Here is an 88,895-nt window from a genome sequence, read left to right on the forward strand (position 1 = left end):
TGTGCCGATCGGCGATGACCTGGGGAGTCAGGCCGGGGTCGCCAAGGTTGTTCTCGATGAAACGGTGGATCCGCTGCAGTGTCTCCTGCGCACGGGCCTCCGCGGGCGCTTCGCCGGGGTCACCGAGCTGCCGCGCGAGAAACGCGATGGCCAGGTCGAGGGCGACTGACCCGACCCCGCGCAGCTCCTCGGGGCGACAGCGCGGGCCGCGCGTGAGCAGCGACTTCAGGAAGTCGGCGAAGATCGCCCCAGACCCCACGTCTGCGGCCAAGCCCCGTGCGAGGAGGCGGTCCACCCGGTCTGAGCTCAGCGCCAGGGCCGTACGGGGAATTTGCAGGACCACCGACTCGACCTGTCCGCCGATGCATGCCCCCTCACTCGGTCGCGACGTGTCCGTGAGCACGAGTCCCCCCGCGACCACCGAATCGTTGCCACTCTGGGAGATTCTGACAGCACCTTGTGTGATGAGCGCCAGCTGCAAATGCTCGGGATCTCCACGTCGGACATGAGCCAGGGTGCGGCGCGAGAGCACTGGTGAGCAAGCCAAGGCGGACAGCCGCACCACGCCGAGGTCCAGGTCCGTGATGTTTGCCTGGAAGTCGGCCGTATGCCGGGTGCTGAGCATGACGGGCATGACATCGGTGGACACTGTCTCGCAGAACCAGTCGAACCTGTCCTCGCGCGCTCTGACAGCCTCCGACGCAACCAGCAATCCCATGCGATCCCCTACGCCTCGACATGGCAGCGAACCAGCCCCTTGCCGGTTGTCGCACAGCCGTGCTTCCCCCACCGCCACGTGATCAATTATCAGACACGTGATTCCGGACAGGACATGTGCTCGTGCCGCTGCGGTGAACCGACCACTGGGAGACTCCCACGTGGGCTTCTGGTTCCTCGCGTTGGATGCGGCCCGGGAGGGCCCCCGAGCAATGGGGAACAGGCCGCGGCACGGTTCGCCAGCTCATCCAGGCGATGCACTGCCGGCGCCGACCGCGCGCTTCCGGCGGACCGGCTCGCGCTCGCCCGGCTTCGGCGGCGTCCCTTCTGACGCGGCCTCACTGCGGCACCTCTTCGCGTGGTGCAACGCCATTGGCTCTGGCTACTTCCGCGCCTCGGTGGCCGGGCCGCACGACGTCGCCGTCGGCGAGATCGTCCGCCGGCTGCCAGTATGTACCCCCTGGAAGTGTCCGACTTGCGATGCGGCACGATGGCCGGATGAACGCACAACGGGGAAGCACGGCAGAGGAATCCATCGGGGAGCTCGCCCGGCGACTCGTCGCGGCAGACGCCGACGGCTGGACGCCGGAGGGGGTGAGGGCTGTGGCGGCCGAGCTCGGCTGGGCATGGGGCGGCGCGCCGGACGCCCCTGTTTTGATCACCGGTCGGTCCTCGGGCGATGCTCGCCTGCGCCCGGTCGGAGAGTACGAGAAGCGCTATGCCGACGGCGAGTCGTACGTGGAGATCGCGGTCCCGGTGGCGGCTCCCGCGCCGGACGCCGCAGCGCAGGCAGTCGCCTTCCGCGCCGCGAAGGAGGAAGTGACCGCGGCACTGGGCAAGCCGTCCATCATGGGCTCGCACGGCGACATGGGCCCTTTCTACGACAGCGAACCGCACTGGGGCGCACCCTTTCTGCGCTGGCGTGGCAGGCCGGACACTCTCGAACTGCGCGCCGGGAAGGCGGGGCCGGAGCTCGTCCTGCAGCCCACTGACCCGGCGGAGAACTGGTTCTGGCGTCAAGGTGTCGGCGAGGAGCACTCGATCAGCGGCTTCTTCGGCAGCAACCGTGACCAGGCCAACGTTGGTCTCGGCTTCCCAGGCGGTTGGACTGCCCGCAGCTGGGAGACGGTCACTCGGTCGCTGGGTGACTTCCTGGGCGCGCTGCCCGCCGAGACCACAGCCCTGGGCATCCGGCTCGGGATGCCGTTCTACGGGCGCAACGGCCACAGCGCGCCCCTCCTTTTCCATGTGGCGTGCGGCGACCGGCTCTCGATCGGCTGCTTCGCCCCGGACGACATCGATCTGGCCGCTCTCGGCTGGGGCACCGTCGCCGAGCACCCGTGCACGGCGTCGGTCTTCGGCGACGACGATCCCGTATGGCGCGTGGACGCGGGTGGCCCCGGCGAGCCGAAGGGCCGGGTACTCGCGGAGATGCTCGTGGCGACGGCCAGGGCGGCGGGGGCGAGCGATCCCACCGACCTGATCGTCGGCGGCGAGGCGGGGTATGTGGACGACTACCACGTCACCTACTACGGGCTGGGCCTGCCGACCGGCTGACCATCGCCCGATGCGGGCACCGTACGGGCGCCCGTCTCATCTTCAGGCGCTCGCCTGGATCGCGGTCGGGCTGGGCCTGCCCAGCCCGACCGCCCAGGCGGCCGGCGACGGCCCTGGCGCGTGACCTTCGCCGACGGTGGGATCAGCCGGCGGAACCGAGCAGAATCGCCGCTGCCCGGAGCCTGCGCGCGAAGACCAACTCTCCTCCCCTGCAGCGAAACCAGCTCGCCCTGCTCCGGATCCACCCGGCTCGAAGATTCGTCGAACCAACACCCGTATCGACATGAGCCCGGTCCACGTCACGCACATGGCCGATGGTCAGGTGTGGGACGGCCCGGGGGCGGGGTCGCCGAGCACGAACGCGGCCGGCCAGCTCTGGCGCAGGATCCGGGCCAGCAGCGGGTGTTCGGAGTCGAGAACCTCGCTGAGCCGGATCGAGCCGTCCGCCTCGACCCGCTGCCCGCCGAGTAGGACGCGTGCCCTGAGCAGCTCCTCCCCCCACGGCTCGATGGCGTTGCAGAACAGGCCCTCGAAGCGGTGACCGGCCAGGGTGCCGTCGTGCACCCGACGGGTGTAGTCCTCGATCACCTCGGCAGGCAGGCACGCCCAGGCCAGGTGGACCACAGTGCGGCCGTCGTCGAGGCGGATCGGCAGCCGGACCTTGAGGAAGTTGCCGACACCTCGGGCGACCATCACCGCGCCGGTATCGGCGGTGACCCGCTCCGCCCGCTCAGCCGGGGAGAGTTCGGCGATCAGGTGGGGGAGAGTGTGGGCGAAGCCGGGATGCTCCGGGTCCAAGGTGCCGCCGCAGTCGCACCCGCACCCGCCGGTCGCGTGGTCGTGCCGCTCCTGGCCGGAGCCGACGGGCAGCACCAGGGTGAAGGACCGGGCGACGGTGAAGACCGTCGGCTCGGGCAAGCCGAGCGCGGCCAGCGCTGCGGAAGCGGCCTCGTGCCGCTCACCGTTGACCCGCACCTCGGCCTCCACGGAGCCTGGGGCACCGCCGTAGAAGACCCGGACGCCATTGAACCAGGGCGACTCCAGGTCGGCAGTGAAGGTATGCGCGATCTCGCGGAGCACGTCCGCCTCCAGCAGTGCGTTCTGGAGACGGAGGTTCTCCCGGTCGGAGATCCCGTACGCAAGCACGCCCGAGGTGATGGACCGCCACCCCGGTACGCCGCGCCCCTCGTCGGGGCCCCAGTGCTGGGCGAGCTGCTCGTGCCCGTCGAGCAGTTCGAGCATGCAGGCACCGGCGGAACGGGCCCAGAGGCCGGCCGCGTCGCGTGGTGTGGTGACCACCACGACGCAGTCGACGAAGCAGGGCACGTCGGGCTGGATGCTCACGTTCGGGAAGGCGATCAGGTCGTAGTGCCGGTCGTCCCCGTGCCCCGCCGGCCCGACACCGACGGCCCAACCCTGAGGGCTGAGCAGTGAGTTGCCCTTGAGTTCGGCATCCGCCGTACAGCCGGGGGCGACCTCCTCCAGGGCGTCGCGGACCAGGGAGAGGAAGTCGAGATCGGGCAGTCGGCCCTCGGGCGGCTCGGTGGCGCGCGAACGGCGGCGTATCCAGGACATGCGGGGATCATACGGAGGCGGTGCCGGTGAACCACCTGCATCTCCGTGCCAGGGCGTGCGCGGCGCCGGCGCGGCCGGCCTTCTCCCCGCCCGCCGGCCGTGATCGCGAGTGTAGGCGTCCAGCGCTCGCCGGGGCGGACCGTGCGTGTGCAGGAAGCGCTGATCCAGGATGTCGGCCAGATCCTCCAGCGCTGTGCGCAGGACCGTTCCGCGGCGCGAACGTCGGGCTGCCGGGCATCTGCGGCCTGATCCGCGGTGCGCACGGCCCATCCGACGTGGCGGGCGAGGGAGGTGCGGTCGTCTCCGTCAGAGAAGTAGTAGGACTCCGGGTACTGGAGGAAGTCCACGGACACGACCGAGACCCCGGGCGGCCAGGTCGAGGAGCAGCGCCGCCCCTGCGGGGGAGTCGATCCGCTGCGACGAATAGGCGCGCAGGAGGTGGGAGAGGCGCAGGGCGAAGGCACGGCGGCGGGCCAGTGCGGGATAGATGCCGAGAATCCACGAGACGGTGGCGGTCAGGAGAGCGAAACCGACCAGACCCTCCAGGGGAGCAACGACGCGCAGCCATCCCTCGGTGGGCGCGATATCACCCAGACCGAGAGTGGAGAGCGTGACCAGCGAGACATACACGGCGTCGAGCAGGCCCACGCGATCAGCGGGGTGCAGGACGTCGGCGTACACGAACCCCTCGGGCAGGTGCGGCCAGTAGATCAGAGTCCAGCCGGCGACCACTGTCATCACCCAGAGGACGACGACCGACACCAGTCCGAGTGGTCCGGTGAGCCCTGACGCGCCCAGGCGCGGACCGAGTGCGACCGACAACCGCCAGATCACCGTCATGACCAGGCGGCTCAGACCCCCGTGACTCGTCGGATGCCACAGGGTGTGGAAGACATCCCGCAGGATCAGCAGCACCATGGCAGCGCCCGCGCCTGTCACCAACCACTGCATCGGATACTCCTCTCCCGCCGCGGACGCACCCGGACGTTTCACGCCGACATGGGGATGACTGCGCCATGGATCCGTCGGAAGCCGAGTGGGTGGTGGACACCACGATGGGTAGCCCGACTCTTGCGGCGCCGAGTCGACGGTCGTCATCCGGCTCAGCAGCCTGGGTTCCAGGCCGATGAATAGGGAGAAGGCGCCGCCGTCGCTCAGTGGTCTCCAAGCGGCGCCGGGCGGAGAGCGGCGGAGAGTGGCGGAGGTCGGCGAGCGCGGCACGGACAGCCACTGACCCTGGTTCAGGCCGAAGCCATGTGGCTGCCACGATCACGCTGCTACATGTGCGGCTGCCTGTAGTAGCGGGCGAACCGCTCCAGGTAGCTGGATTCGTCGGCATGCTTGGCCGCGTCGAACTCGGGGGCGTCCTTGATCTGGTCCTTCGTCCGGTCGACGTGGACCGTCTCCTTGACGGTGTCGATCAGCTTGATCGTTCCGGCAGGGAGCAGAACGTGCTTGCCGAAGATCCACGCCCCGGTGTCGACGACGAGGTAGGAGGCTCCGACCTCCTCGGAATGCTTGCTGACCTTCCCGATGCTGCCGTCGGTGGCCTCGACCTTGTAGCCGACGAGGTCGGTCCCTTGCTGGTATCCCGCTGCCGGGTGGTAGACCCAGATGTCGAATTCGCTCACAGCCATGCCTTTCCGCGTAAGAAGTGGCAGATCGTTGAGAATCTGCCGGGCCTCACCAGCGGTGAAACGGAAGTGCGGAACTCCCACCCGGCTGCCTGCCCCTCCATCGAGTCCCCGGGTCGAGACCCATGGGTCCCTATCGGCGTGGACGGTGCTCCGTCGAGGCCCATGGCTCAGCGGTGACGCAGGGGTGACTCGGCAGACTTCCTGGAGCTACCCCCGGTGGTCGAGGCCGCACGCGATGAGTGGGCGGCGGCCATCGTGTTGAGGGTTGAGACAGATCCGCGTACGAGGCGTCCCAGCCGTACCCATGGGGCAGCCTGGCCGACGGACAGGCTGATCTTGCAACTATGGCGGACCTCCACCCGCGCCTCATGCTGCCGGGGCGCGTCGACACCACTCGGCCTGCGCCGACGTTCCTGTGCATCGAAGGCCCCCGCACCCGGCATCCGAGTCTCGGCAACGCGCAGCGAGACGCAGAGCGGCCCCGCGAACACCCGCAGCCTGCTGAGCTTTGTGATCTCCCTCGCGCGCCCTGCAGGCTTGGCCTTCCGCTGCTTCGCGTGGACGGACGGGAGATTGCGGCGCCGCCCTGGACTCGGGCGAGGCCCTCTCCTTCGTACGCTCCTGGTGCGTGACCCACGTTCCGCCCGAGGAGGCGGATCGTGATGCCCGACTCGATCGGGCGAGGAATGCGGCCATTCGGGCGTGAGCCCCGCGCACCGGCGGCCTACGGGGGCATGAGTGGATCGCGATGCCCCTCTGCCCCGTGACCGTTTGCCGTCGAGATTGAGGAAGTTCCTTGGATGCGATCGTGCTCCTGCGTGAGGACCACACGACGGTGGAGGGGCTGTTCAAGCGGTTCGAGAAGACCGGGGACGACGATCACCGCAGCCAGGCGAAGATGACGGTGCGGATGGAGAACGTCAGGCACTACGTCGAGGAAGAGGAGGACGACTGGTCTCCCGACGTGCGAAAGGCCATGGGTCGCAACCGGTTGCGCGAACTCGGCGGGCAGTTGCAGGCCGCGCAGGGCGACGCACCCCGCGATCCGTTCTCCGTGCCGAGTGCGTAATGATCTGGGCCCCAAGGCGGATGCCGGGTGACCTGCCGCTGCTCGGAGTCGCCATGGCTGTGCTGCTGCTGTGTGGGTGCGGCGCGCCGGCTGCCCGACAGGACGGGGCCGCCCAGGCGGGCCGGGAGTTCGTGAACGCCGTCGCCTCCGGTGACTATGCCCTGGCCTGCGTGCTACTGGCGCCGGAGAGCCGTCAGCAGTTGGAGGAGGGCGAGAAACAGCCGTGCGAGCGGGCGTTGCGATCGCAGGACCTGCCGCGAGGTGCGCGCGTTCGTGGCGTGGATGTCTACGGCAGGCAAGCTCTTGTCCGCCTCGGCGACGAGGCGTTGTTCCTGTCGCAGTTCGGGGGCGGGTGGCGGATCACCGCCGCGGGATGTGTCCGGGAGCCGGGTGACATGCCATACCGGTGCGCAGTGAAGGGGGCCTGAGGGTGAGAACGCTGCTCGCGGTTGCTGTCCTGACCATCGTGGGCGGCCTCGGTCGCCTCACGTCGGGCACCACGGGCGTCGGGCACCACGGGCGTCGGGCACCACGGGCGTCGGGCACCACGAGCGTCGGGCACCACGGGCCGAAGGCGCCGCCGGCCAGGCTGAACAGTCCTTGTGCGCGGGCCACCGCCGACGGCGCGACCACGTCCGCTCGTGTCCTGGGACGGGCGGTTCGGGCGGGCTCCCCTCACGAACCGCCTGAGTTCCGGAAGGCGTCCTTCGCGCGGTCCATCAGGGCGACGAAAGGCCCGATCGTCCACTGTGCCGCAGTCGAACCGGCGGTGGTGGGGTGGGGGTGCGTGGGGGCGATGCGTTCGACCATTCGCAGGCGGCGTCCCATGGACCGGCGGTCCTCGATGTCACAGCGGGCGCGGATGGCAGGGAACTCCTCCTTTTCCTCCTGCTGTGCGTGGTTCTCGACCGCCTGCTGAAAGGCGATGAGGCGGGCGTTGAACTCGTCGCTGTGCACGTCGAGTCCCTCCAGCTCGGCGAGTGCCTCGTTGGCCCGGGACTCCTCTTCGTTGCGAGCGTCCGCCTCGTCCTTGCCGGCGACACGCTTGGCCACGGGCCGCAGGATCATCTCTTCGGCGGCCTCATGGACGGCGAGCAGGCCACGCAGTTCGTCGAAGCGCTCCTGCTTCGCCTCGCCGTCCGAGTCGAGAGTCTCGGCGAAGAGCTGCCGAATCCGGTCGTGCTGCTGGAGCAGCTGCGCGAGGATGTCGTCCTCGGACTCCGGCCTGCTCGGCGCGCCGTTGGTACGGATGCGGGCACGGAGACGCACTTCGAGGCGACCCTCGACGACGCGGGCGTCGAACGCGGGCTGCGGCGCGGTGGCGGGACCGGTCACGTTCCAGCCGTCGGAGAGGCGGAAGGTGCTGCCGTGCCAGGGGCAGCGGACGCAACCGTCGACGATCGCGCCCTCGGCGAGCGGTCCGCCCATGTGGCTGCACCGCGCGGCCAGGACGTGGACCTCCCCGCCCGTCTCGCGGACGATCACGACGGGAACCTCACCGATGTGACCCTGCTGAGGCCGGCCTTCGGGCAGAGCCGCTACCTCGCCGAGGTCGTGCCAGCCCGGTGCGACCAGAGCGGTGACCTCCTCGGCGTGGTTCGCTCCCGCGGCCTGTCGGTACGCCAGGTGCCCGCCGATCGCCCCACCGGTGCCGACTGCGGCCAAGCCGCAGAACGCCCACGCCCTCCCGCGCTGGTGCCGGCCGCGGCACCGGGCGACGAAGGAGGCCGCGTAGAAGGCGACGCCGGTGACGTTCGCCGCCGCGTGGACGAGCCCCACGCGCATCTGCGGGCGGCGCAACTCGGCCCAGTCGGTCCAGCCCGTCACCGCTGACGGCACCGCCCCCACCAACCCGGCACCGACGAGGACGCGCGCCGCGCGGCGTTCACCGGGCAGCATGTCGAGTACGGCGGCCGACAGCCAGGCACCGATGGGGAGCTGCACCAGGAGCGGGTGGACCGGATGTCCGAGCCATCGCCCGTGGAGCGCGTCCCTGGCGCTGCCGAGCGGTAGGCCCCGGACGGCCCGCTGCAGGGCGTCGACGGCCCAGTCGGCCCGAGGGGAGGTTTCGACGCGCTCCATCGCCGACAAGACGCGGCCGGGCCCCCTGCTCGAAGGCAGCGCCGCGCGGGCGAGCGCGAGAGTGTGGCGGCGTGTTTCGTGTGTGGCCATGACTGGCGTGTTACCCGTGGCGCCCGCAGGAAACGGCCATTCGTCGAGCGGAACGGTCCGGCGGGGGTACTTTCTCGATCAGTTGGAGTTCGCCGCCATCCGGCCCCGCGGTGGTGCCCGACCGGCCCCGCGGTGGTGCCCGAGGACAGCTGACTTCGCTCAGTAGCGGATTGTTCGCGGTCGCTGACTTCCTGTAGCGGAGCTGGTCGTGCCCGGCGAGTTCCGCTGTGGCGGGGGCATACTGACCGCATGGGATGGCTGCCTCCCACTGTGGATGACCTGAGGGTTCGGCTCGGCAGCGAGCTCTTTCGGCGTGTCGCCGGCCCTTCGGGTGAGAGGACGCGTGCCCGCATCCATGAGATGCCGGGGCCTCGGTGGTTCGGCCCCGACCGTCCGATCCGGACGGTCCACGGTGACGCGGCGATGTTCGCGGGGGGTCTGTCGGCGCTGCTGCTGCAGTCGCTGCACCCGCTGGCCATGGCGGCCGTGTTGGCGCATTCGGGGTTCCGGGGCGACCCGTGGGGGAGGTTGCAGCGGACCAGTACGTTTCTCGCGGTCACGACGTTCGGTACGGCTGATGACGCGCGGTGTGCGGTGGAGCGCGTTCGTGCGGTCCATGAGCGGGTGCGAGGGACGACGCCGGACGGCCGGGCGTATCACGCGGCCGATCCGTATCTGCTGGGCTGGGTGCATGTGGCCGAGGTCGACAGTTTCCTGCGGGCGCACCGGTGTTATGGGGTGTCCCCGCTCGATCCCGAGGGTTACGACGGGTATGTGGCGGACATGGCCCGGATCGCGGAGGAGCTGGGCGTGGAGCGGCCGCCCCGGAGCCGCTCCGAGTTGGCGCGGCGGCTGGAGGCGTACCGTGGCGAGCTCGAGGGAACGCCTGAAGCCCGGGAGACTGCCCGGTTCTTGTTGTTGAGTCCCCCGATTCCCTGGCAGGCCCGGGCGCCGTATGCGCTGCTCGCGGGGGGTGCGGTGGAGCTGCTGCCGTCGTGGGCGCGCGAGCAGCTGGGTCTTCCCTTGCTCACCCGGCCGGCAAGGGCGGCCGCGCGGGTGGGCGGGCGGCTGGCGACCGCGGGGATCCGCTGGGCGATGTCACCGGCCCCGCCGGACGCGGTCGACGGTGGTCGCAGCGGCGTGATCAAGACATCTGTCGGGTAGCGGTGGCGAGCGCGGTGAGGGCGGGGCTGGGGAGGCGTTCCGTGCGTGGAGCGGTGGCCGCCCCGCCGGCGAGCCGGGCGGCGAGAGGGCGAAGTGTGAGTGTTGACGCCGACCTCACCCAGAGCCCGGACGCGGAACTGCTGGGCAAGCTCACCCGCGTTCGCGCCCACGCGCCTCCTCCTGCCACGAGCTCGGGATACTGGCTTTGCAGGTGAGTCCCGCGAACGTTTGTTGCTGATCGGTGAGGGCGCCCCGTTCCGCAGGAAATGATGCTGCCGAGTTCTGGGAGCGCTTGGGTGCTTGATTCGGAGGGGTCGCTGCGCAGCGCATGACAGAAGCTGGTTGCAGAGCTGTCGGCCCCCATGGATCAGGACTGGGCGACCATCGTGTCGGATTCCTGCCGGACAGGAAGCTCGGATCGATGGTTGGCTGATCGCATGATCACAGCGCACACGGACAAAGCCCTGCTCTTCCGCTCTCTCCACAGCTCCGCGCGGCCCCTCGCGCTCGCCAACGCCTGGGACGTAGGCAGTGCCCGTGTCATCGAGGCCGCAGGGGCACCCGCAATCGCCACCACCAGCGCCGGGATCGCCTGGTCACTCGGCCATCCGGACGGGGAATTCCTCTCTCCCGACCAGGTGGTGGAACTGATCGCCCGCATCGTCGCGGCAGTCGACGTACCGGTCACCGCCGACATCGAGGGCGGGTACGGACAGGACGCGGCCGGCGTCGCCGAGACCGTCACACGGGTGCTGGAAGCAGGTGCCGTGGGCGTCAACATCGAGGACGGCACCCGCCCTCCTGCCGAACTCAGGGCACGGCTGACGGCGGCCCGGACCGCGGCGGAACAAGCGGGCGTGCCCCACTTCCTCAACGCCCGCATCGACACCTACCTGTTCGCCCTCGGCGACCCCGCCACCCGGCTGAAGGACACCCTGGAGCGGGCACGTGGGTACGTGGACGCCGGTGCCGACGGCATCTTCGTCCCGGGCGTCACCGACCCCGCCACCATCGGGGAACTGGCCACGGGCATCTCCGTACCGCTGAACATCATGGCCGGCCCAGGGGCACCGGACGTCGCCGCGCTGGGCGCCCTCGGCGTCGCCCGCGTCAGCCTCGGCTCGGGCATCGCCCAGACCGCCTACACCGCCACCCGCCACGCCGCGCAGCAGCTGTACGACACAGGTGACTACCACCCGCTCGCCGACGCCATCACCTTTCCCGAGCTCAACGACCTGTTCATCGACCCGCGCTGACCGCGAGGCTCGACACACCGAAACGGCGCTTCCAGTAGTCGCCGACACGTGCTGAACCCGAGACGAGGCAGTGCTCTCCGCATCGGGCTGCAAACGCTCTCCGTTCTCGCGCACGCAGCCAGGATGCTGCCGGAGTCGCACGTGACCACGCCGGCCCGGGTGCGCTGTGCGACACCCAGAGCGAGATGGCTCCTGTACTCGGGATCCAAGCATCGTGGACCGCCGATCACTCCGTGCTTGCCTACTGAGGGGGTCGTTCGCGGGTCCGGGCCTCGAGCGAAAGTCGGGCGACGCGGTCGGCGCGCCCTGTCCCGCGTCGACGAGAATCGGCATCGGACTTGCCCTCGCTGACTCGGGGCGCTTCGCCGGCGGGTTCGAGGCGGTGGCGGAGCCACCTGCCGCTGCCGGGACGACAGCCACAGTGCCATGTGTGAGCCCCCGATGACTTCACGAGCGCCTGGCAGCTTAGTGTTCCCCGGGGGCTCAGACGGAGGTGTGAGGCATGGAGTTCGGGGTGGGGTTGCCGCGGTACGGGCGACGGCCAGGTGTGCGGCGCTTGCCGCCGCGGTCGCGTCGGGAGAGGTGGGGGTCCTTGAGATCGCTCTTCCTCATCCGGTTCCTCGTCTCTCTGCCCGAAGACCCCATCGCGGCGTTCTCCGCGCTGTTCGAGCCCGTACGGAAAGCTTCGCGGCTTCTGGTGCGGTTGTGGGCCGGGCCGAGCATGCAGGGCGGGTGGGGGAGTGATGCGGGACGCCTCGTCCTCGCGGTGCATACGGCGTACTGGGTGAGGGACGCGCTACGCGCGGAGGAGGCAGACTGTCTACTCGTCGTGGCAGACGGCCGGATGGCCGTACGGGCCTCGTGGCAGGAGGCGTCGGAGGCAGTCTCCTGCGCGCACGCGGGTGTGCGGGACACCCCCTGGCCGCGACGGATGCGGCGGCGTGTGGACATTCGTTGTGTGGACGGCTCCTGGCTGACCGTCCGCGTGTCCCAGGCCGCGTCCGCCGACCGGATCCGCACACTTCTGTTGGCCCAGGAGGCGTCCTGACGATCCGACGTGGGCCGAATCAGGCCGCTGTTGCGGGCCGATGCGGTCCGCGGTCGGCGGCGCCATGTACGTACTGCGGACTGGTGTCGCGTGACGCGAGTTCCCTGCAGGGCCGTGGCTCCGGTGTGACGGCCTGGCGCCCGGCTGCGGGACTGGACCGAGGCCGGCGTCCGGTCACGCCTGCACGCCGCCCTGCTGGCCGAGCTGCGCCGCGCCGCCTTGTTGGACCTGGAGCTCCGGCGTCTGCACGCGAACCGAGGCTATTCGACAACTACCGCCGCCTGCTGTGGAAGTGCGGTAGCAAGCCGCTGATCGCGCGACGCTGCTTTCGCCCACGGTTCCGGGCTGGGCAAGGCGCGCTGGGTGGTCGAGCGCGCCCTCGCCGGTCTGTACCAGTTCAATCGGCTCCGCATCCGATACGGACGACGCGCCGATCTCCATCAGTGCCTGTTCGAACTCTCCAACGATCAGATAAGACCACCCACCCGGACGTGTGAGGTCCCTGGCAGCGGCCACGGGCTGACTGGCCCGTGGCCGCATGAAGACATGACAGAGGTCGATGCGCCTCATGTGGGCGCGTCTTAGGGCAGGCTGTCGAACTTGCCGAGGAAGGCGCCGACCACCGCCGCGATGGCGCCGCCGGCGAAGAGGAGGCCGATGCCGAGGGTGAAGGCAACCAGGATGGCGTTCCGGATCCGCCGGCCCCGTGACTGCAGCGGAAGTACGCGGCCGGGGTCGCGTGGGTCGTATGCCGCCTCGATGCTCCAGGTCGGGATGGAGTGCCGCACGGTGCGGACCACGCCGCCCGGATCCGTGTACGCGTATCGGCCGGGCTCGTTCTGGAGCCGGATGGCGGCCGTCCGGACGCCGTGCTTGCGCAGGTACCACTCCTCGACCGGTGGGTAGGCGAGGAACGCGCCGAACGTGAGGATCAGTATCCCGAAGAAGCTGCACGGGATGATGATGATCATGGCGGCCGGACTTCCCACGAAGCCCACGAGCACGCACGAGCCGATGGCCACCAGGGTCGCGACGAGCGCGCCGCGCTTCATTCCGCGAAGCCAGTTCCGGTAGCTCGGCTGGTACAGGCGCTCGCCCGAGACGAGGTCCGCGCCGTCGATCGCCTCCGTTTCCCCGGTCCGCTCCGGCAGGGCCGCGTTCACGGCGTCGGCGAAGGCGACGGCGTCGTCGTCCACCACGTCCCAGACCCGGTGAACGTGCGTCTTGTCCGTGGTCGGCGCGGCGGTCAGCTCGATCGTGACGGACTGCCCCTCGGTGAGTACACGGCTGATGGCCTTCAGCGGGATGTGCATCTGCTCGTGCGGACGGCGCACGATCAGCGCATCGTTCTCCACGAGCACGACGGTTTCACCGCCGGCGTGGAGAACGGGTATGTGAGAAGTGATCGACATGTGCGTGATGGTAAGGGTGGAGGGCCTCCACCAGCAGCACCCAGCCCAGCCCGGCGGTGGCCAGCGGCGCGGACGGTGGGCCTCGTAGTCGTGGGCGGGACAAAACGGCTTCGCGTCGTGCTGATCTCGCTATGGGGCCGAGCGGGTCATTCGGACGAACAGTGGTCCGTGCTGGAGCTGTTGCTGCGGTTTCGCCGTGCTGGGGAGACTGCCGGTTGATCGGTGGAGGCTGGTCGATGGGATCCGTGGCGGGTGCGGATCGGTGTTCGATGGCGGAATCTGCCGTCGGAACACGGACCGCGGTGATCGGTCTACCTACCCTTCCGTTGCTCGGACCGGCAAGGTTTCGCGGGCGCGGCCGGCTTGACCGGCCGGGCCGCCGCCTGCAGAGTCGGGATGTGGCACCGCAGCAGCGCCGCCTCCCTCTGCCGGCCCGTCCCTCGTTCACAGGTGGCGAGCGGCCCTGACACCCAGGAGCGACTGACCCCAATGGTCCTCGACCTGGTGCTGATCGGTACCGCCATCACCCTGGGGCCTTTGCACAACAGCGCCTTCATCCTGCTGCTCTCCTCGCGGCGTGGCGTTCGTCAGGGTCTGGCGTTCCTGCTGTCGTGGCTGGCCAACCTGATCACGGTGATCGCCCTCGTGGTGCTGCTGACCGGCGGTCAGCCCCCGGCCCGTCACAGCGCGCCCTCGACCGGCGCGATCGCCGCGAAACTCGCCATCGGCCTGGCTCTGGTGCTCTACGGCGCGTATCGGCACCGTCGGCCGCCCCGCCCGCACGGCCCGCCACGCTGGACCGCCCGGATCGACAACGCATCCCCGGTCACGGCAGCCGGTCTGGCATGGCTGTTGCAGCCCTGGGGACTGGTGGGCGCCGGCGCCGCGACCGCCGTCGACGCGGACCTCTCCACCCTCACCGACTGGCTCGTACTGGCCGGCTACTGCCTGCTGGCCACACTCAGCCTCATCGTCATGGAGATGTACGCGGTCTGGGCGCCCGCGGTCGCGAACGCCCGCTTGAACGCGCTGCGGAGCTGGCTGGAGCAGCACCAGGAGCAGCTGGTGGTCACGCTCTCCCTGTTGATCGGCGTGTGGCTGACGGCCAGGAGCATCTACGAGCTGGTTGCCTGACGCAGGCAGCCCGAGTGGCGATCATCGCCCTCATCCGGCGCGATGGTGATCGACGAGAAACCCTTCCGGACGGAACCAAGGCCTGCAGGGCTCAGCTGGTGCGTTGCCGTGGCGACGGGGTCCAGTTTCCGATGAGGGCGGGCCGCTGGGGCCTCACCGCCGACCAGGCCGAAGTCGACCGCTGCCGAGGCTTGCGGGACCACCGTTGCCCGCTACACGCCCGCCCTGTAGCCGAGCAGAGTTCAGGGTCAGACCGCCACTGCCGCCCTGCGGGGTGGCGGTGTTCAGCGCCGGGCTGCTGCGGCCGCGGCCAGGATGCGGTGCAGGACGGGGACCGGGATCGCCGGATTGGTGACCGCCGCGCATGCCGTGTCGCGGTCGTGCAGCAGCCCGGCGAGGACGCGGGCCGGCAGCCGTGGATTGCGCATCGCGGTCTCGCGGACGTGGGCGGCTGGGTCGTTGAGCAGCCGCACCGCGTCGGCCGGTGACAGCCGGGTGTCCTCGGCCGCGCGGCGGCGTACCTCGGCTTCCGGGTCGCGGGCGAGACGCGCGACGTCGGCAGGCGTGGACTGCGGATCGTCCAGGGCCAAGCGTCGCATCCGCCCACTCGGGTCGCCGGCGTAGCGCAGCAGGCCCGCACGGGGGAAGTTGGGGTGGCTGCGGGGGCGGTCGGGGTGAGTGAAGCTGCCGTCCCACCAGCGCCAGACCTCCAGCAGCATCTCGGCCGGCGCGTCATCGCACGATTCGGCGAGGAACAGACGGACCGTCCGGTCCTCGTCCCGCGCCAGATCCTCCACGACGTCCGGTGGAAGATGCCGGGCACGGGCCACGCTTCGGCGGATGAGCGGGTGGGACGATACTGCGAGGCGGCGCATCGCATCGGCGTCACCGTGCAGACCCTCGACCCAGGGCAGAGTGTGCGACCTCGACGTCGGGTCGAAAACGTAGCGCACCGCGGCACGCTGCTCCTCGTCGAGGTCGGGTCGCAGTGCCACCACCGAGCGGATGTCGTCGTACGGGTCCTCCGCCAGGACGGCGACGCTTTCTGCACTGAGCTGCAGGTTGGCGGCCAGCGCTCGACGTACCTCCGCGTCCCCGTCCCGGACCAGCTCCGCCTCCAGCTCGGGCGAGAGACAGCACTGTTCGAGAGCGCGCCGGGGCTGGGGCAGCGCGGCAAAGACCTCGCGCGGCATGGGGACCCCGGTGTGGTGGGCGAGCAGCGCCACCGTACGCACTGCGTCGTCGGTGTCGGCCAACAGCCGAGCCCGCAGCGGCGCGGCGAGGTCTCCCCACCGGGCGGAGGCAGTCGCCCGCACCCGGGGATCGGCGTCGGCCGCGAGGTGGGGGAGGTGGTGTGCGGGGAGCCCCGGGAGTTCGGCCGCCTGAGCGCGGGACGGGCCGGCGAGGAGGTCGTCGTACAGGTCCCCGGGGAGTGCGACGCCCCAGGCGCAGGCATGCTCGGCCCAGAGCACGCGCCGGCTCGGCGACGGTTCGGCGCGGACCAGGCGTACCCACTGATCGGACGTGAGCTTGGGCCGGAAGGTGTCCGCGGGCCTTGAGCGCACCTGCGGATCGGGATGCGCCACGGCGGCGTCGAGTACGGTGGACCGGTCGCAGCCGTGCAGGAAGCCCACCTCCACATCCAGCAGCCGGATCAGCAGCTCGTCCGGCGCGGCCGGATTGGACCCGATCCCCTCCGCCCAGTGCAAAGGCCATGCCGGCCGGCCGGGCACCGCCGCCCACACCTCGGCGCGCTCGACCTCCGTCTCGCGCCCGGCGGCCGCGGCGGCCTCCTCCAGCCGCTCCGGCAGTCGGTCGAGGGCCGTCACCCGAGGCCCGTCCGCGCCGGGCACCTCCGCCAGCAGCACCTGCCCGTCGAGGGAGAGCGCCACGAACCCCGGGCCGCCGGTCAGCCCCGGCACGCCGTCGCCGGCGTAGCTGACCCGGGTCCACCAGGAGTCGTTGCCGCCGATCCGATATCCGAGAACGGCCACCAGGAACTCGCCGGTGGCACCTGCAAGGCGGCGCCACCACGCGGCGTCGAGTGCTTCGCGGACCGCGCCGTCCGGCGCTGCGATTCCCCGCGCGATCCGCCAGCCGGCCTCTGGCGGGAACAGGCTGCCCGGGCGCATGTCCTCGACGACCGTGAGTCCGGCGCATGGGAGTAGTTCGTGGAGTTTCTCTCGGTGTTGCACTCGGTCATGATCCCCGCCGACTTGCGGTGGGACAAGGCTCTCCGCCCAGGCGCAACTGGTCCTCACCCGCGTACACGTCATGGGCTGCGATGTCGTTCGGCCCCGCCCGGGTCTTCGTTTTGAGGGCGTCAAGCCTGTTCGCCGAGTTGGGCCGGACTCTCGCCACCTTCACGCGGAGCGGCATGGTCAACCGTCGGGCGGAGGCTACCGCGACCCCCGCCCGATGCGTCGTACCCACGATGGGACGCCGGCGATCCGTCGGCCGGCCTTGCTTCGGAGCGGGAGGGGCCCGGACACCTACTGGCCAGTGGTGTTCTTCGTGCGGGTCACGAAGGTGGCGCCGAGTAGCCCTTGACCGCGTCCGCGACCGCGACGGCGTGCTCGGACCGGGGCCGGGGCTGGGACCTCCCCCCCGGCCCGGCCCGGCGACGCGGATGAGACAGATGACGGTCTCGGCCTGGGTGCAGTCGTTGCAGTTGCCGGCGGTGACCCTCCTGAAGAACGTCAAGGCTGCGGGCTGGCGAGACGTGAAACGGCCGTGCGCGGTGCGGAGGCGACTGCTACGGTCGTCCGCATGTGTTCCGTCATCCACAACTGGCAGGCCCTGCGCACCCGGTCGACGCGCTGACCGTGGTGTCGGCCGTCGCCGACACCGGGTCCCACGTCCACCGTTCACCTCAGGATGACGAGGATCTTTACCATGCGCGCAGACTTGCGCCCCACTTTCGTACTGGTTCACGGCGGCTCCAGCAACGCCCGGGCCTGGGGCCCGTTGCAGAACGAGCTGGCCTTGCTCGGGTACCGTTCGCACGCCGTCGACCTGCCCGGTCACGGCGACCTCTCCGATACCCCTGCCGCCTACTACCGGCAACCCCAGGACGTCACGGCGCTCGCCGCCGCGCCTTCCGCGCTCCGCGGTGTCACGTTGAAGGACAACGTGTGCCACGTGCTGGACACTCTGCGGCGGCTCGCCGCGTCGGGGCCGATCGTCCTGGTCGGCAACAGCCTGGGTGGTCTGACGATCAGCGCCGTCGCCAACGCCGCACCGGAGCTGCTCGACCGGGTGGTCTACCTCTCCGCGCTCTGCCTCAGCGATCCGGCCATGCTCACCGAGGCGTGGGACGTGGTCGACGACAACCTGCTGGACGCCGCAGTGGCCCGGATCGCCGTGCCGGGCGTACCCGATCCGGGCGTGGTCCGGCTGAACTGGCGGGCCGCCCACGCCGATCCGGATCTGTTCGCCGCGTTGAAGGCCGCCGTCATGGCCGACTCGACGGACCACCAGTTCCGGCTGCTGCTCGACTCCCTTGACCCGGACGAGACCTACTCGGCGATGGAGCCGGGTGCGGTGGTCCGGGCCGACGCGTGGGGGCAGGTGCCGCACACGTACGTCCGGCTCTCCGCCGACCGAAGCCTTCCCCTGGCGGTCCAGGACCACATGATCCGCACGGCGGACGAGCTGACCCCGCACCATCCCTTCGACGTGCGCACCCTCGCGGCCTCGCACGTCGGCTACTTCAGCCGGCCGCGGGTCTTCGCGGAGCTCCTGATGAGCCTCGTCTGAGACGCCCCCGCACCCCGGGCGACCGGGGTGCGGGGCACACTCCCTCGCAGGCCCTCGGCCAGACGTCGCCGCAGGTAGTCCCGGGATCGGCCGCCCCATCGCAGACGGCTGAGGACGATGCGATAGAGGGCAGTCTTGGCGTGCGGTCATCGCCGCGATTCAGCCTGCGCCGCTGGGTCTTTCCGGAACACGCCTCGACCGGACGGTGCCGCAAAGCGCCAAGGAGCAGCACTGCATTGGCCCGAAAGTGCTTGGGCTGCTGAATGCGCCACTGCCAGCAGGGCCGTAACGCCTGCGCCCGCAGGCCGTAGCAGGGGGCGACCACGGCTGATCAAGGACATGCAGGCTTCGGGCGCGGCGGCGACCCGCCGCGCCGCGAAGCGGACGCGGAGCCGGACTCACCCGGCCACGCCTCGGCCGGTGACGCCCCGCGGGCACGACGAGGGACGCAGCGCGCGTCGCTCGCTCTGACGGTGGTGACGAGGAAGGCCAACGGCCGGCCTCGCCCGTCGCAGGCCAGGTGGATCTTGCTGGTCAGCCCGACGCGGAGCATGCGTGCCCACTTTCCTCGAGCCCCTTTTGGCGGCCGTGTGCTGGGCCTGCACGCCGGTCACACTCTGGATGGTCACGGGAAAGGGCGACAGCGTCTTGGTCGTCCCGCTCGTCGGCCTGCCTTGCAGATCGGCGTGATCGTTCAGCGAAAAAGGAGCCGTACTGTCGGCGGCAGAGGTGACACCATGCGGTGTCATGGCAGATGACAACACCGGTACGTTTCAGGCGGGCCAGACGGGGCTCATCGTCCGGATCCCCGAGGCGGAGCCGGCCGTCCGCGGGTGGCGTGAAAGGCTCGACCCCTCGGCCCAGGCCGAGGTTCCAGCCCACGTCACCGTGCTCTTCCCGTTCCTCGACGAGAGCCGCATCGATGCGCTCGTCCACTCCGCTCTCGCGGACGTGCTGGGCGGCCACCAGGCCTTCGACCTGCAGTTCGAGAGGTGTGGACGGCTCCCGGAGGTGCTGTATCTCGTTCCCGAGCCTGACACGCAGTTGCGGAAGCTCACGGAGGCGATCGCTGATCGTTGGCCTGAGGCTCCGCCGTATGGCGGCCGGTTTGCCGAGATCGTGCCGCACCTGACCATCGCTCAAGGCCAGGAAGGCGCCGTCCTGGAGGAGATCGAGGCCGACCTCGCAGGCAGGCTCCCGTTCACGTCTCGCGTCACGTCGGTTGAACTCATCGTGCACGACGGTGTGAAGTGGCAAGAACGAGCGTCGTTCGCACTCGGAGAATTCGGCAGGTCATGAGGCTTGGGCGACTTGGGAGAGTGGACCAGCATGGGCTCCGGTCAGCAGGCTTCAGCGTGCTCGGGTGCTGACAAGTCGGTGGGAGTCGGTGCCGGTCTCGATGATGGTGCCGTCGACGGTGAGCCGGTCGACAATGGCCGCCGCCGCCCTGGAGGCATGCGCGGGCCCGTCACCCGTGTACGGCACCTGACAGGTCATCGCGCCAGCAGATGGTGTTCTCGCCGGTGAGGCGGCGGGCCATGAGGTCGGTCATGGCAATGTGGAGCAGGGCCTCGGAGCAGGCGGGGAGAGTCTCGTAGTCGCGGGCGAGGCGGCGGTGGCGCATGAGCCAGCACCAGTAAGGCCCCTCATGCAGCTCGTCCTCGATCCGCCGCGCGGCGTGGCTCCCGTCCGGCTGGGAATGACGCTCGACGAAGCGGTCGCCGCGGTGTCGGCCTGGGGCGCGCCGCAGGTGTACCCGGCCGACGCGGTACGCGACTTCGACCTGGTATCCACCGAGTACGACGGCATCGCCTTCCAGGCGGCCCTCGAACGCGACCACCGGGTCACCGCCGTCACCGTCTGGGGACCCGATGAGGACGAAGACCCCGACGTCCAGATCCTGCTGGACGGCCTCGACGTCTTCCGCACCCCTGCCGTCGAGATCCTCGCCCACGCCGCTCGGAAGGGCCGGCACGACAACAACGACGACCCGCGGGCCCCGTACATCCCCGGCGTCACCCTGGCCTTCACCCGGGACACCTCCCAGGAGGTATCGCGGGACGAGAACGGCCTGCCGATCTACTTCACCTCGGTGCTCGTGGCCGACGAGACGTATCGGGAGAAGTGACGAAGGCCAGATGTCGACAAGGCTCGTCAGCGGTGCTCGCGTCACCATCCAGGCCGGCCGACATAGGCCCTTCCGGGTTCTACCAACATAAAGGGGAATCGACGGCCTCCGCTGAGTGAGCGGGCTTGCCGGTTGGTGCCGGCGGGCCGGGCGAGGCGGCGGCCGGACTTCGCGTTGATCCGGTCAATGGACGCGCCAACTGTCCTGGACGCCGGCGCCATCACGGCGTAGCCCCGGGAGGCAAAGCAGCTGCCCGGGGCCGGCCCTGAGGTCTGGTCACTTTCGCCAGAACAGGTGGTGCGTCACCCCGCTCGGGCTGGGCACGACCTCCAGGTGGAACCGGTCGAGCAGCTCATCGGGTGACTCCCAGAGTCGTACTCCGGACCCGAGCTTCACCGGCGAGACCGCCACGTGCATGGTGTCGACGAGGTCGGCGTCGAGGAACTGCCGGATGGTGGTAGCCCCGCCGCCGAGTCGGACGTCCTTGCCCTGCGCCGCCTTCCGGGCCTGCTTGAGGATCGTGGCAGGGTCGCCGTCGACGAAGTGGAACGTGGTGTCGGAAAGCGTGAGCGAAGGACGCTTGTGGTGGGTCATGACGAATACCGGGGTGCGGAACGGGGGCTCGTCACCCCACCAGCCCTGCCACTCGTGGTTGTGCCAGGGCCCGCGCTGGGGACCGAACTTGTTGCGGCCCATGATCTCGGCGCCGATGTTGCGTGCGTAGTCCCGTGTGAGGTAGTCGTCCAGGCCCCGGCTCCCCCCGGGGGCGGTGCGCATGGGCCAGCTCGCCGTGGCACCGGCCCAGGCGAACAGCCTCTCGGGTTCGACATGACCGAACGGCCTCTCAAGGGTCTGGTCCTCACCGGCACCGATTCCGTCACTCGAGACGTTGAAGTTCTGGACTCTCAGTAGCTGAGCCACGTGCTCCTCCTGTGTTGTCGACAACGGTGGTGAGACTTGCCGGGCCGGGAAAACTCATCGCTGCGTCCGTGAGCGGTCAGAAACTCGGCTACCCAATATTCTGATCTGTGAGGTTTGCGCGGTTTGGGAAGGCTGCTGTGGTGAGGGAGGTGGTCAGGCATTGGACGACGGCGTCCCAGTCCTTCTCCAAGCCGCTGGCGAACGTGTGGAGTCCGGGCAGATGCTCGGCGCGGCTCGCGGCGACCCAGTCTTTGAGGTGCTGGCCAGAGCGTGTTGTGAGAATCTCGGCGAACGTGCGGGCGTGCCTGTGGAGGCGGTGCGTTCGAGGCACTGGGCGTGGACGGTGGCGAACCTCCGGCGTTCTTCGTCGCCCAGGTGATCGGGGTGGCGCATCATCCAGCCGGTAATCTGTCGGACGCCCGGTGGAGCCGAGGCAACAACACCTACGCCGGCGGCGTCTCGATCGCTGGTAGTCGCTGATCGTCTGGCTCCTGCCGCGGTGGCCGAACTTCTGGAGCTCGGGGTGGAGATGGATCGCGTTGGCGAATCCTGCTGCCCAGCGTATGTCCAGGTGGGGATTGCAGGGTCGCGCCGGCTGGGCCTGGGCCGGTGACGCCCGCTGAGTGATTCCTCGGGGACTGCAGCTTGTGCGTTGCGGCGGACGGTGTTGCCGCCCATGTGCAGTTCTCGGGCAATCTCGCGGATGCCATGTCCCTGGGCCGGCCCAGGGCCGGCACACAACACCTCCCACCGCGAGGTCCGCGCCCGCGTCGAGCGGGTCTTCGCGCGGATGAAGAACTGGGAGATCCTTCGCGACCGCCGTCTGAAGGGCGACGGCATTCACACCGCGATTTCGGCAAGCCCCGACTGCACAACCTTGCCCTCACGGGATAACTCCCGCCCACACTCGACCGCCTTCAAGCGAGGCCCGAGGAAGACGGCTCCCCACCTCGCCGGCTCGGAGGATGCTCAGTCGAGACAGAACTCGTTGCCCTCGATGTCCTGCATCACGATGCACGACTCGTTGGTGCCATCGGCAAGCAGCGTTTGCACGTGTACCGCGCCGAGCGCGACCAGTCGTGTGCACTCGGCCTGGAGCGTGGCGAGGCGCTCCTCACCCACGAGCCCGGTGCCGGCCCGCACGCAGAGATGCACCCGATTCTTGACGACCTTGCCTTCGGGAACGCGCTGGAAGAGCAGCCGCGGGCCCACGCCTGAGGGATCAATGCAGGAGAACCATTGCACCTGATGCTCAGGCGGCAGCGAGCGATGGTAGTCGTCCCACGTGTCAAACCCCTTCGGCACCGGCGATACGGCGTACCCCAACACCTCGCACCAGAAGCGAGCAAGGCGCTCAGGTTCTGCGCAGTCAAAGGTGACTTGGAACTGCTTGATCGATGACATCGGCGCACCATAACAGGGGGACTCTCTTGCTCATTCATCGGTGTGGATCCGCATGTTGTCGGGAGGTTGGCCCCTGCTAGCCGCTGCCTCGTCGTGCGGTCGCAGGGGGTGAACCGACGTCGATGCCTCCATGGGGTTGCCCGCCGTTCCGGACCAGACCGCGGCCCTCGCCGCGTTTCCCGACGGCAGCTGCCGACCCGGGGTCGCACCTACGGAGACGACTCATCCCGAGTGAGGACCCCGGATGCGCACCCACCCGAGCCGTGCACGCCCGCAATCCCGCCAGGCCCTTGGCCACCTTGGGCATCAGGTGATCAAACAGGACAGCCCGAGAGAACGACGCATCCCGCGCGGCGTAGCCCACTCGAAGTCACCTCTCGCCTCGGCCGGTTGGACCCGGGCGGCTGAGCCGCGCGCCCAGGCGGCGGGCCGCGTGGTCCAGTTCCCGCAGGGTGCCGAAGGGGACCACCGCCGCGCGGGTGGGGATGCGGACGCCGCCGGTCAGGGCGATCCGGGTGGCGGCGCCGTCCGGGGTCGGTGCGGCCGCCATGCCTGCGATCAGGAACCGGCTCTGCAGCCAGCACCAGCCGGGCCGCCGGTAACCTCGCAGGTGCGCGCGGAACCCGTACTTGCTATAGGCCAGCGCCTCCAGCCGGTCGCCGTCGGCGTGGAGGATCCGGATCCGCTCCAGGTCGGGGAGGAAGTCCAGGGCGGACATGGCTTGCCACGCCTCCTCGAAGGGCGCGGGGAGGACATGCTCGGCGACGCGGGCGCCGCGCACCCCGGCCGCCATTACGTGCAGCCGCTGGATCGGGTCTAGATCGTGCGTCATGCGGACCATGCCTTTCTGAAGCTCATCCGGGCCCGGTGCAGCCGGGACTTGGCTGTGCCGGGCGGGATACGGAGGGCCGCCGCCGCGGCCTCCTCGTCCAGTCCCTCCACGTCCCGCAGGACGAGTACGGCCCGGTGTTCGGGGGAGAGCCGGGCGAGGACGTCGTCGATGTCGGCGGCCAGCTGCGGATCCCCGCGCTCCGGTACATCGGCCAATTCGGCCGGCCGGGCCCGCGCGGCCCGCTGGGCGATCCGGACGGCCTCCCGGACCGCGATGGCCCGCACCCACCCGTAGAGCGCTTGCGGGTCCTTCAGCGACCGCAGTGACCGGAACACGGCCAGCAGGGCCTCCTGGGTGGCGTCCGGGCCGTCGGCAAGGGCGATGGGGGTGCAGATGCGGGCGATGTACGGGTTGAGGTGGTCAAGGAGTTCGTGCAGCGCGAGGGTGTCGCCGGCCCGGGCCGCCCGGGCCAGCGCCACCCCCTTGTCCCGCCTGTCACTGGTCGCTTCAGTCACTTCAGGAACTCTTCCATGGCCGCGTTCACCCGATCCGGGCAGTCCAGGGTGAGCGCGTGCCCGCACCCGTCGAGCACCGACACCCGTGCGTCCGGGAGCAGCCGGCCGAATCGGTCCGCCTGCCAGGAAGGGAGGACGGAGTCCTGGCGGCCCCAGAGGACGAGAACCGGCTGCCGGGTGGACGGAAGCGCCGCCTGCGTCTCCCGCCAGTCCAGGCCGCGCTCCAGCCGGTATATGGCGCGCCGGTTGGTGTCGAGCGTGCCTGGCGCCCAGGCCGCGTCCACGACCTCCTCGGTGACCCGGTCCTGGTTCACGAACAGCCCGCGTACGGCCGATTCGGTGGCCCCGCGGCCCGCCCCGAGTCCGGTCAGCAGCTCGCCGGCGACGGGCAGTTTGAGGGCCTCCCAGAGCGCAGGGTCCCGCTCGTGCAGCCCGGAGGAGGCGAGCAGGACCAGCCGGGACACCCGCTCCGGGTGCCGCTGGGCGTAGGCCAGGGCCCAGCCGCCGCTCCACGAGTTCCCGGCGAGCGCGGCCCGCTGGATGCCGGTGGCGTCCAGGAAGCTGCCGATGGCCTTGGTCATGCCGTCCAGGTTCCAGGTCAGGGAGCGGTCGCGTAGCTCCGTGAAGCCCTGCCCGGGCAGGTCGACCACGTACACCGTGTGGGTACGGGACAGGGCGGCGATCTGCTCGCGCCACGCGAACGTCCAGGAGGCGCCGGGGGAGAGCAGCACGACGGGCGAGCCGCCGGACCCCTGCTGCACGTAGTGGAAGCGGGCCACCGGCGTCTCCACCCACCGCGAGTCCGCCGGGGCGGCGTAACCGCGCTGCTCAGCCGGCTGGTAGGCGTACGCCGTGCCCGCGAGCAGCGCCACAACGGCGAGGGGCAGCGCGAGGAGCTTCCGGGGCAGCGGGCCGAGCAGGCGGGTCGCTGCCACCCAGCCGAAGCCCAGGCAGAGTGGGGTGTAGAGCACCAGGTTCAGCCAGTGGAAGGCGGGCCCGGCCCCGTCGCCGACGCCGAACGCCCACACCAGGCCGAGCAGTCCGCGTGCGAGCAGCCCGGCGGTGACCGTCCAGGCCGCGGCGGCGGCGAACCACCCGCCTCTCCCGTTGCCGCGGGCGAACAGGAGGGCGGCGGTGGTCAGCCCGAGCAGGGCCAGCGGTAGCACCACGCGCGGCGCGAAGGACACGACCCCGCCGAGGACGGCGAGGGACAGCGCCCGTTCGTCGTGCGCGGGCCAGGTCAGGCCGGTGGCCCAGTACAGGTGGGCGAGGCCGTCGACGGCGAACAGGGCGGCCAGCGCCCGCCCGGCCCGTTGTCTGCTGATGTCAACCACGAGTGACCCCCAGGGTGTTGGTGGAAGGACCGACACCCCGAGGAGGAGGCGCACAGGGAGAACGTTCCCTGTGGCCCTGGTCACATCGGGTCGGGCTGCTGGGGTTCGTACGTCGGTTTGATGACGGGGAAGGTCCCGCCCTGCGGGTCCGCGAGCGCCATCCGCTCGACGGGATGTCAATGGCCGGGGCCCGACACCGAGCCGCCGGCCCGCACCGCGACCGCCTGCACGCTGTCCACGTCCTCCACGGTGAAGTACGCCATCCAGTGCGGTGGCGTCCGCTCCGGGTGCTCGTCCAGTCCCATCACCTCCGCCACCGCACGGTCGTTGACCTTGATTTCGGCGTAGCCCTCGGCGCCGGGGATCTCCGAGGGGGACCGGCGGCACCGCGTCGTAGTAGGGGGCCGCGAGAAGTCGACCGCCTCGACCGCCTCGGCTGCTCGCTGGAGAACCTGATCGAGCTCATGAGGAATCCGAGGCACGTTCTACGAGTGTCTGACCGCTCGGCCCGCCGAGTCGTGCGAGCTGTTGGCCGCGGTGCTGTGTGCGGACGGTGCGGTGAAGTCCGTGGGTGATCTGACGCTGCTGCCGAGCCCCGTCGTGCCACGGAGCGATGCATGACGGTCAGAAGGGCCCAAGGGCGCCACGCCGAAATCCACCTGGTCAAGTCCTTGCTTGTGCAAGCAGATAGCTTGTCCTCTATGGATGCGCCCCAGGAGCACACGGTGCCGGACTCCGCGCCCGCCACCGACGCCGAGGACGAACGCTGGTGCATGGCGGTGCGATTGCTGGGCCGGATGGAGCGCCGGCTCGACGAAGCGCTGCGCCGGCGGCACGCCCTGCCGCTGTCCGAGTACCGGGCCATGTGCGCGCTGAGCCGGCCCGAGAGCGGCGGCGCGCTGCGGATGGGTGAACTGGCCGACCGCATCGGGATGAAGGACAGCTCGGTGACCCGGCTGATCGCCCGCCTTGAGGCGCAGGGGCTGGCCGAGCGGACCTCCTGGACCGGCGACGGGCGCGCCGTGACCGCCGCCATCACCGAGGCGGGCCGCCGGCGGTACACGGCGGCCACCTTCACCTATCGGTCTGCGCTCGGCACCGAACTCGACGCAGCCCGGGCCAACGTCCATCTCGCCGATCTCGCCGACTGGGTCCGGACCGCGGAGGCCGACGAAGCGGCGTGCTGACGCTCCGACCACCATTTCCCCTCCACCCAGGGAGTTCGCATGGCAACAGCGACCGAGCACTACGAAGACCTCCTCGCAGACCGGTACACCTGGATGCTCGGCGGCGACATCGTCGCGCTGGCCGAGGAGCAGTCCGCGCTGCTCCGTGGTCTCGGCGTCTCGCCCGCCGAGTTCGACGACGCCGTGGCCGTCGACCTCGGCTGCGGGTCCGGCGCCCAGTCCCTGGCGCTGGCCGACCTCGGCTTCCGGTCCGTCGCGGCCGTCGACACGAGCCGGAAACTCCTCGACGAACTCGCCCGCCACGCCGGCGATCGGTCACCGGTCAGGCCGGTCCTCGCCGACATCCGCACGGCGCTGCCGCACGTCACCGCCCCGGGGACGGCGGGCGTCGTCGTCTGCATGGGAGACACGCTCCCCCATCTCCCCGCCGCGTCCGACGTGGTGGCGCTGCTGGGCGACGCCCGGGAAGCCCTCGCGCCCGGCGGCCACCTGGTCATCACATACCGAGACCTCACCCGGCCGCTCCAGGGAACCGACCGCTTCCTTCCCGTGCGAAGCGACGAGAACCACCTGCTGACCTGCTTCCTCGAGTACCGCGACGAGGAGACCGTCGTGGTACACGACCTGCTCCACACCCGCACGGACGGCCAGTGGTCGATGCGGGCGAGCAGTTACCCCAAGCTGCGCATCGGCGCGGAGTGGCTCTCCGCCCGATGCCGTGCCGTGGGGCTGGAGATCGCCCACGACGCCGCGGGCCCCCGGGGCATGCACGTGCTGCACGCCCGCCGACCGTGAACAGAACAACCCGCCCACCGTCTCATGAGGAGAGCACATGGAGAGCCCGAGCCGTACCGCGCTGCTGGAGGACCTGATGGGGCGCTTCCCCCACGTCCCGCGGGAAGCCGTGATCAAGGAGGACCTACTGCGCGGCGGCATCGCCTTCGACGAGTCCGCGCTCAGCGGTACGGCCGACGGGGCTTCCGGTGACGTGAAGCCGAAGTCGTACTTCATCTTCTCCTTCGACCACCGGACCCTGCCGGAGCTCGGCGCCGCCGCGCTGAACCGCCCGCCCGAGGAGATCGTGCTCACCGGCGGCCCCTACGAACTGCGCCGCACCGTCGTGTCCGTCCGGGTAAACCCCGACTCCCCGTACACCGTGCGGAGCGGCGAGGACGGTGCGCTCGGTCTGTACCTGGACAGTGTGCGGATCGCGGACGTGGGCCTGCCTCCGATGCCGGAGTATTACCGACACGAGCTGTCGAACGGCAAGTCGGTGATGGAGGTCGCCCCGACGATCCAGTGGGGCTACCTCATCTATCTGACGGTCTTTCGGGTGTGCCAGTACTTCGGCGCCAAGGAGGAGTGCCAGTTCTGCGACATCAACCACAACTGGCGCCAGCACAAGGCGGCGGGCCGCCCGTACACCGGTGTGAAACCAGTGGAGGAGGTGCTGGAGGCCCTGGAGATCATCGATCGGTACGACACGGCGGGGACCTCTCAGGCGTACACCCTCACGGGCGGATCGATCACCTCGCAGGTCGGCGGCCGCGACGAGGCCGATTTCTACGGCCACTACGCGAAGGCCATCGAGGAGCGGTTCCCCGGCCGCTGGACCGGCAAGGTGGTCGCCCAGGCGCTGCCCCGCGACGCCGTGCAGCGTTTCCACGACTACGGCATCCGGATCTACCACCCCAACTTCGAGGTGTGGGACCGCCGGCTGTTCCAGCTGCACTGCCCAGGAAAGGAACGCTACGTGGGCCGCGACGAGTGGCACCGCAGGATCCTGGACTCGACCGAGGTGTTCGGGCCCCGCAACGTGATCCCCAACTTCGTGGCGGGTATCGAGATGGCCGAGCCGTTCGGCTTCTCCAAGGTGAGCGAGGCGATCGAGTCGACCGCTGAGGGTCTGCGGTTCTTCATGTCGCACGGCGTCGTACCGCGCTTCACCACCTGGTGTCCCGAGCCGACGACCCCGCTGGGCAGGGCCAACCCCCTGGGTGCACCGCTCGAATACCACATCCGCCTGCTGGAGACCTACCGGGCGACGCTGGAGGAGTTCGAGCTGAGCTCCCCGCCTGGTTACGGCCCGGCCGGTCCCGGGCGCGCGGTGTTCTCCGTCAGCTCGTTCATGGACAGCCTGGAGGGACTCGAGGATCCGTCGTCCTGACACCGCCCGCTTCCGCTTTCCGAGGACATGGAAGCGTACGCGATCAAGCATGACACCGAACTCCGATGCGGCCCCAGAGGCGACCTGTCTGTAAACGGCTTCGAGATGGAGCTGGGCGCACAGCGAGCCGGCGACACTGTGGTGACCTGGGCCCTGTTCTTCAACACCGGGGCGATCGCGGGCACCTCCTGGGACATCGCCCCCGCAGAGGTCTGGCACCACTGGTAGGCGCCCCCACCTCCAAGCAGATGACCGGGCCGCCCCCTTCGGTCATCTCGCCGACCAGATGACGATGCCTGCGAGGTGGGGGGCGGCGAAGGAGATGCTTGCGGTCTTGTCGTATCGGGTGGATCTCCCCGATTTCCACCCCACGATTGCCCTGCACGACCCAGCCCGCATCGTGCGTGACATCGAAGTCATGCGGCGCATCGTGGCCGGTCACGCCCGGGGCCCCTGGCCGTTACACCAGCCACCCCGACTGCCCCGCGCAAGCCTGAAGCAGCACAGCACACGAGCAGCCCCGACGGGCTGCAGCCTGGACCGGTCTAACCCACTGAAGATCGTTTACAGGACAGTCCTCAGACGGTTCGTCGAGGCATTCACGCTGAGGTTCAGGTGGCGCTTTCAAGGGTTGCCGACCATGGTCGGCAACCCTTGAAAGCCTTCTACGGTGCGAGCCGCTCCGCTTGCAGCTGCGGTGCCAGCCGATGCGTTGTGTTGAAGGCCGGAATCGAGGCACCGATGCCCGTGGGGCCGGTTGCCTGAGCGGCCTTGAGCCCGATCCTGTCGCCGACGTTCAGCGGCAGGATCGTGGACACTTCCTGCGAGTTCTCGCGGCCGCTCGCCAAGTCCGCGGTGTCCGAGAGGTCGTAGGCGGCATCGGTGCCGTTGACGGTGATCCACAACTGGCGGCTCCCACCGGCGGCCAGGTTGCTGAATTCCCACAGGATCCTCCCCTTGAGGAGGTACCGTCCGGGGGTCCTGACCACCAAGGTCGAGGTCGTCGGATCGAACATGGAGTCCGTGTCGTAGACGGCGCCATCGAAGGTGACCGCAGTAGCAGGGCCGAGGGCCGGGAAGGTCTGTCTGGTCGTGGAGAAGATGCTCGCGCCGACATTGACCGTGGGACCGGCAGGCCCGGTCGTGCCGGTTGCACCTGTGGGGCCGGCAGGCCCGGTCGGGCCGGTTGCACCCGTGGGACCCGCAGGCCCGGTCGCTCCGGTGGGGCCGGTTGCGCCGTCCGTTCCCGGCGGCCCGGTTGGGCCCGTCGCGCCTGTGGTTCGCGCCGGTCCCGTCGGACCGGTGACGCCGGCCCCGTTCTCGCACTCGTCGTCGTGCCAGTTGTCTCGGCAATGATGAGGGTCTAGGCCTGCCTGGCTGAATGCGCCAGCCGGCTCGTGTGCGATGGTCGCGAGTGCGGGGCTGCTGAAGCCCAGAATCGCGAGGGAAAGCGAAGCCAACGCGCCACCGGCAATCCACTTGCCTCTTCGGGGGAGTGGGCCGAGGACCGGCCGATGGACAGGACGCATGCGAGGCTCCTTCGAGAACCCAAAGAAATGCTTTCGGAATGATCTTCACCCTCTTAGCGACATCGGTCTTCGGATCATGCGACTTAAGGGCCTCCAGGAAGGTTCAACCTCTCGGCGCACCAATCAACAGATCCACTGGGTAATCGAGCCGCTACGGGACCCCTCGCGCGGAGATCAGGCACGCTCACTGACGCGGCCTGGCTACCTCCCGCTCCCCCCCCAGCAAGGGCCTCCGAGAGCGTCGCGCGCTTCCCGAGCCCGATCGGACCGACCGGATCGCCGAGGCCTGGGACGGTCTGGAGGAGCGGGTCACTCCAACAATGGGCGACGCGGTGCGGCACACGCTCGCCGAGGCGGCGGCCAGGTCGGCCGCGGACCACCTTGCCACGGCGTGGCAGGCGGCCTACGGGCGGAGCCCGGCGCCGGTGCGCGCGTACAGCGAGTCCATCAGGGCCGTCGAGGCGGCGGCGCACGCTGTCGTCCAGCCGAACAACGCCAGGGTCACGCTCGGCACAATGTTCGGCGCGATCAGGAACGCCCGGCACAAGCTCGGCGCCGCGATCCCTTCGCCTGGCGGCGATCCGGGCGCCCCGGTGGAGGCGATGATGCGCGGGACGGGCAGACGTCCCATCACGGGGCCAGACTCCCATCTCGCCCGAGAAGCCGGAGGCTGCCCGAGATCTCGGGAGCGGTGCTTGTGGCGGGGCGGGGCGACGGGCCGGGCGTCGGCGGGCAGCTTGATGACCGCACCGACGGGGAGGTACTGGTCGCCGGCCACCAGCTGTGGAATCTCCGGATTGAGGGCGGCGACGTCCTTCCACCGTCTGCCGGCACCGAGGTACTCCTCGGCCAGGTCCCACGGCAGCTCGGTCGTGCAAGTCATCGTGTGCTTGGGCCGGTCGGCGGTCGGCGCGTGGGCCGCCGGTGTGACGCTGGAGGATGCCGCCGTCGTGGTGCTGCCGCTCGCGGTGGGGGTCGCGGCGGCGGCCTTGGGGAGGGTGACGACTGACGCGGCGGTGGGGGCGAGCGGGACGGTGCCGCCGACGGGGCACGAGGCGAGCGACTGCGGTCCGCCCAGTGCCTTGATCCGAGGTGCCGAACGCTGCCGGAGTACGGCCACGATCTCCAGGGGGACCGAGAGGTTGAACGCCGCCGATGCCGTCCAGCCGATGCGGGTCAGGGTGACCAGGAACAGCGTGCCGTCGTCCTGCTCCAGCAGGCTGAAGCCGCCCGCGAGTTCAGTGGGCTGGTGGCCAAGCTTCAGCAGCAGGTACGGGACACCCGCGACCAGGGCCGCGGAAGGCGATGTCCTCCACGACCCCGCAGCCGGTCTTCACCTTCGAGGCTGCCTGGCAGGGTGTTCAGCGGCGTGCGGTCCGGGGCTGGATGACGACGAGCTGAGCGACGGGACGACCTCGCGCCCCGGACCGGTCGCGCTGACCGCCGACGGCAGCGGCGACCGGCAGCCGCGTCCGTGGAGCGCCGGTGGGTGACGAGGGGGGCCGGTTTCGAGGCCTGCGACGAGTGGGACCTTGACGAGGATCCGCGGACCGGGGTGGAGATGCGGGTCGCTCGTGAGCTCGCGCAGGACATCCGGGCGAGCAGGTACGAGCCGCTCCCACGGGCAGGCCGGGGGGCCGTGGCTGGGGCTTCGTGGTGCCGTTTGCCTTTCCGTCGAGTGCACCGGCCGTGGAGACGCCGCTGGATCTCTCATCCGGCTCGCTATCGGTTCGGGCTGCGGAAGCGGGCGAGCGTTTTCGTGAGGCTTTTCAGCGGTGAGGTGTCCTGCTCGGCCGTAGCGGGCGTGGGTGCCGGGGGCGCGTGGTTGCGGCTGGTTGCTTCGGCGAGTGCGGCGTGCGCCGACTCGGCCGCTTCACGGTACAGGTCACAGGATGCGGTCATGGCTTCGAGCGCCTTGGCATACCTGGTGACCATGGTCCGTGCGTGGACAAGCTCCTCGTCCGGGGTGAGCAGGTGCCAGCTTTGGCGCAGTCGTGTCAGGACCTGTTCGGCGTCGCCCGGCAGCGGTTGGGGCAGTGAGGCGAATTCCGCGATTGTCTGGAGGAGTTCGGTGGGTTCCGTGCCGTCCAGGAAGACGTCGCGTACGGTGAAGCGTTCCGCGTCGTAGGCCGGGATCTGCGGCGTCGGGGGCAGGACGACGGCCCCGCCGCGCGGTAGTCCGACGCCCAGCTCACGCTTCATGGCGAAGTCGGCGATCAGCGCCTGCTCCGGCGTGGCCCGGTGCTCGACGACCCGGTGTCGCAGGCTCGGTGGGAGGAACGCGGTGATCGGCCGCTGCCCCCGCGCGTCCGGTGTCATCGCCTCGTGCACCACGACATGGATGAACCAGTTCTGACGGGTGCAGTCCCGCAGCAGGCGCCGCAACTCGCCGTCGTCCTTCGGCAGGTGGTTCGTCGTCCGCAGACGTACTCCCGGCACCCTCTCGTGATCCCAGGCGACCTGGTCGCTGTCGGGCCAGAACACGGTGGCGGGTGAGGGCCAGCCGGCTTCCCACGCCCGCTCCGCCTCGGCGGCGAGGACCCAGGTGACGCCCTCGTTCTCGACGCGGCGGGACTCCGACCCGTACGTGGTCAGTTGAGCGCGCACCGTGACACCGTCGGCCGTGCGCCAGCGGGCCTCGAAGAGCCGGCGGGCGGCCGGGCCGGCGTCGGCGGACTCGTCCCGAGGGAACAGATCGGTCGACCGGGCCGCCTCGATCGGGTCGAGGTCCAGGAAGTCGTCGATCACTCCGGCTGCCTTGAGGGCGATGAGGTTGCGCCGGACGTCCCGCTCGGCCTCGGGCCCGAGGTGATGTCCACGCCCGAGCCATACGGTGTCGGGGACAGTGGTCGATGAAGAGCTGCTCTTGGCCATGGAACCGTCCAGTGGGTGATCAGGGCTCGACCAGTATGGTGCGCTGCCCGAGCGGCGGAGTCCATCAGGTAGCACTGACGCGGTCGGGCACGCTTCCTGGCGGCGGCGGACGACCCGCGTTCAGCGGGGTCTGCTCTGCCCCCGGTGCCGGTAGGCCGACTCCACGCCGCTCACTCCACGGACAGCCCTGGCCGTCGGCGAGCACACCGTCCTGCCGGCCCGACCCGGCAGAGCAGGGGCCCGCCGCCGTAGGGGCCGGCTGCACCGCCGGGCCCGGCAGTCTCGCCGACGTCGTTTCCGAGGCCGCCCGGATCGGGGCCGCCGAAGGCCCGCTCACCTGGCGCACCGGTGACGCGATCCGCCACCACCTCGGCCAGGTCGCGACCGAGACCTCAACCTCCTGGCCCCGGCTGCCTGACCCGCCCCGGGCCCGCCGCTCGGCAGAGCACCGCAGGCCACGCCCCGGACCGGCCCCTGTGGAGCGAAGGGCCTGGTCAGCAGGGGAGTTCTGCTCACAGCGGGTCGGTAGGGTGCGCGTCCTGGGCGTCGGTGGCCTGGACTTGATGTGGCTGGTGTGATCTCTGCGTCGGAGCCGTCTTGGATACCCCGAACAGGGGTACCCCTGGATCACGCTGTCACCCGACCGGGCAGCACCTTTGTGCACCCGCCGGCGTGACCCCTTGGGGCGGTCGCTTCGCTTCGGCCCCACAGGGGGCGAGCGCCCCGCGCTCTCACATGCTGCGGGAATGCGGCAGGCAGTCACGGTGCGCTCCGCGCTCCGTTCTCTCGCTGTGCGCTGCGGTACCCCTTGCTATTGCCGTTGCGCGTCGGAGGTGTGGGGGCACATCCCGTACCACGCGACGCCCCTGAGGCACGGTGCCCGGGAACGGGGCCTGGTAGGGGGTGGCTGGCTGAGGCAGCGATCACCGTAGCCCCAGCCAGACACAACGTTGCTGCCTGATGACGATTGCACCGGCGGGTGGGCTTCCGGGGGAGGGACGAAGGCTCCTGAGTTCCGCTTCAGCCGGGAGTCGACCGAGGCCGCTGTCCGATCGCCCGGTTCCTGACGTGGACGAGGCACCGGTGGAACGGGCACGCGAGACTCCTCAGGTGGCCCAGCCGATGCCAATCGGGCTGTCGAGGGGAACCCTGGTTGCGGAGGCGGGGCTGGGAGGCGGGGAAGCTGTCGTGCTCGGTCCCGTCTCGTTCACTCCCGGGTGGTGTTTCGCCTGTGCGGGGTGGGGGAGTATCGGGTTGCTACCGGCCGCGGTGTTCGCGGGCCGGGGTGGATCGGGAAAGGCGCGTCATGGCTCAGGGGACTGTGAAGTGGTTCAACGCGGAGAAGGGGTTCGGGTTCATTTCGCCGGATGACGGTACTCCGGACGTGTTCGTGCACTTCTCCGAGATTGATGCGTCCGGGTTCCGGTCGCTCGAGGAGAACCAGCGGGTGGAATTCACCACCGGCCAGGGCCCCAAGGGTCCCCAGGCGCAGCAGGTCCGCCCCATCTGATCCTCTCTCGCCCGACCGCTGCCGCGGAACCCGACCCTGGTCCGGCCTCGGCGTCCCGCGGCCAGTTGCCGAGTTGAGGGTGTGCCGGCGATCACGGCCGCGCCCAGTCGATGCCGAGTCGGGCCAGCGAGGCGAGCTGCTCTCCGGTGAGCCGGGCCCGGCGCTGCTGCTGGTCGGCGATCCAGATTCCGGTGCGGTGTTCGCTGCCGTCGGGGAGCCGTCGAGGACTCCCCGACCGGGGAGGCGGCCTTCCCGTCGGATGTACTGCTGAAGGGCCTCAAGGCCCTTCAGAAAGGCAGTAGAGGTCTTGCCCGACCCAGTCTCCCGCTGGGGGGACCGCTTCGCCGCCGCCTTACGGGCCCGTACGGCGGCCTGAGGCTTGACGCCCAGCTCGCCCAGCTCGCCGAGCTGCCGCTGAACCAGGTGGGGGCGATCGTTTGGTGGCTCGCGGTCCCGGGGCGCTGAGCTACAGCGGCCGGCCCGGATCGTCGGCCCACTGCGTACGGATTCGTGGATGGCGGCGGACCGTTTCGCGCGCCGCAGCGCCGGCCTCGCCGCCTTCGGCACCGGTCATCTCCAGACAGCGCCGGTGGAGCTTGCCCCATCGGTCATCTGCGAACGAAGGGAAGACCAACATGCCACGCCGTCAGACGCCTGACCACTTACGGCAGATCAGTCCGTCGCCTCGCGGACGTCCTTTCCCTGCTCGGCGAACGCCTTGAAGTCCTGCATGTGCTGTTGCGACTGCTTGCGGAAGGCGCCGGGCATCAGGAGTCCCACCAGCTTCATCAGAAATCCGCTGAACCGGTATTCGTTCTCGCTCTCCCAGAGCGTCCTTTCCGGGCCGGCTTCGGTCAGCCGGTCGCGCACGGCGCTCCACATGCCCTCGCCGACGATCTCGCGGTCGAAGTGAACGACGCTCGCTTTCGGGATCTCGCGCAGGTCTGTCGGTTCCCGGCGTGTGATGGTCTCGGTGCACTCGATCTTCCTCTGGCCCATCTGCATCACGACCCGCGACTTGGTGCCGAGCTGCCCGTGCTCCCCACTCAGCGGCTCGTGCAGCAGCAGGCCCCGCAGCCACTTCGGCAGGTGTGCCGGGTCGGCGAGCAGCTGGACCACCTTCTCCCGCGGCAGGGCGATCTCGATGGAGACGGTGTATTTCATGGTGCGCATCATTCTTTCCTCTGGGACGACGTTCCTTTGTGCTGCTCGTCGTGCTCCTCTGCCGAGGGCACTGCATTCTGTGTCTGTAAGGCAAAGGTAGCGAGGTACGGGGCGAGTATCTCCAGTTCCTCTGCCTGTCGGCCCTGTTCGCCGAGCAGCCGTGCCCACTCCCGCGCGCAGAACCACTCCCCGTGGCCGGCCCAGAACTCCACCTTCTCGGCATGGCCGAGTTCGAGAAGTCTTAGACGACTCTCTGCGTGGTGATGAAGAGGGGTGACAGCGACACTCCCGTTGCACACGGGCTGTGGTCGTTACTGGGTTCTGGCCAGTTCTTCGCGTGCGACGACACCGTGAACATGATTGAGTCGTAGAGCCGTCGTTCGCTCAGAAGGCCTCGACTTGAGGCCGTACCGACGGCAACTGCCACAGTTCCAAAGCTCCGCTGATCAGGTCCGCGAGGAACTGAACCGCGCCTCCCGTGTAATGCCACCAGCCGCCACTGCGTGAGGCCACGGTGACAGTCCACTCGTCAGGATCAGACGCTGTAGTGCTCCAGAGGAAGTAGTCGCCCTGGTTCGACGTCGCCCATGGCAGCAGGCCGCCGGGGGCAGGAAAGGGGTGCAGAGGAATGGACATCTCTGCTTCCGCACACCACTCAGCGAGGATCTCAAGATCTTCGGGGTCCTCTGACCACGCCTGTTCCTGCCCGGGGTTCGGGAAGCCGACGCAAAGGAAGTCCCCGAAAACCAAGGACTGGTAGCTGTTGGCAAGCAGCTTGTAGTCGGAGGGCAGCTCCGTGGCAAGGCATCCCTCGACCCGAGCCCAGTCGATGCCGGCTGGAGCCGTACGTCGAAGGAGACCGAGGCCAGGAACGGCCTGCTCCAAAGCAGCGACTGCCGAAGCTGGATCAGTCATTCGCTGACTAGGTACTTGAGTGCCGATGAGATCGTCCACCGGGACAGCGTGCCAGAGCGAGGATCGCGAACCTTCACAGACCTGCTTCGTCCGTCACGAACGACGTCTTGAGGGACATGATCCTTTGGTGTTTGGGCAGGCTGGCGGTACTTCGTCCGTGCTCGGAGCCGAGCACGTCGTGGGCTGCGGAGGCTGTCGGGTGCTGATCGCGGACTCGGACGTGCTGTTGGTGGAACGGCAGCTGCGGGAAGGCCGGCTGACGTGTCCGTCATGCGGGGCGTCCCTGGCACCGTGGGGACATGGCCGGGCCCGGGAGATCCGGGGTGATTTGGGGTCTCGGTTGTTTCTGCGGCCGCGCCGTACGCGTTGTTCGGGCTGCAAGGTCACGCACGTGCTGCTGGCGGAGGTGCTCTGGCCGCGGCGGGCGGATGCGGCCAGGGTGATCGGGGCCGGGCTGGAGATAGCCGCGTTGGGCATAGGGCACCGGCGGGTCGCCGCTATCCTGGGCTTGGCCGAGGGCACGGTTCGTGGCTGGTTGCGCGCGTTCGCCGGCCGGGCGGAGGACGTCCGGCGGTACTTCACCGTCGCTCTGGTCGCGCTCGCGGATGACCCGGTGATGCCGGATGCGGCGCCTTCAGCGCTCGCCGATGCCGTCTCGGCGGTCGCTGCCGCCCATCAGGCGGCCGCGGCGAGGTGGCCGGGGATGCTCACGGTGTCGCGGTGGGAGTTCGCCGGACGGGCGATAGGCGGCAGGCTGCTGACCTCGCCCTCTACAGCTATTTGATCAACACGGGCCGCCCCTGGGCGGGATCTGGAGGTGCCGGAAGTCTTGATCGTGTCCGCCGGCGAAGCGGCGGGCGCTGTTCGAGACGCGAGGTGGGTTGCCTATGTCACCGAGTGAGGACGAGGACCGTCGCCGGGCGGAGCGGGCCCGGCAGGTGGGCCTGTTCCGTTACGGTCTGATCCAGGACCTGATCGACACGAAGCTCACAACACGCCAGCGCGGGAAGCTCGCCCGAGAGCTGGCCTCGCGGGAGCACACCGATCCGTTCGGCCGACAGGTGCGGGTCGCCCGCGGGACGCTGGACCGCTGGGTCCGTAACTACCGCGCGGGCGGGTTTCCCGCCCTGGTGCCCGCCCAGCGGCAGGTCACCCCGCGGACCCCGGTGGAGGTGCTGGACCTGGCGGCCGCGTTGAAGAAGGAGAACCCGGGCCGCACGGCCGCGCAGATCCAGCGGATCCTGCGGACGACGCAGGGCTGGTCGCCGACCGACCGGACCCTGCAGCGGCACTTCGCCAGCGTTGGCCTCACGGGCACCGGCGAAGGCGGCCGGCCCAGCGTGTTCGGCCGATTCGAGGCCACCCGAGGCAATGAACTCTGGACCGGGGACGCCCTCCACGGACCGAAGATCGGCGGACGCAAGACGTACTTGTTTGCGTTCATCGACGACCACAGCCGGGCGATCGTGGGTCACCGGTTCGGGTTCGCCGAGGACACCGTTCGCCTGGCCGCCGCCCTGCGGCCGGCGCTGTCTGCCCGCGGGGTCCCGGAGTCGATCTACGTCGACAACGGGAGTGCCTTCGTGGACACGTGGCTCTTGCGGGCATGCGCGTCCCTGGCCATCCGGCTCACTCACTCTAAGCCCGGACGGCCGCAGGGCAGGGGGAAGATCGAACGCCTTTTCCGGACCGTCCGTGATCAGTTCCTGGTCGAGCTTGATGACGAACGTGTCGGCCAGATTGAGCATCTCACCGAGCTGAACAGGCTTTTCACCGCGTGGGTGGAGACGGTCTATCACCGCACGGTGCACTCGGAGACGGGGCAGCGTCCGATCGCACGGTGGCTGGGTTCGATTCCCCGGCCGCTGCCTCTGCCCAGCCCCGCTGATCTTCGGGAGGCGTTTTGTGGTCGGAGTTCCGCACCGTGACGAAGACCGCGACGGTCAGCCTGCACGGCAACAGCTACGAGGTCGACCCGATGCTGGCCGGGATGAAAGTCGAGCTGGTCTTCGACCCGTTCGACCTGACCGAGATCGAGGTGAGGGCCTCGGGGAAGACGGCGGGCAAAGCCCTCCCGCACCGGGTGGGCCGTCACACCCATCCGAAGGCGACTCCGGAGACACCGCCGGAGCCGGCCCCGCCGACTGGAATCGACTACCTGAAGATCCTCGACGAGACGCACACGGCGAGCACCGCCAAAGGCATCAACTACTCGTCCCTGATGGACGACGGGCGGGGACCGCGATGATCGACCGCGTTCAGGGGTACTTCGGGTTCACCCGTGTCCCCTTCGGCCGCAATCTGGCCCCTTCCATGCTCCACCAACACAACTCCCACCGGGAGGCCGCCGCCCGCATCGCGTGGTGCATCAACAACCGGGCGATCGGTGTGGTTACCGGCGAGGTCGGATCCGGCAAGACGGTCGCGCTCAAGGGCGCCGTCGCCTCGCTCGACCCGGCCCGGTTCACGGTCATCTACCAGCCCAACCCCGAGGTCGGCATGCGCGGCCTCTATGACCGCATCGTCACCAGCCTGGGCGGCACCCCCAAGTTCCACCTGGCCGCTCTCGCCACGCAGGCGTCCGCCGCACTGGCCGCGGAGGTCGACGAACGGGGAAGGACGCCGGCCGTCGTGATCGACGAGTCGCACCTCCTCGACCACCAGGAGCTGGACGCGATCCGCATGCTCACCAACTACGACATGGACTCCACGACACCGTTCGCGGTGTTGCTGATCGGCCAGCCCACCCTGCGCAAACGGATGAAGCACGGCGTCCTGGCAGCCCTGGACCAGCGGATCTCGATCAGCTACCAGATGCCCACCATGAGCAAGGAGGAGACCGCCAGCTACATCAAGCACCACCTCACGATCGCCGGACGCCAGGACACCCTGTTCTCCGACGACGCCGTCGAACTCATCCACCTCACCAGCCGCGGCCTGCCCCGCTCGGTCAACAACATCGCCTGGCAGTCCCTCATCGCCGCCTTCACCGAGGAGAAAGGCATCGTCGACGAGTCCTCCACCCGGACCGCCATCACCGAGACACACGCGACAGAGTGACGACGAAGCCGACACTGTGTTCATGACGACCCCGGCGGCCTGACGGCCGCCGGGGTCGTTTCATCCCATCTCATCGACAACCAACACGTCGCTTTCATGCACATCTTCAGCGTCGCTCAACAGAGAAGTGGAGAAGCCAGATGCGGCGGAATGCAACCAGACTGCGTCCGGGCTCGATAGTCAAGATCAGCAGCGTCCACAGCGCGTACCGTAGCTACTTCCCCTGACACGAACTCCAGCTCCGGATATCGCCTACTGGTGATGAAGCCCCACCAGTTGGAGCGGCGGAATGGACGGCTGCTCGGCGTGAGGCTTATGCGGATGACCAGGACGTCGCGACGTCCCTGGTCGCGGTCACCGCGCGTACGAACTGCGCGAAGGCCGATAAGGACCCGGCCGAGTGCGCATCACTCCAACGGTCGTCGCCGCGGTGAGGCGTGCTCCACCGCGCGCGATGTCCTCGACCGCATGGGCCAGGCCGTACGTCCTGCCCTGCCTCGGATCCACACGGCGCTCTCTCTCGGCAACCTCGCTCTGTCCTTCTGGCCGGCGGGTCGTACCGGCGAGGCCATCGACCTGCTCGAGCATCTGGTGGCCTGGCGGACTACGAGCGGCTACGGGGCGATGACGTCCCCAACACCCTCACTGCCGTACGGCAGCACATGCGGCATGACGACGAGTCCCTACGGGGGAGGATCTCGCGCTGGTGGGGGAGTTTGGTGAGGGGCCGCTGACCTGCTGAGGCAGGTTGGTGAAGAGTTGTAGATCGCGATCTTGCCGATGGGGCGGGCTGCGGCCACGGGCACGGAGCGAAACCGGATCGCGTGGCGCGGTCGGGGGCTGGCACGATGCCTGCCATGGACCATCCGGAAGTACTGCTCATCGGTGGGCGTGCCGGTGTCGGCAAGACGACGGTGGGGTGGGAGATTTCGGCGCGACTGCGCGCCGCGGCGGTCGCGCACGCGATCGTGGAGGGTGACTTCATGGGCCAGGTGCATCCGGCACCGGAAGGGGATCCCCACCGCTCGGAGATCACTGAGAGCAATCTGACGGCCGTCTGGGCGAATTTCGCCCGGCTCGGCTACCGCCGCCTGATCTATACGAACACCGTGAGTGTGCTGCCCGAGGCGGCAGGCATGTTCGAGCGTGCCATGGGGGCGGGCGTGCGGATCGTACGAGTGCTGCTCACTGCCTCCGACGCCACCGCCGGCGAGCGGCTGGCAGGCCGGGAACTCGGCTCGGAGCTGGAGCAGGAGCTGAAGGGCAGCGCCCGCAAGGCGCGGCTCCTGGATGAGCGGGCCCCCGCGGACACGGTGCGGGTGGCGACCGACGGGCGGCCTGTCGTGGACATTGCGCGTGAGGTGGTGGCCGTCACCGGCTGGACCGGGCAGCACTCCACCGAGCGATCCTGATCTTGCTGGTCGGGGCCTGTCCGGGGACGGGTGCGGCCACTGGTGATCATCAGTGTGAAGACAGAAGATCAGTCGGTGGCCGCAGGGCACAGCATGGATCCTGTTCGGTGGCAGGAAACGTTCGAGGTTTTGACGGGCGGTATCGCGGGGCGGTTCGTCCGGGTGGAACGATGGCGTCGGGCAAGGGAGTTCGTGCTCGGGTTGCTGTCGGACCTGCCGCGCAAGAACCCGCTGGACGCTCGCCGAGCGCGCCCGTGATGCGACCCCCATACGGCCTGCAGCACCTGCTGTCGAGGGCCAAGTGGGACGCCGACGAGGTACGCGACGACATCTGCGGCTTCGTCGTCAGGGAACTGCACGATGACACAGCGGGTGCTGGTCGTCGACGAGACCGGCGACCTCAAGAAGGGCGCCGCCACCGGGGCGTGCAGCGCCGGTACACCGGGACCGCCGGACGTATCGAGTACAGCCAGGTCGCCGTCTCCCTCGCCTACTCCACCCTGCGGGGCCAAGCGGCGATCGATCGGGGCCCGTAGGCGCCTGACACACAACACCAGGGCGCAGCCGACTCGCGGTGCCGGGCTTCGCTCCGGCGCTGAGATCGGAGGGACTTGCCCGGCCTTCGGCGAGATCCGCCAGACTGCCCGGGCGACCGGCCCGGCGTTCCACGGGCGGTGGGGAAATCCCTTCGCTCGGGGGCGTCTTGGTGTCTTACGGTGGAGGTCGCCGGGTGGAGCAGGTCGGTAGCTCGCTGGGCTCATAACCCAGAGGTCGCGGGTTCGAATCCCGCCTCGGCCACGAAAGTGTCGGGCCCGTCGCACATGGTGCGGCGGGCCCGGCCGCCTTCTTCCCCGACGGCAAGGCATGAGACGCCACCCCTGGCCGAGACCTCAGCCTGACGGCTCTGCCACACAGGAAGACCCCGCCCGATGGACAGCGACCACATCACCATCCTGCGGACGGCGTGGGGAGGGCTCTCACTGCGCGGCCAGTGCAGGCACCGACCCAGGCCCAATGCCCTACTGCGCGGCGAGCAGCCAGCCGGGAATCGTACGGCGGCTCACGCCCGACAGCGCCTCCCTCTTCGTCGGACCCAGGCCGTCGGCCTGTGCCTCACGCAGCAGGCGTTGAACCCTGTCGTCGACGTACGCGAGCTCACATTGCTTCACGTACCGCTGCACCCCGGCCAGGGCGAGCTGGTCAGCTGCGCCGAGTTTCGGGGGGACGGTTGGCCTCCTCCCTTTGGAAGATCTGGTCTGACAGCCGGCGCCAGCGGTAGGGCTCCGGAGCTGTCATCTTCCATCGCTGGGCGCGAGCGGTTGCCTCCAGTTCACCAAGCAGGCCAGGGCGTTCGCTGCCCGCCACGACCTGGTCGTCGTCGACGACGACCTGCTCGGCTTCGGGAACAGCGGGGCACGACCCTGACCGCGCTCCTCGACCTGGACATCGGCCGATCCGGACCTCATCGGAAGCCGACCCGGACACCGGGCGGGACGTGCCCGAGAGATGCTGGCCGGAGGGTCCGGGTGTATGACCCGTTCCGACGCCGGCACGGGGACGGAACCTGGGCACGTATCGTCACCGAGCTCCAGGCCGAGGCCGAGGCGAAGGGCCTGATCGGCTGGGACGTGAACGTCGACTCGGCCGTATACCGGGCCCATCAGCGTGCGGCAGGGGCGGTGAAGAGAGGGATCTCCACAAGGAGCCTTCCGGCGGCTGACCGGGGCGTTTAGGCGAGGAGATGGGTGTCGCCCCGTGCTTCAGCGCCGTCGGAACCGGCTCCATGGTGGCCCTGAGCCCGGTATAGTTCTCCCTGTCGATCGGGGGGTGTCAAGCCACCCACTCCCGAGTGACACTGAAGGGCCCGACTCGGGAGGCACCCCGAGCCAGACCCTCCAACGCATTTCACAAGCCCGGTCGCCTAACTACCGACCGGGCTTCTGCGTACGAAGCTCGGTCCCGACCGTCTCGTGTGTGGGACTTCTACTGCACGAACTGCCCCACCGCGGCGATGATGGCCACGATTAACCCTGCCGCTGCCAGACAGACCTGCCAACGTTCGGCATCGGTCCAACCTCGCCGACGAGGCTTGGCATCGTTTACATCACCCACGTCCCACCCCCATTCGATCTTCGAGCAGGTTCGTCGAGTGTTCTCGGCGAACCTGCCGCGATGATCGCGGGAGGTGCGGAGCGCGTACGAAGTACGTCACGGGGGATCTGACGCCCGGCACCGGAACATCATGATTGATCTGAGCTTTTCTTGAGCTTGGCGCAGGTCAGCGACTCGCTTCGCAGGGTCCATCGTGATCATTTCCGGCTGTGCAGCGCATCGAGCAGCGGTAAGGCAACGCGTGTTCTCGTGGCCCGCGTTGTGGATCACCACCGCGACGCAGCGCAGTACTGATCCGGCAGTAGGTACCCCCAGCGTGGCGGCTCGACGTTCCATAACGTTACGCCGCCAGGTGACCCCTACAATCACGTTCCACGATCCGTCCCCCATCAACGGCTGCGGCACGGAGTCGGTTGGTTGTGGCCGATCATCGTGGGATTCGTCCTGGGCCTGACACGAGCGCAGATGGGCACCATGCGGTGGATGGTGCAGGAGCAGGCAGTCGATGACGTGACCTCACTTGGCAGACAGGTCCCTCAGCTGCCCCGTGGGCCGCCTGTTCTCGATCCCAAAGACGCCCTGACCGGTGAACTGGAAGTCGTAGCAGTGCATGTCGATGGATCAGGATCGGTCCCCCACGCGTGGATCCCTCGGTCCACGCCCCATCAAAACTCCGCCGACAGCCTCGCCATGTCCGTCCATGGCGACATGAGGGCCATGCGCTGCAGGCACGCAAGCCTGCCTGCAGTCGCCCGGCCGGCGGGCCGATCGCCGACTCGTTGAATGTATCGCGTTCGAACGGCGCGGCTAGGTACTGCAGTTGGGCGTCGATGCAGTGGATCGCACACCGGAAGCAGGAGGTAGTGCGGCTCGTGGCGAGCCCGCGCCATCCGTTCCGTATCGATCACCGACCTGCGGGTCTCACTGACCGACCAGTGCAACCTGCGCTGTACGTACTGCACCCCCGAGTAGGGCCTCCAGTAGCCGGCCAAGCGCGACCTCACGGACGACGAGATCGTCCGCCGTGAAGGCGGCGGGCCTGGACCGGGTGAACGACGTGCTGGACACCCGCCGCCCCGACTTCTTCAAGTCCCTCACCCGCCGGGACCGGCACAGGGACGTCATTGAAGGCTTGGAGGGCCCCCCGCGACGCGGGTAGGACCCTGGTCGAGGTCAACAACAGATACCTCTGGACTCCCAGCACGGCACGCCAAGCCATAGTCACCGCGGGCGACATCCACGCCGCCCTGCGCACCGGCTGCGCGCTGGCCCCCGAGCACTCCCAAGGCACTCGCGGAAGAGCGCGAGTGCTACTTGTCGGAGATGCTGACCGCCGACCTCCCGAGAGAGTGAAGGTCTGCCTGTATGCCCTTACCGCTCGACTTGGAACCGGCACGTACACCGACCCAGAGGCGTGCCCTGCACGAAGGAAGAACTCGCCGCTGAGGACGGCCTGGACATTGAAGCCACCTGTCTCAGCCTCTACCTCGCCCAAGCACATGGCTGGGTGACGCCGTTTCACGACGATGAAGGCCGACGCACCACCCCGGGTGAAGACATCGCCGTGTACAGGGCTTCCTCGAGCGGCAGAAGAAGGTGGTCGCTGCACCCGAGGTGTACGGGCCGCTGCAAGCGGAGGTCGCTGCGCAGGCGGTGTGGTGGCACAGATTGCGGGGGCCGTAATCCCGCCCGTGAGGCACACGCTGCACAGGAGACGATCGCCCTGCCGGGCGCCCTACCGGAGAGCGACGACACTGACTTCTCGGCTGAACTGCTTCCCGTCTGGCGGGCGCCCGGGAAGAAAGTCCGGCGGCTGCTCCCGCCTGGTCGGACGTACCGCTGATCTCCCTTTCTTACAGGTCAGGGCGGTGTGACGTGGTCGGCATGATGGATATTGCGAAGATCACCGCCGGGCAGATGTACCGCTACTTCCTGCGCCAGGTCGTCGTCGGCCATAGCCGCCGTCCGGCCCGCACCCCGCTGCGCACGGCTCAGGAGGAGGCTGGTGTCCCGGCCGGCCGCTGGATGGGCCGGGGCCTCGCCGTCCTCGGCCTGGCGGCAGGCGACGCCGTCACCGAGGAGCTGCGGAACCCCTTCGGCGAAGGCCGGGGCCGGCACCCGCGCGCCGACCAGATCGAGGCCGACCAACTCGCCGCTCCGGCCAGAGGCCCGCGGCCGCGCTCCGCGCCGGGGCGCTCGGGCGACGGTGCAGGTCACCGGCATGGACCTGGTCATTCGCCCGCAGCCGACACTCACCCTGCTGTGGGCACTGGGAAATGAGGAGACGCGGCAAGTGATTGAAGCCGCGCACGAGCGGGCAATCGCCGCCGTGCTCGACCACGCTCGACCCTGGCGGGCCCAGAGCCCCGCTCCGAGCAGTACGAGAGCACGCTCCACCCCCCGCTCCCGCGGATCGATCAGGGCTACCGCATGGCGGGACGGGACGACGTGTCCGGCAACGATGTGACCTGCTGGGATGCACGCCACGTAGCGCACCCGCCGTGCTCAAGCGCCTCGGGGAGGTGCGGAGGATGACGGCGCGTGGGCGGGCCGCGGAACTCCCAGAGAGGTCGCCCCGCGGCCCAGCAAAGGTCAGCGGAGCTTTGTGGGGTCGAGGATCTGGTCGGCGGGCGGCGGGGTGGTGTCGATGGGCTTGTTGAAGTCGCTGAACTTGGTGTCGCCGGGCGCCTTGCCGCCGGTGGAGGCGATTCTCAGAGCGTAGGGCTTGCCGGACTTGGCGATGTACAAGGTTTCGACCTTGTCGCCGTCGCGATGGTAGACGACGGCGACAGGTGCGCCGTCGAGGGTGGTGTCGGCCCCGCGCGTGAGGTTGAAGCTTTCCTCGTCGCGGAGTTCCTTGGTCAGCTGGTCGAGTTCGCAGAGTTTGGCGGGCATGGTCTTGACCAGCTGCTTGTTGGCCTTGAGCCAGCGGCCTTGGAAGATGGCAACGACGGCGTCGGCGTTCTTGGCGGGGAGCGGCTTCTTTGCGTTGCGTGTGGCGCTGGTCCGCCAGAACTTCTCGTCACCCTTCACATAGACGACTGCGCCCTTCTTGATGATGTCCATGGTGCCTATCTCCGGCGCGCTGATCGTGCCCCGGCAGGAGCCGTTGTTGTCCATGGCGAAGTCGACGTCGACGGCCTTGCCCGCAGACGGCACAGTGCCGGTCATGCGCAGGGACGTGGCGCTCGCGGTGGCATCGCGGGCTCGGCGGTCGATCTCCTCCGGGGTCAGGCCGGCGAAGACGTCTTTCGGTTCGGCGGGGCTCGTGGTCGCGGATACGCCGTTCTTCGGGCCGGCGTCGGTGGTGCTGTTCGGTCCGCAGCCCGCGGCGGCTGCGATAACGGCGGCACACAGCAGTGCGGCGGCCGTGGTGGTGTGCTGGGTCTTGATGTGGTGCTTCACCTGCGGGTTCCCTCCCCTTTGAACGTGTTCACTGTAGGGGATCAAGGTCACGGAACGGGTGGTGATTTCTGTACGGGGGAGTGGGGTGTCGGCGGACGGCACATTCCGCCCACGAACGCCGACCGGCGGGAGTGCTGGAGCCGTTCAAGCCATACCTCACACGCGATTCACAGAGTCGCTCGGACAGGTCAGCGGCAGCCGCCTCTTCCCGGAGATTCGAGAACGCGGCTACCGGGGCAGCCGCAAGGTCGCCCGTAAGCACCTCGCCGCACTTCGCGCCGGCAACACCGACCCGTGCAGGTCGACATCTCCAGTTCTCGAAAGATCAGCAGTTGGATCATGCGCCCTCGCGAGACCCTCACTGTTCTTGGCGGGGTGAACGAGAGCCGCTTGGGCGGTGGTTTCGGGAACCGTGTTGGTCCGTCGGTGCGGGAGATGGAGAGGGCCAGAGGTCCATGATCGGCGGCGGGATGGGGAGCCACCCTGATCGGGTGACATCCGGTTCTGTGTGTCTGCCGGATTCGCGCTGGGTGGACCAGTAGCGTTGCGACCGGGTCCTGCCGATTCGTGTCCCTGACAGGCGCGGCGCGGAAGGGCCCGACTTCACTTTCGGAGGCGACGGGCTCGCTGACCGTCGATGATGTGTCGATGAGCCAGAACGAGGTCGACGCACTGCGGCAGGCCGGAGACGACACCGACCACCGGGAGTTCGCAGAGCGCATGGTGCGCGCTCTGAGCGACGGCCTGCAGGCCCTGGAAACCGTTCGCGAGACGAGTTCTGGCGGGGCTGGGCCGACGGTGACATCACGGTCCACAAACTCAACGCTCTCGCCGCCGACCGGCTGCAACGCGATCCCGCAGACGGACGGCGCGGTGGAAGCTTGTGGCCCTCGCACTCGCCCACGGTGCCCATGACGGCGGGCTTCCCCTGCTGGGGCCGGAGATCGCCACCGATCTGGCCGTCGTGGCGGACGCGCTCGTCATCGCGAACCGGATCGGCCAGGAGATCGGACACGTCCCGCCAGGCCGTCCAGGTCCGGAACTTCCACACGATCCCGTTCAGGGACCCTGCGGTCGTCCAGCCGTTTCCGCCCCCGCAACGACTCGGGCAGCAGCGGCCGGATGAACTCCCACTCAGCATGGGACAGTTCATGACGACGTATCACGACACCGTGATCCACCACCCGAGATCAAGTGGATTCCACGCTCTTGGTTCGGCGAACTACTGGGGCGGCACGGCAATTGGCGGCGCGCGCTCCGGCAGGGTGCGTTGTGTCGACTTCGGCGTCACCCACGCTGTTCGGCGCGGTGCACGCAGTGATCCTTAACCTGTGTGGCGGGGTCTTGGAGTCGTCTCCCACCACCGGCCGGGCGTACCTGCGCGGGCGTACTCACCCGAGGCACGGAGGTGGTCGCGCAGCAGGCTCAGGAGTGAGCGGAGGGCGGGCGTGGGCGGCCGAGAGGCCGGCCAGGCGAGCACCGCGCTGCACGGCGCGAGGTCCTCGACGGCGACGTAACGGACGCCGGGCCGGGGCATGAGAGCACGGCAGCTTTCGGAGATGAAACGGATGCCGTGCCCCAGGCTCGCATGAGAGACGCAGGATTCCAGCGTGGTTGCCGTGTGCTGCGTGTACCGCACGGAAGTTCCATCGGGTCTCGGGTCGACGGCCCAGAACTCCCGCCATTCCCGGTCCACATGGGGCGAGAATCCGATCACAGGCAGATCGGCCAGCTCCGAGAGTTCCACGCTTTCCCGGCTCGCGAGCGTGTGAGTGTCCGGCAGGCATATGAACCGTGCTTCCGTGCCCAGCACGAGGGTGTGGATTCCCGGCGGCACGGGCCCGTAGCACACCACGGCGTCAATCTGGCCGTCCAGCAGCGCCGTGAACTGCTCGACATTGTCGACGTCCCGCCATTCCGCCAAGGCGCCGGCGTTCCGCCCACAGAGCTCGTCGAAGAGGATCCGCAGGGCGGGAAGGGCCGAGATGTAGGACGCGAGCACGACCCGGTGCGACTCCGCGTGGACGGCCGCTTCCGCGCACTCGCGCAGGTCGTCCATGGCGTCCACCGCCGCCTTGACGCGCGGCAGGAGGGCCTTGCCGGCAGCTGTGAGCTCGACGTGCCGGGTGGACCGCTCCACGAGCGCCACGCCCAGCAGCTCTTCCAGCGCTTGGATCTGCCGACTGAGCGAGGGCTGGCTGATGAACATTCGCCGGGCCGCCCGCCCGAAGTGCAGCTCCTCCGCCAGCGCGAGCAGCAGACGTAACTGATGCGTACTCGGATCGGTCGTCATCGTCTCCCCCGGGCAGGACGGTCAATCACCAGCACCTATGCCGTCAGCGTATCAATCGCCTTTCACTGCACATCAATAGGCCCTTCCGGATCCGATTCCGAGAAGCCAGGATGGAGGCGCAGAAGGGGATTCAGGGAATTGAATCTGCTCAACTCCCTGCCCAACGAGAACGAAAGGCAGAAGGTGTTCGAACGTATCAGTGCTGCACGGAAGATTTCCCTTTTCGCGGCGACCGCCGCCCTGGCGACCAGCATGCTGACAGGGGCCGCGCATGCCGATTCATCCGCCGATCCCAGGCCGAAGGCAACCCAGCGTGCCGGCGACTTCTACTGGAAGTGCCAGCACAAGAGCTGGAAGAGCCCCACCGATTCGGGTGGCCGTGACTCCTGGATCCTGCACGAGTCGCCGGACAAGAAGGATCGTGCCGGCATGAGGTTCCATGCCAAGGGCGAAAAGCTATCGGTCTGGAACAACACCAGGAACATGGCCATCGAGTACTACGCCTATTTCGAGGGAACCAAGGGGCCGATGACGTGGTACTGGGCTCTCGAGCCCGGCGGTCATCAGTACACGGCCGACCTCAAGGTGGCCGAGGGCCACAACGTGCAAATCGAGGTCGTCCCCTGGCAGACCACCGCGGGCGGGTGCCTCGACAACGGCGGGCGGACCTGAGCCACCCCCGTAGGGGGGTGTCCTGCCGATCAGCGGCTGACGCGACCACGCGGCCCGGCCGGGGCCTTCCCAGTCCCGGCCGGGCCACACGGATGCGACTGATGACGACCTCGGCCGGGGTGCTCCCGGAGGAATCCTGGGCAGTGGGTCGAATGCATGCCGACGGCAAGCACGACGGCGACCGCCTGGAGATCGCCATACGCGCATGGGCCCCGCAGGACGCCGAGGTCTATGCCCTACAACAACCCGTCGACCAACTAAGCGTCGACTACCTGCGGGCCCTGCTGCGCAGCCTCGGAGACTCGCGGGCCGGCCCCGAGTCCAAGGCCATGGGCCGGATGCTCAATCTCATCCTGGTCGGCGCCCAGCAGCGCATTCCGCCGATGGCCACCGAGGAGCTGCGCGAGGCCTACGCGCTGGCCCTGCGTCTGGTCCCGCAAGACCCAAGGAGCAGCTCATGAACCATCTCACCCGCTGGGTGCCCCGGCTCATCATCGCCACCGCGGCCCTCCACTTCGTCTGGGCCTTCGCACAGCCCAACGCCTGGGGTGCCATCGCCCGCGACGGCTTCTTCAGCAGCGTCGTCGACACCGACGCGGCCGACTACTTCGACCGCGAAGCCAGTGTGTGGTTCATGGTCAGCGGCATCGCTCTCCTCGCCCTGGGCACACTCTCCCATCACACCGCGCGCGCCACCGGCCGCCTGCCCGCACAACTCGGCTGGTACCTGCTGGCAATCGGCATCCCGCTGTGCGTCATCTACTTCCCCGTCACCGGAAGCTGGGCCCTGCTCGTCATCGGCGTTCTCGCGCTCATCGCCGCCCACCAGTCCCACGACTGTGCTGGGCCCGGGCAGCTGTCTGGGGAACAGGTCCAGCCCGCCAAGGAGCAGTCATGACGACATCGACCACCGTCCGACCTTCGGTCCTGCCGCCGGCCCGCTGGGCAGTCTGGGCGGCATGGGCCGCTCCTCTGGGCGTCTTACCGTCCGCCGTCTGGCGCATCGTGGTCGCGTTCGGCGGTGGTCACACCTCTACGGCAATCGCGTACATGCTGGCACTGAGTTGCCTGACAGTGGGACTGGCGTTCCTCACCGTCGGCCTGGTGCGAAGCTGGGGCGAGACCTTTCCCCGCTGGATCCCCCGCGCCGCCGGGCGCCCGGTGCCCGCCCGTGCCGTCACGTGGATCGCGCGGGTCGGCGGTGTACTCCTCGTCCTCGTCACCCTGTACGGCGTGCTCAACAACATCTTCGGATTCGTCGGCCAGGGACCGGTACTCATCGAGGATGAAGGGGAGTACGAACAGCCGGAGGCCTGGGTGAACTACCTGTACCTGCCCGCCGCGGCCTGGGGCTTCCTCGTCCTCGCCGTCGCCGGAGACTACGTCCGGCGGATGAGAGGCAGGGCAGCCGGCTCAGTACCGCGCCGCGCGAACACACCGACCGAGGTCTGAGGACGCGCACGCCGTTTCGCCGCACCAACTGTCAAGTGGAGAAGACGGCGGTGATCACGGCTGGGTGGGTTCGTTGGTGACTCGCGAGAGCGCGTGTTGCTCAGCCCCGAGAGCACCCTCGTTCACGGGAGAGTGATGTCGCCGGGTTTCGAGAGCACCTAGGTACTTGCTGAAGGACCATCGTTGTGCCCTGCACGACGATGGGGCCGGGTTGCTGCCGAAGGCCGAGATAGAGCTGGATGCCGCGATTCGCCGTGAACAGCGTGGTCATCGCCTCGGACGAATCGTTCACCAGTTGGATGAAGACCTTCACCGACCAGCGTCTGTGCGCTGCCGTCGTCGCCCTGCCTTCGGGGGCAACGTCATCGAGACCGGCCCCGACTCCTACCACCTCGCCACCACCCTCGGCCGCGTAGAGCATCAGGCTGCGGCCAGCTGAGTCCCTTCAGACGAGCGAGCACGATCAGGGGCCGCTCAACTGGCGCTCGGGCGACCCCGCGTTCTTCGCCATCGCCAAGGAGGCGCAGGCCGCCGACAGGCCGGACGCCGAGGTCAGGGCGTTGATGAACATCCTGGAACCGGACGAGTCGGCGGCGGTCGGCGCGAGCGAGGACGCCCGCGGGCTGCCGGAGCAGTGGGGCCCAGTGCCGCGTACGTACGTGCGCTACACAAAGGACCGCGCCATCCCGCTACTACTCCAGGACCTCGTGATCCGCGAGGCGGACGATGTCACGCCGCACAACTGCTTCCGCGTACGGTCGCTGCACGCACCGCATGCCGGCCCGCGTGACCCGGCGGTACTGGCACACGAGCTGGAACTCGTCGCACGGCTGTGCCGCTGAGCACGCCCCCACGGCCTCCATCGCTGCTGTCGCGAGTCGTGGACGAGCAGATCCGCGCCGACGGGCCGGTCGCGGGTGACTTGGACCCGCGCTCTGCCGTCCGGCCGCCCCGGTAAAGCCATCAAGGTGCCGGCCGGCTTCGCTTACGTCGGGTCGAGGGCTTGCGCCCCCTGCGCGATCCGGACGTGGGCGGGCGCGACGAGGACGTGACTGCGGCGAGGAGTGGCAGCGGATCGGTGGTGCGGACGGGAGCGCTGCGGACTGTCCAGCGCGGCGGAGTACGCAGGCCTTGCCCGGACATGTGTGGGTGGGCGCCGGGTCAGCGTTACGTCGGTGGCGTGCAGACCCGCGAAGTGTCACTTCTCACCAGCGCTCATTCCTCCGGTACCAGCGGGTCAAGGGTCTGTTCGTGCCACTCCCGCTTCTTTCTGGGGATTCGGCCTCTACCTGGTCACCACCGCCGAGGGCATGCCCGTCACCTGGTGAATGGCCAACCCCAAGTTGGGCTAGCGGGTGATGGCCGCGCTGCTGGAACGCGACCATCACGTGATCCGCCACGGGCAAGTGAACCTGGCCGACAAGGGCTTCGCCGGGCGTGAGTTCGACGCGTTTGTCACCGAGCGGCGCGGTGCCCACCTGATCCGGCCGGACCACAAGGACGACCCAGTCCGGCACGGCAAGATCGCCCGGCACTGTATCGAGGCCGTCATCGACACCCTCAAGGGCCAGCTCAGCCTCGAACAGCACGGCGGCAGGACCCAAGCCGGCGTCTATGCCCGCACCGGCCAAAGACTCCTCGCTCAGGCCGCAGGCATCTTGCACTGGACCACCGATGCCAAGACCAAACGATCCCTCATCGCTAACGACCACTGAGAACATCGGACTCATTCATCGAGGGCCTCAGATGGGACCAGGGCGGTGATGGTTCGGGGGACTGCAGGCCATGGCTGCGGACGACACGACCTGCGGTACAGGTCAGTCCGCCGCAGACTCAGCCTCTGGCAGCCCCGGATGGTCGGTCGGGTAGAGTCCGGCCGCGAAGCCGTACACCACATCGCCTCCGCGCGGCAGTTGTGCGTAGTCATTGGCGAGCTCCAAGACCCGCGCCCAGAACTCGCGGGCCTGCTCCTGCGGGATCCGGACATGCCGCACGATCGAGGACAGTTGATCTGCCTGGTGCGCCGGGACCGACTCGGCTGCGGCCGTGGCGAGATCGTTGTTGCAGTACGGAGTGACGCCGCCGTCAGTCGGGCTGACCGTGCCGACACGGAAGATGCGTGCGGTGCGGCCGTAGAAACGCTCGTCGATGGCCCGCACCCGGCGGGTCCGCACGACCTTCAGCAACTGGGCATCGACCAGGACGCTCACGTGGTGCGCGACCGTGCTCTTCGGGCGGTCGAGTGCGCCGGCCAATTCGCTGACAGTGGCGGCGCGTTCGAGGAGCAGTTCGAGGATGGCGTTGCGCACTGGGCTGGCCAGCGCGTGGAGCTGGGCTGGCTCTGATACGTCTGTGACGTCGGCGAGATCGTAGTCGGGAAGGGTATTGTTCGGCACCTCTCGATTATTCTAAAGTTTCGGATCATTCGCTACTGGTGAGCAAGGGGTTGGGGCATGACAGAGGTCGTACTGTTCCATCACGCGCAGGGGCTGACCCCCGGCGTCGCCGATTTCGCCGACCAACTCCGCGCCGTCGGCCACACCGTCCACACGCCCGATCTCTTCGAGGGGCGTACCTTCGGCTCCCTTGAGGAGGGTTCGGGCTACGTCGAGCAGATCGGCTTCGACGAGATCACCGAGCGTGGCGTCCGCGCGGCCGAGCACCTGCCGCAGGACATCGTTTACGTCGGCTTCTCGCTCGGTGTGCTGCCTGCCCAGAAGCTGGCGCAGACGCGGGCGGGCACGCGGGGCGCGCTCCTGTTTCACGCCTGTATCCCTGTGTCGGAGTTCGGCGCGGCTTGGCCTGACGGTGTGCCTGTGCAGGTGCATGCGAAGGAAGCCGATCCGTTCTTCGCCGAGGACGTCGATGCTGCTCGCGCGCTCGTCTCGGATTCCGCTGACGCGGAGATGTTTCTGTATCCCGGAGACCAGCATCTGTTCGCGGACCATTCGCTGCCGTCCTACGACCCTGACGCTGCCAAGCTCCTGACCCAGCGGTCGATCGAGTTTCTCGGCTCGTGCTAGGGCGCGTATCGAGTCGTGATCAATCTGCGGGTTCGGGCCTCGCTCCGCGACTCTGATCCGGTAGATCGTTTTGTGTGACTCGTGTGCAACTGGCGGACGAGGAGTGGGAGTTCATCGAGTCATGACGCGCTACGTGGTCGATGCCAGGACCTTGCTGCACATCGTGTCGACCGGTGTGCAAATCAGACCCGATCACCAGCTTGTCGCACCAAATCCGGTGCGGTCGCAGGCGCTGTCGCTGCTGTTCGAACAGGTCAGATGCGTCGAGCTCGACGAGGTCGAGGCGTTGCGCATGCACGAGCGCCTGACCGAGGTGAAGATGCGGCTGCTGGGCGACCGGGTCTCCCGTCGCACAGCCTGGCGCATCGCCCGGGAGCAAGGGTGGGACACCATCGGGGACGCCGAATACCTCGCCGTGACGCGGCTTCAGGCCGATGCGCTGGTCACGATCGACGAGGCATTGGCTCGTCGGGCGGACGGCATCGTTCCCGTGGCGTCACTGGACGCTCTGAGTTCCTCGTAAGGCGCTCGCAGGGCGAGCATTCCGGCGATCGTCGGCCCGGCCCGCCCGAGCTGGGGGTCGACCATTCTTCGGGATCTGCCCTCAAGGATTTGGATCAAAGGCATCACGGCGCGATTCGTTGATCACGACTCGATACACGCCCCAACGAGCTCGTGCACGGTAGGCGGTGAGACGTCGAGGACTTCGGGTGGACTGATACTCACCTCTGCCGTCGCGGGTCCAGGTCCGCGGTCTGCTGGTGTGACAGGAGGTCGGCGACGGCCTGCACGGTGTCACGGCCAGGAGCCGGTCGACGAACATCAGCCGGTGCTTCGCGCCGGCGCCCACGGCCCGCTTCCGCGGTCGAGAGGCCAGCTTGGCCCGGTGACGCTCATGCCGCAACGGACCCACTTCGGCGACAAGTTCAGCAATCACTTCGGCCGACAAGACTTCCCCACCTACCGCGCCGAAGGTGGGGACGGACCGCCCTCGGGCGGCGGCTGGGGAAGTCCGGCCGCTAGGCTTCCCCCGGCCGTGGGGAACTCGGCGGAGCTGGGGAAGTTCGGAGCGGGGCAGCGGGGAACTCGACAATGCCGGGGAAGTTCAGCGGGGCTGAGAAACTTCCCCACCTTGCGTTCTTCCCCACCCCGGGCCGCTGGCGATGTTCCCCACGGCGGCCGACTTCCCCGCCCGGGCGGGTGGGGAACTGGTGACGGGGAATGCTGCCGCGCGTCGCACGCGAACCTCCCCAGAGGTCGTTCCCCACACCCGGCTTCTCCGGTTCGCCACCGACGATGGAGCCGGGACCAAGGGGTCCGACTCCGGTGCTAATCGTCTCTCAGAAGAGTGCGTCCTGGTGCGGCCCGGACAGGTTGCCAGCGGCCAGCGCCGCGGCGATCGCCTCGTCGAGGTACTGCGGGTCGGCGGCGATGGCGGCCTGGAACGCCCTCGCCCGGCCCGCCGACCCGCGTACGTCGGCCAGGGCGTGGCCCGCCAACCGGCGTCGAGCTGCGGCGTCGCGGTTGTTGTCGCCGCGCGTTCCCGGGAGCCAGCGCGCCGGGTTCTCGCACGGCGGCTCGTCGCACCGGTGCCGAACGACCAGACCGCCGGCGAGCGCGTCAGCTCCCTGGGCGAGGCGGTAGCCGACAGGTGGGCGGGAACGACGCGGCTTGTGCCGGTGGTGTGGGACCCGGTGCGGAAGGTCGCGTGGCCGGTGGCGGTGAGTCCGCCCTTCCGCCACCAACAGGCGTCGGGAGCGCGTCGCAGCACGTGGGTCCAGTAGCGCGCGATGGTTTCCCCATCGGCGAGCAGGGTTCTGCTGATGGCCGCAGGAATGGATGCGGTTCGGCGCTACAGCGTGGATCGCCGCACCGGGCAGAGCCGGCCGAAGCTTGAGGATCTCCCGGGCATGACCATCGTTGAGCCTTCCGCATACGCGCTGGCCGCCGTGTGTGTGGTGTACGCGGCGCTGACTGTCTTGCGGCGCACGGGCCTGACCGTCGTACCGCTGTGCGGGGGGCGTGAAGACGGTCCTCAGTCCGTTCGGTACGCATCGCGCCTGAGGAGGAACCCGGTCCGCTCGGCGTCGGTCATCCGCGTCGTCGACTCTCCATCATGATCCCGCGGTGGGAAAATGGAGGAACCGGACGACATCAGACTCTCGGACATCACCCGGATTCGAACCACGGAGGTGGATCATGGGAGAGGCGCGCACGGTCATGGAACGTCTCACCGAGGCGATGACGGCCCCGGTCCTGGAGACCAAGGTGATCGCCGAACTCTTTGCCGAGGACGCCGTCGCGATCACCCCGGACGTGGGCGACGTACGGGGGCGCGACGCGATCGTCGAGTACTTGCGCATCATGACGGGCTCGGTACCGGAGGCCACGTATACCTCCCTGCACAAGTACGAGATCGGCGACACCGCGATCGACGAGGGCATCTTCAGCGGGCGGAACACGGGCCCGATCCTGCTCCCGACCGGCGAGACGCTGCCGCCCACGGGCAACGAGGTCAGCATCCGCGGGGTCGACATCGCGACGGTCAGGAACGGCCGGATCAAGAGCTACAGGCTGTACTACGACCAGATGCAGTTCCTGAACCAACTGGGCCTGCTGCCGGAGGCCTGAAGTTGTCCGGCACGGCGAGACCCGCCGTAGGCGTCAGGCCCGGTTCGCGAGGTAGTGGTGCAGCACGGGACCCAGTTGCGCCAGCCACTGGTGGAGCTGGGCCTTGCGCTTGGCGTCGACCCGGCACTCGTACAGCACTCCGCCGGGATGGACGACGGCCACCATGAGGACGGCGCCGCCGTGCGGGGACGGGGCGTGGTGCACGGTGGCGACGGCGGCCCAAGGGAAGTCCAGGACCTGGCCGTTGATCTCCAGGGACACCCCGGAGGGGTCCACGATCACGGAGTTGCGCCGGTCGTGTGCCACGAACTCCGGCCCGTGGCCCGGCGGAGGCACCCCGTACGGCCCGGGCGGGGGCGCCCCGTACGGCCCGGGCGGGGGCGCCCCGTACGGCCCGGGCGCGGGCGGCCCGTACGGCCCGGGCATCGGGGCTCCGTACCCACCCTGAGGTGCTTTGTACGGGGGTGGTGTCGGTATCGGGGGGCCGAACCCGGGCGGTGTTGTCATGTCCCCAGTATGGCCGTCCGCCCCTGTCCGCCTCTGATCAGCCCGTCCGCCGCAGTTCGAGAGCCTGACGGCAAATCAGCAGGAACAGCTGGCCGGGACCCTTGCAGGTGTCCTTACTGAATCCCTCGAGGGCCCTGCCATTACGCCGGAAGAAATGGAACGCCCCGCGGGGCCGTACCCGGGGATCTCTTTCCGGTTCCGTGGCTGCGGCAGCCTGCTGGACGAGGGCTTCGAGTTGTTCTTGCTCTGGCGGAAGGGTGCGCCGTTCTCCCGGGCCCGCGAGCGCCTTGCCTCCCTGATGGCGGACCCGGAAGCCGGGGCCTGCGCCCGGGGACCACATGCTCAGAGAGTTCGAGGGACTGGAGAGCCTGGTGCCGCGCCCGGCGCGGATCGAGCTGTTCGGCCGCCATGTGAAGGGCAGGATCAGCATCACGCCACTGAGGCTGGTGGATGGAGAACTCGAGGACCCTGAAGCCGCCTGGCATGTGCGGCGGCGCTGGATGGAGACGAGCCCGTTGCGCCGGGCGGCGACGTGCGCCCTGGCCGTGTTGGAGCAACGAGGCGTGGACCTGGGCGAGGTGACGCTGCACGGTCAGCGGCTGTTCGGTCGGGACCAGCAGGCTGAACGCTGTTTCGTCGGTCTGGGGTGGAACGGCTTCGGATGCATGGGGCGTCTCCTGGACGACGGAGTGACCCCTGGCTGGAAGTGTTGCGCCCCGTCGCGGCAAGCCCATGGACGCACTGCTCATTGAGCCCGTGTCTCGCAAGTAGCCGGCACCCGCATAGCCGCGGTCCGGCGAGCTGTGGGGAGGCGGAAGCTCTGCTTCATCCATTTGTGTGTGCTCGGCCGGCGTGTCGGAATGGACGGCCCTGGTCATGGACAACCGCATCATGTGGGGTTCGGGCTGGGGGTGGGGGTGTCCGATCAGACTTCTGCCGGTGCGGACATGCCGCAGCGGCCGGGTGCCGGGCGGAAAGATGCCGTGGCGCGCTTGATGGTCCTTGATGCCCGGGCGAGTTGGCTACCGAGCACGCGAGGGCGGTTGCTGGGGCACTTGGTTTGTCGCTGCGGACGGTGTGGAACTGGGTGGCGGTGGCCCGGCGCGGGGGTCGGCTGTCCCCACGGACTCGGCCACGGGCCGGTGTGACGCCGGATGGGCATGCGCGTCTCGCGTTGTGGGGTGGGAACGTGGCCGCGGTCCACCGCGACTGCTCGCGGAAGTCGCCGCGGCTGGTGACCCGGGCTCGGTGCCTTCTCCATGCACCCTGCAGCGCGCGGTGCGCCGGGATTTGTCGGCGGGGGAGCGGGCGGGGCTGAAGGGCGGTGAAGCGGCACGCCGCCGTTACGACGTCTACGGCAAACGGCCGCCCACGCACCGCAACGTCTGCTGGGAGGGTGATCACAAACGTATCCCGGTCCGCAACTTGTGCTCCCTTCGGATCCGGAACGTAGCGTCGAAAGTTCATGAAGGCGCCTTCCTCGTGAGCGAGCCCGTTGTCCATTGCGCCAGCCTAGAAGGCAGACAAGGGGGCCCTGTCGACTCACCGGACAGGCTCTGGGGGTCACCTGCCGTGCAGGAAGAACTGGGCTGGGATGAAGAGTTCGTGACCGGTTGGGAAGCGGACACGTACTCCGGATTCCGTCCACGTGGTGGATTCGATCCCCTTTGCGCCCAGGACCGTGTCGATGTCGACCCAGTGTCCGTAGGACAGGCTGGAGTCCCTGCCGATCACCATTCTGTAGGAGTGTCGGCCGGACAGGCTGTGCTTGTGTACCAGTCCCAGGAAGTGGGGCGACCCGTCCTCGTAGACCACTGATGAGGGAGCACTGTTGCGATAAGTCACCTCGGTCTGCGGCCACCGCAGAACTGTGAAGAGTGCAGTGGTCAGCAGGATGCCAGCTACGACGCCCAGTAGTGTCCTGCCGATTCCGGTGGTCCGGCGGGGCTGCGCGGTCGGGGAGGGGTGATCGGGGGTGAACGTACTGATGGTGCCCTCCGGGGTTGGCGTTGCTCCGGACAGGGCGGCCGGAGACGGCTCTGCGAGTAGGACGCGACACCGGGCCGATTGGTTGTCGTGAGGGGGGAGCCGGTCGTGAGCGCTGGGCGCCGCTGCCGCTGCCTGTGCCCTGCTGCCGGCCCCGCGCTGTTCCGCGGCCTCGGCCCGATGGGCGGCGGCCCGCTGCGATCTCTTGGCTCCGGGAGGGTTGTGTGGGAGTCAGTCGGGTGTGGGTGTGTTGTTGTTGGTCGGTGGTGGTTTCGGGGTGTGGGGGTGCTGTCATGGTGGTGAGAGGTCGGTGGGGAATGGCTGTCGTGGGCGTTTATCGCGGCGGGTGTGATGCTGTCTCGGTTTCGTGAGTTCTTATCTACCGGCCGGCGTGTGGTTGGTGCGATCGGTGGGTGGGTCAGGAAGCGCGGGATGCGGCCGTGGCAGGGATGGCTTTGGGGGTGCCGGAGCGGGCGGTGTGGCGGTGGCCGGCCGCGGCTGAACAGGACGAGGCCGCGGCTACGGCGCCGGGGGGAGCGGGCCCCGTATTCGGGGCGGTTCACGGTTACTGCGGAGGTTCGGGCTCTGCTCGGGCCGTGGGGAGGGAACGTCGCCGCTGTCCACCGTGAGTTGACTGCTCGCGCGGCGAGGGGCGAGGGTGTCCCGCCGCCGTCGATTCCGACGCTGCACCGCGCGATCCGACGTGATCTGACTGCGGGGGAGCGGGCGGGGCTTGCCAGTGGTGAGCGTGAGGCCCGGAAGCATGATGTGTTCCTGGCCCGGCCGCGGGGCCGGCGGAACCGGGTCTGGGAGGCCGATCACGTCCAGGCCCCGGTTCTGGTCGATGTCGAGGGCACTGGCCGTCGGCCGTGGGTCACCTGGTTCGTGACTGCGCGTCGAACACGATCATGGGTGTGGCTGTCACGCCCGGACATCAGTCGCGTGAGCCGGTCCCGGCCGCGCTGCGGGCTGCGGTGGTGCGTGGGGAGCCGTTCGGGCCGCAGGGCAGCCTGCCGGAGAAGGTACGCGGACCGGGGCAGGGACTTCCTGTCGAAGACGGTGCCCGCCGCGTTCGACGCTCTCGACGTCATCGTCGAGGACCTGCCCGCCTGCACCCCGCATCTGAAGGGCACGGTGGAGGGCCTGAACCGGGCGATGGAGTCGATGTTCCTTGCCGCGCTGCCCCGCTACGCCCGCCGGCCCCGCCCGGGCCGGCGCTGGGCGCGGACCGAAGGTTGCGTCCGGGAGCGGGTGCCGACCGTCCTCCGGGCCGCTGCGCCCGTGGTACCCGCTCAACGGCAACAGGCCGCGCCTGCCAAAGGCGCGGGGCGCGGCGGCGTCGCGAGGGAAGGCGTGGTGGTGATGACGGGCAGGTGTCGGCGTTCGCGTGAAGTGCACAGGAGGGTACGTGGACACGTGCACATCCCCGATGTTCGACGCAGGCTCAGTGGCCGTCCGATAGCTGAGCCATCCGCCTGCGGACGACTTGCCGAGTGACCGTAGACTCGCGCGCCATGGAAGAGATGTTTGAGCTGGGGACGGTCAGTTGCCCGTCCGGCACCCTGGTGCTCATCGACGGTGGTCACCTGGGGTTGTGGAGCGGGGACCGGTCTCCGGCGATCATCGATCCGGCTTTCTTGGGCATTGAAGACGCTGCCATGGCCGCCGATGTCACAGGCGCCATCGACTTCGGGGTCACCGGCTCGGACGCCTCCGAAGCCGTCCAGACCTTTCACGGGCAGCCGGGCTCCAGGCTTCATGACATCCCCGCCTCGAAAGCTGCCGAACTCGAGGCGACTTTCGCTGAGCACTGCCGATCTGCCGGCTTTGACGCCCGGTTGGAGGCCCTGCCGGTTCGGGAGGCGCATGCCCTGAGGGCCCGCCGGACAGCCGAAGAGGGCGGCGGCAGTTTTGGGATGTTCGGGGTGCCCGTCGTTGCAGTAGGTGGCATACCCCGAGATCGGCAGCTGCCCGTGGTGGCTACCCGGGTCGAACACGGCGACGCTGTCGGGGAACGCTGGTCCGAGATCTCGATCCGGATGAGCGAGGGTCAGGTGGCGTCATCCGTTTCCTTGGGTGTCATAGGTGTGGACTGGGCACGTGTGCTCTTCGGCGATGTCGACGCACTGAGCATCTGGCAGCACGATGAGCCGGTGGACGGCTTGGCTGATGTGGCGTTCTGGGGGGCCGCAGCAGACGAAGCGGCCGCGACGTTTGCCGCACCCGAACTGGGCGAGCCCGGCGAGGACGGTGTTCGCGGATGGACTGCCCTGCCTGTCTCGGAGGCAGTGGACAGAGCACGCGCCCTGTCGAGATGGAAGGACGAGAACGGACGGCGCATGGCCGTGGACTTCCGACCCCACTCCCACCACTGGCAGATCATGCGCGAGGTACGTGCTTCGTCAGTCGAGGCCGGATCCGTGGAACTCGGTGATGCCCGAGTGCTGTGCGCTATGACGAGCTGGGGCGACGGGTTCTTCCCAGTGACCGCCGATCTGGATCCGTCGGGTGACCTCCTCGCCGTGCGAGTGCGCTTCTCCGGCGCTCTTTGAACAGCAGGCCCAGAGCGTGTGTGGTGGGTACGTAGCGCCGTACCTCGTTGAGCACTCTCATGCGTACGCCGACAGCCGGTTCGTGAAGAGCAACCGGCTCAACCACGTCGGCCACCTGTGGGCCTTCTCCTCCCTCAGCGGCTCGGCCGGCGCCGACGCCCACTACCGCCGTCGATTCCACCGGAGACTGGCACATCCAAGCCCTTCGATACCTGTTCAACCGAATGCTCGGGCTGCTCCACCATCGTCTCCAGGCCAGGACCCCGTTCGACGAAGCGATCGGCTCTCCCTCCGTATCGCCTGCTCAAGCGGGTATGAGCCGCTACCCTGACGCCGGTGAGCAGCGAGCACAAATATGCCGACCGTTTCCTGGGTGAGTTCCGGGAGCTGAAGCATGGCCGCCCGGATGGACCGTCCCTGCACGACTGCGCGCGCAGCAAGGGCGATTCGCACGAAGAGGATCTCGTCCGCTACCTGCGTGCAGGCCGGGTGCTTGCCGCGACCGGATCAGCCGTCTATGACGTCCTCAGTTCGACGAAAGAGCTGATAGACGCTCTCCACTTGCTCACTGATGGTGAGTGGTTCTGGCATACGGACCTTGCCCACTACGTCGAGCGGTACCACGTGCCGGTGGATGTGCGATTTGTCGAGCACGCACGCCTCCGTGGGTGGTCGACCCCACAACTGAGCGAGGCTGAGATGCTCCGGATCGAGGACGCCTTCTTCCCCGACGACGAGGAGTGAGAGGCGCGCAATGGGGCTTCCAGCTTGACGGCTTGGAAGTCATCTCGACAGGCGGGTGGCCCTCGAAGTGCCCTGCCGGTTGAGGTGCGAGGTGTGGGTGCGACGATGCGGGCATGCGTGAGTTGAGTCAGCTGATCGATGTTGAGGAACCGGCCTGGCCGGAGCTCAGAGAGACTCTCGGTGGCGGGCCGGTGTCTGTCGAGGTGCTTCCGCCCGATGGCGATCTCGCCAGGGCATCGCTTCTTCAGCTGCAGGTGACGACCAGGTCGTATCTCGGTGCGGTAGTGCTGCACTGTGGCGGTCTACTGGTGGACCACGGATGGGTGCGGGTCTTCGGCAGCCCCTTGGACGGGGCGGCGCGTGAGATGTCGAGTCTGGCCCGGGTCAATCAGTTCCCGGGAGCGTTTGACTCCGCGTGGCGACCGGATACCGGTCTGGTGGTGGCGCATGACGTGCTGGGCGGCGTCTTCGCACTCAACGGCGGGGCGCCCGCCAGCGCCGGGCGTCCCGGGGCACCCGGTGAGATCGTCTACTTCGCCCCGGATTCACTTCGCTGGGAGGCTCTGGGGGCCGGGCACTCGGCGTGGCTGGCCTGGCTGGCGTCCGGGGCGCTCGACGAGTTCTATGCGGATCTGCGTTGGCCCGGCTGGCAGGACGATGTCCGGGCATTGAGCAGCGATCAGGGTCTGTCGGTGTTTCCGCCGTTGTGGTCCGCCGAGGCGCGTCGGGACCTGTCCGCGACCAGTCGCCGCGCCGTGTCCATGGCAGAGTTGCTCGGTGTCGCCCGCGACTCTTGCCGGCAGTTCGACGGGGTTGACCCGGGGTTTCTCGGCGCCGTGTGACCTGGTCGCCAGTCCAGTCGGCGGTAACAGATCAAGGCGGCGGCGATTCCGGCGAAGGCGAGGAAGTGCTCTGCCTTGCGCTCGTAGCGGCGGTGCGGGCGGCGGCAGCCGGCCAGCCACGCCACCGTACGCTCCACGGTCCACTGGTGCTGCCCAGCCGCTGAGAGGACTCGATACCTCTGCGGGCGATGCGCGGGGTGATGCTCCGGGCGCGGAGCCATCGGCGAAAGGTGGTCGTAGTCGTAACGCTTGTCGGCGTGGAGCTTGGCGGGCCGACGGCGACGGGCCCGCGCCGGGAGCGGATCGGCGGGATGCCTCGCACCAGGGGTTCCAGTCCCTGGCTGTCGTGGATGTTGGCAGCGGAGATCCTGATCGAGAGGGGCAGACCGGTCCGCTCGGTAATCAAGTGGATCTTTGAGCCCTTCTTGCCCCGCTCGACAGACATCCCACGGGGTTAAGTCGTCAAGGGGCCTGGGCGGGATCCTCCAGTGGGCTCGGGTTGGGGAAGGCCTTCGACTCGTCGTAGGACTGGCGGTGCTGGAGACAGAAGAACAACATGCCCATGAACCGGTTGAAGAGGTTGCGCTGTGCGGCGGTGTGCCGCTCTCCGGCCTCTCGACGCTGGTCGTAGTGGGCTCTGTGTCGTTGCAACACCCCAGCTCAAGGGGTGCGATGGACTTCAAGATCCGTAAGAACAGGAAGCCTCAGGGGGCCCGGAATCTAACCCGCGAGCGGGCCGCATACTTCCAGCTCATCTGACCAGTGACCCCGCCGGGGCCACAGCTCGCCAGGAGTGGATCAGCGACCTCGGACTTTGGTACGACGAGCCGACCGCCCTCGCCGACTGGGATTCAGTCATCGGGCCACTCGCCGCGCAGATCGAGGCACGCTTCAACCACACCTGCTGCCAGCTCGCCCGAGCCCTCCATACGACCGGCGTCATCGAAAGATCTATCGGCCGAACTGTGCCGGTGATCGTCCACGAGCTGGAGTACTACGAGGCGATCGCCCGGCAGACCGAGGCCGCCAATCCGCCCGGCCTCGCCGATGAGTTCAGCTCATGGGTCCGCAGTGGCTGAGGCATTCGACCCTTGCGCTCGTTGTTCGCTTCTCCGGCCGGACCGGCCCAGCGCGGCCGGTTGGAGGAGATCCGCGACAACCTCATCGCCCGCATCGCCGAGGCCGAGCGAGAAGGCTGGCTCGGAGAGGTCGAAGGGCTCCAGGTCAGCCTGGCTGGCGCCGAAGACAAGCTCGCTCACATGGACCGACAAATTCCCGGCGGTACGGCGATCGACCTCGGCAGGCCACGCATAGCCCCAGATCAACTCACTCAGGCGGAGGGAACGGCTTCGCTGCGTCAGATGACGGTCCATTCACGCAGCTGTCGGGCGATGCGGGCGACGCCGAGGTTGCCGGCGGCGGCGTCCCGCACGAGTGCGACGGCTTTCTTGGGCGGGTAGTCCAGGCGGTGGCCGTTCAGGGCGAGGTATGCCTCGGCCGAGTGCCAGGCGAACGGCTCGTTGGAGTGTTCCAGGTAGGGCAGCTTCACCAGGATCTGCAGCAGAGCGGCGGCCTTGAGGTGAACGGAGCTGTAGATGTCGTGTTCCATGGCGCGGGCGTTGACGCGCGCTGCCGCGGCGTACAGCGGGCCGAGGTCGTCGACCTGGGGATCGCCGGGCAGCAGTTCGGCGGCATGCAGCAGGAAGGCGACGTCGAGCGGAAACGGGTCGGGCTGGGTCACGCGGCCCGACCCGGTTCGGCCTGCCCCAGCTCGACGCGCGCGCCTGCTGCTCGGCGGCCCGCTGCTCGCCGGACACGTCGACGCTGCTGGACTCGGCGGCGAACGCCTTGCCGCTGCGCGCCATGGGCTCTCGGAAGGCATCCAGGAACTGGCCCTCGACGGCGGTCGCGCGGGCGTAGGCGGCGGACAGGATGTACTCCTGCATGCTCACCCCTTCCTGCCGGGCGGCAGCAGCGATCGCCGCCCGCTGCTCAGGGTCGGGGAAGCGCAGGTTCATGGCCTTCTGCTCCGTCATGGCGCCAATGGCGCCAATGGCGACCAGCGGTACCATTCAAAGCAGATAGTTTCATTGCGGACGATTGGGCTGGGGCTCCACTTGCCGGGCCTGCCTGGACCCCGGTATCCACCTGGCCTGGTCTGCCACCGCCCCCAACTGCCAGCCGCCCCCTGCACCAGGCCCTGCAGACGGCCGACTACGCCGTCACCGGCGCCTTCCAGGCCGCCCGCCACCACTACGGCACACCCGCCGCCGGGCCCCCGTCTGTGGCCGAGCCCGCTCGGTCGGCCAACCGGTGGCTCACCCTGCCCGCGCTGGACCGCCTCGTCTCCGATGACAGCCCCGCTCCCTGCGCCGTTGTCGTTCACCTTCCGGCACCGCCCGATGCCCGCACTCGCGCAGCAGACAGCCCGGGAAGTTTTCCACTGCGACCCGCGCATCCCGCCCGGCCGCTCGCTGCCACGCTCTTCACTGGCGCCTGCGTCCAGCAGCTCGCCACCGCCCGCCCCGGCGACGGCGACGGCGCCGCGGCCACCCTGAGGAGTGACGGCGGGCCGTTTGCCACCGGCGGGGATCCGGAGCAGCGTGGACACCGTCTGCCGCCGGTACCGCGACACCCGGTCCGGGCAGCCGGAGGCGGAGCGAGGAGGAGAGACCGATGACCGTACCGAAGTCCGGCCCGGAAGCCGTGCCCGTCGTACGCCGACAGGACGAGTCCGACAGTGTGTTCTGGGAGCCGAGTGAGCGCTGGGTGCGTGCGACGGCGGGGGAGGTCACGATCGTGGACAGTCATAGGCCGGTTCTCGTGTGGGAGCCCGGTCGCCCCGTGCCCCTCTACGCCTTCCCGACCGGGGACGTCCGGACGGACCTGTTGCGGCGAACGGAGCGGCCCGCCGGCCGGCGGCGTCACGCGGGAGCGACGGTCTTCTACGACCTCCTGCTCCCCGATCGGACCGTCGGGGCGGCGGCCTGGACCTACCCCGGAGAGGATCTGGCCGACCACATCAGCTTCGAATGGTTCGGGCGCGAGGTTCTCGACCACTGGTACGAGGAGGACGAAGAGATCTTCGTGCACCCCCGCGACCCGCACAAGCGGGTGGATGCCCTGCCCAGCAGTCGACATGTGCAGGTCGAGATCGAGGGTACGGTCGTCGCGGACACGCACACGCCGGTTCTGCTGTTCGAGACGGGTCTGCCGGTGCGCTTCTATCTCCCGCGGGAGGACGTCCGCCTCGACCTCTTCACCCGTACCGACGGGCGCACCCGCTGTCCGTACAAGGGTGTGGCGAGCGAGTACTGGTCCTGGGCCGGCGACGCCGACGTGCGGCCCGACATCGCCTGGAGCTACCCCGATCCCCTGCCCTCCGTAACGATCATCAAGGACCGGGTGGCCTTCTACGACGAGTCCGTCGACGTCGTTGTAGACGGGGTGCAGCGGGAGCGGCCGGTCACGTTCTTCAGCCGGTCGTCGCGGTAGTTCCGCACGGGGCCTCGCCCCACCGGACGGTGAATTCCGGCGGGTGCCCTGTGCCTGAGGACCGTGGCGAGTGCCGTACCCGGTTCCTTCCACCTCGCCGTTTGCCAGGCATGCGGTGGCCAGGTCCAGATGCGCGGCCCCAGGCCGCGGGATCGGTGCGGAAGTGTGCCGACGGCTACCCCGCCCCAGGCACGGCCACGGGGGTGCCGGTGGCCGGTGTCCCGCCGCCCCGCCTTCGACGGCGGGATCAACGGCTCCGCGATCTCCCACAACCCGTCCGGAACAATCCAACTCCAAGTACCCCGCGCCATAGCGGAGTCAACGACGCCACACTACATATAGGACACGGTCTTACTGATCTTTTCGTTAGTTCTGTGGGTGTAGTGAAGTCGTTGGTGGGACCCTGATGGGGTGTCTTTCAAGCCTTCGTCTGTTGTTCCTCCTTTGACGCGGCCGTAGTTGGCCGAGGCCCGGCGTGTGCGGGCGGCCGAGTGTTCGGGCAAGGACGCCCGAGTGTCGAGATCGCGCGGATGCTCGGGGTCAGTGACGAGAGTGTGCGGCGGTGGAAACGGCTCTGGGAGAAGGACGGGGCCGATGCCTTGCGCCGGCGCCCGGCCACCGGGCGTCCGCCCAAGCTGGACGATGCCCAGGTCGAACGGGTGCGGACCGTGCTGGAACAAGGCGCGTGGCTGCGCGGATGGCGGCCATCGACGGGTTCGTTCTCGACCTGCCCGACTCAGCCGAGAACGCCGCCGAGTTCGGCTATCCCGGCAACGACCGGTCCCGCTCTGCCTTCCCCAAGGCCCGGGTGGTGGCGGTCGTCGAGTGCGGATCTCACGCCTTCATCGACGCCGAGGTCGGGCCGTGGAACCGGAGCGAGAAGACGATGGCGGCCACGCTGCTTCCCTCCATCTCACATGACTGGCTGCTGCTGGCCGATCGCGGTTTCTACAGCTTTGCCGCGTTCAGCGCCGGCACTCAGACCGGAGCAGCGCTGTGCTGGCGGGCACCGACGCAACTGTCCCTGCCGGTCCTGAAGGTCCTGTCCGACGGTACGTACCTGTCGGCCCTGGTCGATCCCCGCCTGCGTGGCCACAAGCGGGAGGAATTGCTGCGGGAAGCGAGGAAGGGCGCGAAGCCGGACCCAGACCCGGCCCACGTTGTGCGGGTCATCGAATACGAGGCCCCCGACCGCGACGGCGGGGAACTGGTCTGCCTGATCACCACGGTCACCGAGCCGGAGTCCGCGACCGCCGCCGAACTAGCCTCCGCCTACCACCAAAGATGGGAGGAGGAGGCCGCAAACGGCCGGCCCAAGACGGTCCTACGCGGCCCGGGAAGGGTCCTGCGGTCCAAGACCCGGACCTGGTCCACCAGGAGATCTGGGCCTACCTGCTGGTCCACTACGCGATCAACTCCCTGATCTGCCAGGCCGCGACCGCCGCCGACTTCGACCCGGACCGGATCAGCTTCCTCAGAACACTGAACATCATCCGCCGCACCGCCACCGGGACGGCGGCCATTCCCCCCTGAACGCTGGGAAGCGGTCAAAGCCGATGCCCTCGCCATGCTCGCGGTACGCCGAAACCGCAAACCGCACGCCGCCACCGCTCCTACCCACGCGTCGTCAAACGCGCCCGTCACAACTCCTACCGGGTGAAGAGGACTTCGGACGCAGGCACCGCCACGCCAAGCCGCCCGACCTGAAGTTCGCCCTGCCTCGAGGCTGCCCTGCCTGAATCGCGTCGTAGACCGGCCGCATTCGAGCCAAGCCGGACGGCCGCAGTGGACTCATCCGACGCCTCGGTGTTCCCTGTTGCCGCTCGGCGCACTGGGGGAACGGCCGGAGGCACGGCACGACGCACGTCTTGAGGAGTCTTGACGTACAGGGGACTACGGGGGAGCGATGGCGAGGGCGGGGCGTCCGCAGGGGACGATGAGAGGGACGACCGAAGCGGCCAACGAGCTGGCGCGCTTCCTGAGGGACACGAGCGATCCGCTGACCGTCCGGGAGATGGCGCAGCGCTACGGCGGCGGCAAGTCGCTGTGGGGCGAGTACCGCTCCGGGGCGAGGATCGTCCCGCTCGGGCGGCTCAACGCTGTGATCCACGACCGGGTTCGCGATGCCCGCGGGCGGGAGCGGATGCTGGAGCGGGCGCGCCGACTGCACGACGAGGCGCTGGTGGCGGAGATTGCCAGGGCGCCGGGGCCGAGCCTCCAGGAGGCGCTGGCCCGGGCGGAGGCGGACCTGGCCGAATCTGGGCGGCTGGTGCAGACGCTGCTCGCGCTCATCACCATGCTCCAGGAACAGCTCGGGTGGATGCCGCACAACGCGTCCGGGGCGGCGGAGCCGGACGGCACGCCGGCGACCGCTGGGCCGGATGGCGGGCCGGCGGCCGGTGTGTCGGAAGCCGGGCCGGCGGCGCGGACGCCGGGCGGCCGCCCGGCCCCGCTGGACGAGGTCTTCGACCGGTTGGGAACGGCCTGGGAGCTTCGGAAGACGACCCTGCGAACCTGCGCCGACGCGCGGGACCGGGCGGCGGGAAGCGCTCCGGACGCAGCCGCCGGCCCGGAGCTGGCGCTCGAGCTGGCGCGCGCGGGCCACGAGCTGGAGCTCCACCGCGACAGCGTGCGGGAGTTGTGGTCGCAGATATCGGCGGACCGGCCCGTCGACGAGGTCGTGGAGGGCGTCGTCCTCGAACGCATGGACCGCGCGGGGTCCGCGGCGACCGCCTACCCCGCAGTGAGGGAGGCGGTCCGGGACGCCCTGCCCGTCCTCGTCCCGCAGCCGGCGCCGTCTCCCCGGGGGACGGCGGGCGTCGGCCTCGCGGCCTTCGCCGCCGCCCTCGCCCTGATCGTCCTGGCGGGTGCGGTGGGCGCCCTCATCGGCGGACGCGACGTCCTCTCGCGGGCGACGGCCGCCGAGCCCGGACCGCTCCGGCCCTCCGGGCGGACCGCGATGACCCCCGTTCACCCCGGCCCGGGCAGTCCCGCCCCCTCCTCGTCGCCCACTCCGTCCGTCGGCCCCGACCGGAGCCCCGCGCCGACGCGCCGTGCGTCGCCCCCGGCCGTGTCCCCGATCCGTCCGCAGCGGCCCGGGCCGTCCGCCCCGTCCGGCACCCCCTCCCGGCCCCCCTCGACGGCGTCATCGCCCCCTGCCGAGCCGAGCCCGCCGCCCCTCCCCGAGGGCCTGATGCGGCTGACCAACGTCGGAAGCCGGATGTGCTTGTCGGCCCCGAAGGGCAGTGCCACCCCGGCCGAGGGCCTCGTCCAGACCGGCTGCGGGGCGGACTTCGAGCAGTTCTGGCAGCTCGCACGCGAGGGCGCCGACCGGACCGGACCGGTGTACACGGTGCGCAACCGGCACAACGACCTGTGCCTGTCCGTCGATGCAGCCCGCACCACGAACGACGCGATCATCACCCAGTACCCGTGCGGCGACGGAGACGGCCCGTTCCCCGACCAGTTCTGGAGCTTCCGCTACAACGAGCGCTACCACGCCTGGCACCTGGTCAGCCGCAACAGCGGCAAGTGCGTCTCCATCCGCTCCGGCGGCGGCGCCCTGGAGCAGGCCCTCCAGGGCGACTGCGCCGAGGATCCGTGGCTGCTGTGGCGCACGTGACGCTGGGCGGGCGGTCCGGCAGTCCGGCTCCGCCCCGGCCTCTGCGGCCTTGGACGGAGCCGGATGCGTGCGCCCGCAGGGCTAGGGCAGGTTGGTCACGCAGTGGGAGGCGATGTTCTTGTACAGGCTCTCGCCGGACCCCTCCCCGGTGCCCGCGTCGAACCTCCAGTCCCACAGGTTGTTCAGGGCAACGCCGTTGTAGATCCCGCGGCGGGCCTTCTGGCAGTTGAGCCCCCAGTGGACCCAGATGTCGTCGTTGTAGCCGGGGTAGCGGTCGTTGTACACACCGAGAGCGCGGTTCCAGCAGTCGCCCCAGTTGTACGAGTTGCCCGACCACCAGCCGCACATCTGCTGCATCGCGTTGTCGTAGTACCCGACCACCCAGCCGCTGGCCTGCGTCCCGAAGCCGGTTCGAGGCGTCGGGGCGGGCGCGGAGGCGGACATGGAGGCGGGTGCGGGGGATGCCGGGGCGGCCTGGGCGGCCAGCGGTGTGGCGGCCGCCAGTGCGGTGGCGAGCGCGGTGCCCGCCATGAGGGTGCGCAGTGCACGCATGAGCGTTGTCTCCTTCTTCGTGGATGTCATCGGGCGGCGATCGCGGATCGGGCCCGGGGCAGTGCGGCGAGCTGGAGCCGGAACGCGGTGTCCACGTCGGCCCGGTGGCGCTCCCGCAGGCGGTTCTCGTGCATCCGGTTCAGCCGGTGTGCTGTCTCGGCCAGACCGGAGGACTGGGCGCAGGTCGCCTCGGCGACGGCCTGGCGGATCTCTTCGCTCCGCGACGCCGGCAGCGCGTCGCGGGCAGCGGCGGGACTCGCGAACGGGTGGCCCGCGGCGTGCATGCAGCGGGCCCACGGCTCGGCGGCCCGAGCGAAGGCCGGGTCGGCGCCCGCCCGTTCGCTCGCCATGGAGGTCAGTGCGGTGAGGGTGGTACGGGCCTGGAACCAGCCGGGCAGGTCGGCGTACAGCCGTCGGTCGGCCTCGGACTGGCAGCCGTCCGGGCTGCGGCTCATCTGCGCTCCGTCCGGGCCGCGGGCGGTGAGGCCGACGGGGCGGTCGCCGTTGGCCGCGCGCAGCGCCTGGGCGCGGCGCTGCGGGCTCAGGCCGGTGAAGTAACGCTGATTGACGTCCTCGCGCTGGAGCCGCTCCGCCGCGCGCTGGAGGTCGGTCCCGTAGCCGTGTCGGCGGGCCCAATCGACGTCGTCGAGGACCAGGGGGAAGTCGTGCGCGTCCGGCAGCGGCCGCCGCGACACCGGTACGTAGACGAAGCCCCTGGCCCGCATGCAGTCGCGCAGCAGGATCTCCCGCGCGGTGTGCAGCAAGTCCAGCTCCGCCGCCGTCGGTTCGCGCGGCTGAGCGAGGCGCTCGGGGGCGGCGCGGCCGGCCTGCCCGCTCCTGGCGTCCGGGCTGTCGGCCTGGGACAGGAGGATTAGGGCCGCCACGGCCGCCGAGACGAGGACGGCGGCGGCGAGCGCCGCGTACCGCAGTCGAGACAACACAACCCCCAGGGTGGACGTGGACACCACATCGACATGACCGTCGAAGACGCCCTCACTCTGCCCAGGGGAAGGTTTGGCCGCCCGCGCCGTACGGAAAGAGCGCAGGTCACGTCCGCGCGAACGCTGGACAACGAGGGTTGTCCACGGACAGAGGCCCCGGGAAGGCGGCGGAAGCCCCCTCGGGCCCTAGCCTTCTGAGTCAGGAATTCTGTTCAGATAGCGGGCGAGGCGTTCGAAGATCTCGTCCGCCGTCTTGGTCCAGATGTAAGGCCTGGGGTCGGTGTTCCATGCGGCGATCCAGTCGCGGATGTCTTGCTCCAGGGCCTGGACGGATCAGTGGACGCCTCGCCGTATCCGCTTGTTCGTCAGCTCGGCGAACCATCGCTCCACCAGGTTGAGCCAGGACGACCCGGTAGGCTGGCCCGGTACGGCAGTGGCGGCACCCGTCGACATGTACGCCCCCTACGCCCTCGCCGCCGCGAAGGTCGGCTCGGGCGGCACGCTCCTGGCAGCCAAGGAAGTGTCCTCAGCTGCCCGGAGCACCACGCAGTCCACGGGGTCTACTGCGTGAAGGTGTCGGAACCCCGACATCGATCTGAAGGACGCGGCGGTGGTCGCCACGGTCAACGACAACCGGGGCATGATCACGGCCATCGGAGCCCCGCACAGCTTTTGCGGTAACGACTCGAAGGTCATCACGGTCGTGATCACCGACAGCGCCGGCTACGCGCTGGACGCACCGTTCACCGTCGCCGTGCTGTAACCCATCGCTCTGACATGAACCGAAGGGCCCTGACAGCCGTCGGGGCCCTTCGGTCCCTGTAGGAAGGTGTGACGTTCGGCCCGCACCGTTCCGTCAGGACGACTTCGCCGTCACGCCGCCGTCGGGAATTGGAAGCCACCTCAATTGGTCCAGCGGCGCGCTTGAATGCGGGTGGTCTTAAGGGAGGGCAGTGCCTCATGATCACGCCATGACGAGTCCGGCCTCCTTCCGGGACCAGACCAACTGGTCCGACGGCTACGAGCTGGCCATAGAGGTTGGGTCGAGCGACGATGCCCGAACTCAAGCCGTACTGAGTGCCCTGTGGTCCGCCGCGGACGTGCACGGGTGCTTAGGGCGGAGTGACCGTGAACCTGAGGAGCAGGATCCCGTGCCCTGCACAGTTGGATCGTTGACCGCGTTCGGGCATCTCCACGGTCAGGCCAGGCTGCCGACAGGCCAACTGGTCGTCTGCGGTTGTGTGGCGATCCGGGGCGGTGATGAAAGCAGCGACTGGCTGGACTTATACGTCCCGGTGGGCGCGCTGGACAACGCCGGTCTGGCCTACTGGGACGGTCGGCCCTTCTTCAGATCCGACGTGATGGACGACTTGCTGGCTGCCATCGGCAAGGAGACGTTCACCAGAGCGGCCTTCAGCTTGAGGGTCGTCGGGTTCGAGGTCTGCTCGGACGCTGCAACGCTGGCAGGGCAGATGCCGCAGGAGCGAGGCATCGGATACCTGCTTCGCGTAGATGGCACGCTCCACTACGTGGCCGCCAACACCTCAGCGCCCGCGCAGCTCCTCCCGGACTCGAGTCTGCGGTAGCAGATGATGGTGCAGGCGATGCTCGCGAAGGCGAGGAAGTGAGCGGCCTTGCGTTCGTAGCGGCGGTGGAGCCGGCAGCAGCCGGAGAGCCAGGCCGTGGTGCGTTCGATGGTCCAGCGCTGTCGGCCCAGTCGCTGCGAGGACGCGACGTCCTTGCGGGCGATGCGGTGGGTGATGCACGGAGGCGGACCAGCCGGAGCGGCATCCGTGAACGCGTGCGCCGGGCTCCCATCACCTGCCCGGCGCTCGCCCTTGTCTGGGGGCGCTGGAGGTTCGTTCGTCAGAGGGTGCGCATGACGGTGACGACCTTGCCGAGGATTGTCGCGTGGTCGCCGAAGATCGGCTCGTGGGTGGAGTTATGGGACATCAGCCAGACCCGGCCGTTTTCGCGGCGCAGGCGCTTGACGGTGGCTTCGCCGTCGAGCATTGCGGCCACGACGCCGCCGTGATCGGCGGAATCGGCCTTCCTCACGGTCACGTAACCGCCGTCGCAGATGGCCGCGTCGACCATGCTGTCTCCGACCACCTTCAGCGCGAACAGGTGTCCTTCGCCGACAAGTTGCCGCGGGAGGGTGAAGACGTCCTCGACGGCTTCCTCGGCGAGGATCGGCGCGCCAGCCGCGTTCCGGCCCACGAGCGGTACCTGCGCCATGTTGTGGTCGAGCTGGGTCTCGGGGGCGTCGATGTCATGGGTGGGGCGGACCCGGTAGCCGCGCGGGCGGTGGGGGTCGCGGGAGAGGAAGCCTTTGCGCTCGAGCGCCATGAGCTGGTGGACGACGGGACGAGGTGCTGCTGTGGTTCACCGCCGCGCCGATCTCGTTGAGTAGGGCAACGTTCTGACACCGTATTCCGAGCATGATCCGACTTCGAATCCGGCCGAGAATCGCCGCTGATCGATCTTGCTCATCATTTGGTCGATTGATGCATGGCCGCATCCCCGGCCTCCCCCTGCCAGTGGGCGAGGCCGCCTTGGGCGGTGAGGGTGTCGGCGTGATCGGGCCAAGCGCGGGCCTCCAGCTCAGCCCCGGACGACCTTAACCAACGCCGCACCGATGGCGCCGGCTGCCACGATCAGCACCGCTAGCCGTGTCAGGGCCGCAGCTCGCAGAGGCTGCCGGAAGTCAGGGCGCATCAGGCGCCTACAGGTCACGCATCCGGCGTCCCGGTGATCCGGTTGTTCGAGCCAGTAGGCGCCCGTCAGCCCGGCGAACGAGGCAGCGGATTCGGTAGTGGTCATGTTCAGACAACGACGATGACCTGATTCCGCGCTGGCCGCGCCACGAACGTCACCGATTCGTTAGGCCATGCCGCAGCTGAGGTCGTGGCGCTTGACCGCGACAGGGCTGCAGGCAACTCGACCGATGCCCCTGCAACGTTCTGTGTTTCCTTCGTAACAGTGCGTACGATGCTCATCTCCTTGAGGCCATATCCGCCGCGGGTTCCTGCCATGACCTGGCGTACCGGCCTGCGTCCGACGCCCCGAGCAGCGGGCCAAGGGGTGGCGATGCTCGATCTGCGGTCGCCTCGCAAGGTGCGGCTTCACACGCACTGCGACAATGCCAGAGGGGGCTGCGAAGAAGCCGACCGACCCCCTGGGGTGCACATGTGCGATATCCCCGTGGCCTCCATTGGAGTGCCGATCCGAGTCTTCCTGCTCGCCGGACGCCGCAGTGATCCGCCGATGCTTGCTCGACGGTCCACAGGCCCGGTGTCGTGTCGCTGTGCAGAATCCAGAGCCAGACCCGAGTCCTCCGCCGGTTCGCCGAACTGCCGGTCAATGTCGCTGCGGTCGTGGACCGGCTCTCGGCGCCACTCGACGACGAGCGTCACGTGTCTGCGGCTCGGGCGCGCGCGGCATCCCCTGGCAGCGATGCCGAGCTCGCGGTGCCCCTCTGATTCCCTGCAGCCACGGTCGCTGCCGTACCCGCTCGCGGCCGGTGGCGGTCCCTCACAGACAGGACGAGCCGTGTCCACCACACACCTTGATGCGGCGGTCGTGACGTCGCTGGTCGAGGACGCCGTGTTGGCGCCCTCCATGCACAACGCACAGCCCTGGAAGTTCGTCCACCACACCGGCAGCCGCTCCGTCGCGCTGTACGGCGATCCGGACCGAACGCTGCCATATGGCGATCCCGACCACCGCGCGCTGCACCTCGGTTGTGGCGCCGCCCTGTTCAACCTGCGAGTGGCCGCCGCCCACAGCGGGTGGTCCTCCATCGTCCGGCTGTTTCCCGCTCCCGAAGACCCGTGGTACCTGGCCGACGCCACGCTCGACGAGCCCGATCCCGCGGACCGTGACCTAGCGGACCTGCACCCTGCGGTGCGGCGGCGGCACACCAGCCGCGTCCCCTTCTCCGACGAACAGATCCCCGCACCGATACTCGACGGGCTTCGCTCCGCCGCTCTCCTGGAAGGCTGCCGGCTGATCACCCCGGGCGCCTGGCATGCCGACGCCGTGATGGAACTCGTACACGACGCCGAGCTTCTCGAGGCCGCGAACGACGCCGTGCGCACGGAGATCGCCGCCTGGACGCGCACCGGCAGGACCGGTGAGGGACCCTCCGACGAAGGCATCCCGGCGGACGCCCTCGGCCCTCGGCAGTACGGCGTGAGCTCCCCCGTACGGGACTTCGACTCCACTCGCCGTGTGCCCGACCGTGCCGTGGCCGTCTTCGAGAAGCACCCGCAGATCGCGCTGCTCGGCACGGCGGAGGACACTCCGGCGGACTGGCTGCGGGCCGGTCAGGCGATGCAGCGTGTGCTCCTGCAGGCCACACTCGACGGCCTCGCGGCCTCGCTGATGTCACAGCCCCTCGAATGGCCCGAGCTGCGGTCGTCCGTACGCGATCCGAGATCCGCGATCGGCTTCGTCCACATGGTGTTCCGTCTCGGCTACGGCTCCCAGGGTGCGGCGACACCTCGGCGGTCTGTGGCCGATGTCCTCAGCTTCCAGTGACGGTGGTCGAGTCGTCGTCCTGCTCACCATCGCCACGACGACGGAGACATCCCACCGCTCGGGACCCCGGCAGGGGGAGGCATGGCTGTTCCGGAGGAGTTCCTACCCGAATCGGGAAGAGCCTCATTGAGCAGTGGAAAGGACTGGTGTTGTGAAGCCTGTGGGACCGAGCATTGACTACAAGGCGTTGTTCGCTGCCACGCCCAGTCCCTATCTGGTGCTGGGCCGTGACCTGGTGATCGTCGACGTCAACGACGCATACCTGCGCGCCACCGGTCGGAGCAGGTCGGACCTGGTGGGCCAGTACATTTTTGACGCCTTCCCAGACAATCCGGCGGACGCTACCGCGGACGGCGTGCGAAACCTGGGCGCCTCGCTGCACCGGGCCCTGCAGTCGAAGCAACCGGACACGATGGCAGTGCAGAAGTACGACATCCCCGTACCGACCGAGCCTGGGGTGTTCGAGGAGCGGTGGTGGTCCCCGATCAACACCCCCGTGCTCGGGCCGGACGGTCAGGTGGCGTGGATCATCCACCGGGTGGAGGACGTGACCGAGTTCGTCCGCTCCCGCCCGGCCCAGGCGGCAGGCGGACTGCTGGGTAGACGGGAGGTGATGGAGGCCGAGCTGTACGCGCGGGCGCGGGTGCTGCAGAGGTTGAACGAGGAGCTGCGCCAGGCTCATGCCCGGGAGCGGCAGGTCGCCGTCGCCCTGCAGGAGGCCATGCTGCACTCGCCCGACCTTGAGGGGCACGGGAATGTCGCGGTGCGCTACTTGCCCGCGGTCGGGTCGCTGAACGTGTGCGGCGACTGGTACGACGTCGTGGATCTGCCCGACGGCTCATTCGGTGTCGCGGTCGGTGACGTCGTCGGTCACGGTTTGGAGGCCGCCGCCGTCATGGGCATGCTCCGCAGCGCGCTGAGCGCCGCCGTCCGGGCCCTCCAGGAGCCGGCCAAGTCGCTGGAGGTCCTGGGTCTGTACGCCCGCTCGGTGGAAGGGGCGCTGGCCACCACTGCCGTCCAGGTCGTGATCGACACACTTCATCAGCGGATCGCGTACAGCAGTGCCGGCCATCATCCACCAGTCCTGGTGCACCCCGACGGCACTTGCGACCTGCTGGACCAGGCCACTGATCCCCCGCTGGGGGCCCGCCCCGAACACGTCCCCCGCCCCCAGGCGACCCTGTCGTACACCTCCGGTGACGTCCTCGTCCTGTACACGGACGGCCTCATCGAACGCCGCGGCGAGGACATCGACGTCGGCCTGCACCGCCTCACCGACGCCCTCACCCGTTATGCCCGCATGAGCCCCGATCGCGTCGCCGACGCCCTGCTGGCCCACCTGGGCGTGGCCGGCGGTGCCCGAGACGACATCGCCCTGATCATCGTGCACCTGTGACAGCGCCCCGAGGCCGCCAGGTGCCAAGACGTGCCCCGCCTGTCCGAAGGCCTCATGGGCCAAGCCGACCGTATGCATCCACCGGCACCCTGCACGGCCACCACCACTCGAACGCCTGCCGGGCTACTCGTCCTGCCGAGCCGCTCTTCATTACGGATTAGGCCGACCGCACGGTGGTGGTGGTCTTCACCTCCGACCACGGCGAGATGGCCGGCTCGCACGGGCTGCGGCAGAAGGGCAACCTGGTCTACGACGAGAACTTCCACGTCCCGTTCACCCTCTGCCACCCAGACTTTCCCCCGTGGTACCCGCACCGAAGCCCCCGCCTCCGCGGTCGACCTCGCCCCTACCCTGCTGGAGTTCGCGGGCCTGGCTACGGCCGACCTCGCGGAGCGGCACCCCGCGCTCAAGGGCCGTTCTCTGGTGCCCGCCCTCGACGGCGGGACCGTACGCGACGGCGTGCTCACCGCCGTCGAGTCGATCACCGCCGTGGACGCGTCGTTCTGGTTCGAGTTCGCCGACCCGAAGCCGGCCAGCGGATCCAGTCCGGGCAGCTACGGCCGGACTGGACCAAGCGCGGCTTCCTGCGCGGCTACATGGACAGCAGCCACACGTTCGGCCGCTACTTCTCGCCTCTCCACCCGAACCGCCCGGCCGACGCCGAAGAGCTGTACGCCGACTACGACGTCGTCCTCTACGGCTGCGACCAGGACCCGAACGAACTCCACAACCTCGCCGCCGACCCCACGCACCGCCATCTCGTCTCCCGGTACAACGACCTGCTGGAGGACCTCATCAACACCGAGATCGCCACAGACACCCGCGCCTGGGTCACCGAACGCCCCCGGCTCCTCGGCTGGCCTACCTGGCACGGCGACACCGATCACCCCGCAGCTGCCGGAGCGGCGCCCCGGCACTGACCTACCAGTCCGTGGACCTGCCCGTGTCGCAGCGAGCCGTGCACGACCTGAGCCTCTACACCGCCGAACCGGGCAGCACGTCCGAAGACCACATCAAGCTCCTTGCCAGCCTGGCGGCGACCCGCTCCCGGGCAGCAGAGCCCACCGACCAACTCGGCTGAGCCGCCCATTCCGCACGCTCCCGGCTGGTCATGCACCAGGACCCGATTCGCACCCAATGCCGCTGCGGACTGCTGTCCGTTGTCAATCGCGAGCCGCGTCAAAGCGCGAGCAGCTTCTGTCCTGTACAGGGCTCCTTGACGGTCCCGTACGAAGTGCAGGACGGACTCGGTACCTCCTGCATGAGTTCCTCCGGAAGTCACCCCTCAACTGCGTCTGGCGCCCATGAACCGATGCCTGCGCCCACCCCGCAACCACGTCCTGGTGCGCCGCGAAGCTCGCAGGGCGGCTGCGAGGTTATTGCGGCTCTGCAGGGTGTGAGGGTGATCGGGTCCGAGGACTCGTTCGCGGGTGGTGAGGACGTGTTGGTGGAGGTCGGCTGCTTCATCGTGTCGGCCGACGTGGTCGAGCGCGAGGCCAAGGTTGTCGCGACTGGTCAAGGTGCTGGGATGGTCGGGTCCGAGGACTCGTTCGAGGGTGGTGAGGACCTGTCGGTGAAGATCGACTGCGTCCCGGTGATGGCCGAGGTGGTCGAGCGCGAGGCCAAGGTTGTCGCGACTGTGCAGGGTGTCGGGGTGCTCGGGTCCGAGAACACGTTCGTACGCGCTGAGGACCTGCCGATGGAGGTCGGCCGCCTCCTGGTGGTGGCCGAGGTCGTCAAGCGCCAGGGCGAGGTTGTTGCGGCTGTTCAGGGTGGCGGGGTGCTCGGCGCCGAGGACGCGTTCGTAGCCGGCCAGAGCCGCACGGTGCAAGGCGGCTGCTTCCTGGTGCTGGGCGAGGTAGCCGAGTGCGAGGCCGAGGTTGTTCATGCTGTGCAGGGTGTAGATGTCGTCGGCGCCGAGGACGCGTTCGCGGGCGGCAAGGATCTGCCGGTGATGATCTGCCGCCTCGTGGTGCCGACCGAGGTGATCCAGTGCGTTGGCGAGGTTACTGCGGCTGAGCAGGGTGTCGGGGTGGTCGGGGCCGAGGGTGCGATCGCGGGTTGTGAGGACCTGCTGGTGGAGGTCGGCTGCCTCCTGGTGCCGGCCGAAGAGGTCGAGCACTTCGGCGAGGTTGTTGGAGCTGTTCAGGGTATCGGGGTGATCGCGGCCGGACGAGCGGGCGGTGATCTCGTGCGCCGCCTGACGCAGCTGAAGTGCACTGCCGTAGTCGCCCGCTTCTGTGAGGCATTGGCTGATGTGGTCGACGGCGTCGGCGAGGTGGCGGTTGTTCTCGTTGGCGGTGTGCGCTGCCGCGTTGAGGAGGTGCGGGGCGAGGAGGCGTGCCGCATCCCAGTCGGAGGTCGGGGCCCTCATCACCTCTTGGGCTGCCTGGACCAGGCGGCCGGTGAGGGCCTGCTGGTAGCGGTTCGGGTCGGTGGATTCGGTGATGTGGGCGTGCGCGGAGATCTCACGCACGAGCGGGTGCAGGACGACCAGCCCGAGGACGGGGTGCCCGTCGTGGCTTGCTGGCGTGTCGACGAGTCCGTAGGTGTGCAGGCCGTTGAGCGCGGTCTCCACCTCGACCACGCCGGCCTGGCATCCGGTGGCTTCGGTGACCAGTTCCGGGGTGAGGAGGGAGACCGGGACAGGGGCCGGTGCCAGAAGGGACAGCAGCCGCAGCACCGGCCGTGCCAGCGGGTTGCCGTCGCCGTCGAGTTGGTCCAGTGACAGCTCCCACGTGTGGCGTACCAGGGTCCGTCCGACGTCTGGGTCACTCGCCCGGGGCTGCGTGGCGCCGAGCAGGGTGCCGAGCTGCGTGTCGAGAGCGGTGGTGTAGGCGGTGAGGCTGCGGTGGCGGCTGCCAGGGGCAGCCAGGTACCGGGCCACGGCGTGGAGGGCCAGTGGCAGGCCGCCCAGCCGCTCCGCGAGTGCCCGTGCCTCTTCGGCGGTTCCTGCGTGGGGCGCCGCGTCGCTGAGGACCTGGCCGCCGGTTGCGGACTCCAGCGGGACGACGCGGTGGAGGACGGCCCGCGGGCCCCACATCACGGGGTCGGTGTTCCGGCTGGTGACGAGCAGCAGGCCCCGGCCGCCCGGCCGGATCCACCCCCGGTAGGACGCCACCTCCTCCCCGTCGGGACCGACCGCCTGCGGAGTGTCCACGTTGTCGATCACCAGGAGCCACGAGGCGGTCTGCTCCAGTTGCTCCCACACCACATCCGGAAGCCCGGCCCGACCCGCCCGAGCCTCCTCGAGCCGAGCCTCGGGAAGGCCGCAGGCGACCGCGACACGGGTCATCTGCTCAGCCAGCTCCTCTGTGTCGCGCCAGCGGATCCAGAACACGCTCCGGCCTTCCGCGCGGGCGACATCGGCCAGAGCGGAGGCCAACGTGGTCTTGCCAATCCCGCCGACGCCGCACACCACGGCGTACCGGCCCTGCGGCCGGGCCAGCAGCCGCCGCAGAGAGACCAGTTCGCTCTCACGACCGCGGACGACCCCTGCACTCTGCGGCGCACGCAAGGAGGCCATGCCAGTGACCGGCACCCGCCCCATCGGCACTAACCCCACCGGCGCGGCATTCCTCGCGGACTCGATGACGTCCAGACGGCGGCTGACCAGCTCCAAGACGACCGCACCCACAGCCAGCGCACCGAAGACGGACCACACCACCCATGGACGGGACGCCCAGTCCGGCACGGCGCTCGTGGCGTAGTTCGTCACCACCCCCAGCACGCACGTCGCCGCCGCCCCGGACCCACTGACGACCGAACCCGCCCGCGCACGCCTGCCACCGTTCACGCCGACCCCCAGCCCCTACGACGTCCCTGGCCCAAGCATGCGCCACGCCTCCACACACCGTCTCCGAAACAGCCGTGCATCCGCTGTGCTGGCTTGGTAGTGCCGACAGGGCTTAGACGCGTCCTATGTGGTGAGGCGGACGAGTCGCTTGTAGCAGCAGAGGGCCGCGGCGAGACCGAGGAGAGCCGCTGATCCCTACGTCGAGGATGCGGCCGCAGGGCGGCGGGACACCGGATACACCTGATGAGACGTTGTTCGCCGCGATCAACTACGTCCTGCTCAGCGGGTGCGCATGGCAGGCTCTGCCACCCTGTTTCGGGATCTCGAAATCGACGGCTCACCGCCGGTTCCTGATCCGGTCACGAGCAGATGTGTGGGGCCGGTTGCACGAGGAGATCCTGCACCGCCTCGACGACGCCAGACGGGGCCGGCCACCGCCAAGCTGGGCCATCGACTCTCTTACTGGTGGTTTCAGAATGAACGGGGGGCAGGCCACGGACAGACAGCAGCACGCTGTTCACCGTGGTGCCGACACGTCAGTGACAGTCGCTATCGTCCGTGCCATGACCTCAAGTGATCACCTGCTCGACCTGATCCAGAACACCCCAGAGATCGATCTGCTGCTGAGGTCGTCGTTCGGCTTCGACATCCATCGGAAGCACTATGGCGAGGGCTTGAGGCTTGCCTCGGGTGCGCCGATGGAGGTGATCGCCGGGGAGTCCGCCGGTGGGGCCTACTTCCTCTGCACCGAGCAGAACGGTCGCCGACCGGTTGTGTACGCAAGTTCCGAAGGGGAAGGCGGTCTACTCGCCGATGACCTGGGGGAAGCGCTGGAGATCATCATCGGGCTGGGATGGCACGACTGCCTCACGTTCTCGGGCAGTGGCGATGTCGAGGTCATGCAGGTGTCCGCTCGACACCTTGAACGGTCTCGTGACAAGTACAACTCGGACATCGACGACGAAGCTGTCCAGGTGGCCGCAGCCCTGTCGCTGCGCATCGTGCCTGTCACTGACCTCGTAATCCGGTTGCATGCAGCCGCCTCGAAGACCGAAGCGGACTACGTCGTGATCGACGAGGACGGACAGGAGTTCGGCCCACTGTTCGGCGAGCACGTGGAACCTCGCCACGGAGGCTGGCGCTGAACCCACCCAGCGCCGCCGACCGCATCAAGATCGGCGTCGCTGTCAATGCCTGATAGGGCGCCGGGCAGACTCTCCGACGTGCCTGCCGATCTTGTGCCAGACGATCTCTGGGAGCGCATAGCTGCGCTTCTCCCCCCTCGGCCTGCCCGACGCCATCGCCACCCCGGACGGCTGCCGGTGTCGGACCGCGTCGCGCTCGCCGGCATCATCTACGTGCTCCGGAAGGGAGTGGCCTGGCGCGATGTTCCCGCCCAGGTCGTTGGCTGTTCAGGGGTGACCGCCTGGCGTCGGCTCCGGGACTGGACTGAGGCTGGTGTCTGGCCCCGCTTGCACGAGGTCCTTCTCGCTGAGTTGCGAGCAGCGGGTCTCCTGGAGATGGACGACTCGGCGATCGACGGCTCACACGTCAGGGCACTCAAAGGGGGGCTCACACCGGACCTTCGCCGGTCGACCGGGGTCGGCCGGGCAGCAAGCACCATCTGATCGTCGACCGGCACGGCACCCCGCTCGCCGTCACGCTGACCGGCGGCAACCGCCACGACGTCACACAGCTCCTGCCGCTCCTGGATGCGATCCCACCGATCCGCGGCGTGCGCGGGCGCCCCCGCACACGGCCACGCAAGCTGTTCGCCGACCGGGGCTACGACTTCGACAAGTACCGCCGCTTGCTGTGGAAGCGTGGGATCAAGCCGCTCATCGCCCGTCGCGGCGTCGCCCACGGCTCTGGCCTGGGCAAGACCCGCTGGGTCGTCGAGCGGACCTTCGCCAGGCTCCACCAGTTCAAGCGCCTGCGCATCCGCTACGAGATACGCGCCGACCTTCACCAAGGACTGCTACAACTCGCCTGCAGCATCATCTGCCTGAGACGACTCAGAACCTCATTCTGAAACGATCAGTTACACCGTGACGGTGACCAACAGGAGTACTACCCATGCGGCCACCCACGTCACGCTGGACGGCACCCTCACCGGACCAGGCGGCCTGGCATCCGCCAAACCCAGCCAGGGCACCTGCACCACCACATCCACCAGCGCCACCTGCACCCTGGGCACGCTCGCCCACGGCGCCGACGCCACGGTGACCATCGTCATCAAGCCCAAGGCCACCGGCACTCTCTCCGACACCGCCACAGTCCGTGCTGCGCAACCCGACCCCGCGCCGGACAACAACACCGCCACCGCGACCACCACAGTGAAGAAGAAGGGGTCTCCAACGGGCAAGCCAGGTGGGCACAACGGATGCACGAAACCAGGGAAGCCCAAGCCATAGACCGTGGCGCAGGAGCACTGGGAACTTGACGCTACCGGGGCGAAGCGTATGCCGGGCAGGCCAGCCTGCCCGGCACACGCGGTCTCAGGAGTGTCGGCCGCCCGCGTTGTCCATCGCGGAGGGGACAGCGGGGCCAGCTGCGGAGTTAGGTTCCGTCCGGCGGCCAGGGACACCGGGAGCACTTCGTCGAAGAACGGACCTTGGCCGATACGGACGCGATCCCCGCCATGATGCGCGAACCGTGTCCGCAATACGTGGACGGAAACCTGCCTGTATGGATTCGCGTATCGACTGGTGCTGTTGCAGCGGTCGGACGAGCCCGCTGACGCGGGAGGCTGCCATGGTCCTGCAGATCTTCGGCCCAACTGGGACAACATCGCAGCGGGCCTGATGAAGCGGGCTGACGCTCTGGACGCGGGCTGATCACGTCTCGAGCCAAAGGCGGATCGAGGGGCCTCCCGCCGCTTCGCAACCCAGGCGAGGCCCTGGAGTCCCACCTACGACGGCCAGGAAGCCATCGACCCCGGGAAGCAGGACGCCGAGCACATGCATCCGCTTGCCGAGGCGTGCCGCTTCTGCCCGAGGCGCAGTGCCGCTACATCTCCGAGTGGGTCGGCACCAAACTCCGGCGGGATCTGTCCGGAGCCCAAGCCGAGGTCGACGCGCCGAAGGTATGAGCCGAGGGCCAATGCGAGACCGCCGTGCACATCACGCCCGCGCAACCATCAGGGGTACGGATGCGGTCAGTCGACCTCGACGTACGTGACGATGCGGATGCTGACGAGCGCGGTCACGTAGAAGATGACGCGGATGCCGGAGTGTTGGTAGTCGCGCAGCGCCGAGGCGGTGGCGTGAGGCTTCACGTCGGCCGGGTCGGCGGCGATAACGTTCAGCGCCGCGTCGAGCTGCGCCACCTGCACGGTGGCCAGGGTGCGGACGTGGGTCTCGGCCGGCTCGACGAACACGATCGCGGCAACGGACGGGGCCTCATCGTTCTGCGCGGGCAGACTCTCTCTGCCCGGATGTCCTCCCAGTCGCGGCACCAGTTGAGGTCGATCTCCTTCGAGGCATGGTGACGAACCGGGCTGCCACCACCCACCGGCCGTGCCAGCACCTTGTGGCAAGATCCACCGCATGGGTGAGGGGGAGCGCCCCGTCGCGGCATCTACCGCGTGAACGTGGCTCAGGCCGGAGCGAGAAGACGGTCAATGAAAAGGGGGGGCATGCCACCGAGGAAGATACAGGACGAGCAGGAAGTCGTCCGGTGGTTCGAGGAGGGACGTACCTACGAGTGGATGCAGGAGACGTACTTCTCAAAGTATGGCATCGAGACAAGCATTCCCATGTGGGCTGCCTTCCGTCGGCGGAAGGGCCTTGACCGGCGCAATCTTCGAGCCGACAACCTCATTCCGTGGAAGCTTAAGAAGGAGCACCGGTTTCTATACCCGGCCATGATGCTGCGGGCAGAAGGCCGGCTACGGGCAGGCAAGCAGCTCACCGAGCGCGACGCAAGACGTTTGGCGAACTGGAAGCAGTCGCTTCAGGAGGACGGCCGTGTCGTGCATTACGACGACGAGATCGAAGAGGGCTTCCTCTACGTTTCCCGCGAGGACACTGACACGGACTTGATCCGTCAGCCGAAGGTCATGACCGGCAATCGGGCACGTGACTAGCTAGCGCCGCATCAGGCAACGTTCGCCCCGTTCTTGCTGGTGGAGTGCAGAAAGCGTGGGGCACGTAGTCTCGCGGGATGCATTCTCACCTGAGCTCCGAGAACCCGCCCGCGCTGCCTCATGAGGTCGTGGTCGAGACGTTGGAACGGGCGCTGTGTGACCGCTCGCACGAGGGCGAAGCGGCGGACGCCCTGGTCGGAATCGCCTTGAGTGACGACGACCGGAAGTTCGTCGAGCACTGGTGCATGGAGGTCGGGACGCGCGCCGTGTCGGGCAGTCCGCTCCTTGGGCTGGCCGGCCTGTGCCTGGGCCATACCGCTCGACGCTTCGGCCGTCTCGGCGACGACGCGCTCGCGCTGGCGAAGTCGCTGGCGGTGCGTGCTCAAACGGACCTGGCGGACGTGGATGGTCGGGCTCTCGACGGTTATGACGACGTCCGGAGCTTCCTGCATCTTTGGTGACGCCGACTGGCACCGTCGCCGTTAGTACTCCAGCCGTAGATCGTGATCTTCATGCTTGAGCGGCTTGTCGTCGGTAGTGGCTGGTCCGGGATCGGGTCTGGTGGCGGCGTCGCCAGACGGACCAGCCAAGCCGGTGGACAGGGGCAAAGACGCGTTGGATGACGAGCGTGATGAACAGTGTTGGATCTCGTTGCAGGTGAGCGGTATCAGCTCGTCGGGTGAGGGATGACGGTCGTGTTCGTTCGCGCGGACGACGGCGAGGAAGGCGTGCGCAAGCATGGCCAGGGTGACCCAGCGGGACCAGGACGAGTAGCGCCGGACCTGGTGCTCGTCCAAGGCCGCCAAGCCCTTGCCGGACTGGAAAACTCCTCGACCCGCCACCTTGATCCAGCGACGCGCACCAGGGTGGTCAGCGGCACTGCGGGCCGGCGAGTAGCAGCGGTAGTACGCGAGTTCGCCGGTGCTGCGGTTGCGGCAGATCAACAACTGCCGGCTCCCGGGCCGGGGGTCGGTGAGGTCGATGACGGCCCAGTCGTAAGAGCGGTGGCCCTTGGCTCCGACCCCTGCGGACAGCTTCTGCCAGGCCCTCTTGGGCACTTTCCTGGCCAGCGTGTCCGCGCGGAACTTCCCGGCGCCTGTGGTGACTTCGTGCGAGTAGGCCACCGCTAGGACGTAGCCGGTGCCGCGTTCCTCCAGCGCGGCGCGCAGCCTCGGGTTGCCGCCGTAGACCTCGTCTCCCGCGACCCATGCGGCCCGGTGGCCGGCGTCCAGGAATCGGGTGACCATGCGGGCGGCCAGCTCTGGCTTGGTCGCGAACTCCGTCTTGTCACCGAGTCCGGCGGCCCGGCAGCGGTCGGGGTCGGAGGTCCAGGAACGCGGAACATAGAGTTCCCGGTCGATCGCCGCGTGCCCTCGCGGGGTGGAGTAGGCGAGGTAAACGGCTACCTGGCTGTTCTCGACGCGTCCGGCGGTGCCGGTGTACTGGCGCTGGACACCGACAGTGTCGGTGCCCTTCTTCACGTCGCCGGTCTCGTCGACCACCAGCACCGCCTCGTCGTCGTGCAGATGCTCCACCACGTAGTCACCCACGTCGTCGCGGACCCGGTCGGCGTCCCACTTGGCCCGCCCGAGCAGGTGCTGCATGCCGTCCGGGGTCCTGTCCCCGGCCCACTCGGCGATGGTCCAGCAGTTCTTGCGCGGCAGGTCGGACAGCAGTCCGAGTACCAACTTCCGGGCTCGGCGCCGGGATTCGACCCGTGTGAACCGTCCCCGCTATCCGGCTCATCAGACCCTCGAATGCCTCCTGCCAGTGGGCAGGGTTTACGCTGTGACCTGCGGCCACCGCGTGATCTTCAGTCTTCACACACCGATGATCAACGGTGGCCGCACCCGTCTCCACAGCGCGTCAGGCTCGCGCAGCGTCTGTCTGCCGTCCTGTGTCTGGAGGACTTGTGCAACGTGGCGAGGTCTGGTGGGTCCAGTTCGACGAGCGGAGGTTGGTCGTACTGCTGTCGGGAGACGACGCGTCCGGGATCCGGGTGATGCAGGTCGTCGCTCCGGCGGGCGTCGACATTGGCGGTCTGGGCATCGAAGTGATGGTGGGCGCCGGTGAAGGAGTGCCGTTCGAAGGCGTGCTGCGGCTCGCGTTCCCGCGTCCAGGCTTCACCCCTTGCACGTGGCTGACCACTGTGTCACGGGACGACCTGATAGAGCGGGCGGCCGTCCTGTCCTCGGCGAAGCTCAGCGAGGTTGACGATGCCCTCCGACTCGCTGAACAAGCGCAGGAGCAGACCCCGGCGACGACCGCGAAGCTCAGCGAGATAAGGGACGCCCTCCGTCTCGGTGAACTCGGGTAGAGGGAGAAGGAGCCGACGGCGTGGGCGGTCTCGGCCAGATGGTCGACGCTGTCCGACTGTCGCCTCGGCGCCCCTCACCATCGAGATCAGTCTTCCAGGCCTTCACGCGTTGAAGCGAGACGCCCTCCTTGCGGAGCAGAACCCGCAGGCCCTCGCGGCTGATGTTCTTCGGCCGGCTTGGACTTGGCGGTCTCCTGGGCGCGTCGCCAGGTCACCACCGACCCGGTGCCTCTGCGGATGATCCGCAGCAACCGCCTGCCCTCATCGCCGTCGATCTCGCGAATCCGTACGCGCTCAACCACGTGATCATTCGTGCGGTCCGGTGCCACGCGGCGCAGCAACCGGACGGTCCATCAGAACGAGGCGAACGTTGATGCGGCACTAGGACTTGTCCGGCCGATCATGTGACTACCGCGTGTCCGAGTCGTTGATGTGGGCATGGGGCGGGGTGATCTGAGTGATGCCGAGTGGGAACG

At 68.9% G+C, this 88,895-nt stretch carries 81 protein-coding genes, 1 tRNA gene and 20 pseudogenes (1 of these 102 only partly in view); 60 read left to right on the top strand and 42 right to left on the bottom strand.

Translation table 11 applies throughout. The features are described 5' to 3' along the window. On the bottom strand, positions 1 to 718 hold the 5' portion of the coding sequence (locus ACZ561_RS04975) for an AraC-like ligand-binding domain-containing protein (RefSeq protein ID WP_470989782.1). Its footprint begins 341 nt before the window's first position; 718 of the gene's 1,059 nt are visible here — the first part of the coding sequence; it begins with the start codon at positions 716 to 718; the stop codon falls past the left edge of the window. A gap of 497 nt (positions 719 to 1,215) precedes the next feature. Between ACZ561_RS04975 and ACZ561_RS04980 the strand changes: the two genes are divergently transcribed. Further along, positions 1,216 to 2,274: a hypothetical protein gene (locus ACZ561_RS04980; RefSeq protein ID WP_470989786.1), complete on the top strand. Its 1,059-nt coding sequence runs from the start codon at positions 1,216 to 1,218 to the stop codon at positions 2,272 to 2,274. Positions 2,275 to 2,592: 318 nt separating this feature from the next. Here the strand turns inward: ACZ561_RS04980 and ACZ561_RS04985 are convergent, their stop codons facing one another. The 3 genes from ACZ561_RS04985 to ACZ561_RS04995 all read right to left on the bottom strand — a co-directional run bounded on the left by ACZ561_RS04985 (position 2,593) and on the right by ACZ561_RS04995 (position 5,480). Beyond that, a complete protein-coding gene (locus tag ACZ561_RS04985) occupies positions 2,593 to 3,849 on the bottom strand; it encodes a DUF6348 family protein (RefSeq protein ID WP_470989789.1) in 1,257 nt (418 codons plus the stop codon). Positions 3,850 to 4,155: 306 nt separating this feature from the next. Further along, the gene (locus ACZ561_RS04990) at positions 4,156 to 4,800 is read right to left on the bottom strand and encodes a potassium channel family protein (RefSeq protein WP_470989792.1); all 645 of its coding nucleotides are present in this window, start codon (positions 4,798 to 4,800) and stop codon (positions 4,156 to 4,158) included. 326 nt (positions 4,801 to 5,126) lie between these two features. Then, a complete protein-coding gene (locus ACZ561_RS04995; protein WP_470990075.1) occupies positions 5,127 to 5,480 on the bottom strand; it encodes a PRC-barrel domain-containing protein in 354 nt (117 codons plus the stop codon). 802 nt (positions 5,481 to 6,282) lie between these two features. Between ACZ561_RS04995 and ACZ561_RS05000 the strand changes: the two genes are divergently transcribed. Next, the gene (locus ACZ561_RS05000) at positions 6,283 to 6,555 is read left to right on the top strand and encodes a hemerythrin HHE cation-binding protein (RefSeq protein ID WP_470989794.1); all 273 of its coding nucleotides are present in this window, start codon (positions 6,283 to 6,285) and stop codon (positions 6,553 to 6,555) included. Positions 6,556 to 6,608: 53 nt separating this feature from the next. Further along, positions 6,609 to 6,983, top strand: a complete 375-nt coding sequence (locus ACZ561_RS05005; protein ID WP_470989797.1) for a nuclear transport factor 2 family protein — start codon at positions 6,609 to 6,611, stop codon at positions 6,981 to 6,983. Between the two features lie 247 nt (positions 6,984 to 7,230). Here ACZ561_RS05005 and ACZ561_RS05010 read toward each other — a convergent pair whose 3' ends face one another. Further along, the gene (locus ACZ561_RS05010; RefSeq protein WP_470990078.1) at positions 7,231 to 7,824 is read right to left on the bottom strand and encodes a hemerythrin domain-containing protein; all 594 of its coding nucleotides are present in this window, start codon (positions 7,822 to 7,824) and stop codon (positions 7,231 to 7,233) included. Next, positions 7,813 to 8,727: pseudogene (locus ACZ561_RS05015) on the bottom strand (Rieske (2Fe-2S) protein); the annotation flags it as partial. The gene ACZ561_RS05010 and the pseudogene ACZ561_RS05015, both read right to left, overlap by 12 nt. A 249-nt stretch (positions 8,728 to 8,976) precedes the next feature. Here ACZ561_RS05015 and ACZ561_RS05020 point away from each other — a divergent pair. The 4 genes and pseudogenes from ACZ561_RS05020 to ACZ561_RS05035 form a co-directional block, all read left to right on the top strand. Then, a complete protein-coding gene (locus tag ACZ561_RS05020; protein ID WP_470989799.1) occupies positions 8,977 to 9,891 on the top strand; it encodes an oxygenase MpaB family protein in 915 nt (304 codons plus the stop codon). Between the two features lie 437 nt (positions 9,892 to 10,328). Beyond that, the gene (locus tag ACZ561_RS05025) at positions 10,329 to 11,147 is read left to right on the top strand and encodes an isocitrate lyase/PEP mutase family protein (protein ID WP_470989802.1); all 819 of its coding nucleotides are present in this window, start codon (positions 10,329 to 10,331) and stop codon (positions 11,145 to 11,147) included. Positions 11,148 to 11,739: 592 nt separating this feature from the next. Continuing rightward, positions 11,740 to 12,195 carry a hypothetical protein gene (locus ACZ561_RS05030; RefSeq protein WP_470989805.1) on the top strand — a complete coding sequence of 152 codons (456 nt, stop codon included), beginning with the start codon at positions 11,740 to 11,742 and terminating at the stop codon, positions 12,193 to 12,195. Further along, positions 12,149 to 12,657: pseudogene (locus tag ACZ561_RS05035) on the top strand (transposase family protein); the annotation flags it as partial. The gene ACZ561_RS05030 and the pseudogene ACZ561_RS05035, both read left to right, overlap by 47 nt. A gap of 119 nt (positions 12,658 to 12,776) precedes the next feature. Here ACZ561_RS05035 and ACZ561_RS05040 read toward each other — a convergent pair. Continuing rightward, a complete protein-coding gene (locus ACZ561_RS05040; RefSeq protein ID WP_470989808.1) occupies positions 12,777 to 13,607 on the bottom strand; it encodes a hypothetical protein in 831 nt (276 codons plus the stop codon). 489 nt (positions 13,608 to 14,096) lie between these two features. On the opposite strand from ACZ561_RS05040, the gene ACZ561_RS05045 reads away from it, so the two are divergent. Then, positions 14,097 to 14,741, top strand: coding sequence for a GAP family protein (locus tag ACZ561_RS05045; protein WP_470990081.1), 645 nt, complete (start codon positions 14,097 to 14,099; stop codon positions 14,739 to 14,741). A 284-nt stretch (positions 14,742 to 15,025) separates the two neighbouring features. On the opposite strand, the gene ACZ561_RS05050 is transcribed toward ACZ561_RS05045, so the two are convergent. Continuing rightward, positions 15,026 to 16,936 carry a hypothetical protein gene (locus tag ACZ561_RS05050; protein WP_470989811.1) on the bottom strand — a complete coding sequence of 637 codons (1,911 nt, stop codon included), beginning with the start codon at positions 16,934 to 16,936 and terminating at the stop codon, positions 15,026 to 15,028. A 700-nt stretch (positions 16,937 to 17,636) separates the two neighbouring features. On the opposite strand from ACZ561_RS05050, the gene ACZ561_RS05055 reads away from it, so the two are divergent. Continuing rightward, positions 17,637 to 18,500: an alpha/beta hydrolase gene (locus ACZ561_RS05055; RefSeq protein ID WP_470989814.1), complete on the top strand. Its 864-nt coding sequence runs from the start codon at positions 17,637 to 17,639 to the stop codon at positions 18,498 to 18,500. Positions 18,501 to 18,550: 50 nt separating this feature from the next. Here ACZ561_RS05055 and ACZ561_RS05060 read toward each other — a convergent pair. Together ACZ561_RS05060 and ACZ561_RS05065 are read right to left on the bottom strand one after the other, a co-directional pair. Continuing rightward, positions 18,551 to 18,719, bottom strand: a pseudogene (locus ACZ561_RS05060) (transposase); the annotation flags it as partial. Between the two features lie 211 nt (positions 18,720 to 18,930). Beyond that, a pseudogene (locus tag ACZ561_RS05065) lies at positions 18,931 to 19,047 on the bottom strand (IS5/IS1182 family transposase); the annotation flags it as partial. Between the two features lie 200 nt (positions 19,048 to 19,247). Between ACZ561_RS05065 and ACZ561_RS05070 the strand changes: the two are divergent. Beyond that, on the top strand, positions 19,248 to 19,799 hold the full coding sequence (locus ACZ561_RS05070) for a 2'-5' RNA ligase family protein (RefSeq protein ID WP_470989817.1): 552 nt from the start codon (positions 19,248 to 19,250) through the stop codon (positions 19,797 to 19,799). 51 nt (positions 19,800 to 19,850) lie between these two features. Here ACZ561_RS05070 and ACZ561_RS05075 read toward each other — a convergent pair. After that, positions 19,851 to 19,949 (bottom strand): annotated as a pseudogene (locus ACZ561_RS05075) (IS21-like element helper ATPase IstB); the annotation flags it as partial. Positions 19,950 to 19,968: 19 nt separating this feature from the next. Further along, positions 19,969 to 20,130 (bottom strand): annotated as a pseudogene (locus ACZ561_RS05080) (IS5 family transposase); the annotation flags it as partial. Between the two features lie 18 nt (positions 20,131 to 20,148). Here ACZ561_RS05080 and ACZ561_RS05085 point away from each other — a divergent pair. Next, positions 20,149 to 20,628, top strand: coding sequence for a hypothetical protein (locus ACZ561_RS05085; RefSeq protein ID WP_470989819.1), 480 nt, complete (start codon positions 20,149 to 20,151; stop codon positions 20,626 to 20,628). 276 nt (positions 20,629 to 20,904) lie between these two features. Here ACZ561_RS05085 and ACZ561_RS05090 read toward each other — a convergent pair whose 3' ends face one another. Then, positions 20,905 to 21,549 (bottom strand): dihydrofolate reductase family protein, encoded by a 645-nt coding sequence (locus ACZ561_RS05090; RefSeq protein WP_470989821.1) that lies wholly within the window; start codon positions 21,547 to 21,549, stop codon positions 20,905 to 20,907. 736 nt (positions 21,550 to 22,285) lie between these two features. On the opposite strand from ACZ561_RS05090, the pseudogene ACZ561_RS05095 reads away from it, so the two are divergent. Beyond that, positions 22,286 to 22,443, top strand: a pseudogene (locus ACZ561_RS05095) (IS5/IS1182 family transposase); the annotation flags it as partial. 75 nt (positions 22,444 to 22,518) lie between these two features. Here ACZ561_RS05095 and ACZ561_RS05100 read toward each other — a convergent pair. The 5 genes from ACZ561_RS05100 to ACZ561_RS05120 all read right to left on the bottom strand — a co-directional run bounded on the left by ACZ561_RS05100 (position 22,519) and on the right by ACZ561_RS05120 (position 26,116). Continuing rightward, on the bottom strand, positions 22,519 to 22,953 hold the full coding sequence (locus ACZ561_RS05100; protein ID WP_470989824.1) for a VOC family protein: 435 nt from the start codon (positions 22,951 to 22,953) through the stop codon (positions 22,519 to 22,521). Between the two features lie 370 nt (positions 22,954 to 23,323). After that, a complete protein-coding gene (locus tag ACZ561_RS05105) occupies positions 23,324 to 23,785 on the bottom strand; it encodes a hypothetical protein (protein ID WP_470989826.1) in 462 nt (153 codons plus the stop codon). Then, positions 23,782 to 24,300, bottom strand: a complete 519-nt coding sequence (locus tag ACZ561_RS05110) for an RNA polymerase sigma factor (RefSeq protein ID WP_470989828.1) — start codon at positions 24,298 to 24,300, stop codon at positions 23,782 to 23,784. Before ACZ561_RS05110 ends, ACZ561_RS05105 begins: the two co-directional genes overlap by 4 nt. Further along, positions 24,297 to 25,634, bottom strand: a complete 1,338-nt coding sequence (locus ACZ561_RS05115) for an alpha/beta fold hydrolase (RefSeq protein WP_470989830.1) — start codon at positions 25,632 to 25,634, stop codon at positions 24,297 to 24,299. Before ACZ561_RS05115 ends, ACZ561_RS05110 begins: the two co-directional genes overlap by 4 nt. Before the next feature lie 176 nt (positions 25,635 to 25,810). Further along, on the bottom strand, positions 25,811 to 26,116 hold the full coding sequence (locus ACZ561_RS05120) for a VOC family protein (RefSeq protein WP_470989832.1): 306 nt from the start codon (positions 26,114 to 26,116) through the stop codon (positions 25,811 to 25,813). Positions 26,117 to 26,335: 219 nt separating this feature from the next. Here ACZ561_RS05120 and ACZ561_RS05125 point away from each other — a divergent pair, with 219 nt between their 5' ends. The 4 genes from ACZ561_RS05125 to ACZ561_RS05140 are packed head-to-tail and all read left to right on the top strand — an operon-like array spanning position 26,336 to position 29,216. Further along, on the top strand, positions 26,336 to 26,821 hold the full coding sequence (locus tag ACZ561_RS05125; RefSeq protein WP_470989834.1) for a MarR family winged helix-turn-helix transcriptional regulator: 486 nt from the start codon (positions 26,336 to 26,338) through the stop codon (positions 26,819 to 26,821). Between the two features lie 39 nt (positions 26,822 to 26,860). Continuing rightward, the gene (locus tag ACZ561_RS05130) at positions 26,861 to 27,616 is read left to right on the top strand and encodes a class I SAM-dependent methyltransferase (protein WP_470989836.1); all 756 of its coding nucleotides are present in this window, start codon (positions 26,861 to 26,863) and stop codon (positions 27,614 to 27,616) included. 37 nt (positions 27,617 to 27,653) lie between these two features. Next, complete coding sequence (locus ACZ561_RS05135) at positions 27,654 to 28,988, top strand: radical SAM protein (protein ID WP_470989839.1); 1,335 nt, start codon at positions 27,654 to 27,656, stop codon at positions 28,986 to 28,988. A 27-nt stretch (positions 28,989 to 29,015) separates the two neighbouring features. Next, on the top strand, positions 29,016 to 29,216 hold the full coding sequence (locus tag ACZ561_RS05140; protein ID WP_470989841.1) for a hypothetical protein: 201 nt from the start codon (positions 29,016 to 29,018) through the stop codon (positions 29,214 to 29,216). 437 nt (positions 29,217 to 29,653) lie between these two features. Here the strand turns inward: ACZ561_RS05140 and ACZ561_RS05145 are convergent, their stop codons facing one another. The 3 genes from ACZ561_RS05145 to ACZ561_RS05155 all read right to left on the bottom strand — a co-directional run bounded on the left by ACZ561_RS05145 (position 29,654) and on the right by ACZ561_RS05155 (position 33,391). After that, the gene (locus tag ACZ561_RS05145; RefSeq protein ID WP_470989843.1) at positions 29,654 to 30,004 is read right to left on the bottom strand and encodes a hypothetical protein; all 351 of its coding nucleotides are present in this window, start codon (positions 30,002 to 30,004) and stop codon (positions 29,654 to 29,656) included. Positions 30,005 to 30,920: 916 nt separating this feature from the next. Then, a complete protein-coding gene (locus ACZ561_RS05150) occupies positions 30,921 to 31,637 on the bottom strand; it encodes a hypothetical protein (RefSeq protein ID WP_470989845.1) in 717 nt (238 codons plus the stop codon). Between the two features lie 602 nt (positions 31,638 to 32,239). Continuing rightward, complete coding sequence (locus tag ACZ561_RS05155; RefSeq protein ID WP_470989848.1) at positions 32,240 to 33,391, bottom strand: hypothetical protein; 1,152 nt, start codon at positions 33,389 to 33,391, stop codon at positions 32,240 to 32,242. 1,306 nt (positions 33,392 to 34,697) lie between these two features. Here ACZ561_RS05155 and ACZ561_RS05160 point away from each other — a divergent pair. Then, positions 34,698 to 34,901, top strand: coding sequence for a cold-shock protein (locus ACZ561_RS05160; RefSeq protein WP_030832902.1), 204 nt, complete (start codon positions 34,698 to 34,700; stop codon positions 34,899 to 34,901). 672 nt (positions 34,902 to 35,573) lie between these two features. On the opposite strand, the gene ACZ561_RS05165 is transcribed toward ACZ561_RS05160, so the two are convergent. Continuing rightward, entirely contained in the window at positions 35,574 to 36,065 is a 492-nt protein-coding gene (locus tag ACZ561_RS05165) for an SRPBCC family protein (RefSeq protein ID WP_470989852.1), read from the bottom strand. A 384-nt stretch (positions 36,066 to 36,449) separates the two neighbouring features. Next, positions 36,450 to 37,019, bottom strand: a complete 570-nt coding sequence (locus tag ACZ561_RS05170) for an SMI1/KNR4 family protein (protein WP_470989855.1) — start codon at positions 37,017 to 37,019, stop codon at positions 36,450 to 36,452. Here ACZ561_RS05170 and ACZ561_RS05175 point away from each other — a divergent pair. From ACZ561_RS05175 to ACZ561_RS05210, 8 genes and pseudogenes are all read left to right on the top strand, one after another. Then, positions 37,006 to 37,764 carry a DUF6431 domain-containing protein gene (locus tag ACZ561_RS05175; RefSeq protein WP_470989858.1) on the top strand — a complete coding sequence of 253 codons (759 nt, stop codon included), beginning with the start codon at positions 37,006 to 37,008 and terminating at the stop codon, positions 37,762 to 37,764. The two genes, ACZ561_RS05170 and ACZ561_RS05175, sit on opposite strands and share 14 nt — an antisense overlap. Before the next feature lie 103 nt (positions 37,765 to 37,867). Beyond that, positions 37,868 to 38,908, top strand: coding sequence for a DDE-type integrase/transposase/recombinase (locus ACZ561_RS05180; RefSeq protein ID WP_470989861.1), 1,041 nt, complete (start codon positions 37,868 to 37,870; stop codon positions 38,906 to 38,908). Further along, the gene (locus ACZ561_RS05185; protein ID WP_470989863.1) at positions 38,905 to 39,228 is read left to right on the top strand and encodes a Mu transposase C-terminal domain-containing protein; all 324 of its coding nucleotides are present in this window, start codon (positions 38,905 to 38,907) and stop codon (positions 39,226 to 39,228) included. Before ACZ561_RS05180 ends, ACZ561_RS05185 begins: the two co-directional genes overlap by 4 nt. Next, complete coding sequence (locus tag ACZ561_RS05190) at positions 39,225 to 40,040, top strand: ExeA family protein (RefSeq protein ID WP_470989866.1); 816 nt, start codon at positions 39,225 to 39,227, stop codon at positions 40,038 to 40,040. The genes ACZ561_RS05185 and ACZ561_RS05190 overlap by 4 nt, the downstream gene beginning before the upstream one ends. Positions 40,041 to 40,303: 263 nt before the next feature. After that, positions 40,304 to 40,441 (top strand): annotated as a pseudogene (locus ACZ561_RS05195) (HNH endonuclease); the annotation flags it as partial. A 456-nt stretch (positions 40,442 to 40,897) separates the two neighbouring features. Beyond that, on the top strand, positions 40,898 to 41,452 hold the full coding sequence (locus ACZ561_RS05200) for an AAA family ATPase (protein WP_470989867.1): 555 nt from the start codon (positions 40,898 to 40,900) through the stop codon (positions 41,450 to 41,452). A gap of 93 nt (positions 41,453 to 41,545) precedes the next feature. Beyond that, positions 41,546 to 41,979 (top strand): annotated as a pseudogene (locus tag ACZ561_RS05205) (transposase); the annotation flags it as partial. Positions 41,980 to 42,176: 197 nt separating this feature from the next. Continuing rightward, positions 42,177 to 42,250, top strand: a tRNA-Met gene (locus tag ACZ561_RS05210). A 221-nt stretch (positions 42,251 to 42,471) separates the two neighbouring features. Here the strand turns inward: ACZ561_RS05210 and ACZ561_RS05215 are convergent. Next, positions 42,472 to 42,621, bottom strand: coding sequence for a hypothetical protein (locus ACZ561_RS05215; protein ID WP_470989870.1), 150 nt, complete (start codon positions 42,619 to 42,621; stop codon positions 42,472 to 42,474). A 1,831-nt stretch (positions 42,622 to 44,452) separates the two neighbouring features. Between ACZ561_RS05215 and ACZ561_RS05220 the strand changes: the two are divergent. The 3 genes and pseudogenes from ACZ561_RS05220 to ACZ561_RS05230 form a co-directional block, all read left to right on the top strand. Further along, positions 44,453 to 44,742 (top strand): annotated as a pseudogene (locus ACZ561_RS05220) (hypothetical protein); the annotation flags it as partial. 706 nt (positions 44,743 to 45,448) lie between these two features. Then, the gene (locus tag ACZ561_RS05225; RefSeq protein WP_470990085.1) at positions 45,449 to 45,844 is read left to right on the top strand and encodes a hypothetical protein; all 396 of its coding nucleotides are present in this window, start codon (positions 45,449 to 45,451) and stop codon (positions 45,842 to 45,844) included. Continuing rightward, on the top strand, positions 45,786 to 46,031 hold the full coding sequence (locus ACZ561_RS05230) for a hypothetical protein (RefSeq protein ID WP_470989873.1): 246 nt from the start codon (positions 45,786 to 45,788) through the stop codon (positions 46,029 to 46,031). The genes ACZ561_RS05225 and ACZ561_RS05230 overlap by 59 nt, the downstream gene beginning before the upstream one ends. Before the next feature lie 125 nt (positions 46,032 to 46,156). On the opposite strand, the gene ACZ561_RS05235 is transcribed toward ACZ561_RS05230, so the two are convergent. Together ACZ561_RS05235 and ACZ561_RS05240 are read right to left on the bottom strand one after the other, a co-directional pair. Next, a complete protein-coding gene (locus ACZ561_RS05235; RefSeq protein WP_470989876.1) occupies positions 46,157 to 46,969 on the bottom strand; it encodes a hypothetical protein in 813 nt (270 codons plus the stop codon). A gap of 1,324 nt (positions 46,970 to 48,293) precedes the next feature. Further along, the gene (locus ACZ561_RS05240; RefSeq protein WP_470989879.1) at positions 48,294 to 49,262 is read right to left on the bottom strand and encodes a LysR family transcriptional regulator; all 969 of its coding nucleotides are present in this window, start codon (positions 49,260 to 49,262) and stop codon (positions 48,294 to 48,296) included. 138 nt (positions 49,263 to 49,400) lie between these two features. Here ACZ561_RS05240 and ACZ561_RS05245 point away from each other — a divergent pair, with 138 nt between their 5' ends. The 7 genes and pseudogenes from ACZ561_RS05245 to ACZ561_RS05275 all read left to right on the top strand — a co-directional run. Beyond that, positions 49,401 to 49,934: a hypothetical protein gene (locus ACZ561_RS05245; RefSeq protein ID WP_470989881.1), complete on the top strand. Its 534-nt coding sequence runs from the start codon at positions 49,401 to 49,403 to the stop codon at positions 49,932 to 49,934. Positions 49,935 to 50,077: 143 nt separating this feature from the next. Then, the gene (locus tag ACZ561_RS05250; RefSeq protein ID WP_470989883.1) at positions 50,078 to 50,395 is read left to right on the top strand and encodes a hypothetical protein; all 318 of its coding nucleotides are present in this window, start codon (positions 50,078 to 50,080) and stop codon (positions 50,393 to 50,395) included. Further along, a complete protein-coding gene (locus ACZ561_RS05255) occupies positions 50,392 to 50,832 on the top strand; it encodes a DUF6463 family protein (protein ID WP_470989886.1) in 441 nt (146 codons plus the stop codon). The genes ACZ561_RS05250 and ACZ561_RS05255 overlap by 4 nt, the downstream gene beginning before the upstream one ends. Then, the gene (locus ACZ561_RS05260; protein ID WP_470989889.1) at positions 50,829 to 51,386 is read left to right on the top strand and encodes a hypothetical protein; all 558 of its coding nucleotides are present in this window, start codon (positions 50,829 to 50,831) and stop codon (positions 51,384 to 51,386) included. Before ACZ561_RS05255 ends, ACZ561_RS05260 begins: the two co-directional genes overlap by 4 nt. Positions 51,387 to 51,643: 257 nt before the next feature. Then, positions 51,644 to 51,825 (top strand): annotated as a pseudogene (locus ACZ561_RS05265) (IS21-like element helper ATPase IstB); the annotation flags it as partial. Between the two features lie 124 nt (positions 51,826 to 51,949). After that, positions 51,950 to 52,228 (top strand): hypothetical protein, encoded by a 279-nt coding sequence (locus tag ACZ561_RS05270; RefSeq protein WP_470989892.1) that lies wholly within the window; start codon positions 51,950 to 51,952, stop codon positions 52,226 to 52,228. Between the two features lie 383 nt (positions 52,229 to 52,611). Then, positions 52,612 to 53,101: pseudogene (locus ACZ561_RS05275) on the top strand (IS982 family transposase); the annotation flags it as partial. A gap of 102 nt (positions 53,102 to 53,203) precedes the next feature. Here the strand turns inward: ACZ561_RS05275 and ACZ561_RS05280 are convergent. After that, the gene (locus tag ACZ561_RS05280; RefSeq protein ID WP_470989895.1) at positions 53,204 to 53,782 is read right to left on the bottom strand and encodes an ArsR/SmtB family transcription factor; all 579 of its coding nucleotides are present in this window, start codon (positions 53,780 to 53,782) and stop codon (positions 53,204 to 53,206) included. Positions 53,783 to 53,839: 57 nt separating this feature from the next. Between ACZ561_RS05280 and ACZ561_RS05285 the strand changes: the two genes are divergently transcribed. Further along, positions 53,840 to 54,409 (top strand): dienelactone hydrolase family protein, encoded by a 570-nt coding sequence (locus ACZ561_RS05285; RefSeq protein ID WP_470989898.1) that lies wholly within the window; start codon positions 53,840 to 53,842, stop codon positions 54,407 to 54,409. Between the two features lie 121 nt (positions 54,410 to 54,530). Continuing rightward, positions 54,531 to 54,932 (top strand): hypothetical protein, encoded by a 402-nt coding sequence (locus tag ACZ561_RS05290; protein WP_470989901.1) that lies wholly within the window; start codon positions 54,531 to 54,533, stop codon positions 54,930 to 54,932. 817 nt (positions 54,933 to 55,749) lie between these two features. Here the strand turns inward: ACZ561_RS05290 and ACZ561_RS05295 are convergent. Continuing rightward, positions 55,750 to 55,908: a hypothetical protein gene (locus ACZ561_RS05295; RefSeq protein WP_470989903.1), complete on the bottom strand. Its 159-nt coding sequence runs from the start codon at positions 55,906 to 55,908 to the stop codon at positions 55,750 to 55,752. 700 nt (positions 55,909 to 56,608) lie between these two features. Here ACZ561_RS05295 and ACZ561_RS05300 point away from each other — a divergent pair. Further along, positions 56,609 to 57,040, top strand: coding sequence for an ester cyclase (locus tag ACZ561_RS05300; RefSeq protein ID WP_470989906.1), 432 nt, complete (start codon positions 56,609 to 56,611; stop codon positions 57,038 to 57,040). Positions 57,041 to 57,073: 33 nt separating this feature from the next. On the opposite strand, the gene ACZ561_RS05305 is transcribed toward ACZ561_RS05300, so the two are convergent. Then, the gene (locus ACZ561_RS05305) at positions 57,074 to 57,466 is read right to left on the bottom strand and encodes a hypothetical protein (RefSeq protein WP_470989908.1); all 393 of its coding nucleotides are present in this window, start codon (positions 57,464 to 57,466) and stop codon (positions 57,074 to 57,076) included. A gap of 419 nt (positions 57,467 to 57,885) precedes the next feature. Here ACZ561_RS05305 and ACZ561_RS05310 point away from each other — a divergent pair, with 419 nt between their 5' ends. The 4 genes from ACZ561_RS05310 to ACZ561_RS05325 all read left to right on the top strand — a co-directional run bounded on the left by ACZ561_RS05310 (position 57,886) and on the right by ACZ561_RS05325 (position 63,671). After that, the gene (locus ACZ561_RS05310) at positions 57,886 to 58,299 is read left to right on the top strand and encodes a hypothetical protein (protein ID WP_470989911.1); all 414 of its coding nucleotides are present in this window, start codon (positions 57,886 to 57,888) and stop codon (positions 58,297 to 58,299) included. A gap of 2,748 nt (positions 58,300 to 61,047) precedes the next feature. Continuing rightward, the gene (locus ACZ561_RS05315) at positions 61,048 to 62,085 is read left to right on the top strand and encodes a hypothetical protein (protein ID WP_470989913.1); all 1,038 of its coding nucleotides are present in this window, start codon (positions 61,048 to 61,050) and stop codon (positions 62,083 to 62,085) included. A gap of 336 nt (positions 62,086 to 62,421) precedes the next feature. Further along, positions 62,422 to 62,829: a hypothetical protein gene (locus tag ACZ561_RS05320; protein ID WP_470989916.1), complete on the top strand. Its 408-nt coding sequence runs from the start codon at positions 62,422 to 62,424 to the stop codon at positions 62,827 to 62,829. Between the two features lie 113 nt (positions 62,830 to 62,942). Continuing rightward, positions 62,943 to 63,671 carry a DUF2625 domain-containing protein gene (locus tag ACZ561_RS05325; protein WP_470989918.1) on the top strand — a complete coding sequence of 243 codons (729 nt, stop codon included), beginning with the start codon at positions 62,943 to 62,945 and terminating at the stop codon, positions 63,669 to 63,671. A gap of 20 nt (positions 63,672 to 63,691) precedes the next feature. Here the strand turns inward: ACZ561_RS05325 and ACZ561_RS05330 are convergent. From ACZ561_RS05330 to ACZ561_RS05340, 3 genes and pseudogenes are all read right to left on the bottom strand, one after another. Further along, positions 63,692 to 64,107: pseudogene (locus ACZ561_RS05330) on the bottom strand (IS5 family transposase); the annotation flags it as partial. A gap of 26 nt (positions 64,108 to 64,133) precedes the next feature. Further along, a pseudogene (locus ACZ561_RS05335) lies at positions 64,134 to 64,310 on the bottom strand (IS110 family transposase); the annotation flags it as partial. 718 nt (positions 64,311 to 65,028) lie between these two features. Further along, positions 65,029 to 65,412 carry a fic family toxin-antitoxin system, toxin component gene (locus ACZ561_RS05340; protein ID WP_470989921.1) on the bottom strand — a complete coding sequence of 128 codons (384 nt, stop codon included), beginning with the start codon at positions 65,410 to 65,412 and terminating at the stop codon, positions 65,029 to 65,031. Between the two features lie 935 nt (positions 65,413 to 66,347). Between ACZ561_RS05340 and ACZ561_RS05345 the strand changes: the two genes are divergently transcribed. Further along, complete coding sequence (locus tag ACZ561_RS05345) at positions 66,348 to 67,166, top strand: DUF427 domain-containing protein (protein WP_470989924.1); 819 nt, start codon at positions 66,348 to 66,350, stop codon at positions 67,164 to 67,166. A gap of 215 nt (positions 67,167 to 67,381) precedes the next feature. Here the strand turns inward: ACZ561_RS05345 and ACZ561_RS05350 are convergent. After that, positions 67,382 to 67,477, bottom strand: a pseudogene (locus ACZ561_RS05350) (IS5/IS1182 family transposase); the annotation flags it as partial. Positions 67,478 to 67,657: 180 nt separating this feature from the next. Here ACZ561_RS05350 and ACZ561_RS05355 point away from each other — a divergent pair. The 3 genes and pseudogenes from ACZ561_RS05355 to ACZ561_RS05365 all read left to right on the top strand — a co-directional run. Beyond that, positions 67,658 to 67,804 (top strand): annotated as a pseudogene (locus ACZ561_RS05355) (helix-turn-helix domain-containing protein); the annotation flags it as partial. Positions 67,805 to 67,851: 47 nt separating this feature from the next. Next, entirely contained in the window at positions 67,852 to 68,589 is a 738-nt protein-coding gene (locus ACZ561_RS05360) for an IS4 family transposase (RefSeq protein ID WP_470989927.1), read from the top strand. 513 nt (positions 68,590 to 69,102) lie between these two features. Next, on the top strand, positions 69,103 to 70,788 hold the full coding sequence (locus ACZ561_RS05365) for an RICIN domain-containing protein (RefSeq protein WP_470989930.1): 1,686 nt from the start codon (positions 69,103 to 69,105) through the stop codon (positions 70,786 to 70,788). Between the two features lie 81 nt (positions 70,789 to 70,869). Here the strand turns inward: ACZ561_RS05365 and ACZ561_RS05370 are convergent, their stop codons facing one another. The 3 genes and pseudogenes from ACZ561_RS05370 to ACZ561_RS05380 form a co-directional block, all read right to left on the bottom strand. Continuing rightward, positions 70,870 to 71,340 (bottom strand): hypothetical protein, encoded by a 471-nt coding sequence (locus ACZ561_RS05370; protein ID WP_470989932.1) that lies wholly within the window; start codon positions 71,338 to 71,340, stop codon positions 70,870 to 70,872. Positions 71,341 to 71,366: 26 nt separating this feature from the next. Next, entirely contained in the window at positions 71,367 to 72,281 is a 915-nt protein-coding gene (locus tag ACZ561_RS05375; RefSeq protein ID WP_470989934.1) for a hypothetical protein, read from the bottom strand. Positions 72,282 to 72,467: 186 nt separating this feature from the next. Continuing rightward, positions 72,468 to 72,698 (bottom strand): annotated as a pseudogene (locus ACZ561_RS05380) (IS630 family transposase); the annotation flags it as partial. A 193-nt stretch (positions 72,699 to 72,891) separates the two neighbouring features. On the opposite strand from ACZ561_RS05380, the gene ACZ561_RS05385 reads away from it, so the two are divergent. Together ACZ561_RS05385 and ACZ561_RS05390 are read left to right on the top strand one after the other, a co-directional pair. Further along, positions 72,892 to 73,044 (top strand): hypothetical protein, encoded by a 153-nt coding sequence (locus ACZ561_RS05385; RefSeq protein WP_470989936.1) that lies wholly within the window; start codon positions 72,892 to 72,894, stop codon positions 73,042 to 73,044. Between the two features lie 208 nt (positions 73,045 to 73,252). Continuing rightward, positions 73,253 to 73,867 carry a hypothetical protein gene (locus ACZ561_RS05390; protein ID WP_470989938.1) on the top strand — a complete coding sequence of 205 codons (615 nt, stop codon included), beginning with the start codon at positions 73,253 to 73,255 and terminating at the stop codon, positions 73,865 to 73,867. Here ACZ561_RS05390 and ACZ561_RS05395 read toward each other — a convergent pair. Together ACZ561_RS05395 and lexA are read right to left on the bottom strand one after the other, a co-directional pair. Next, a pseudogene (locus tag ACZ561_RS05395) lies at positions 73,807 to 74,043 on the bottom strand (transposase); the annotation flags it as partial. The gene ACZ561_RS05390 and the pseudogene ACZ561_RS05395 overlap by 61 nt on opposite strands. Before the next feature lie 104 nt (positions 74,044 to 74,147). Further along, a complete protein-coding gene (gene lexA / locus ACZ561_RS05400) occupies positions 74,148 to 74,630 on the bottom strand; it encodes a transcriptional repressor LexA (RefSeq protein ID WP_470989940.1) in 483 nt (160 codons plus the stop codon). 1,203 nt (positions 74,631 to 75,833) lie between these two features. On the opposite strand from lexA, the gene ACZ561_RS05405 reads away from it, so the two are divergent. The 4 genes from ACZ561_RS05405 to ACZ561_RS05420 all read left to right on the top strand — a co-directional run bounded on the left by ACZ561_RS05405 (position 75,834) and on the right by ACZ561_RS05420 (position 79,300). Then, entirely contained in the window at positions 75,834 to 76,823 is a 990-nt protein-coding gene (locus ACZ561_RS05405) for an Acg family FMN-binding oxidoreductase (RefSeq protein ID WP_470989942.1), read from the top strand. A 160-nt stretch (positions 76,824 to 76,983) separates the two neighbouring features. Then, on the top strand, positions 76,984 to 78,219 hold the full coding sequence (locus ACZ561_RS05410) for a PP2C family protein-serine/threonine phosphatase (protein ID WP_470989944.1): 1,236 nt from the start codon (positions 76,984 to 76,986) through the stop codon (positions 78,217 to 78,219). Between the two features lie 596 nt (positions 78,220 to 78,815). Further along, positions 78,816 to 79,139 (top strand): hypothetical protein, encoded by a 324-nt coding sequence (locus tag ACZ561_RS05415; protein WP_470989946.1) that lies wholly within the window; start codon positions 78,816 to 78,818, stop codon positions 79,137 to 79,139. Between the two features lie 23 nt (positions 79,140 to 79,162). Next, positions 79,163 to 79,300 (top strand): hypothetical protein, encoded by a 138-nt coding sequence (locus ACZ561_RS05420; RefSeq protein ID WP_470989948.1) that lies wholly within the window; start codon positions 79,163 to 79,165, stop codon positions 79,298 to 79,300. A gap of 204 nt (positions 79,301 to 79,504) precedes the next feature. Here ACZ561_RS05420 and fxsT read toward each other — a convergent pair whose 3' ends face one another. After that, complete coding sequence (fxsT, locus tag ACZ561_RS05425) at positions 79,505 to 81,745, bottom strand: FxSxx-COOH system tetratricopeptide repeat protein (protein ID WP_470989951.1); 2,241 nt, start codon at positions 81,743 to 81,745, stop codon at positions 79,505 to 79,507. A 4-nt stretch (positions 81,746 to 81,749) separates the two neighbouring features. Here fxsT and ACZ561_RS05430 point away from each other — a divergent pair, with 4 nt between their 5' ends. The 5 genes and pseudogenes from ACZ561_RS05430 to ACZ561_RS05450 all read left to right on the top strand — a co-directional run bounded on the left by ACZ561_RS05430 (position 81,750) and on the right by ACZ561_RS05450 (position 84,429). Further along, on the top strand, positions 81,750 to 81,929 hold the full coding sequence (locus ACZ561_RS05430; protein WP_470989953.1) for a hypothetical protein: 180 nt from the start codon (positions 81,750 to 81,752) through the stop codon (positions 81,927 to 81,929). A 274-nt stretch (positions 81,930 to 82,203) separates the two neighbouring features. Then, a pseudogene (locus ACZ561_RS05435) lies at positions 82,204 to 82,434 on the top strand (transposase); the annotation flags it as partial. Positions 82,435 to 82,578: 144 nt separating this feature from the next. Then, positions 82,579 to 83,160 carry a hypothetical protein gene (locus ACZ561_RS05440; RefSeq protein ID WP_470989955.1) on the top strand — a complete coding sequence of 194 codons (582 nt, stop codon included), beginning with the start codon at positions 82,579 to 82,581 and terminating at the stop codon, positions 83,158 to 83,160. A gap of 78 nt (positions 83,161 to 83,238) precedes the next feature. Then, positions 83,239 to 84,047, top strand: a protein-coding gene (locus ACZ561_RS05445) for an IS5 family transposase (RefSeq protein WP_470989958.1) whose coding sequence is annotated in 2 segments (ribosomal slippage) — positions 83,239 to 83,578 and positions 83,578 to 84,047 — 810 coding nt in all. Because the reading frame shifts where the segments join, the coding sequence is not laid out codon by codon here. 22 nt (positions 84,048 to 84,069) lie between these two features. Then, positions 84,070 to 84,429 carry a hypothetical protein gene (locus ACZ561_RS05450; protein WP_470989960.1) on the top strand — a complete coding sequence of 120 codons (360 nt, stop codon included), beginning with the start codon at positions 84,070 to 84,072 and terminating at the stop codon, positions 84,427 to 84,429. Between the two features lie 743 nt (positions 84,430 to 85,172). Here the strand turns inward: ACZ561_RS05450 and ACZ561_RS05455 are convergent. After that, positions 85,173 to 85,394, bottom strand: a complete 222-nt coding sequence (locus ACZ561_RS05455) for a hypothetical protein (RefSeq protein ID WP_470989962.1) — start codon at positions 85,392 to 85,394, stop codon at positions 85,173 to 85,175. Between the two features lie 258 nt (positions 85,395 to 85,652). Here ACZ561_RS05455 and ACZ561_RS05460 point away from each other — a divergent pair, with 258 nt between their 5' ends. Both ACZ561_RS05460 and ACZ561_RS05465 read left to right on the top strand, forming a co-directional pair. Next, positions 85,653 to 86,102, top strand: a complete 450-nt coding sequence (locus ACZ561_RS05460; protein WP_470989965.1) for a hypothetical protein — start codon at positions 85,653 to 85,655, stop codon at positions 86,100 to 86,102. Positions 86,103 to 86,179: 77 nt separating this feature from the next. After that, a complete protein-coding gene (locus tag ACZ561_RS05465; RefSeq protein WP_470989967.1) occupies positions 86,180 to 86,563 on the top strand; it encodes a hypothetical protein in 384 nt (127 codons plus the stop codon). A gap of 21 nt (positions 86,564 to 86,584) precedes the next feature. Here the strand turns inward: ACZ561_RS05465 and ACZ561_RS05470 are convergent, their stop codons facing one another. Beyond that, on the bottom strand, positions 86,585 to 87,790 hold the full coding sequence (locus ACZ561_RS05470) for an IS701 family transposase (protein WP_470989970.1): 1,206 nt from the start codon (positions 87,788 to 87,790) through the stop codon (positions 86,585 to 86,587). 224 nt (positions 87,791 to 88,014) lie between these two features. On the opposite strand from ACZ561_RS05470, the gene ACZ561_RS05475 reads away from it, so the two are divergent. Next, complete coding sequence (locus ACZ561_RS05475) at positions 88,015 to 88,419, top strand: type II toxin-antitoxin system PemK/MazF family toxin (RefSeq protein WP_470989972.1); 405 nt, start codon at positions 88,015 to 88,017, stop codon at positions 88,417 to 88,419. 79 nt (positions 88,420 to 88,498) lie between these two features. On the opposite strand, the pseudogene ACZ561_RS05480 reads toward ACZ561_RS05475, so the two are convergent. After that, a pseudogene (locus ACZ561_RS05480) lies at positions 88,499 to 88,721 on the bottom strand (hypothetical protein); the annotation flags it as partial. Positions 88,722 to 88,895 lie beyond the last annotated feature (174 nt).

The sequence above is a fragment of the Streptomyces sp. NPDC039609 genome (genome assembly GCF_055596705.1).

Bases quoted from the DNA above. Each gene is read 5' to 3' on its own strand.
- ACZ561_RS05190 (WP_470989866.1), top strand. From the start codon at position 39,225: ATGATCGACCGCGTTCAGGGGTACTTCGGGTTCACCCGTGTCCCCTTC.
- ACZ561_RS05070 (WP_470989817.1), top strand. From the start codon at position 19,248: ATGGCAGATGACAACACCGGTACGTTTCAGGCGGGCCAGACGGGGCTC.
- ACZ561_RS05460 (WP_470989965.1), top strand. From the start codon at position 85,653: ATGCCACCGAGGAAGATACAGGACGAGCAGGAAGTCGTCCGGTGGTTC.
- ACZ561_RS05105 (WP_470989826.1), bottom strand. From the start codon at position 23,785: ATGACGCACGATCTAGACCCGATCCAGCGGCTGCACGTAATGGCGGCC.
- ACZ561_RS05440 (WP_470989955.1), top strand. From the start codon at position 82,579: ATGACCTCAAGTGATCACCTGCTCGACCTGATCCAGAACACCCCAGAG.
- ACZ561_RS05180 (WP_470989861.1), top strand. From the start codon at position 37,868: ATGTCACCGAGTGAGGACGAGGACCGTCGCCGGGCGGAGCGGGCCCGG.
- ACZ561_RS05240 (WP_470989879.1), bottom strand. From the start codon at position 49,262: ATGACGACCGATCCGAGTACGCATCAGTTACGTCTGCTGCTCGCGCTG.
- ACZ561_RS05270 (WP_470989892.1), top strand. From the start codon at position 51,950: ATGAACATCCTGGAACCGGACGAGTCGGCGGCGGTCGGCGCGAGCGAG.
- ACZ561_RS04985 (WP_470989789.1), bottom strand. From the start codon at position 3,849: ATGTCCTGGATACGCCGCCGTTCGCGCGCCACCGAGCCGCCCGAGGGC.
- ACZ561_RS05255 (WP_470989886.1), top strand. From the start codon at position 50,392: ATGAACCATCTCACCCGCTGGGTGCCCCGGCTCATCATCGCCACCGCG.
- ACZ561_RS05390 (WP_470989938.1), top strand. From the start codon at position 73,253: ATGACGAGTCCGGCCTCCTTCCGGGACCAGACCAACTGGTCCGACGGC.
- ACZ561_RS05260 (WP_470989889.1), top strand. From the start codon at position 50,829: ATGACGACATCGACCACCGTCCGACCTTCGGTCCTGCCGCCGGCCCGC.
- ACZ561_RS05130 (WP_470989836.1), top strand. From the start codon at position 26,861: ATGGCAACAGCGACCGAGCACTACGAAGACCTCCTCGCAGACCGGTAC.
- ACZ561_RS04990 (WP_470989792.1), bottom strand. From the start codon at position 4,800: ATGCAGTGGTTGGTGACAGGCGCGGGCGCTGCCATGGTGCTGCTGATC.
- ACZ561_RS05045 (WP_470990081.1), top strand. From the start codon at position 14,097: ATGGTCCTCGACCTGGTGCTGATCGGTACCGCCATCACCCTGGGGCCT.
- ACZ561_RS05230 (WP_470989873.1), top strand. From the start codon at position 45,786: ATGGACCTGGTCATTCGCCCGCAGCCGACACTCACCCTGCTGTGGGCA.
- ACZ561_RS05365 (WP_470989930.1), top strand. From the start codon at position 69,103: ATGAGAGGGACGACCGAAGCGGCCAACGAGCTGGCGCGCTTCCTGAGG.
- ACZ561_RS05370 (WP_470989932.1), bottom strand. From the start codon at position 71,340: ATGCGTGCACTGCGCACCCTCATGGCGGGCACCGCGCTCGCCACCGCA.
- ACZ561_RS05085 (WP_470989819.1), top strand. From the start codon at position 20,149: ATGCAGCTCGTCCTCGATCCGCCGCGCGGCGTGGCTCCCGTCCGGCTG.
- ACZ561_RS05140 (WP_470989841.1), top strand. From the start codon at position 29,016: ATGGAAGCGTACGCGATCAAGCATGACACCGAACTCCGATGCGGCCCC.
- fxsT (WP_470989951.1), bottom strand. From the start codon at position 81,745: ATGGCCTCCTTGCGTGCGCCGCAGAGTGCAGGGGTCGTCCGCGGTCGT.
- ACZ561_RS05155 (WP_470989848.1), bottom strand. From the start codon at position 33,391: ATGGCCAAGAGCAGCTCTTCATCGACCACTGTCCCCGACACCGTATGG.
- ACZ561_RS05145 (WP_470989843.1), bottom strand. From the start codon at position 30,004: ATGTTCGATCCGACGACCTCGACCTTGGTGGTCAGGACCCCCGGACGG.
- ACZ561_RS05285 (WP_470989898.1), top strand. From the start codon at position 53,840: ATGACAGAGGTCGTACTGTTCCATCACGCGCAGGGGCTGACCCCCGGC.
- ACZ561_RS05025 (WP_470989802.1), top strand. From the start codon at position 10,329: ATGATCACAGCGCACACGGACAAAGCCCTGCTCTTCCGCTCTCTCCAC.
- ACZ561_RS05055 (WP_470989814.1), top strand. From the start codon at position 17,637: ATGCGCGCAGACTTGCGCCCCACTTTCGTACTGGTTCACGGCGGCTCC.
- ACZ561_RS05315 (WP_470989913.1), top strand. From the start codon at position 61,048: ATGGAAGAGATGTTTGAGCTGGGGACGGTCAGTTGCCCGTCCGGCACC.
- ACZ561_RS05225 (WP_470990085.1), top strand. From the start codon at position 45,449: ATGATGGATATTGCGAAGATCACCGCCGGGCAGATGTACCGCTACTTC.
- ACZ561_RS05465 (WP_470989967.1), top strand. From the start codon at position 86,180: ATGCATTCTCACCTGAGCTCCGAGAACCCGCCCGCGCTGCCTCATGAG.
- ACZ561_RS05165 (WP_470989852.1), bottom strand. From the start codon at position 36,065: ATGAAATACACCGTCTCCATCGAGATCGCCCTGCCGCGGGAGAAGGTG.
- ACZ561_RS05305 (WP_470989908.1), bottom strand. From the start codon at position 57,466: ATGCCCGGGCCGTACGGGCCGCCCGCGCCCGGGCCGTACGGGGCGCCC.
- ACZ561_RS05100 (WP_470989824.1), bottom strand. From the start codon at position 22,953: ATGTCATCGATCAAGCAGTTCCAAGTCACCTTTGACTGCGCAGAACCT.
- ACZ561_RS05005 (WP_470989797.1), top strand. From the start codon at position 6,609: ATGGCTGTGCTGCTGCTGTGTGGGTGCGGCGCGCCGGCTGCCCGACAG.
- ACZ561_RS05020 (WP_470989799.1), top strand. From the start codon at position 8,977: ATGGGATGGCTGCCTCCCACTGTGGATGACCTGAGGGTTCGGCTCGGC.
- ACZ561_RS05325 (WP_470989918.1), top strand. From the start codon at position 62,943: ATGCGTGAGTTGAGTCAGCTGATCGATGTTGAGGAACCGGCCTGGCCG.
- ACZ561_RS05200 (WP_470989867.1), top strand. From the start codon at position 40,898: ATGGACCATCCGGAAGTACTGCTCATCGGTGGGCGTGCCGGTGTCGGC.
- ACZ561_RS05290 (WP_470989901.1), top strand. From the start codon at position 54,531: ATGACGCGCTACGTGGTCGATGCCAGGACCTTGCTGCACATCGTGTCG.
- ACZ561_RS05175 (WP_470989858.1), top strand. From the start codon at position 37,006: ATGAGATCGTCCACCGGGACAGCGTGCCAGAGCGAGGATCGCGAACCT.
- ACZ561_RS05040 (WP_470989808.1), bottom strand. From the start codon at position 13,607: ATGTCGATCACTTCTCACATACCCGTTCTCCACGCCGGCGGTGAAACC.
- ACZ561_RS05160 (WP_030832902.1), top strand. From the start codon at position 34,698: ATGGCTCAGGGGACTGTGAAGTGGTTCAACGCGGAGAAGGGGTTCGGG.
- ACZ561_RS05310 (WP_470989911.1), top strand. From the start codon at position 57,886: ATGCTCAGAGAGTTCGAGGGACTGGAGAGCCTGGTGCCGCGCCCGGCG.
- ACZ561_RS05345 (WP_470989924.1), top strand. From the start codon at position 66,348: ATGACCGTACCGAAGTCCGGCCCGGAAGCCGTGCCCGTCGTACGCCGA.
- lexA (WP_470989940.1), bottom strand. From the start codon at position 74,630: ATGGCGCTCGAGCGCAAAGGCTTCCTCTCCCGCGACCCCCACCGCCCG.
- ACZ561_RS05135 (WP_470989839.1), top strand. From the start codon at position 27,654: ATGGAGAGCCCGAGCCGTACCGCGCTGCTGGAGGACCTGATGGGGCGC.
- ACZ561_RS05415 (WP_470989946.1), top strand. From the start codon at position 78,816: ATGGACAGCAGCCACACGTTCGGCCGCTACTTCTCGCCTCTCCACCCG.
- ACZ561_RS05125 (WP_470989834.1), top strand. From the start codon at position 26,336: ATGGATGCGCCCCAGGAGCACACGGTGCCGGACTCCGCGCCCGCCACC.
- ACZ561_RS05300 (WP_470989906.1), top strand. From the start codon at position 56,609: ATGGGAGAGGCGCGCACGGTCATGGAACGTCTCACCGAGGCGATGACG.
- ACZ561_RS04980 (WP_470989786.1), top strand. From the start codon at position 1,216: ATGAACGCACAACGGGGAAGCACGGCAGAGGAATCCATCGGGGAGCTC.